This window comes from Streptococcus cuniculi (assembly GCF_004570575.1).
Classification (GTDB): Bacteria; Bacillota; Bacilli; order Lactobacillales; family Streptococcaceae; genus Streptococcus; species Streptococcus cuniculi_A.
The window spans coordinates 1-104,356 of sequence record NZ_SPPD01000008.1; the positions used below are offsets into that span (position 1 = coordinate 1).

Here is a 104,356-nt window from a genome sequence, read left to right on the forward strand (position 1 = left end):
ATGGCAAGGGTATTGTTTTGCATACTCAAAGCGCAGTGAAAGGTATCTACGGACAGCTAGATACTGCTATTAAGGGTGAAGCCGCTAAGGCTCTCAAAAAGGCCGTTGATACAACGCTCCCTAAATATGAGAAGGTATTCTCTTAATAGAAAGGGCTAGTAAAACTTAGATTTACTTCGTTTTCTTTTCTCTCTCATGCTGGGTTTAGAACCTTTAATCGTTCCGTTTTTACAGAAAATAAGGGGGATTTTGAATCCGTGTTTAGAGAAATCACGGACAATGCTAGGGTCATACCTTGAAAAAAAAATTACAATTGGCTATAATGAACTGTAAGGGAAACTAGCAGGTGAGAGTCCTGCCGTGTGCGTGAAGAAAGGAAGCAGAACTTGTTCTGCTGTAAATGAGTAAAGATATGACATCAGTTGTTGTTGTAGGGACCCAGTGGGGAGATGAAGGTAAGGGAAAGATTACAGACTTCTTGTCTGCTAATGCAGAAGTGATTGCGCGTTATCAAGGCGGTGACAATGCAGGTCATACGATTGTGATTGACGGAAAAAAATACAAGCTACACTTGATTCCTTCAGGAATTTTCTTCCCGGAAAAGATCTCTGTTATTGGAAACGGTATGGTGGTCAATCCCAAATCCTTGGTCAAGGAATTGAATTATTTGCATGAAGAAGGTGTCCGGACAGACAATCTTCGGATTTCAGACCGTGCTCATGTGATTTTGCCATACCACATCAAATTAGACCAATTGCAGGAAGAAGCAAAGGGTGATCAAAAAATTGGAACGACCATTAAAGGAATCGGTCCTGCATACATGGACAAGGCTGCTCGTGTGGGAATCCGCATTGCCGACCTGCTAGATCGTGAGATTTTCAAAGAGCGCTTGGAGCGTAATTTGGCAGAAAAAAATCGGTTGTTTGAGAAATTGTACGATAGTACAGCGATTACTGTTGACGAAATCTTTGAAGAATACTATGAATACGGTCAGCAAATCAAGCAATATGTGACAGATACGTCTGTTATTTTGAATGATGCGCTTGACCAAGGAAAACGCGTTCTCTTTGAGGGAGCACAAGGGGTCATGCTGGACATTGACCAAGGAACCTATCCATTTGTAACCTCCTCAAACCCTGTTGCAGGTGGGGTGACGATTGGTTCAGGTGTCGGACCAAGTAAAATTGATAAGGTGGTCGGGGTATGTAAGGCCTACACCAGCCGTGTGGGAGACGGACCATTCCCAACGGAGCTGTTTGATGAAATCGGAGACCGTATCCGTGAGGTTGGTCATGAGTACGGGACCACTACAGGTCGTCCACGACGTGTCGGTTGGTTTGATTCCGTTGTGATGCGCCATAGCCGTCGTGTATCAGGAATTACCAATCTGTCCTTGAACTCTATTGATGTTCTTTCAGGTCTTGAAACGGTGAAAATTTGTGTCGCTTATGAGTTGGACGGAAACCGTATTGACCACTATCCAGCAAGTCTGGAAGAACTCAAGCGCTGCAAACCAATTTACGAAGAATTACCGGGCTGGTCAGAGGACATTACAGGTGTCCGTAGCCTAGAGGAGCTTCCAGACAATGCCAGAAACTATGTCCGCCGCGTCAGCGAACTCGTTGGCGTCCGCATCTCAACCTTCTCAGTCGGTCCAGGTCGCGAACAAACCAATATCTTGGAGAGTGTATGGGGCTAAAACAACCCTTACGGGTTGTTTTAGGTTGGAGATAGAAATTCGCGGAAGCGAATTCTCTTCTTAATGAGGTGCAGTGCACCTTTTTAGGTTGGAGATAAGGATTTGTGGGAACAAATCCTTCGCTTGATGATAAGGTCCAGTGGACTATTTCAATCGGGAAATGAGAACTGACGCTAGGCAGTTTTCATCTTTAGAAGTGTTTACGGGTTGTTTTAGGCTGGAGATGAGAACTACCGCTAGGTAGTTTTCATTTTGAAAAGTCAGGAGGGTTGTTGTAGGCGGGAGATAGGAACTGTCGTCGGGTGACTTTTCTTTTGGAGAATCTTTTGTTATAATAAATTATATTAAAAAAGGAGTGATACTATGGGTCCATTTTTGTTTCCACTATTGATGGTGGCAATGTTAGGGTTTATGATTTTTTCACAGCGCAAGCAACAAAAAAATCGGATGGAGGTCTTGAACCAAATTCAAAAGGGTGATGAGATTATTACCATAGGTGGCTTGTATGGCATTGTTGATGAAATCAACGAACAAAAAGTCGTTTTGGATGTGGATGGAGTCTATTTGACATTTGAGCGTTCGGCTATCCGTGGCCGTGTGAACCAAGCAACAGCTGTTGAAACAGTTGTTGAAGAACCAGTAGTGGAAGACACTGCTGTGACAGAAGAATAATCAGGAAAGGAGCATCTTTTAGGTGCTTTTTTCTGTAGAAAAGAGCTATGTTAAGGGGAGGTTAAAAACAATCCTCCCATGTGACGATGAATGGTTCATTGTTTGGTATCGATGGATTTATAAAAAGGCAAAAATGTTCATAGAACCCTTGCGCTTTCGCATTCTTATTAAAATATGATATAATGAACTGATTATACTGTGAGGATAGAACATGTTCCGCTTTCCGTTTAAGAAAAAAGAAATCATTGAAACAGCTATTCAGGTACCAAAGCACATTGCTATCATCATGGATGGGAATGGTCGTTGGGCTAAAAAACGCCTGCAACCGCGTGTCATGGGGCACAAGGCGGGTATGGATGCTTTGCAAAAAATTACTAAAGCAGCTTCTAATATGGGTGTGAAGGTTTTGACTGTCTATGCTTTTTCGACTGAAAATTGGACTCGTCCAGAAAAAGAAGTGACGTTCATTATGAACTTACCCGTTGAATTTTATGACAAATATGTGCCTGACTTGCATGCCAACAACGTGAAAATTCAGATGATTGGTGAACATTCACGCTTGCCAGAAGCAACGAAAACCGCTATGGCAAATGCCATGCAAAAGACCAAGTACAATACAGGCTTGATTTTAAACTTTGCCTTGAACTATGGGGGGCGTGATGAGATGACCCATGCTGTAAGAGAGATTGCTCAAGCAGTGTTGGATTCTGAGTTCAATCCTGGAGAGATTGATGAGCAGTTGATTGCTGATTATCTTTATACCAATAAATTACCCGCTAGCCTACGCGATCCAGACTTGGTCATTCGGACCAGTGGTGAATTACGGTTGAGCAACTTTTTACCGTGGCAAACAGCCTATAGTGAGCTTTATTTTACCGATATTGCTTGGCCAGATTTTGATGAAAAAGCGCTTCATGAAGCGATAAAAGAATACAATAGACGCCACAGACGTTTCGGTGGTATCTAAGAGGGAGAAATGATGTCAAAGGATTTACAGAAACGAGTGATTTTTGGGGGAGTGGCTCTGGCTATCTTTGTCCCTTTCTTACTAAAAGGCGGCGTGCCTTTTCAACTGTTTATTGGTCTTCTCGCTACGATAGCGACTGCTGAACTCATTAAAATGCACGCTTTATTGCCCAATTCCATCGAGGGCATGTTGGCCATGTTGGGGAGTTTGGTCTTGACCTTGCCCTTGGAGAATTATCTGACCTTCCTGCCGACGGATGGGAATTACATAGCCTATACCATTGTGGTATTTTGTTTGTTGGGGTCAACTGTTTTTAATATGGAGCATTATTCCTACTCTGAAGTTGCCTTTCCCATTGCCTCTAGCTTTTATGTCGGCATTGGTTTTCATCATTTGATTTTGGCGCGAATGGACGGGCTAGATAAGGTTCTCTTTGCGCTGTTTATCGTCTGGGCAACGGATATTGGAGCCTACATGATTGGTAGCCGCATCGGACGGCGAAAGCTCATGCCTAAGGTATCGCCGAATAAGACATTGGAAGGAAGCCTCGGTGGGATTATTTCTGCTCTTGTAGTATCTGCTATCTTTATCTTGGTAGATAAGGGAGTGGCATCGGGGTATTCACTTGTCACCATGTTGCTCTTGGTGGTTCTCTTTTCCATTTTTGCTCAGTTTGGGGATTTGGTGGAAAGTGCTATTAAGCGCCACTTTGGAGTTAAGGATTCAGGAAAAGTGATTCCGGGACACGGTGGTATTTTAGACCGTTTTGATAGTTTGATTTTTGTCTTTCCTATCATGCACTTTTTTGGGTTATTCTAGGGAGGAATGATGAAGGGAATTTTAGCATTTATTTTTATTTTTGGCGTGATTGTTGTGGTCCATGAATTCGGACATTTCTACTTTGCCAAGAAATCAGGAATTCTTGTGCGGGAATTTGCGATTGGGATGGGACCGAAAATCTTTGCTCATATTGGCAAAGATGGCACGGCTTATACGATTCGCATTCTGCCCTTGGGTGGCTATGTGCGCATGGCTGGCTGGGGTGAAGACAAGACAGAGATTAAGACAGGGGCTCCGGTCTCTCTTAGCGTCAATGCAAACGGCGTTGTAACGCGCATCAATCTGTCCAATAAGATTTTGGAAGATACCAGCCTTCCGATGAATGTGACAGCCTATGATTTTGAGGAAAAACTGGAAATCACAGGTTTAGTCTTGGAAGAAAGCAAGACCTTCCCCGTTGACCACAATGCGACCATTGTCGAAGAAGATGGTACGGAGGTTCGCATTGCACCGCTAGATGTCCAGTATCAAAATGCTTCCATCTGGGGGCGACTCATTACGAATTTTGCAGGTCCAATGAATAATTTTATCTTGGGCTTTGTCGCTTTTGTCCTCTTTTTCTTCCTGCAAGGAGGAGTGCCAGATTATGCGTCCAACCATGTAACGGTGATAGATGATGGTGCGGTTCAGCAGGCTGGTGTTGTTACAGGCGATCAGATTCTTGCCATCAATGGTGAAAAGGTCCGTGACTATAATGCGATTGCTCAGGCGATTGAAAAAGCGAGCCAAGATGCCAAAACGGCTCCGACCCTATCTGTTGAAGTCCGTCATGAGGGGCAGAAGAAGATCCTTGATGTGATGACAAAAGAGCAGGATGGTCATTATTACCTAGGCATTTCCCCCATCTTGAAGACTGGCTTTGCGGATAAAGTGGTCGGTGGATTGAAAGAGACCTTATCGACCAGTTTATTGATTGTGAAGGCTCTAAAAAATATCATTGCCCAGTTTGATTTGAATAAATTAGGTGGACCAGTTGCCATTTACCAAATCAGCTCACAGGCAGCCGATAATGGCTGGGGCTCTGTCTTGCGTCTCCTTGCCATGTTGTCTATTAACTTGGGAATTTTTAACCTGATTCCGATTCCAGCCCTTGACGGTGGAAAAATCGTCATCAACATCATCGAAGCGATTCGCAGAAAACCATTGAAACAAGAAACCGAATCCTACATTACCCTAGCAGGTGTCGCTGTCATGGTTATCCTCATGATTGCGGTTACCTGGAACGATATTTTACGTGTCTTTTTTTAAAAGAGTGAACGAAAGGAGAGGAAAATTTTATGAAACAGTCAAAAATGATTATCCCAACCCTACGGGAAATGCCATCTGATGCCCAGGTGATCAGCTATGCCTTGATGGTGCGTGCAGGCTATGTTCGTCAGGTTTCAGCAGGGATTTACAGCTATTTGCCGCTTGCCAATCGTGTGATTGAAAAGGCTAAAACCATCATGCGGCAGGAATTTGACAAGATTGGTGCGGTTGAGTTTCTAGCACCCGCCCTCTTGTCAGCAGATATTTGGCGTGAGTCAGGTCGTTACGACACCTATGGTGACGACCTTTATAAACTAAAAAATCGGGAAGGTTCTGATTTTATCCTAGGTCCCACCCATGAAGAAACGGTGACCTTGTTAGCGAGAGATGCGGTCCAATCGTACAAGCAATTGCCACTCAATATCTACCAAATCCAGCCTAAATACCGCGATGAGAAGCGTCCGCGCAATGGCTTGCTCCGCGGTCGTGAATTTATCATGAAAGATGGCTATAGTTTCCATGCCAATTATGATAGTTTGGATCAGACCTATGATGCTTACAAGTCTGCTTACGAAGCCATTTTTACACGTGCAGGACTTGAATTCAAGGCTATCATTGGTGATGGTGGTGCCATGGGTGGTAAGGATAGCCAAGAATTTATGGCCATCACCCCAGACCGTACCGACCTTGACCGCTGGGTAATCTTGGACAAGTCGGTTGCTTCCCTTGATGAAATCCCAGAAGATGTGTTAGCAGCTATCAAGGAAGAATTAGCAGCGTGGCTGGTATCAGGTGAGGATACAATTGTGTACTCAAATGAATCAAACTACGCAGCCAATCTTGAAATGGCAACGAGTGAGCACAAACCACGCAATGTGGTGGTAACAGAAGAAGCCTTGGCCAAAGTGGCAACCCCAGATAGCAAGAGTATTGATGAAGTGTCAGCTTTCTTGGAGATTCCAGCAGATCAAACCATCAAAACCATGCTCTTTATGGCAGATGGAGAGCCGATTGTAGCCCTTCTTGTTGGAAATGATCAAGTCAATGATGTGAAATTGAAAAATCACTTGGGAGCAGATTTCCTTGATGTGGCAACGCCAGAGCAAGCCCTTGATATCTTTGGAGCAAACTTTGGCTCACTAGGGCCAGTCGGACTACCAGAAAATGTGAAAATCATTGCGGACCGTAAGGTGGAAGGTCTTAAAAATGCCGTGGTTGGTGCCAACGAGGACGGCTTCCACTATAAGGGTGCCAATGCAGGACGTGACTATCAGGTGGCAGAATATGTGGATATTCGCGAGGTCAAAGAGGGTGAACCTTCACCAGATGGAAAAGGAATCTTACAGTTTGCCCGCGGAATTGAAATTGGTCACATCTTCAAGTTGGGTACGCGTTATTCAGACAGCATGAATGCGACGATTTTAGATGAAAATGGTCGCGCAGTCCCAATCATCATGGGGTGCTACGGCATCGGTGTCAGCCGCCTCTTGTCAGCTGTGCTAGAGCAACATGCCCGTCTCTTCGTCAACAAAACACCAAAAGGCGAATATCGCTTTGCTTGGGGTATCAATTTTCCAAAAGAATTGGCGCCATTTGACGTACATTTGATTCCAGTCAATGTCAAAGATGAGGTAGCCATGAGCTTGACCCAATCGATTGAAGATAGTTTGGTGGTAGCTGGCTACGAAGTCTTGACTGATGACCGCAACGAGCGTGTCGGTGTGAAATTCTCAGATAGCGACTTGATTGGCTTACCAATCCGTGTGACCGTTGGAAAAAAAGCAGCGGAAGGCATTGTCGAAGCGAAGATCAAAGGAACAGCTGACACCGTTGAAGTGCATGTGGATCAGTTACTGGAAACCTTAAAAATATTAGCAAACAAATAATAAGAAAAGACCTCAGCCAAACTGGTTGGGGCTTTTTAGTGCAGTATGGCTGATAAGAAAAGTTGTTGTATAGCCTTTTGAATGAACTTTAATACATCGTCACTTTTAACGTGCAAAATTTAGTGGGAGTTCATCAATCCGTATTTCTTCCACGTACAGGTAAAGCTACATCTGTTTGGATGGTGTGCTGGGTCTTGCCTTTGTCGTTCTTGCAGGATTTGTACATCATGTAAAAAAAGAAAAATAAATCGTTAGACCATACCACAGGGACTGGGAGCTAAGTCCTAGCTTGACCAAATTGTCTGCCTAAATGGCGAGGCATGATGGCGAGGCTAGCTGCTGAGCGATTCATAACGGCATACCTAGACCTAGAAAAAAGGAGTAAGGACAACTGCTTTTGCCTCACTCCTTATTTTATTTATGGATTTCTAATTCTGCCAGTTGTGCAAGAATCGCTTCAAGAGGAGCACCTGCTTGGAGCAGGGCCGCTGCGGTGTAGCTGCCTTCAACAATAGGGACGGATTGGATGCGGATGTCCTTATCAGAGAAATCAGCGACCATTTCCATGTTCATCCGGGCGCTGCCGAGGTCGAAAAAGGCGAGAATCATCTCAGCGGGATTGCTGTTTACTGTGGCCTCTACTCGGGAAAATTCCGTCCCGATACTGCCGTCTTCCAGCCCACCACAATAGGTGATGGGAACATCTTTTGCGACTTCAGCGATTAAATCAATGGCTCCTTGCGATAGATGACGAGAGTGGGAGACGATGACGATACCGATTGATTGTGTCATACCAGTCCAGCCTCCACCAATGCTTCAAAGAGAAGACCAGAGGAATAAGACCCTGGGTCAATATGTCCAACAGAACGCTCGCCGACGTAAGAAGCGCGCCCTTTGGTAGCCTGCAACTCCTTGGTATTGTCAACAGCGGTCCGAATTGAGTCAAGGCTGAGTTGCCCTGCTTTGAGGTCTGCAATGACAGGTGTCCAGACATCCACCATGGTCTTTTCACCGACGGCTGCTTTTCCCCGCTTTTGAATCATATCAAGTCCTGCCTGAAGGCTGTCAACCAAGGAAGCGCCAGTCTGGGCACTCTTGGTCAGTCCCATAAAGGCTGAGCCATAGAGCGGACCAGAGGCTCCACCGACCTTGCTAAGTAGCTGCATGGAAACAATCTTGAAGATTTCATCAGGACTTCCAAATTCCTTGCCCTCTAATTGTTCCATCACAGCTGCCATGCCACGAGCCATATTTCCCCCGTGATCGCCATCGCCAATCGGTGTATCTAGTTCGCTTAACAAGTCTTTGTTGTCTTGGATTTTTTGTGCAAATCCTTGTATCCATTTGAATACTGCTTGTGTCTCCATAGAATCCTCCTTACCAAGCTGGTGTTTCGACAGTGGCTTCTAGCCCTTCAAGCCAGCTAGTCTCTTCTAGCTTAATCAAGGTGAGAGAAAGCCCCGCCATATCAATAGAAGTCATGTAGTTGCCAATCTTATGGTAGACCACTTCAATCTCCTTGTCTTTCAAGAGTTGAGCGACATCGTTTGCAAAAACATATTGTTCCATGAGTGGGGTAGCGCCTAAGCCGTTGATGAGAAGACCGTATTTTTCACCCGCTTGGGCATTGAAATCTTGGAGTAATTTGGCAACCAATTCTTCAGCTAATGCTTGAGACGGTTGAAGTTTTTCTTTCTTGTAGCCGGGCTCGCCATGGATTCCTACACCATATTCAAATTCATCTTCTGCAAGGACAAAGCCTGGTTTGCCAACTTCAGGAACAGTAGCGCCAGAAAGAGCGAGGCCAATGGTCTTAATCTGAGGGACGAGTGCGTCCGCTAGTTCTTTGATTTCAGTCAGTGATTTGCCTGTTTCTGCTGCGTGGCCCAAAATCTTGTGAACAAGAATCGTTCCTGCAACGCCCCGCCGTCCTTGGGTATAGAGGCTGTTTTCCACCGCAATGTCGTCATCGACCACCACGCTTGCTACTTCAATGCCTTCCATTTCAGCCATTTCTTGCGCCATTTCAAAGTTCATAATGTCGCCAGAGTAATTTTTAATGACCATAAAGACGCCAGCGCCTTCATCAGCTGCCTTAATGGCTTCTAAGATTTGGTCTGGGGTTGGTGAGGTAAAGACTGCCCCGCAAACAGCTGCAGAGAGCATGCCACGGCCGACAAATCCTGCGTGAGATGGCTCGTGACCAGAACCTCCACCAGAGATGAGGCCGACCTTGCCCCTTTTTGCTGTTTTGCGGACAATCACATCGTAGCCGTCCAAGCGCTCTACCAGACCACCATGCATAAAGACGAGACCTTGGAGCATTTCATCGACAACGTGCTTAGGCTGGTTGATAATTTTTTTCATGTATATCCTCCTATTTACACAAGTTTTAGGGAAGGTTAGTCTCCCAACCTGTGAATGATTCCGTTTTCATTATAATAAAAAACAACAGAAAAAGAAAGCGATAACAGATCGTTGATATGGAAGCGACGTTTGTCCTATCGTCAGGCAAGGCTCGAAAAATAGGGAGAATTGTGGTAAAATAAGAGGAATAGAAAGACAAGGGATATCAGAATGACAGATACGTTTCAATTGCTATTGAATCAAATTGGTCTACCGCTTGAGTTGAAAGAGTCAAGCGCGTTTTCGAGTGCGAAGATTGAGCAGGTTTTGGTACATAAAAAGAGCAAGGTCTGGGACTTCACCTTCCGGTTTGAAGAGCCCCTCCCCTTGCTTCAGTATCAATTGTTTAAGGCAAAATTGCTCAACGAGTTTCAAAAGACGGGCAATCAGGCGCGTTTTCGCTTGGTCACCAATCAAGAGAACCTTAATCCCGTCTTAGTGCAGGACTATTATCAAGAAGCCTTTACTGAGGAATTGTGCCAGAGTGCGGGTTTTCGGTCGGTCTTTCAGCAGCTACCGGTCACCTTTCGCGAGGGTATCTTGTGGATAAAAGGTCCCGCCTCTGTGGATACACCACATTTCCGAAAAAATCATTTGCCTAATCTGGTAGAGCAGTTTGCGCGCTTTGGCTTTGCCAATATAGCGGTGGACATTGAGGTCTGCGAGGAGATGACCAAGGCCCAAGTGGCGGAATTCCAGGCTCACAATGAAGAGCTTCTCCAGAAAGCCAGCCAAGAAACCTTGGAAGCTATGGAGCAATTAACCCAAATGACACCGCCACCAGAAGCTAGCTCACAGGCCTCTTTCCAAGAATTTAAAAAGCAGACTCCGCGTAAGATTAGCCTTGAAAAATCAGAAATTACACCGATGATTGAGATTGAAACGGAAGAAAATCGAATCGTCTTTGAAGGTTTGGTCTTTGATGTGGAGCAACGGACGACACGGACAGGGCGGGTCATCATCAATTTCAAGATGACCGACTATACCTCTTCCTTTTCCATGCAAAGATGGGCAAAAAATGAAGAAGATGCGCAGAAATTTGACATGGTGAAAAAAGGTAATTGGCTCCGTGTTCGAGGCAATATCGAGACCAATAATTTCACGCGCGATTTGACCATGAACGTGCAGGAAATCCAAGAAGTCAAGCGTGATATTCGCAAGGACCTCATGCCTGATGACCAAAAGCGGGTGGAGTTTCACGCCCATACTAACATGTCCACCATGGATGCCCTACCACCCGTCGAGGACTTGATTGCCCGAGCAGCTAAGTGGGGTCACAAGGCGATTGCCATTACCGACCACGGAAATGTCCAATCCTTCCCTCATGGCTATCATGCTGCCCGCAAGGCGGGAATCAAGGCACTCTTTGGAATGGAAGCCAATATCGTCGAAGACAGCGTACCAATCGTCTACAACGAGGCAGACCTTTCCTTATCCGATGCGACGTATGTCGTCTTTGACGTGGAGACCACAGGACTTTCTGCGGTGTACAACAGCCTAATTCAGATCGCGGCCTCTAAGATGCACAAGGGAAATGTCATTGCTGAATTTGATGAATTTATCAATCCAGGCCATCCCTTGAGCCAGTTTACGACAGACTTGACCGGGATTACCGATGAGCATGTCAGAAACAGTAAGCCTCTAGAGCAGGTTCTGCAAGAATTCCAAGCTTTCTGTGAGGGTTCTGTTCTCGTTGCCCACAATGCGACCTTTGACGTTGGCTTTATGGATGTCAACTACGAACGAGCAGGGCTACCTACTATTACCCAGCCTGTCATCGATACCTTGGAATTTGCCCGCAATCTCTATCCAGAATATAAGCGGCATGGTCTGGGGCCCCTGACCAAGCGGTTTGGTGTGGCGCTTGAGCATCACCACATGGCCAATTATGATGCGGAAGCAACAGGACGTCTCCTCTTTATCTTCCTAAAAGATGCCCTTGAAAAGCACAACATCAGTCGTTTAGACCAATTAAATACAGAATTGATTGCGGAAGATTCCTATAAAAAAGCCCGTGTCAAACACGCGACCCTATATGTCACCAATCAAACGGGCTTGAAAAATATCTTCAAGCTGGTTTCTCTATCCAACACCAAGTATTTTGAAGGTGTGCCACGGATTCCACGGACGGTTTTAAATGAACACCGTGAGGGCTTGCTATTAGGAACTGCCTGTCAGGAAGGCGAAGTCTTTGATGAGTTGCTCTCAAAAGGAATGGATGAAGCGGTTAAGGTGGCAAGCTATTATGATTTCATCGAAGTCATGCCGCCGGCCCTGTATGCGCCTATGATTGCTAAGGAGCAGTTCAAGGATATGGCAGAAATCGAAGCTATGATTCAGAACCTGATTGAGGTTGGGCGCAGGGCGCATTTGCCTGTTCTTGCGACAGGAAATGTCCACTATATCGACCCAGAAGAAGAGATTTACCGTGAGATTATCGTGCGTTCTTTGGGACAGGGAGCCATGATTAACCGTACCATCGGCCATGGCGAAAATGCCCAACCAGCACCGCTACCAAAAGCACATTTCCGCACGACCAATGAAATGCTCGATGAATTTGCCTTCTTAGGAGAGGAGCTGGCGCGGGAAATTGTCATCACCAATCCCAACGCGATGCTAGAGCGCTTTGAAGATGTCGAAGTGGTTAAAAAAGACCTCTACACTCCCTATCTGGAAAAGGCCGAGGAGCGAGTGGCAGAAATGACCTATAAAAAGGCCTTTGAAGTCTATGGCAATCCTCTGCCAGACATCATTGACCTGCGGATTGAAAAAGAACTGACCTCGATTTTGGGGAATGGCTTTGCCGTGATCTACCTCGCTTCTCAGATGTTGGTAACGCGGTCTAACGAGCGTGGATACCTAGTCGGTTCACGGGGATCTGTCGGTTCGAGCTTTGTGGCGACCATGATTGGGATTACCGAGGTCAATCCCATGCCGCCTCATTATGTCTGTCCCAACTGCCAGCATAGTGAGTTTATCACAGATGGTTCCTATGGTTCTGGCTTTGATATGCCAGACAAAGCCTGTCCAGAGTGTGGTCACAAGTACGCTAAAGACGGACAGGATATTCCCTTTGAGACCTTCTTGGGGTTTGACGGGGACAAGGTACCCGATATTGATTTGAACTTCTCAGGAGATGACCAGCCCGATGCCCATTTGGACGTTCGGAAAATCTTTGGAGACCAATACGCCTTTCGGGCTGGAACAGTTGGTACCGTCGCTGCAAAAACTGCCTATGGGTTTGTCCGAGGGTATGAACGAGATTATGGGAAATTCTACCGCGATGTAGAGGTAGAACGCTTGGCTGCTGGTGCGGCGGGGGTTAAACGGACAACCGGTCAGCACCCGGGGGGGATCGTTGTTATTCCAAACTATATGGATGTCTATGATTTTACCCCGGTTCAATACCCAGCAGATGACTTGACGGCTAGTTGGCAAACGACCCACTTTAACTTCCATGATATTGATGAAAACGTCTTGAAACTAGATGTACTGGGACACGATGATCCGACCATGATTCGGAAACTCCAAGACTTGTCAGGCATTGATCCTCAGACCATTCCAGCAGATGACAAGGGAGTGATGGCCCTCTTTTCAGGAACGGAAGTGCTGGGCGTGACCCCAGAGCAGATTGGCACACCGACGGGTATGCTCGGGATTCCTGAGTTTGGAACGAACTTTGTTCGTGGAATGGTAGAAGAAACCCATCCGACGACCTTCTCAGAGCTACTCCAATTATCGGGTCTATCGCACGGAACAGACGTGTGGCTGGGCAATGCCCAAGATTTGATTAAGGCTGGCATTGCAGATCTGTCAACCGTTATCGGCTGTCGGGATGACATCATGGTCTACCTCATGCACGCGGGGCTCCCACCGAAAATGGCCTTTAATATCATGGAGCGGGTCCGTAAAGGGGCATGGCTCAAGATTTCCGAAGACGAACGCAGTGGCTATATTCAGGCCATGAAGGACAACAATGTTCCAGACTGGTACATTGAATCCTGTGGAAAAATCAAGTACATGTTCCCTAAAGCCCATGCGGCAGCCTATGTTATGATGGCGCTTCGTGTAGCCTACTTTAAAGTGCATCATCCGATTTATTATTACTGCGCTTATTTCTCCATTCGAGCCAAGGCATTTGATCTGGCGATTATGTCTGGTGGTTTAGACCGCGTAAAGGCGAAAATGGAAGAAATTAGCATCAAAAAGAAAAATAATGAAGCCAGCAATGTAGAGCAGGATCTCTTTACCACACTTGAAATTGTCAATGAAATGCTGGAGCGCGGCTTCAAATTTGGCAAACTGGACTTGTACCGTTCGGATGCGACCGAATTCCAAATTGAGGGGGATACCTTAATTCCGCCATTTGTAGCCATGGATGGTCTCGGTGAGAACGTTGCTTGCCAAGTGGTTCGGGCGCGTGAAGAAGGAGAATTCCTTTCTAAGACTGAACTCAGAAAACGCGGAGGTCTCTCTGCTACGCTTGTGGACAAGCTAGATGAAATGGGTATCCTAGGCAATATGCCAGAAGATAACCAGTTGAGTTTGTTTGATGAATTATTTTAAGGAAGGATTGAAAAACCATTTTGGAAAGATTCCAAAATGGTTTTTTATGATGTTTGAAAGTATGAGACTAGTCTCCAATCAACTTGTGCTCCTTCAGATAGGTTTTTGAGACTTGGCTTGGCGATTTTCCTTCGACATTGACTTGATAGTTCATGGTCTGCATCTCTTTTTCAGTGATTTTCCCAGCAAGCTGGTTGAGGATGTCTTCTAGTTGTGGGTATTTTTTTAGCGTTTCCTCTCGTAGGAGAGGAGCTCCTTGATAAGGTGGGAAGAGCTGTTTGTCATCTTGGAGGGTTTTGAGATGGTACTCTTGCAATTCACTATCGGTTGAGTAGGCATCAATAATGTGGACATTCCCATTGTCAATCGCCTTATAGCGTAGGGCTGGTTCTAGGGTTTTGACATTGAGTTGGAGCTTGTAGCGGTCTTTCAAGCCATTTCCACCGTCTTCGCGGTCATTAAATTCCAAGCTAAATCCAGCAGTCGCAGTTGACTGGACTGTTGCAAGGTCGGAAATGGTGTTTAAGCCATGTTCCTTGGCATAGTCCTCTTTGACGGCAAGAGCATAGGTATTTTGATAGCGCATGGGCTTGAGATAAACCAGTTTGTCTTGGGCAAAAATTCCCTTCCGAGCGGCTTGATAGACTTCTTCTGGGTTGGTGGAGGTGCTCGGTGGCTGCTTCAAGAGGGTTGATGTCACCGTTCCTGTAAATTCAGGGTAAAGGTCGATTTGTCCAGCTTTCAAGGCTTCATAGACAAAGGTGGTCTTGCCAAAGTTGGGTTTTAACTCCACGGCAATATCGGTCTTGTCTTCAATCAATTCCTTATACATGTTGAGCAAGATTTCAGGTTCTGAGCCTAATTTTCCAGCAATGACAATCTTATCCTGCATCATCATGGACATGGGAAACAGCGAAAGTGAACTGATACAAAAGAGGGCTACAAAAGAGACGAACATGATTTTCAGGCTCCGTTTTTCTACCAGGCCGATTAAGAAATGAAAGAGCAGGGCTAGACTGGCAGAGCTGAAGGCGCCAATCAGAATGAGTGAGCTATTGTTGCGGTCAATTCCAAGGAGAATGAAAGATCCCAGACCTCCTGCACCGATAAGGGCTGCAAGGGTTGCAGTTCCGATAATGAGCACCGTTGCGGTGCGAATACCTGAGAGGATGACAGGTGCTGCAAGGGCAATCTCAAATTTCGTTAACTTTTCCCAGCGGTTCATTCCAAAGGCGGTCGCCGCTTCTTGCAGAGACGGGTCGATTTCTTGCAATCCTGTGATCGTATTTTGCAGAATCGGGAAGATAGCATAGACAATCAAGGTGAGAATCGCAGGCACTTTGCCAATACCAAAGATAGGAATGAGCAATCCCAAGATGGCTAAAGATGGAATGGTCTGGAGCATCCCAGTGAATTGGAGCGATAGATTGGCTAAACGCTCCCGTTTTGAGACTAGAATGGCTAAAGGAATGGCGATTAAAATCGCACAGGCCAGGGCTACAAAGGAGATTTGCAAGTGTTCTCCAAGAGCTAAGAGCCAGTCTTGTTTTCGGTCTAAAAAAGTTTGAATCAAGTCGTTCATAGCGACCTCCTATACACGAAAGAAATCAGCGACGAATTGGGTCGCAGGAGCTTCTTGAATCCGCTCAGGGGTGTCGAGTTGCAGGATTTTTCCCTGATCCATAATGGCAATACGGTCACCCAGTTTCATGGCTTCAGCCATATCATGGGTCACAAAAATCATGGTCATCTGAAATTCTTTTTGGATTTCTTTGACCAAGTCCTGCAATTGCTCCCGCGAAATCGGATCTAGGGCGCTAAAAGGTTCATCGAGAAGCAGGACCTTGGGGCGTGTAATAATAGCACGTAAAATCCCAATCCGCTGTTGTTCCCCGCCCGAGAGTTCCCCCGGCATGCGGTGGAGATAGTGGGCAGCTGGAAGTCCGACCAAGGCTAACAGCTCCTTGGTGCGGCTCTCAATTTCCTTTTTGGACCACTTTTTCATCTCGGGAATCAGGGCAATATTTTCTGCCACACTGAGGTTGGGAAACAGAGCAATCTGCTGCAAGACATAGCCAGTTGACAGGCGCAATTCCCGCAGGTCATAGTCTTTGAGGCGCTTGCCGTCTAGAATAATGTCCCCCTCGTCTGGTTCAATCAAGCGATTGAGCATCTTGAGTGTTGTTGTCTTTCCGCTGCCGCTTGCGCCGACCAAGACGAAAAATTCGCCATCGAAAATGGTAAAGGCTTGGTCTTTCAGCACGTATTTTCCATTAAATTGTTTACTGACGTGTTTAAATTCAATCATGGCACACCTGACTTTCTAGCTGTTGTTCTAGGGATTCATTAAAAGAAGCATAGAGTTGGAGGAGTTTATCACGTTCCTCCTCGCTCATCTGCGCTATCGCGCGACCTTCAGCCTCTTCCAGTGGATCTAAAATCGAGGAAGCATATGCTTTGCCTTTATCGGTGAGGTAGATAAATTTTTGGCGTTTGTCGCGCTCATTTGGCACGAATGAGATCAATTTCTCTTCTTCAAATAACTTGATGCTGGTATTTATCAGCTGTTTGCTTGCTCCCAACTTGTGGCTGAGACAGGCTTGGGATAGGGGACTTTGAGCGTAGTAGAGCCAGATAAGGATGAAAAAAGATGTCCGTTGGAGGCCAAATGTTTTAGCATATTGGTCATAGAGGATATCCTGCTCGTATTTCAGGCGTGCCAACTGCTTTGCTTGATGTCTGATGTGAATGCTCATGGAAAACCTACCACCTTTCTATGTCAGTACGATTGATAAATAGTCAAATATATTGACTATTAGCATACCACATCTGACTCAAATAGTCAAAAAAATGGACGAATGAATCAGCAGAGCAGAAAATGTCCTCTCATCAGAAAATATGGTAAAATAAGGAGTAATTCAATAAAAAGGAGCAAACCATGGTATTACCAAATTTCAACGAAAATCTGGCAAAATATGCGAAGTTACTCGTCTCAACAGGAATCAATGTGCAACCAGGACATACGGTTTCGCTGACGATCAGTGTGGATCAAGCAGAACTAGCCCGCTTGATTGTCAAAGAAGCCTATGCAAAAGGGGCTGTAGAAGTGCTGGTCAACTGGCAAGATGATGTAATTTTACGTGAGCGTTACTTGAATGTACCGATTGAGCGCTTGGAAACTGTTTCTGAACAACGGATCGCAGAAATGAACTACATTTTGGACCATAAAGCCAGCCGTTTGGTAGTCTTGTCTGAAGATCCAGGTGCTTTGGACGGGATTGATCCAGAAAAATTATCCCGTGCGACACGCGCAGCAAGCATTGCCTTAAATCCAATGCGTCAAGCGACGCAAGCCAATAAAATTAGCTGGACCTTGGGTGCAGCAGCAGGGCTAGAGTGGGCGAAAAAGGTATTCCGAGATGCAGCGAGCGACGAAGAAGCCGTTGATTTGCTTTGGGATCAAATTTTCAAGACCTGTCGTGTCTATGCGGATGATCCAGTAGCTGCTTGGAAAGAGCATGAAGAGCGGCTTGTAGCCAAAGCGGCTATTTTGAATAAAGAGCAATTTGTCAAACTCCACTATACGGCACCCGGTACAGATTTGACGCTCGGTATGCCGAAACATCACTTGTGGGAAGCAGCAGGCTCAATCAATGCGCAAGGGGAGCACTTTATCGCCAACATGCCAACAGAAGAAGTCTTCACAGCTCCTGACTACCGTGTAGCAGACGGCTATGTGACCTCTACCAAGCCACTCAGCTACAATGGAAATATCATCGAAGGCATCAAAGTCACCTTCAAAGACGGTGAAATCGTAGACATTACCGCTGAAAAAGGCGATGAAGTCATGAAGAAATTGGTCTTTGATAATGCTGGCGCACGCGGTCTTGGTGAGGTTGCCCTCGTACCAGATCAAAGCCCAATCTCTCAATCAGGTGTGACCTTCTTTAATACGCTTTTTGACGAAAATGCCTCAAACCACCTAGCAATCGGTTCAGCCTATGCCTTTAGCATTGAAGGTGGCGTTGACATGACCGACGATGAATTAAAAGCAGCAGGTCTCAATCGTTCAGATGTTCATGTGGACTTCATGATTGGGTCCAACAAGATGAATATTGACGGTATTCGTGCAGACGGAACAGCTGTACCAATCTTCCGCGACGGTGAATGGGCGATTTAATAGCCCTCCAGATAGAAAGTAGGTTGTAGACATGATTGGAAGTTTACTGGTTGGTTTTCTGGTAGCTGTAATCGCTGCTGCCATTACCGACCGTGGTGAAAAAATGGGCTGTATTGGTAAGATTTTGCTGGGGCTTGCAGGCGCCTGGGTCGGTCAATTCCTCTTTGGCAACTGGGGACCCCAGATTGCAGATACCGCTATTGTCCCTTCTGTCCTAGGAGCGATTATCCTCCTCGCTATCTTTTGGAAACGCGGGAGTTAAACAAGATGTGAGAGCGTAAAAAGCACAACGTGAAAATAGGAAATCTGCCGAAGAGTCTGTAGACTCTAGGTAGATTTATCCCCAAAGGGATTCTTAGCTGTAACTCGCTAAAGCTAGAACAGCTACCTATCTTTTTCACACAGTGCTTAGCTCGAACTCAGTTAAATAAGATACAAGCCCGTTAAAAACTCAAAGTAAAAATAGGAGCTTGCTGCCGTGTTCAACGAACACAAGGCAAGCTATCCCTAAAGGGATTCTCAGCTGTAACTAACTAAAGTTAGAACAGCTGCCTATCTTTTTTTACACAGAGTTTAGGGCGAGTTCAGTTAGGTAAGATACGAGGGCGTGAAAAAAGCGACTGTACCACAAGGGTATCCGTATCTGTAAAGCAGACGTAGCCTGCAACAGCTACAGCAAAATTAGGAATCTTGACGACTGAAAAGCTCCAGTGGAGGTTTTCAGCTTAATTCCTAAAGGCATTCGTAGCTGTAACTAGCTAAAGCTAGAACAGCTGCCTATCTATTTTCCGAGCTTTTAGCCCGAGTTTAATTCCACAAGATATGAGTGCGTAAAAAAAGTGACCGAAAAAACAACCACCCCCAGCCTAAGCCTACTAGTCTGGGGGTGGTTGTTTATACTCTTTGAAAATCTCTTCAAACGTCGTCAGCGTCGCCTTGCCGTACTTCAGTACAGCCTTCGGCTAGCTTCCTAGTTTGCTTTTTGATTTTCTTTGAGTATAAGATTTTAGTCTGAGTACAATTCTTGATGAACTCCAGTTCTATCTTCGCTTGCAGGATGGCTAGCTTTGCTAGCCCTATCTCCAACCTTCCACAATTCTCAATTGTGGAAGCTCGTCTATTTTTGATTTTTTGTGAGTATTACTATTGCTTGGTCAAGACGATTGTATCGTTAACATCAACCTCACTGATGTCTTCGATGGTGAGTTGGTTGCCTTCTAGGAAGTAGCGCTCGGTATCGTCGCCGATGACGATTCGTTGATTGGTCGGATCAATCGTTACATTCTTGATTTCCTGTTCTCCGTCTGGTTCCACCTGCGTCCACGTACCAGAAGTACCCGTGATAATAAGGGTTACCTCGTCCTCCTCATCACGTCCTCTGTAGGTTCTGTCCAATTCACCCGCTGTTTGCTCCTCGGTAGCTGGGGTAGTTGTTGAGGAGGGAGCTGTTGTGCTGCTAGGTGTTGTGGTGGAGGAAGTAGCAAGTGTTGCGCTAGATGACTGGGTTGGTCTAGCTTGGTTTTGTGTGCTGCCGCAGGCTGCAAGGAATAGGCTAAGAGCCACCACGGCAGTAAATGATACGTTTTTTGTAAGTTTCATAATTGTTTCCTTTCAAAGAGAGATTGAATCTATTATACTGAAAGGTTGAGCCAGTCGGCAAGATTTTTGCTTGAGAAAAAGGAGTGGGCAGTCGTTCTTTCAAAGAAAGCGATTGCCCTACTCCTTTTCTGCTTAGTAGCTATTCAATCACCAGCATGCCTTCCTTAATGGCAAATGGATGCTCAGGGTTGATACGGTCGTAGAACATGATGCCGTTGATGTGGTCAATCTCATGTTGAACGACGATGGCGTTAAAGCCCTTGAGTTTGATTCGGTGTTTTTCTCCGTTCTTATCGAAATATTCCACTGTTACACGGGCATGACGGACGACATAGCCAGGGACTTCGCGATCAACGGACAGGCAACCTTCTCCACCCTCCATAGCGGCCTCTTGAATGGAATGAGAGACAATTTTAGGATTGTACATAACTTCTTGAAGCGTGTACGCTTCTGTTGGCGGATTGCCTTCTTCGCCTTCGGGATTTGGCACAAGAACCGCAATGATGCGTTTTGATACATCGATTTGTGGTGCTGCAAGACCGACACCACCGCGGAGCTTCATTTTCTCAGCCATAACAGGGTCCTGCGAATGTTTGAGAAATTGGAGCATTTTTTCGCCTAAGATAATCTCCTCATCAGATAGAGGAAGCTCGACTTCCTCAGCAACCTTACGTAAGGTTGGATGCCCTTCACGAATAATATCATCCATATCAATCAAGTGGTTAGCTTTTGTTAGACGTTCAATTACAGACATAGTGTTTCTCCTTCATCGTTTCTAGAGACTAGTATAGCACGAAACGAAAGAGAAGAAAAGGAGGGTGCAAGATGAGGGAGAATTTGCTATACTGGTGATAGGAATGAAAATGCAACAGTCGCAGGGTGAGTGTGGCTTTGGAATTTTCAAACAGATTAAAAGAAAATGAGGAACTATTGTGAGAACCTTTCTCGAAAAATTGAGTGTGCTGGCCTTGTCGTCCATGCTAGTCTCTGCCTTTTCAGTCTCGTCCGCCCTGCCCTTGATGTTGGAGCATTTCCAGAGCTATCCAGTAGAGCGGGTGGAGCTACTGGTTTCGACTCCCTCCTTTTTTGTCCTCCTCGTCTTGTTGCTGAATCGCCCGCTCAACCGCTTTTTCACGGAGCGCCAGATGATTGTCACTGGTCTCTTGCTGATGAGTTCGGGAGGGATTTTACCGATACTAGCGCAGGAATATTGGCTGGTCTTTCTGTCTCGAATGTGCTTTGGCTTCGGGGTCGGCATGATCAATGCCAAGGCGATTTCGATGATTAGCGAGCGCTACGAGGGGACAGAACGGATTCAAATGCTGGGCTATCGAGCCTCATCAGAAGTGGTTGGCTCTGCCTTTTTGACCATGCTAGTTGGACACTTGATTCAGATTCAGTGGAATTATGCTTTTGCCATTTATAGCTTCGGGTTGGTGATTTTACTTCTCTATCTCTTTTTCGTGCCTAAGCGGAGCGAGCAAGTGGTGGAGCAGACCGTTTCTCGTGCTTCCTTATCCCTCCCCTTGCGTCTGCGGGCAATGGAGCTGGCTCTTTTTGCGGGTTGGAATGTCTGTATTAGTTCCTGCATCAGTCTGCGGGTTCCCGTGATTGTGACAGAGGGTGGTCTTGGAACAGCCTCATCTGCTAGTTTGATTCTCAGCCTTTATCAGCTGGTCGGCATTGGTTCAGGTCTTGCTTTTGCCCCTCTTTTGAGAAAATGTGGCTCACATCTGCTCGCTCTGTCCTACCTCGCCCTAGCGCTTTCAACTTTGGGGCTTGCCCTTTCCTCCCAGTTTGTTATTCTCAGCATTGCAGCCTTAGGAGCGGGATTTGTCAATAGTGTGCTGATGACGGCTGTCTTTCATGAATTGGCAGAGGAGATGCCCGCACCTCTGCTAAATAATGCAACAGCTATCGTGCTGGTCGGCTGTAATCTCGGTGGCTTCTCATCTCCGTATGTCCTGAAAGGAATCGGGCTTCTAGGAGAGAGTTATAGCTTTATTTTCAGTCTGTTTGCAGCTAGCTGTGTGGGTTTTGCCTTGCTTGCCTTTTTGACACTCAATCGGAGGACATCAGATGCGCTTGGATAAATTTTTAGTAGCCTGTGGCATTGGCTCGCGGACAGAAGTCAAGAAAATTCTCAAATCAGGGAGGGTAACGGTCAATCAATTGGTGGAAAAATCTGCCAAGGTTCATATTGACGAAATCAAAGACCAGATTGCCTATCAGGGAGAGCCTGTCAGATATGAGAAATTCGTCTACTATCTCTTAAACAAGCCTAAGGGAGTCATTTCAGCGACCGAAGATTCCAAGCACCGAACGGTCTTGGATTTGCTGGACGCTACAGCGCGACAAAAGGAGGTCTTTCCAGTTGGTCGGCTGGATATAGATACGCATGGGTTGTTGCTCTTGACCAATAATGGGGCCTTGGCTCATGAGATGTTGTCACCTAAAAAGCATGTGGAAAAGCTCTATCAGGCTGAGGTTGCAGGGATTATGACGCAAGAAGATAGTAGTCGTTTTGCTCAAGGGATCGAGCTGAAAGACTTTACCTGTCAACCGGCTGATTTGGAGATTGTAGAGGTGGATGACAGTACCCAGATGTCACGCGTGCAAATCCGTATTGCAGAAGGAAAATTCCACCAAGTCAAACGAATGGTCGCAGCCTGTGGTAAAGAGGTGACCGATTTACAACGAGTCCGCATGGGTCCTTTAGTGTTGGACGAAGGGCTTGATGTTGGAGATTACCGCAGACTGAATGCTCGTGAATTGGAGCTGTTAGCCATATTCGGGGTGGAACTCTAACCTCAACCCAATGCGTTCTCCCTCAGGACAAACGCATGAAGAAAATCATTTGTTGAAAAAACAATGAAAATCGCAAATTATTATCCGTGTTACACAGTTCAACTCTTTTTCCTAAGACCAAACTGTAAAAAATCTCTTTTTGATAAAAAGAAACATTCGGAAAGTTACGTTTTCTAGAAAACACAACGAATATTTTCTGTTTTTCAGAACATACTCACTCTTTTCAGAAAAAATAGGGTTACTTTTTTCTTCATGCGTACGTCGTGCTTCTCTCTCAAAACAACTAGCCAAATCAAACATTTTGTGGTAGACTGGTACAAGCATAGGTTTTTAAACTCATCCCGTGAGGTGAGAAAGACAATACGAATTCGATACAAAGGCCTATGACTAATACAATTAGCTGGGCCTTTTGTGTGCCCAAAAGGAGGATGTATGAAAGAATCTGTTCATTTACGGCTCGATGTGGATGAAAACCCATCATTTGGGCAAGGTGTTTTGCTAAGTTTCCAGCACGTTTTTGCCATGTTTGGTGCAACGATTTTGGTACCCTTGATTTTGGGAATGCCCGTATCGGTTGCCCTCTTTGCCTCGGGTGTGGGAACCTTGATTTATCAAGTAGCAACCCAATGCAAGGTGCCGGTTTATCTCGGATCGTCATTTGCCTACATTTCTGCCATGTCGCTTGCGATTAAGGAAATGAATGGCGATGTGTCGGCTGCCCAGACCGGTATCCTGTTTGTCGGTTTGATTTATGTCTTAATTGCAAGTGTGGTCAAGGTGATTGGGACGAAGTGGATTGATACCTTATTGCCACCAATCGTCATCGGTCCAATGATTATCGTCATCGGGCTTGGTTTGGCAAATTCGGCGGTGACCAACGCAGGTTTTGTGGCAGATGGTGACTGGCGCAATGTCGTTGCGGCGATTGCAACCTTCTTGATTGCAGCCTTTGTCAATACCAAGGGCAAAGGCTTCGTGAAGATTGTGCCCTTCCTCATTGCCATCATCGGTGGTTATGTGGTGGGCTTGCTTCTTGGCTTAGTCGATTTTGCACCTGTTATAGATGCTCCTTGGCTTGAATTGCCACGCTTTTACTTGCCATTTAAGACAGGTGTCTTTGAGCAATACAAACTCTACTTTGGACCAGAAATGCTTGCCATTTTACCGATTGCAGTCGTGACCGTAGCAGAGCATATCGGAGACCATACCGTCTTGAGCCAAATCTGTGGTCGCCCATTCTTGAAAGATCCGGGGCTCAATCGAACGTTGATTGGGGACGGGGTAGCGACTGCGGTGTCTGCCTTCCTCGGTGGTCCTGCCAATACGACCTACGGTGAAAATACAGGGGTTATCGGCATGACCCGTATCGCATCGGTGTCTGTGATTCGCAATGCGGCTCTGATCGCCATTGCCTTTAGCTTTCTTGGTAAATTCACAGCCCTCATCTCTACCATTCCAAGCGCGGTATTGGGAGGCATGTCCATCTTGCTTTATGGTGTCATTGCAAGCAATGGCTTGAAAGTCTTGATTGAAAGCCGTGTGGATTTTGGGCAGGTGCGCAACCTCATCATCGCAAGCTCCATGCTGGTCTTAGGACTTGGTGGTGCGGTCTTGGGGATCGGGGCCGTTACGCTTTCAGGAACAGCTCTTAGCGCGATTGTGGGCATTATTCTCAACCTAATCTTGCCGAGAGAATCGCAGAAATAGCCTCATTTTAGTTGACAAAGTCAGCAAAGATTGATAGAATAATGAGGTCCTAGGGACAAGAATTAGCCTTTCTTGGTCACAGGTTGCCAACCTGTTACTCGGATGTGGCTCAAATACAAAGGAGAAATACTCATGGCAATCTCAAAAGAGAAAAAAAATGAAATCATGGCGCAGTATGCTCGTCATGAAGGTGATACTGGTTCAGTTGAAGTACAAGTAGCAGTGCTTACTTGGGAAATCAACCACTTGAACGAGCACATCAAACAGCACAAAAAAGACCACGCAACTTACCGTGGATTAATGAAAAAAATCGGTCGCCGTCGTAACTTGTTGTCTTACTTGCGTAAGACAGACGTTAACCGTTACCGCGAATTGATTCATTCATTAGGACTTCGTCGTTAATTTGGTGAAATCCAACCCCTCCCGATTGGGAGGGATTTTTCTTTTCAAATTTGTTTTTCCTTCTTTTGTTTTTCGGCTAAAATATGATAAAATAAACAAGATACGTGGTTTTGTGCAAAGTTGAGTCTGGGAGTGTCCTAGGTTGAGCTTTGTAGAAAACACGTCATCCTCTTGGAAGTCAAAAGAATCGGGCTGCTAGGTCTACTTTTGATATTCTGGAGAATATTTATCACATTTAGGAGATACAAATGGTCAAGCAAACATTTGAAATGACTTTTGCAGGTCGCCCGCTCGTTGTTGAGGTCGGTCAGGTCGCAAAACAAGCAAACGGTAGCGTTGTTGTCCGCTACGGAGAAAGTACAGTCCTGACAGCGGCTGTCATGTCGAAAAAAATGGCAACAGGGGATTTCTTTCCGCTTCAAGTCAACTACGAAGAAAAGATGTATGCAGCTGGGAAATTCCCGGGTGGTTTTAACAAGCGTGAAGGTCGTCCGTCGACGGATGCAACCTTGACAGCGCGTCTGATTGACCGTCCGATTCGCCCAATGTTTGCCGAAGGCTTCCGCAACGAAGTGCAGGTGATCAACACCGTATTGTCTTATGATGAAAATGCGAGCGCGCCGATGGCAGCTATGTTTGGTAGCTCGCTTGCTCTGTCCATTTCAGATATTCCTTTTAACGGCCCAATTGCTGGTGTCCAAGTCGGTTATGTGGACGGTGACTTTATCATCAATCCAAGTCAAGAACAAGCGGAACATTCCTTGCTTGAATTGACCGTGGCTGGAACTAAAGATGCCATCAATATGGTTGAGTCTGGTGCCAAAGAATTATCAGAAGACATCATGCTTGAAGCCCTCTTGAAAGGGCATGAAGCAGTAAAAGAATTGATTGCCTTTCAAGAAGAAATCGTAGCTCAAGTCGGCAAGGAAAAAGCTGAAGTCGAATTGCTCCATGTGGACGAAGCCTTGCAGGCAGAAATCATTGCAGCCTACAACAGCGATTTGCAAAAAGCGGTTCAGGTAGAAGAAAAATTAGCTCGTGAAGCCGCAACCAATGCAGTTAAAGAACAGGTAACGGCTGTCTACGAAGAAAAGTACGCAGACCATGAAGAGTTTGACCGCATTATGCGCGATGTGGCAGAAATCCTTGAGCAAATGGAGCACGCAGAAGTACGTCGTTTGATTACAGAAGATAAGATCCGTCCTGACGGCCGTCGGGTAGATGAAATCCGTCCGCTCGAAGCAGGTGTGGACTTCTTGCCACGCGTGCATGGGTCAGGTCTCTTTACCCGTGGTCAAACCCAAGCCTTGTCTGTTTTGACCTTGGCACCAATGGGTGAAACACAAATTGTAGACGGTTTGGACCCTGAGTATAAAAAACGCTTCTTGCACCATTACAATTTTCCTCAATATTCAGTTGGGGAAACAGGACGCTACGGTGCTCCAGGTCGTCGTGAAATTGGTCACGGAGCCCTCGGTGAACGTGCTCTTGCCCAAGTCTTGCCAAGTCTGGAAGAGTTTCCGTATGCCATTCGTCTGGTGGCAGAAGTGCTCGAATCCAACGGTTCATCCTCTCAAGCCTCTATCTGTGCGGGGACGCTTGCCTTGATGGCTGGTGGTGTGCCAATTAAAGCGCCGGTAGCAGGGATTGCCATGGGCTTGATTTCAGACGGGACCAACTACACAGTCTTGACGGATATTCAAGGTCTTGAGGACCACTTCGGCGATATGGACTTCAAGGTAGCTGGTACCCGTGATGGCATTACTGCCCTTCAAATGGATATTAAGATTGAGGGAATCACGGCTGAAATTTTGCAAGAAGCCCTTGCCCAAGCTAAGAAAGCTCGCTTTGAAATCTTGGATGTGATCGAAGAAGCCATTCCAGCTGTTCGTCCAGATTTGGCACCGACTGCACCGAAGATTGATACGATCAAGATTGATGTTGATAAGATCAAGATTGTCATCGGTAAGGGTGGCGAGACCATTGATAAGATTATCGCAGAGACAGGTGTGAAGATTGACATTGATGAAGAAGGCAATGTAGCCATCTACTCAAGCGATCGCGATGCCATCAACCGTGCTAAAGAAATCATCGCAGGTTTGGTACGTGAAGCCAAGGTCGATGAAGTCTATCGTGCTAGGGTTGTCCGCATTGAGAAATTCGGTGCCTTTGTCAACCTCTTTGACAAGACCGATGCCCTTGTTCATGTCTCTGAAATGGCATGGACTCGTGTGGACAAGGTCGAAGACTTGGTTCAAATTGGTGATGAAGTGGATGTCAAGGTCATCAAGATTGATGAAAAAGGCCGTGTGGATGCGTCAATGAAAGTGTTGCTTCCTCGTCCTGAAAAAGTAGAGCAAGCTGAACCCAAAGAAAAATCAGCTCGCCCACGTTGTCCAAGAGAAAAGAAAGAAAATAGCAACTTTGGGGAATTTAAGTTCCACAAGGTGGAAAAGTAGAAAGTAGAGTAAGACAAGTTCTTTAGAACTTGTCTTATCCACAATAAAGGAGAAAAAATGGGTTGGTGGAAAGACACCATTGACATTGTAAAAGAAAAAGATCCGGCGGCACGTTCCACGCTGGAGGTAATTTTAACTTATCCAGGGGTCAAGGCCTTGGCTGCGCACCGCTTCTCTCATTTTTTGTGGCGTCATGGCTTTAAATTGCTGGCGCGCATGCACAGCCAATTTTGGCGCTTTTGGACCCAGATTGAGATTCATCCAGGGGCTCAGATTGCAAGTGGGGTCTTTATTGACCACGGAGCAGGCTTGGTCATTGGAGAGACGGCTGAGATTGAGTCAGGCGTCATGCTCTATCATGGGGTCACTCTAGGAGGGACAGGAAAAGATTGTGGCAAACGCCATCCGACTGTTCGCAAAGGAGCCCTCATTTCTGCTCATTCGCAGATTATTGGCCCGATTGAAATTGGAGAAAATGCCAAGGTCGGAGCAGCAGCAGTGGTTCTCTCAGATGTTCCGGCAGATGTGACGGTCGTTGGTATGCCTGCAAAAATTGTCCGCATTCATGGCAAAAAAGACGAACAAGCGATTCGTCCCTTGCAAGAAGCAAGAGAAGCCAGCTATTATTCTGCTAAGTTGTAAGAATGAAGAAAGGGGCAGGAGATGCTTTTAGAAGAATTTGAGCCTGTCAAAGCCGTGATTGAGCCAGGAATGGCAAGGAAAGAAGAAAAAGCTGACATTTGCTCAACCCTTATTTTGACCTTTTCAGGACAAGTGGTGGAGCAGGTTCGGCAGATGGACGGTGTGCATGAGGGCGGTGCTCTCAAGAATCTCAACGGTCGTCATCCTTGGTATATCTATGAAAAGGACGGCTGTAAGGTAGCAGTTGGTCTTGCTCTTGTTGGAGCTCCCATGGCGGTTGGTCAGTTAGAGGAGTATAAAGCTCTTGGTTTTGAAAACTTTATCATTTTTGGAACCTGTGGTGTCTTGGATAAAAACATTGCGGCAGATAAATTGATTTTGCCCAGCGCAGCCCTACGTGATGAGGGGACAAGCTACCACTATGCTCCACCTAGCGATGAAATCAGCTATGAGCCTGCTCTGCTATCTACCATGGAAAAGATTCTAGATAAATACCAGATTCAACATATTAGGACCAAGACGTGGACGACAGATGCTTTTTACCGTGAGACGGCCGCTAAGGTCAAGCGACGGAAGGCAAGTGGTGCTGAGGTTGTCGAGATGGAAGCTGCAAGTATCATGGCTTGGAGTCGTTTTAGAGAAGCGAAGGTCTATCAATTTTTCTATACAGCAGACTATGTGGACCATCATCAAGAAGAGTGGGACCCGCGTAGAGAAGAGCGAAAGCTCAACCCTATGACCTTTTTTGAGATTGCCTTTACGATTGCAAAGGAATTGCAGGTTTCCTAACCTGAATGTTTAGAAAGGAAAAGCGTGGACTAGCCCAACGCTTTAGGATAACGATGATTAAAATTTACGATACCATGACACGAAGTCTCCGTGAGTTTGTGCCTTTGGAGGCAGGCAAGGTCAAGATGTATGTCTGTGGCCCGACAGTTTATAATTATATCCATGTCGGAAATGCCCGATCTGCCGTAGCCTTTGACACCATTCGGCGCTATTTTGAGTACCGTGGGTTTGAGGTGACCTACATTTCCAATTTCACAGATGTGGATGACAAGATTATCAACCGTGCCAAGGAAGAGGGCGTGACACCGCAAGAAATTGCTGAGAAGTACATCACAGCCTTTACGGCTGATGTGGAACAGCTAGGCGTTCAACCTGCTACCCAGCATCCTCGGGTCATGCACTTTATGGCTGAAATTGTCGCCTTTATTGAGGAATTGATTGCTAAAGGATATGCCTACGAGGCAGCAGGGGATGTCTACTTCCGAGTAGAGAAGTCGGAGAACTACGGCGCTTTGGCAAATAAAACCTTGGCAGAATTAGTCTTAGGCGCTAGCGGTCGGACGGATGAAGAAACGAGTCGGAAGGAACATCCTGCTGATTTTGCCCTCTGGAAATCAGCCAAGGCAGGTGAAATTTCGTGGGATAGTCCTTGGGGAGCAGGACGACCGGGCTGGCACATCGAGTGTTCGGTCATGGCGACCGAACTATTAGGCGACACGATTGACATTCATGGGGGTGGTGCGGATTTGGAATTCCCTCACCATACGAATGAAATCGCTCAGTCTGAAGCAAAAACGGGTCAAACCTTTGCCAATTATTGGATGCATAATGGCTTCGTCAATATCGACAATGTCAAGATGTCTAAGTCCTTGGGAAACTTTATCACGGTGCATGATGCCCTTGAAACGGTGGACGGTCAGGTCTTGCGTTTCTTTTTTGCGACCCAGCATTACAGAAAACCGATTAACTTTACGGAGAAAGGGGTGGCAGACGCAGCAGTCAATCTCAAGTATCTGAAAAATACCTACGAGCAGACCTTTACAGAGAATGTAGACTTACATCAGTTAGCCAATTTTGAAAAACTCTTCTGCCAAGCTATGGATGAAGATTTCAACACCGCAAATGGGATTACCGTTGTCTTTGAATTGGCCAAGTGGATTAATTCAGGCAATTACAATCTTGAGATCAAAACGGCACTTGAGAAGATGCTTGCGGTCTTTGGGATTGTCTTTAAAGAAGAGGTGCTAGATAGTGCGATTGAAGCCTTGATTGAACAGCGCCAAGCAGCTCGTTTCGCAAAAGACTTTGCGACTGCTGACCAGATTCGTGACCAGTTAGCGGCACAGGGCATTAAACTCCTTGATACCAAGGACGGAGTGAGGTGGACACGTGATTGATGTGACCCTCATCAACGGCATTGCCCTTGCTTTTGAGGGAGATGCGGTCTATTCCGTGTATATTCGTAGACACTTAATTTTTAAGGGCTTGACCAAGCCCAATCAGTTGCACCGTGAGGCCAATCGCTATGTTTCTGCTAAGGCTCAGGCAGCACTTATCTCCAAGATGTTGGAAGAGGAGTTTCTAAGCGAAAAAGAAGTTGACATCTACAAACGTGGGCGCAATACCAACAGCCACACCAAGGCAAAAAATGCGGATGTTGTGACCTATCGCATGTCTACAGGCTTTGAAGCGGTGCTTGGGTATCTTCACATGACAGAGCAACTCGAACGGCTCGAGGAAGTCATTAACTGGTGTATTGAAAATGGATAGGAGGTCCGTGCAAGTGGAACGATTCCCTTTTGAGAACCAAGAGGTTCAATCGCTAAATGTTCAGCAGGCCTTAATCTTGTTTCCCAATGGAAGGCTAGTGGATACCCCTCTTCACAAGTCTCAGGACCTGCTTTTTCCCTTGACCAATGGGCAATGGTTGCAGGTAGCCAAAAATGAATTAACAGAGCGGGAACGCTATCTGCTCTCTTTTTCGAACGACGATGAAGCAGTCTATGCTCGTCATCCCTGGTACCGCTTTTTGGTCAAAAAAACGGGAGAAATACCTCAAAAAACCAGCACTCTTCAGTGGATTCATGTCCATCATTCCTTGTCGGCTGTCGATGAGAAAGAAGAATTACAGGCTTGGCTGGAGGTTATGCGCTCTTTACTTCCGAACCGTGTGGCTGATTTTCAGGTGACAGCTTATGATACGATTTTTGTCCTAGATCAAAGCACCTTTATTCCAATTCAGGAAGTGCTAGGCGATACCCTATCTGCTATGGAATTTGACTTTGGTTTGAAGCTGACCATGCTGGTCGGTCAGATCTGGTCGCTGGTAGCAGACGAGGCTTGGGCAGGGATTTTCCAAGCGGAGCATCGCCTATTTCTTGCTTGGCAGGAGCGGTTTCAATCCTCCTGCGTGCTTTCCTTTGGTCAGGCCTTTCTTTGGGGACAAAGTCAAGAATTAGCGCTTTATCCCCTACGGCAGCAGCTGGCGCAGATGATTCACCAGCAAGACCAGTTGGCAGAAAGTATTCGTGCCCTGTGGGAGGAGGCAGCAGTAGTGACCAAGGCGGCGCAACGCCTCTACGTGCACCGCAATACCCTCCAATACCGCCTTGAAAAATGGCTCGATGTCAGCGGCTTGCAGCTCCGCAATTTGACAGATTTAGCAGTTTGTTACCAGGCTGTATTGGAGAACGGATGATAGCAACAGAGTTGAAGCTGGGAACCAAAGTCTAAGCTCAAATATAAAAAACGAACAAAACTAGTTTTCTGACATTCAGGATTGTGTCTTGTTCGTTTTTTCATGCCCTCGTATCTTGTGTAACTGAACTCGGGCTAAGCACTGTGTGAAAAAGATAAATTCTCCTAGAAACTAACGTTTCTGCGTCAAATTTCCTATTTTCACTTTGTGCTTTGTACGCCCTCGTATCTTGTGTAACTGAACTCGGGCTAAGCACTGTGTGAAAAAAGATAAATTCTCCTAGAAACTAACGTTTCTGCGTCAAATTTCCTATTTTCACTTTGTGCTTTGTACGCCCTCGTATCTTGTGTAATTGAACACGCCCTAAACTCTGTGAGAAAAAGAGACGCAACTGTTTCAGCTTTAGCTGATTACAGGTGTGGCTGCCTTTAGGTGCAACTACTCCTAGAAGCCTGAGCTTCCTCGTCGTAGTTTCTATTTTGCCGTAGCCGTTGCGAACTGTGTTCGCTTACGGATATGGATACTCTTGAGTGCGCTTTGAGTTTTTAACGGGCTTTGTATCTTTTTAATTGAACTCGGGCTAAGCACTGTGTGAAAAAGATAAATCTTCCTAGAGTTTAGTAACTCTTCGTCAGATTTCCTATTTTCACTTTGTGCTTTTCACGCCCTCGTATCTTGTTGTGCAACTTGTACAAAATGCCTTTTTCTTTTTGTTCACCCTGACAGGGAAAAATAAAACGCTTTCATTTATACTAAAAGAGTAAAAGAAAGCGAGGTTTGAACATGGTTCAATTAAATCTAAAAAATATCTATAAAAAATATCCAAACAGCGAGCATTACTCTGTTGAGGATTTCAACCTAGACATCAAGGACAAGGAATTTATCGTCTTCGTTGGTCCTTCAGGATGTGGTAAATCCACCACGCTTCGTATGATTGCAGGTCTTGAAGATATTACAGAAGGGGAAGCCTACATTGATGATGTCTTGATGAACGATGTGGCACCAAAAGATCGTGATATTGCCATGGTCTTCCAGAACTATGCCCTTTACCCACACATGACCGTATTTGATAATATGGCCTTCGGCTTGAAATTGCGCAAATACAGCAAGGATGAAATCAAAAAACGTGTTGAAGAAGCAGCGGGCATTCTTGGTCTGACAGAGTTTTTGCAACGCAAACCTGCTGACTTGTCAGGTGGACAACGCCAACGTGTTGCCATGGGACGTGCGATTGTCCGTGATGCAAAAGTATTCTTGATGGACGAGCCTTTATCAAACTTGGATGCGAAACTTCGTGTATCCATGCGTACAGAAATTGCGAAAATCCACCGTCGTATCGGGGCAACAACAATCTACGTAACCCACGACCAAACAGAAGCGATGACACTTGCGGACCGTATCGTTATCATGAGTGCTACTAAAAATGAGGCAGGTACAGGTACAATTGGACGGATTGAGCAAATCGGTACACCAGAAGAATTGTACAATGCTCCTGTCAACAAATTTGTCGCAAGCTTTATCGGAAGTCCAGCCATGAACTTCTTTAGTGTAACTCTTAAAGACGGTATTTTGTCTGATGGGGACAACTTCTCTCTTCGCTTGCCAGAAGGTCGTAGAAAACATTTGGAAGAAAAAGGATATGAAGGCAAAACCTTCACTCTCGGTATTCGTCCAGAAGACATCAAAGCGTCTCAATTGGAATTGGAAGCTTATCCTGACAGCATCGTAACATCAGAAGTTGTTGTTTCTGAATTGCTTGGTGCAGAGTCTATGCTGTATAGCCGTGTTGGCTCAACCGAGTTCGTTTCTCGTGTAGATGCGCGCGATTTCCACAAACCAGGTGAAAAAGTGCGTCTAGCCTTCAACTTGAACAAGGCACACTTCTTCGATGATGCGACAAGCAAAGCGATTGTCTAACACGCGTCAAAGTCTAGAAACTTGCTCAAGATGGACGGTTGATAGAGTAAAGATACCCTCTATTCTTTGGAAATGATAACAAAAGAGTCTGAGACAAAATAGTTCTCAGCCACAAAAAAGCTAGGGATTCCCAATGGTGGAACTCTAGCTTTTTAGTTGTGAGCGACTCTCCTGTTGTATTTCAGGAGATTATTAGCCATTTTTCATATTCAGTTTTCATATGCGTACTGCTCATAAAAATCAACCTTTAGCTGGATAAAGGCTTCGATGTCATGGAGGAGTTGAAAGAGGGTTGCCCGTGCTTCAAATTCTTCCCGCGTTTGGGGGAGTGGACGTTCACGGAAGGCCTGGTGAAAGAGTTCAATATCTTCGAGGAGTTCATGACCGGGATTGTGTCTACTCAGCTGGAGAGCTGTTCGGTCAAACAGGTTGGCGAGGATGACTGCTTCCCGACTTTCCAGTGAAAATTTATTGATATTGCGGGCCATAGTACGGAGCATCTTATTTTGCGCCAGTCGCATTTCAAAGTAATGGACTTGATAGTTGGTCTGGTGAAAAACTTGATTGTGGCGATCAAGATAGACAACCTCAAGTGCTTTTTGAAGTGTTTGATCTAGCTGCGTAATCAGCTGGGCTTCATTGCGGCCGTCTCCTGTCAGCAGTAAGTCTTGGAAACGAAGGAGAATAGCTTTTAGCCCTTGCTCTACCTCCTCGTGGTAGGCTTGGATTTGCTTGTCCTGCGAGGGCATGTAGAGGTTGGCAATTAGGGCAATCCCAGCACCAATCAGAAAGAGGGCCAACTCATTTCCTATCAAGGTTAGCGAAGTAGACTGTTCTAAGAATAAATGGGTTACCAGAACCGTACAAGGAGCAATGCCTGCGGTTAGGTTTGCCTTGTAGGCAAGCGGAACATAGAGGCAGAGATAGAGCCCCAAGGTTAGTAAGTGGAATCCAAACAGTGAGAAAGCAAGGCTAGCAATGGCAAGCGCTAAAATCGTTGACCACAGCCTTGCCCATGCCGTTTTGAGTGAAGCACGTCTCGTGTCCAAAAGGCTTAAAATCGCAATAATCCCTGCGGAGGTAGGGGAGGATAAATGGATAAGATTGGCTAAGTTAATCGCAACACAGGTTGCAAGTACCAGCTTAATCGTTCGATGAAGTAAGGGCATGAGGATCTCCTAAGTACAATTTCAATGTCTGCTATTATTGTAGCATACAGATGAGGGAGAGTTGAAGGATTTGCCTGTGCTTTTTCTTGTCTAACCAGAAAGTGCAGTCGGAAGATTCTATTCAAGCTGAGCTGAAAAAGGGGAAGAATTTTAGTTTTTTTATGATATACTAGGAGAAATAGGATAGAGGTGTTGGAAGAGTTATGGCAAGTATTGAAGATGTTGCAAAAAAAGCGAAAGTATCGGTTACAACAGTGTCTCGGATGATGAACAACCATCCCTATGTATCTGAAAAGACCAAAAAACGCATTCGGAAAGCAATGGAGGAACTGAGTTATTTTCCCAACAGCGGTGCTCAACAGTTACGTGGGAAAGGGACAAAGTTGATAGGGGTGATTGTATCTTATATTACAAATCCTTTTTTCTCCTATCTTGTTGCTAGTATCGAGAAAACAGCTACTGAAATGGGCTATCATCTGATTGTCTTACAGACCCTGCAAGATATGAAGCGGGAAGAGTTGTTTATCAACATGCTCAAGAAAAAGCAGCTGGACGGTTTGATTTCAACCTCGTTGGAAACCAATACAGAAGAAGTATTTGAAATGGTTAAAAAGGGGGACATTGTTCTGTGCAATCGGAGCTTGATTCACCAAGGTCTCCCCATTGTGCAGATTGATGAAGCCAAGATTTCAGAAGAAGCAACCCTCCATTTATTTGAACGCGGTTATACCAAGATTGGATTTTGTCTTGGTGGTAGCACGCTTCATCCAACAGACAATCGCTTTAAAGGTTTTATGGCGGCTCATCTCCGTCAAGACCAAGCATTTAATGAGAATTTTTTCTTTAAAAATGTTAAAACAATTCAGCAGGGACGGGAACTTTTTCATACGATTGCTAGTCTGACAGAACGACCAGACGCCCTATTTGCAAATAGTGATGAGGTAGCAGCTGGCTTTATCAATGAAGCAATCTTACATGGCTGGAAGATTCCGCAGGACATGGGGGTTGTGGGCTTTGACGACCAACCGATAGCCAGTTTATTGACCCCTAACTTGACAACGATTCGCCAACCAATTGATGAAATGGGACGTCTTGCGACCCTTGCCCTACTCTCTCATTTAGAAGATAGGGAATTTGAAATGCCTGAACCACTGAGGGCAGAATTGATTATCCGCTCATCGACCTAGTTGTCGGTGGTCGGATTTTTTTAAAAAATTATATGAAAACGATTGACATAATGAAATCGTTATCATATAATGTATTCAAGATAAAACGCTTACAGAGATGCCGTAGAAGATGTGAGAAAATCTTCAACAATGAAAAGGAGTTTAAGATGAATACAAAGAAGAAGTTCTGGCGTGTACTAGCAACCCTTTCTTTGGGAGCTATATTGGGAGCTTGTGGGAATGCAGGTGGCGCAAGCGATAATGATTCTCTTTATATTTTTAATACAAAGAGTGAGATTGGTGAGGATTTGAACAAACTAGCCAAGGACTATGAGGCTGAAACTGGCCAATCCTTAAAAATTTTTTCGCCGGGTTCGGGGTCGGATATTACTGAAACCATGAACACCGAAATGACTTCAAAAAATCCTCCAGCCATTTTTTCAACGAACTCTCTTATTCAATGGGGTCCGAAAGATGGAGATTTTATGTATAACTTAGCAGATTCCTCAAATGAGGAATTAGTGAAGCTGGCGGAGCAGATTCCTGAAAATCAGCGCTTAAAAGTAGAGGATACTGAGAATTTTGGAATCCCTTATACCGTTGAAGGGTATGGCTATGTGATGGACACTCAGTTGCTCAAGGAGCTTTTTGGGCTAGAGGACGCAGCAGAATTAGTGAAAGATTTAAAAGTGGTTGACTATGACGCTTTTCGACAATTTACAGATGTTGTAGATGCCTTCATTCACAATCAGACAGGTCAGACTGTTGAGTTAAATGGTCATCGTTATACTACGGTGACTGAAAAAACGGAGTTAACGAAACAATTAACGGGTGTGTTTGTCGAAGCAGGGGCCGAAAAATGGACTTATTCAGACCACATGATTAATATTCCGATGAATACAGTATATGAAAACTATTCGGATGCTCTTTACTCAGAAGTAGATAAGATGGATACGATTAAATCTGCATTAGTGAAGATGATGGAAGTATTGGAATACAATACAGCACACGCAGCAGGAGAAAATAGCGCTAATACTCGTGGGCCAGAATTTATCAATACTACAACAGGTTCATATGATTACTCGCTTCAATTATTTGCGGATCATAGAGGATTGTTTATCAAACAAGGAAATTGGATCTATCCAAATTTAAAGAAATTAAATGTAGCCATTGTCGCAACGCTTGATATGATTCCTATTAAAATGCCATTTAAAGACAGCGATATTCACTTAAAAAATCGGACAGCAAAAGAGTTTAACACAACCATCCCAACCTTTATTCCAAATTATTGGATTATCAATAAAAATGTCAGTGATAGTCAAAAAGAAGCTGCAGGTAAATTCCTAGTTTGGTTATATACTTCTGAGCGTGGTTTGAAATTCTTGAAAGAAGAGAGTGGTTTTATCATGTATAATGACCCGACTGCTACGGATTCTCCAAATTCTCTAAATAATGCGATTGTTCAATATTTAGAAGGAGACACTCTTTCCAATCCTTTTAATGCCTCCCCAGGTAACTTTTTAGAAGAGGTTGGAAACGAATTAAAAGAGAACTATATGACTCAAAATAAATGGGATGTCAAGACTTATCCTGCTTTTGCCGATAAAGTGATCAAAAGGTGGAAAGAGTTAAAAGACGCCTCTAAATAAAAAATGCTAATCAGAAGGGATAAATGGTACGCAGTAATAGACTGTGTTGCTCTCGTTTCCTATTTTGAGGCTGAGCAGTTTGAATGTCCCAGCCTCTTTTGATTTAGATTCTAGGAGTTGAGTATGAATTCGATTTATAAAAAATGGTTTGTTCCGTTTGTGCTCCCAGCGGTTGTATTATTTGCAATGGTTGTCTTGATTCCTTTTATAGTTGGATTTCTTTATTCATTTTCAGCTTGGAGAGGAGTATATTTTGCTGGTGGTCAGAATGTTTTTGAAGCATGGGTAGGATTTGAAAACTATATCAAATCTTTCCAGAATGAACATTTTCGCAATGCTTTTATATATACCATTCAATTTACTGCTTTAGCAGTTGTGGTTGTGAATTTCATTTCCTTTGCCCAAGCGCTTTTACTGCATGGTTTAGGAAAATGTGTTGGCATATTTAGAGCAACTTTCTTTTTACCAAATTTATTGGGAGGGTTAGCATTAGGCTATATTTGGTTGTTTATCTATGAAAATGTCTTTTCGACAATGCTATTTGGAGAAAAAGGACTACTTCCTTTTGATTTATTGACAAATATGACTCAGAATGCGAATAAAAATTTGCTAGCAATGTTGATGATTGTGACGTGGCAAATGTCGGGCTATATGATGATTATTTATGTGACAGGTCTAGCAACGATTCCAGATGATTTATATGAAGCCGCTGCGATGGACGGTGCTAATTATTGGCAAAAATTACGTCATGTTACCCTTCCAATGTTGATGCCAAGTTTTACCGTTGTCTTTTTTCTGGTATTGTCAGGATGCTTCAAGTTGCTGGACCCAAACGTAGCTCTGACAAATGGAGAATTCAATACGAGAATGCTAGCCTTGCAGATTTTACGAGTACCAAAAGATACCAGTAATAATTATGGTATGGCACAGGCACAAGCCGTTATTTTCTTTATCATCATTGCAGTTGTTTCTTTAACGCAAGTGGTGATGACGAAGAGAAAGGAGATTGAGGCACAATGAAAAAATATGCTAATTCATTTTTGCGTTATCTGATTGTGACGCTCATGGCATTGCTCACCTTATTTCCAATTGTCTTTTTGGTCCTAAATTCTTTTAAATCACAAACAGAGATTGTGAAGCATCCGATGTCTTTGCCAAAGGAGTTTTCACTGGAGTATATTGTTTTAGCAGTGAAAAAGATTCATTTGGGGAGTTCGTTTGTATTAACCCTCTTGATGACGGTATTCTCAGTTGCTTTGATTGTATTGATTTCCTCGTCGGCAGCTTGGATGATGGTGCGTTTCAAATCAAAAATAGCTACGTTTCTATTATTACTATTTACGGCGGCGATGTTGATTCCGTTTCAGGCAATTATGTATCCGTTGATTCATTTTTTTGATAGTATGGGCTTAAAAAATGTACCTGGATTAATCTTGATGTATGGTGGCTTTGGTTTGAGTTTGTCCTTGTTTTTGTATCATGGATTTATTAAAGGAATCCCCATTTCCTTAGAAGAAGCAGCGATTATGGATGGTGCTCATCCCATTCAGGTTTATTTCAGCGTCATTATGCCATTATTAAAACCAACGACAATGACGGTTATTATTTTAAATAGTATGTGGATTTGGAATGACTATTTACTGCCATTTCTTGTGATTGGCAATAGCCGAGTGAAGACGCTGACGTTATCTGTCTATTTTGCAAAACTAGAGTCAGGACAGTACGGTAATTCATGGGATTTGATTTTTCCAGCAGTACTGATTACGATTTTGCCAGTTATTGGCATGTTTTTAGTATTACAAAAGAATATTATAAAAGGAATTGCTGATGGTGCAGTAAAGTAGAGAACACTATACTGCTTTAGTTTATAAATAGTATGTATGAATAAGTAGTTACATATTAAAATAAGACACGAACGAAGCAAGCATTTAAAAGATATTTCCCGATATAGTGGTATCCTAGACAATACTGTTGTTCGTGTCTAGGACGGGATTTTTGAGGCCTTTGGCTCAAAAATGAGGGATGAAACTCCGTAGGAGGTTGAAATAGTTCGGGGAACTATTTCAATCGGGAAATAGCAAAAGATACTAAATGTAAACGAAATGACTATATCGTCTGAGAACTTTCCCACAATGTGAGAATTCTCTTCAGATACTAGGTACAGTGTTTCATTTTTGAGTGATGTGCTGCAATCGCTCCATTTCCTGTTATAATAGGGATAGTATTAAAATAGAGAGAGGATGAATATGGAAAAAGATTGGTGGAAAGGGAAGGTCGCTTATCAGATCTATCCTAAGAGTTTCAATGACAGCAATCATGACGGTATCGGTGATTTAAAGGGGATTACGCAGAAGTTGGACTATCTCAAGGACTTGGGCATTGAGATTTTGTGGCTCTCTCCGGTCTACAAGAGCCCCTTCGTAGATCAGGGGTATGATATTGCGGACTACTATGCGATTGATCCGATTTTTGGAACCATGGAGGATATGGATGAGCTGATTGCTGAGGCCAAGGCACGTGGGATATCTATCATCATGGACTTGGTAGTCAATCACTGCTCAGACCAGCATGAGTGGTTTCAAAAAGCCTTGGCAGATCCCGATGGAGAATACGCTGACTATTTTTACTTTATCGAAAGCGATACGGAGCCGAGCAACTGGCGGAGCTACTTTGGTGGCAGCGTTTGGGAAAAGGTACCCAATTCAACTAAATACTACCTCCATTCCTTCCACAAGGCTCAGCCAGACTTGAATTGGCAAAATCCTCGCCTGCGCCAAGAAATCTACGATATGATCAACTGGTGGTTGGAAAAAGGGATTGCAGGTTTTCGGATTGATGCCATTATCAATATCAAAAAAGACTTGTCCTGGACCTCTCTTCTTGCTGATCAGGAAGATGGTTTGGTGGCGGTTCAGGCAGCCCTTGCTAATGCTCAGCCGATCGAGCCTTTCCTGCGGGAATTAAAAGAGCAGACCTTTGACAAATACAATGCCTTCACAGTTGGGGAAGTATTTGATGAAACAGAGGAGGAGCTGCAGTTCTTCATCGGAGAAAACGGGGTCTTCTCTTCTATCTTTGATTTCAAACAGGCGATTTTAGGGCAAAAAGGCAATGGCTGGCATGATTTTGACGAGCCAACAGCAGAAGAGATAAAAAAGAGCATTTTCCAAGTGCACGAACGAACAGACAAGATTGGTGTGTTATCAACGATTATTGAGAATCACGATGAGGCGCGTGGAGCGTCGCACTTTATTCCTCAAGCTGATGTAGCTACAGCCAGCAAGAAGTGTCTTGCGACCATTTCCCTCTTGCGTAAAGGGATTCCATTCATCTACCAAGGGCAAGAAATTGGCATGGAAAATCAGTATTTTGAGGCGATTGAAGATTATGATGATATTAGTACCATAAACGGTTATCAGGTGGCCTTAAAGGACGGTCTGTCTGAAGAAGAGGCGCTTGCCGTGATTGGAAAATATAGCCGTGACAATGCTAGAACACCGATGCAATGGACCGACGATACCTATCTAGGATTTTCAGATGTCAAGCCTTGGTTGATGAGTAAACAGCCAAAACGCACCATCAATGTTGCAGAGCAGGAAAGGGATTCCCGGTCTGTCTTGCACTACTACCGTGCCCTAACAGGCTTGTATCGCCATGATACCTATGGTAGTAGTCTAAGATGTGGTGCTTTTCATCCGCTATTTGAAGAGGTCGAAAATGTCATTGCCTACGAACGCTGTGGGGAGAGAAGTGTGCAGGTTCTGACCAATTTCCAAGCCAAAGTTCAGAGGCTCCAGCTTTCACAACCAATAGAGGAAGTCCTCTTGAACAATCTAGAAGTGTTGGACTTGGATAAAGATAATTGCCTGACCTTGGCACCCTATCAAGCAGTTGTGATTGCTGTATCATAAGGTTGTAAAAGGCACTCTAGAATATTAAGGTAGAAAAAACGGGCTGTTTCTAGCCCGTTTTATAGTCGTTTTAGTTTACTTTTACTACTCGCTCCAACAGTCTGGGAGACTGTTAGAGGTTGGAAATAAAACGAGTATAACTCGTATCAACAGTAAACGAAACGATTGATAAAGGTCTGAAAGCAACTGATAAAGTTTATTGGCAAATGCCATTGGAACTGTTATAATAAAAGCATGAAACAAGTAGAAGAAAATGATATTGTGTATGGTGTGCATGCGGTGGTGGAGAGTTTGACAGCTAATGTTGGGAACAAGCTCTATCTGCAGGATGATTTGCGCGGAAAAAATGTGGAGAAAATCAAGGCTCTTGCGGCTGAAAAAAAAGTATCGATTTCGTGGACCTCTAAAAAAAGTTTGTCTGAGATGACCTCAGGTGCTGTTCATCAAGGCTTTGTCCTACGAGTATCAGCATTTGCCTATACCGACTTGACGGAGATTTTGGCAAGAGCAGAGCAAGAGGAGAATCCCTTGATTCTGATTTTGGATGGTCTGACGGATCCCCATAATTTTGGTTCGATTTTACGGACAGCCGACGCGACGCAGGTAGCAGGAATCATCATTCCGAAACACCGTGCGGTCGGAGTGACACCTGTTGTCGCAAAGACCTCAACGGGGGCAGTGGCGCATGTTCCCATTGCTCGAGTGACCAATCTCAGCCAGACCTTGGAGACCTTAAAAGCAGCAGGTTTCTGGATTTTTGGAACGGATATGAATGGAACTCCTAGCCATAAATGGAATACGACAGGTAAACTTGCTCTTATCATTGGCAATGAAGGCAAGGGGATTTCTGCTAATATTAAAAAGCAAGTAGATGAGATGATTACGATTCCCATGAAAGGGCACGTACAGAGTTTAAATGCCAGCGTGGCAGCGGCTGTGCTGATGTATGAAGTTTTTCGGAATAAGGTGTGAATGAGCAGTATGGGAGGAGAGATATGACCCAATTTAAAATCGTGACCGATTCCACATCGGATTTGCCAGTTGAATGGTTGGAACGGTATGATGTGACGGTTGTTGGATTGACGGTGGAGCTAGACGGTGTTGTTTTTGAGACAGTTGGTGAGAACCGCTTAACTAGTGATGTCTTGCTTGAAAAAATGCTGGCGGGAGGACAACCGACGACCAGCCAAGTCAATGTCGGACAGTTTGAAGCCTTGTTTAAGGTAGCAGCGGCAATGAATCAAGCCGTCCTGTATCTAGCTTTTTCAGCCGCCTTATCAGGAACCTACCAAAGTGCGGTGATGGCGCGTGACATGGTGCTTGACGACTATCCAGAAGCGGTGATTGAGATTATCAATACCAAGGCAGCCACTCTGGGAGAAGGCTACTTGGTCTTAAAAGCTGCACAGGCGCGGGAGGCGGGCGTGTCATTAGATGAGACAGTGGCGCTCATTGAGGACTTGATTCCCCGTGTGCGGACCTATCTCTTGGTCGATGATTTGCAGCACTTGGTGCGCGGTGGCAGGCTATCTAAGGCAGCCGCCCTTATCGGTGGTCTGGTCAATATCAAACCCTTGATTTCTATCGATCAGGACGGGAAACTCGTCTCTATCGCTAAACTCCGAGGAAAGAAAAAGGGAGTGAAGGAAATGCTATCTTTGACCCTTGAGCAATTGGATGATTCCTGCGTCATGGTTGCCTATACGGGAGATATTGAAGCGGCAGAGCAGTTACGTGCGACCTTGCTAGAAGACCCGCGGGTGGAGCAGGTCATTATGGAGCCTTTAGGGCCCATTATTGCCAGCCATACAGGGACGGGTTCCTTGGCTATTTTATCCATTGGAACAGATAAGCGCTAATCGCCTGGTTTTTCATCAGAAGAAGGAAAATATTTCCTAATAAAAGTAGTGTAGAAATCACGGAGTGAGCTTCGATAGACCGCTGTAGATCTGATTGTTACGGAGTATAAGGAGAAGTCATGGGGTTCTTTGAACGGTTATTTAAAAAAGTTGAGCAAGTCAATACAGGTCAAGCTGCCCCAGAAAGTCTGACTGAGGAGTTGTATATGTTGGAGCTGGAGTAGTGAAAGCGATAGAGGTAAATGAACGAAAAATATACCGTCTGAACGTTCGTTCTATACCGTGTGTAACTCCAGTAAGTGTCTCTATCTTGGATTCCTTTCTAGCTCCTGCTACTAGGTAAAAGCACGCTGAGAATGACCCATGGCAAAACATCATGACAGGAACTCATTTCTAACTCAACCGTCTCAGATTTAATTCCACCATAAAAATTCATTTTAGACTAACTTCCACTTTGGAAAGAGAAGTGGAACTTACTTTGGGAAATTACCAATGGCAAAAAATCAAGAAAAAGAGAGTAGTAAGGCTTGACTTTCTCTCTTTTCTTTTGCTATAATGGTAAACGGTATTGTTTACCCCATTTGAAAGGCCCCGGAACCCTTCAAATAACTTGCGGACTGGAACATCCGCCCTGTAAACAAAAACGATATTCATATAGGAGAAATCATGAACAAAACAACATACATGGCTAAGCCAGGTGAAGTTGAACGCAAATGGTATGTAGTGGACGCTACTGATGTGCCCCTTGGACGCCTTTCAGCAGTTGTAGCAAGCGTTCTTCGTGGAAAAAACAAACCAACATTTACACCACATACTGATACAGGTGACTTTGTGATTGTTATCAACGCTGAGAAAGTAAAATTGACTGGTAAAAAAGCAACCGATAAAGTATACTACACTCACTCAATGTACCCAGGTGGTTTGAAGTCAATCACTGCTGGTGAACTTCGTTCAAAAAATGCAGTTCGCTTGATTGAAAAATCAGTAAAAGGAATGCTTCCACACAACACTCTTGGACGCGCTCAAGGAATGAAGTTGAAAGTATTCGTTGGTTCTGAACACAACCATGCTGCACAACAACCAGAAGTTCTTGATATTTCAGGGCTTATCTAAGGAAAGGAACAGATAAAGTATGTCACAAGCACAATATGCAGGTACTGGACGTCGTAAAAACGCTGTTGCACGCGTTCGCCTTGTTCCAGGAACTGGTAAAATCACTGTTAATAAAAAAGATGTAGAAGAGTACATCCCACACGCTGACCTTCGTTTGGTCATCAACCAACCATTTGCTGTTACCTCAACAGCAGGAAACTATGACGTTTTGGTAAACGTTGTAGGTGGTGGTTATGCAGGTCAAGCAGGAGCTATCCGCCACGGTATCGCTCGTGCCCTTCTTCAAGTAGACCCAGACTTCCGCGACTCTCTAAAACGCGCAGGCCTTCTTACCCGTGACGCTCGTATGGTAGAACGTAAGAAACCAGGTCTTAAGAAAGCTCGTAAAGCTTCACAATTCAGTAAACGTTAATATCTGCTATATATCAACGTTTCAAAGCACTCAAGAGTTTACCTCATGGGTGCTTTTTTGATGATTTTTTGAAAAGTTCACCTTATAGTTTACCTCATTTTCACCTTATTGATTCAGAGATTTTAGTGTAAATTCTCCAACAGTCATAGGAACGACATTAGAAGTATTAACATAAATTTGTGTTGTGGCAGTATCGCTATGAGTTAGAGCCTCTGAAATGGCTTCTAAGCTCATGCCAGCTTGTTTAGCAAGTGTTGCTCCAGTATGGCGTAATTTATGAGGTGTAGCGTGTGCTAGCTCTTTATGACGGTTTCTGACGGTCTTCATTTTATTATTTAAGTAGTCCGAATGTAGACGCGCGTTAACATTACCTTTGGTATCAATATAGGTAAAAACAAACTGTTCAGGATTACTAATAATTCCAAACCTAGCCAGTTCCTGTTTTTGTTGTTCTTTCCATGAGTTGAGAAGTTGAACTAAGTCATTTGAAATTGAAAATATCGTTTTCTTATTTCCTTTGGTTGATTTAACTTCCCCATATCTATCTAGAGCTTGAATCAGTTGGATTTGTGAGGTTGAAAAATCAATGTGTTTCCATTGTAAAGCATAAGTTTCCGATTTCCTATCTCCTAGAAAAAAGGTCAAATAGAAGAGGACATAGTCTTTTAACGAGATTTTATCATCATCCAAATCTTGCTTGAACGCAGTAAACCATGCTTGTAATTGTTCCTGAGTAAGATAGAGGTCTTCATCTTTTCGAGCCTCTGCTAATTGGATTTTCTTTGTTGACTTGATACGGCGTAGCGTTTTTGCGATACGATTAGCTTCAATATATTCAAGTTCTTCTGCCCAGTCGAATATTGAAATAACGTAACTTCTGAGAGTTTTGAAGTTAGCGTATTCATTCGCCTTAGCAGTCATTAAGTTCAGAATAACTTGCTTGTTCTGATTGAGAAATTGAATTGTATAGTTACCTAGCAAAGGTAAAATGTGCTTTTCAAAGCAAGTTTTAGTATTGGCAATAGTTGACCGAGTTGGTGGTTTAGAAGTCGAGGTTGTTTGCCCTGATTTGTAGGGGTTCCACCAAATATTTTCATAGAAATCTTTGAACATTATTTCCCCTTTACCAAGCCCTGTAAACTCGTTATTTTCAATCTGATTTAGTTTGGTTAAAAGTTCTATCTCTGCTTGTCTAGCCTCCTTTCTTGTCTTGAACCGCTTATCAAAGTAGTTGTTATTCACGATGCCGAGTGGCATTCGTGCTTCAATTGGGATATAGACTTTTAGGCGGTAAGTTCCATTTTTTGTCTTAGTGATAGTCATGATATTCTCCTTTATGTCGAACCAGAAAATATCATGACCATTATAAAACAAAAATGTAGATATTTCTAGTTTTGTGAAAGTAGCCAAGTATCTATAGCTTGTTTGTTAAAGCGAATAGACTTACCTATTTTTATGTAAGGAAGTCCTTGCTGAATCCAGCTATCTAATGTGTTATTGGAGATACCGAGATAATTACAAGCTTGTTGTTTGTTTAGATAGGGACTTTCAATACCGTTTCTTGACAACTGCTCTTCAATTTCTCTCTTAATAAGATTTGAAAGTAGAAGTTGAATCTGTTGGATTTGTTCATTTGGTAGGATAACTTGCATATTACTCCTCCTCAGAAATTTGTTTAGAATTATTTAAACGATTAGGGTTGTGCCGTCTAGAGTCAAGGTATTTAGCGAAAAAATAAGTACGTTCAAGTATCAGATTTAATAGCATACTATTTTTGGCTCGTGAGTACCAAACAAGTTCTTCAAATTCGGTAAAATCATTTTCCTCGATAATATCAACAACTTCATTGATGAATTCTGATGAGTTTCTTTCCAATAAGAATTTATCTAAATCAAATCCACAACCAGACTCAATATCGTCAATATTGTAAGGTGATTTTTCTGGATTTTCTGCATGTGTGAAATAGTGATATAGGCCAGTTGGAGACATGACTATTTCTACATGTTCAGGACCGTTTAACTTATTTTTGATAAGTTCTGATACTTGTCTATAACTTTTTAATGAATCAAAGAAGAAAGCTCCGTGTTTGTGAGGTTTCTTGAATTCTCCAGTTTTCCTATCAATATCCTTATCATGCCACGGACTAAGTACGAAAGGGATACAAAGTTCTTCTAATACTTGTTTATAATCTTCTGGAGAGCTTTCCTTATAAATTAGGAAAGTCCAGATTGTTGAGCGCTTTTGTTGTTCTTTTGCCATGCATTATACCTCATTATTTTGATTACTGATTATGGATTGTAATGGGGGTCGTAGTAGCCCCATTACAATCAATTTAATATTTTGCAAAGTCAGGACTTTTAGCTTTCACTTCGTGAGCCAAGTCCTGACTTTGATTTATCGTCTCGCACCTTTGAACCACAGCCTACTTCCCTCACGGATTGAAGAAGAGAAATAATAGTTAGGATTTTGACTGGAGATTTCTTCTTTGATATGTTCTTCCATATCTCGTAACAGTTTTTGGGCTTGCTGGGTCTTTGGATATTTGATAAAGACTGATAAGGAATCTTGTCGAATGTCTACGGTACAACTGGAGATAGCGTAATTGAAGTTTTTTAGAGTCAGATTGAACTTTGTTACAGTTGTCTGATTATCAATAGATGTAATTGATTCTGACATTTCATCTTGTTTTAAAAACTGTCTTAATCGAATTGTTTGGTAGATGGATTTAAAGTAGTTCAAAACAGAATCCTTTGTGATGCGTTGAAATAGTTCTGTGCAAATTGACAGCACCAAAATTGATATTAAAGTTAAGGTTAATGATTGGATAAAATGTGCTACAAAATTTAATTTTTCTTGTACAAAACTTATAGAACTTTTTAGACTTTCTATCTCAATATTTCCAAACTGATTTTCTAGAAATAGAAATGCAAATTTGAGAAGTAGCAAGAGCGAAATTAGGAGGATGAGATTGATATTCAGATTGTAAGTTTTTTGAAAAAAACTCTTTTTCATGTCATAAAATACCTTTCTTGGTGTAGTACGTTGGACACAGTAACGGAAGAACTTGGTAGGGGTGTTCATTGTCAATCACTTGAATCAATCCAGTTCCATGTCCGATTGGAATGACGATACCTTCTGGGTCAAGGTCTGGGAAGAGAAATTGAGTGGTCTTCTTGTTGATGTTGCCTATTTGGATGAGAACGTTTAGTTGTTCACGGACTGAAATCGGAATAGTCGTATGGTCAAAACGCTGGCTGACAAGAAGCAGGTGGATTTTTGTAGCCCGACCAAGAAGGGCGATTTGTGACAAGAGGGAGAAAAAAGATTCTTTAATGGTCTTGTTGACCCCTTCGGATAGGGCTAGTACCTCGTCTATAACAATGGTTAAATGAGTGAACTCATGACGGGGATTGTTGTATAGAATTGCTTGGCGTTGCTGTATTAGATTCAAACACTGACTCAAACACTCATTTACCTCTGATACAAAGTCAGATTTTGAGCGATTTTCCACGGGGTGAATGACTGCAATTTTGTGTTCACGAGCCCAACGACTTGGGCTATCGAATTTGGGGTCTACGATAATCAAATCAGACTGATTTTTGAGGACAGAAAGCAGGTAGGTAAGAGCGTAGCTTTTCCCTGAACCTGAGTTTCCACAGATAGCCATATGGTTGACTTTATCAAGATTGAGCACAAAATTTTTCATAATTGGAATTTGATTTTTTGGAAGGTCTGCTACGTATTTATCGAGATCAGGAATGACTAAGCGTTTTGAGACGCCCGCTTTCCAAGGGAAGAAGAGTCCACGTTCAATATGAATGTCTTCTGTTTTTAGTGGAATAAAGTAGGTGGAATTCTGCTTGAGAAGCGTATAGCGAGGGAATAAAGAGGCGCTTGCAATCAAGAAGATTTTATTGTAAAGTTCATCATCTAGAATATATGCACAAGGAAGCCTAGGAATGAATATGAAGCCGTCATCTTGAATCGTAATGTTGAAGCTATTGGTATAACTTGTTTCACCCTGCATCAAAGTTCCAAGAGCCATGTTTAGGCTCTGGAGCAAGTAGGATTGCAGTACAGTCTCTGCTTTAGTTGCCATTATTTGACCTCCTTCATGCCATCAGCTTTAAAGTACACATTGAATCCGACTTCACAGGCTTGAAGATTTTCAAATTCAATCATCGTCATATAAGCTGGAAGAGTTACATTTGATTCAAATTTGACTTGAAAAGGAGGCAGTCCTTTTTGTGAGAACCAAGCTTTGTGAGCTACGATTTCGTTGGTTGGTTGACCTTCTTCGAATTTTATTTGAGGCTCAAGTTCTGTACTCAAGCAGAAAATAGCCTGTTTTGAGTCAATGTATTCATTTGCAGTATTGCCTGAATAGCCACCTTTGCGATTATTTGTTTTCATAGAATTATACCTACTTTCTAATTTTGTTGTTACTAAGCTCATTTTTAAGTCGTGAGAATGACTGTGTTAGCTAACTACACTTACATTTTAAATTGTTTTATTCAGTTATACTTTCAAGTTTTTTGAAAGTATAAGAGTCAAATTTGTGCTACTAGAGCTACAAATTCAATCATCCATTCTGCTATACTATCAGCAATCTGATAAGAAGTTTCTTCCTCAGGAAAATCAGGGAAGGAATTATATAAAGCAGAAGCCAAGAGTGAAATATGTTGTTGAATGACCTTCTCTCTTGCTTGGATGAGTTCTTTTGTAGAGCTGAAACCATCAGTAAGAAGTAGTTCTGTCAATTGACTAATGAGTAATTCACAGAAATCAATATTAGGAAGGAAGACACTTTTTACATTGGGCAGTCCTAATGTTTCTTGTAGGGCGTCAACAGTGTCTAAGGTGATATTGCGTTTTCCCTGTAAAATTTGGCTAATAGCAGGAGCTGAAATCAGTCGGATGTCATCATCAAAGTAGTAGGCCACTTCATTTTGAGGGATTTCTTGGTTGCTCAATTGTTCCTTGATAGCTTGACCAAGTAACTTACAATAGAGAGTTTTAACTTTAGCTGTTAGCATAAGTTGCCCTTTCCAGTCCTCGGACGGAAAGAAACGTTATGAGCCGTACTGAATACCGATATGTACAAAAAAAGCACATCAAATAAACGGATAAACAGATATATGCAGGACTAGACTGTTATTGTCTGAGTCGTCATATTTGTTTCAATCCGTCCATTTTGATGCGCATCAACTAGGACTATTAATTAGTCAAGATTTCTCTTGCTAATATCATTATAAGTGATTAAAAAAACACCAATTAGGCAAAATTTGACTTGGTGGGATTTTCTGTTTAAAATAGAGTTATGAATAGTGATTTTAATTTATACTTAAAAGTTTTTTTGAGTATCCTAAAAAAGGACTTCAAAATTAACGCAAATCAAATAGCTAAAGAAATTGGTATTTCTAAAAATACGTTAACTAATTGGAAAAATGGCTCTGTACCAGATTTGGAAAAAATAAAAAACTTATTGAAATTTATCAATAAGTTTAACAAAGAGTATGTTATGGATTCAGAGACTAAGTTTGTTATTGTAAAGTTAACTAAAATAATAGAATTCTATATCATTCAGCAAGAGACTAATATTTATCAACGTAAGAATGAAAAAGAACGAAGAAATTTGAAGATAAGAAGGAAGCGGAGATTTACGAAAAATTTTAGTCTTCTCATTGATTTTTTAAATTCCGTAGCTCTTCAAGAAGAGGCAGTTCAGAATGATGGAAACTATATAAATCAGGAAGAGTCAGGAGAAGTATTAGACAATTTATTAAATATAGAATTTATTTCACGTAACGAGAGAAATGGTTCTATTGCGATACAGAAAAATTTAGCCAAAAAGTTACATGTAAGTGAAGCACAAATTTCAAATTGGAAATCAGGAAAGGATTTTCCTAATGAGGATAATCTTTCTAAGCTTCAAAAATTATGCTCTTTTAATGGTAATGGTGCTTTCTTGGATTATGATTTTACAATTCAAATGTTAGAAAATCAGTTTTTAAGAGCTCCGAAATTACATTATAAACTATTGGAATTAGAGAGGAAATATTTCCTTAGGATGAGGAATTTTCTTGAAGAATCACAACTTGAAATTATGTTGTGGGAAAAAATATCCAGAACTCCATCTGAAATTTTAATTGGATATTCAGGAGAAGTTTTAGAAACGATTCAAGAACAATTTTATAGGGATTGTATACTCTTATTGGAAGAGGCATTTCAATTTGTAGATGTTAATTTGACTTTTGAAGAATGGCTTCGTGTGAATATACCTAATCATGGTTTTATTCCAAATTTAGATTCTATTGACGGCTTTAGATTTTATGCAGAAGACATTGACCATGGCTATAGAATTATTAGAGAATTTAAATACTTCAACAAAGATATTGGTATGATAAATAGGTTTATCGTTAGTAATAAAAAACTATTCTATCTGACTAGGCTTCTGATGAATAAATTGGAGGAAACTGGGATAGAGTTTGAAGACTGGCTAGAGGAGCAGTATCAAATTGTAAATGAACCTGGCTATTTTAGAGAACTGAGTATAAATCTTTGTAATTCAATGATTGAGTCTGACTTTAGTGATAATGAAGATTATCTTGATGAATTTTACAGGCAATTTTGGGACTTTGTTATGACTAAGAGTTCGAGAGTAGATATACAAATGCATCCAACAATACAGGTTTATACACAAGATATAAATTCAGAAGAATGGATTTATGACAGAATGGAGAGCAATTATTCATTATTAAAGTCAATTCTAGATATAGAATTGGAGAAAGAGACTCTCTCTGCCGAGGGTAGGTATCTATTAGATGGTCGGGAATCATTTGAGTTGCTTTTTAAGAATCATTCAATGAAAACATTTAGAGAAGCGTCTCAAAATAGAAACTTTGATAATATCAAAGAGCTAGAAAAATTGTATAGAAGAACCGTTAAGTTTCTTAAATAATGTTGCCTGGCTTACTGTCCAAGATTGTAAAGAAAGTATAAGTACCTCTGAAATCAGAGGTACTTATTATTATATTTATTCTCTCTTCAATTTAACGGTTCCGAAGCCACCTCCACTTACAGTTAAAGTATTTCCTGAAAGAGAATATTCAAGTTCTTCTCCTTCTACATTAAATGTTTTGCTTTCTTTGTCCACTGTAAAATCTGTGCTAATATTGTCTACAAATAGTGAGCCTGAGCCATCACCTGCTTCAATACTAAGGGAACCATCTTTGCCATCAATTGTGATTGTCATGCTACTTCCATCTTCTTCGTAAGTATATGTTCCATCTAAACTTTGATTACTAGTGGAACATGCAGTAAGTAACAGTACGGCTGTAAGTGTCAGTAAAAGTGTTTTAATTTTCTTCATCATTTTCTCCTTATCTTATTCTTCATCGTCAGCGCTATCTGAAGTTACTTGAACATTGTTAGGTCTCAAATCGTAGGTGTCATAAATTAGAGTCACATTTTCTCCTTCTCTTTGCTTTGTGACAAACGATGGGAAACCAATATATTTCACATCATCTACTGATTTTGAAGCAAACTGAGAGTAAGCTAGATATGCAGTGAAAGGCTCTTCTTTAATAATATAAGTATAATCAATAACATTATCATAGCTAAGTTTTTTGACAGGAATTGTTAGGGTTTCCTCTAATGTTTCCTCTAAGTCCTCATCAGGTAAAATTTTCAATTGATAATCTGATGCGACCTTTTGGTTATATTGATTTTCAATTTCTATCAATTTGTTTATTTCTGAGGTGGTATCTTTTCCGTCAACCAATTGCCTGAGCGCAAGTGATACTTTTTCAAAAATAACTTGTTTATGGGTGCTAGCCTTTTCAAATGCTTTAGCCTGTTCAATAATTTCATCATCTGATAATGTTGAAATGCTTTGAAGAGTAAGAGTATCTGGAATTGTAACATCAATGATTCCATCTGCATTACCGTCGTCAGTATCATATTTTTTGATAATATCCGTTAGCATTTCTTCAGAAATTTTTTCCGCTGTGTCTGTTCCGTAGAAACTATCAAAGAAGGCTTGGGCATGTTGACCAGTTGAATAAACATTTTTTCCAACATAGTCCGTTTTAAATTGTGAAGAAGAAATTGTTGTTTCGGTGTTTGTCGTGTTTTCGTAAGAAGTATCATAATAAATTACTTGATTATCTTCAAAAATATACACTCCCTTGATAATTTCTTCACCGTCTATTTCATACCAAAGCTGGGGAGATTTTTGGGATTGGTTTATATAGGTTCCGATACTGACTTCTTTTGTTTTTTGAGAAGAAGTTTTCTCTTGAAAGTGAGAAGTAGTTGTGGAAGGTTTGGTGGTATTGGAACAGGCTAAGAGAGTTGTTGTCGAAGCCAAAAGTGCTATACCTATAAATAGATATTTGTTTCGCTTTTTCATTTTGAAAAGTCTCCTTTAGTATTTTAAGTATTGTTATTTCTTAAAACAATACTTAGTTATCTTATATTTTACCACAAAAACAAATCTAGAGTATTGTTTTTTGACAAAAAAATACATCTATAATCTACAAATTATTTCCAATAAGTCATAGTCTTAGTGTATAGAAGCAAAAAAGGAAGTGGTGCTATGTCATTAGGGAAAAGTGTATCTAACAGAATTTATGAATTGAGGATGAAAAAACAACTAACACAAGAGATGTTAGCTGATAAGGCGGGGATGGATGTCAATGCTCTTGGTCGAATTGAAAGAGGACAAAATTCTAATATTAAGTTGGAAACTCTAAATAAGCTAATTGAAGCATTAGAGTTAGACTATCAAACTTTCTTTGCCTTTACTGATAGTGACAATGAGGTGTCTAAACTAATTGCTAAGTTATCATTAGTTGACGATGAAGAAAAGTATCTTGAGATTTTTAATAAGATATTAGATATAGAGTTGAAAATTTAACGGTGCGTTGTTCTGAAAATATTAGAAAGGGGAATTATGGGATATTGTGTTGCGAGAAAGAAACCAAATGATACAGATGTAAAACGTCATTTACGTGAAGTCAATTTTTTATGTCCACTATGCAAAAAAGATTTACAACCAAATGGACAGAAGAAAAGTAATAAACTTTATGAGATTGCTCATATTTATCCGAATAGTCCAACTCCGCAACAGCAAAAGGAGCTTATTAATGTGGAGAAACTTGGAAAAAACTCAGAGTCGTTTGAGAATAAGATAGCTTTGTGTAAAGATTGTCATTCAACCCAAGATTATAATACCACTAAGAAACCTTATCTTCTTTCAAGATTAGAATTTACAGATAATTCAAAGAATGTTATAATAGTCACAAACAAGGGGAGGGAGTAGTAAGATGAGCCAAACGCAGCAACTATCACGAGAGAAGAAAAAGTATTTGCTGGCACGGTTGAAGGAGCAGATACGACCGAAGCTGTATCTGGTCTATCTAGCAGCCTTTTTGTCTTGGATTCCGTTTTTGGTACGGATTCTGAGTTTTTATTGGCTAAGTCGTGCCTTTGCAGCGTATATGACAAAAGAAGCCTTTCATCTCAGTGATTTGGTGTTTCGTTTAGTCATCATCAATCTGGCTGGTTTTGCGGTATCACTGTTTGCTAAACGTCTGCAGGGGATTGGTTCCCAGTTTGCGCGCGATGCACTGAAGAAGTCCTTTTTTGAGGTTTTAATGGCACGTGATGGTCAATTTGAGTCAGCAGCGACAGCGGCAGATGTCTTTACGGTGGCCTCGCAAGGAATCGATAGTTTGGATACCTACTATTCCCATTATCTCAGCATGTCGCTTAGGACCTATTTGAATTGTACGACGGTCTTGCTATTAGTAGCTTGGATATTTCCGATAGGAAGCCTGATTTTTCTTCTGGCACTTCCGTTGATTCCAGTTTCGATTCTCCTCATGCAAAAGCCTTCCCAGCGTATTATGAATCGCTACTGGGCTTCTTATATGGATGTTGGGAATCTTTTTCTGGATGATTTACAGGGGTTAAATACGCTCTATTCTTATCAGGCGGATGCCGTATATGAGAAAATGTTCAATGAGCAAGCAGAAGAGTTTAGAGATGCAACCATGGAACTGCTAGGCTTTCAACTGCAAGCAGTGGGCTATATGGATGCAGTCATGTATCTAGGGATTGGAATATCAGGCTTTGTGGCGATTAGTCAATTGGTCGCGGGACACTTATCCTTGTTTTCGTTTATCTTTTTTATCCTGATTGCGACCGAATTTTTTGCGCCAATCCGAGAGCAGGGCTATGGAATGCACCTCGTCATGATGAATACAAAAATGGCAGACCGTATTTTTCGTTTTTTGGATAGCATAGAGGAGCAAGATGTGGAGATTACGACGACTTTAGGGAGTTTTGATTGGGCTCGCCTAGAAAATATATCCTTTTCTTATGGAGAAAAGGTTGTCTTACAGGAGATTAACTTTGACATGTCAGCCGGTCATCTCTATGGTATCGCAGGAGTATCTGGACAAGGAAAAACGACTGTAGCGCACTTGTTAATGAAACGTCTGATTGCTCAGCAAGGGGAGATTATCTTTGGGGGCACCTCCCTTGAACACTTGTCTCAGGTAGCTCTTAATCGGCAGGTTCTCTATGTATCCAGCCAATCCTATCTTTTAAACCAGTCTATCTATGACAATCTAGCGATGGCTTGCGAATGGACAAAAGAAGACATGTTGGCGTGGATGGATAGACATGGTGTTTTGCAATTCATTCATGATTTGCCAGCCGGTTTAGATACGATTGTAGGAGAAAACGGGCAGCATCTTTCTTCTGGTCAACGCCAACAGCTTATCTGTGCGCGAGCAATTCTAGCCAATCGTTCCTTGTATATCTTTGATGAAATCACTTCTAACGTGGATGCTGATAATGAGACATTCATTTATGACTTGATTCAGCTGGTTGCGGAAACCGCAATCGTTGTCGTCATTACCCATAAGATGAAACAGGTTTATCTAGCAGACAAGGTGCTGTTCTTAGCGGAACATCACAGTTTTGTGGGTTCAGCTGAGGAATTGTATCGGGAGAATCCAGCCTTTCGTCACCTAGTGGATACTCAGGCAGAATTGGAGGGCGCTGTCTATGGATAAAGAACGGTACCCAACACGGATTTTAATTCCGCGTTTATTAAAAACGATGCACCACTTGTTTCCTTTGGTTTCCCTTGCAGTTATCTTTGCGGTCATGGGCTTTATGACGACCCTAGCTATTCCTGTTCTGTTGGTGCAAGTAGCAGGGCAGGCTCTAGCGAGGGGTGAAACACCGTCGTGGCTCGTTCTCCTAGTCTTGATTGTCCTAGCCCTGCTACGTGGTGCGTTCCGATATGGTGAGCATTACTTTGGGCACTACGTGGCCTTTCATAGTCTGGCTACTTTTCGAAAAATGGTGTTTGCTACATTACGGAGGTTGGCACCAGGCAAATTAGACCGTCAGGATAGTGGTGTCCAGCTCAAGATGATTGGCGAGGATATTGAGGCCTTGGAAATCTTTTTTGCCCATACCTTGGCGCCTATTTTAACAGGAATTCTAGTTGCCCTCCTGATGCTAGGCGGTTTTGCAGTATATGGCCTAGAATTGGCTAGTGTAGCACTTGTGACCTATGCCCTGCTTGCTCTTATTTTACCGAATCAATTTGCGAAGCGTCTGACACCGATTTTACGGGAGCAACATCAAGAGCGACAGGTCTATGTCGCTTCCTTCCTCCAGGGATTGAAAGCGGTCAAGGACTTGTTGCAATTCCAGAAAATGGCTACCTACACCCATACTTTGCAGCAACAAAGCCAACGAGTGAATGCCAAAGAAAGACAGGTAGCTCAGACCAACTTTATGCAACAGATTTATAGTTTTGCGGTCATTGGACTCGGTACGACAATCTTTGCTTGGCGAACGCTGGTGTTTACCCAAGCGGAGCAAGTCAGTCCTATTACAGGCTTGTCCTTACTGGTAGCTTTTGTTAGTTCTTTTGCTCCATTTTTGGAGCTCAGTCGTCTGCCATTAGGATTTAAACGGGCGATGAATGCGGGACGCAATCTCTTTGCCCTGCTTGATGAACCTGAGCGAGACAAGGAAGGGGTTCCTTTGCCGGAAAGCATCGATGAGATTGACATCTGTGACCTGCAATTCGCCTATGCAGACGATGACGAAAAGAAGGTATATGACGGGTTGTCTGTTGCTTTTGAAAAAGGAGGAATAATCGGTATTGTTGGCCCGTCAGGTGCGGGGAAATCAACCTTGATGAAACTGGTGATGCGTTGGTATGATTGGCAGGCGGGCCATATTCGCTTGAACAACTGGGATAGTCAGAATTTACATCCTAGCCACCTGCAAGCACGCTTTGCTTATGTTCCCCAGAATCCTCAGATTTTTAAACAGACTATTCGTGAAAATCTAGTCTTAGGTAGAAAGGGGATTTCAGATGAAACCATTCTCTCCTTGGCGGAAAGATGTCAGATGAAGGAGCGTGTGTTAGAGGCAGAGGCAGGTCTTGACACGGTTGTTGATGCTACGAGCTTTTCAGCAGGTGAAGCTCAGCGACTGGAATTGATGCGGGCCTTGTTAAAGCAGGCAGATTGTTATATTTTTGATGAGCCAACCAGTAATCTGGACTCGCTCAATGAAGCCTTGTTTCTTCAACTGGTCAAGCAGGAATGTCACGGTTTCGTTTTTCTATCTCACATCGGATAAGTACTCTTGCCTGTGCGGACGAGGTGTATCGTGTAGACAATGGCCTAGTAACTCCTGTTGAAAGATGACACTGCTGCCTAATCGTGGTATGATAGTATCGTTTAAAACAGGGGCTAGAGCTTCTGTATGGGACTGTTTAGGAAAAGGGGATGTATCCATCCTCGTGGAATAGGGAGAAAATGATGAAAGAATTAAAAGTAAAGGATGTAATGGTGACGGGAGCTTTTGCGGCTCTCTATTTCCTCTGTGTGGGTCTAGGCACCCTCGTGGCTGCCTTATTTGACCGTTCGGGGAATATGATGTATGCTCCAGCCTTTGCGGCTATTTTAGGTGGTCCAGTCTACATGCTCTTGCTTGCGAAAGTCGGAAAATGTGGTGCTATTAGCTTGGTGAGTGCGGTGATGGCCTGTTTCTTTTTTATGTCAGGCTATATGACAGCTGCCTTTTTACCAAGTTTGGTCTTTGGGATTTTTGGGGAGCTGATTGCCAAGCAAGGGCAGTACAAGCAAAAAGGGCTCAATACTGTGAGTTTTGTCGTCTTTTCTTTTGGCAATCTAGGGCCAATCATTCTGATGTGGTTGATGAGAGATGCCTATGAGGCAAGTCTTGTGGCACGCGGAAAATCAGCTGAGTATGTGGCGCGTGTCATGGTGGATTTCATCCCTGCAACTGTGTTGGGTCTGTCTGCGACGATTGTGGTTGGAGCCTTGGTTGGAGCCTTTGTAGGCCAACGAATGCTGGCGAAGTCGTTCAAAAAATCGGGGTTATTAGAATGAGATTGGATGCCAGAAGCAAGATGATATTGGTCATTTTTGCGGCTATCACCTATGGCATGCATGTAACGGCAGGGGAACGTGCCTATTTGCTAATAGGTCTTGCAGTCTGTGCCTGCCTTGTGGGACGCTTTAAAATGGCCCTGGTAACCCTGCTGGGGTATCTTGTAGTGTATCAGATGAGCCGAGTGGAGATGCTTCCCATGTGGCTCTTTCGTTTTACCTTTATGCTTAGCCATATCTGGGTCCCCCTAATGGCTGGGCATTTTCTGCTCCTTACGACTTCAGCCTACGAACTGATTCACGGTCTCAGAAAATGGCATCTGCCAGAGAGTTTTTTGCTGACCTTGGGGGTGATGTTTCGTTTTCTTCCCCTCATCAAAAAAGAGGTCCGGGTGCTTCATGTGTCTTTAAAGACACGGGGGCTGTTTCTGAGGAAACGTGATATTGTGAGGCAGCCTCATCGCTATATGGAGTATATCGTGGTACCTTTGCTGATGTCGCTTTTGCGCTCAGCGCAGGATTTAACCATTGCGACCTTGACCAAGGGGCTTGCGGTGACCAAGCGTCCCAGTGAATTTGTGCAGTCTCGTTGGACATGGCTAGATTGGAGTGTGTGTGTATGGTGTCTCAGTTTTCTTATTCTGAAGTTCCGGTAGAAGCCCATGCTTTACGGCTCAGATATGCTCATGGAGAGAGGCTTGCCTGTCAAGTGGAGGACTTGCGTCTTAAAAAAGGGCAATGTTTGGTCTTGTGTGGTCCTAGTGGGTCTGGGAAATCCTCGCTTTTACACCTCATCAATGGCTTGGTGCCGGGGTATTATCAGGGAGAGATTGAGGGAAGTCTGCGAATTGGGCAGCTCTCCTATCAAGAGGCGAGTGTCGAGTGTTTAGCCAGTCAAGTAGCCTCGGTCTTTCAGAATCCAGCTACTCAATTTTTCCACCAAGAGGTTCTGCAAGAGCTAGTCTTTCCCTGTGAAAACCAAGGGATGACAGCGAGTGACATTGCGGAGCGCTTGGCAGAGGTGACAAAAGCCTTTCAGTTGGAGCCTTTCTTGGAACGCCCTATGGAATCCCTATCAGGTGGGCAAAAGCAGGCTGTAGCTATTGCCAGTGCCACCATGCAGGGAACAGACATCATGGTCTTTGATGAGCCGACGGCTAATTTAGATGCAACAGGTGTAGAGCGAGTGCAGGAAATGCTCCTTGCCTTGAAACAGCAGGGCAAGACCTTGATTATCGCTGAGCATCGCCTCGCCTATCTCAGCGAGATAGCCGATTCCTATGCTTATTTTTATGAGGGGGAGTTAAAAGAGCTGTGGGAAGCGCCTGTCTTTCTAGCCTATTCGGAGAAAAAGCGAGAGGAGTGGGGCTTGCGGACATCTGATGTAGCTTCCTATCAGGCACGTGTCGAGGAACTGGATCGCTCCTTTGTCAATGACCGCTCAGGACTTGAAGTGCAGAATTTTGGTGTCTATCACCAAGGAGGCTACCTCTATCAGCTGGAGCATCTGGTGCTAGCGCCTAGACAGGTGGTTGGGTTGGTCGGTGCCAATGGTTCAGGGAAGACCAGTTTTGCCCGCTCTTTATTGGGCTTAGAGGGGGATAAGACAGGCGTGGTTCGCTGGCAGGGTCAGGTCTTGCAAAAGCGAAAACGTCTGGCTAAAATGGCTTATGTCATGCAAGATGTGCGTCTCCAATTAGTGACAGAGCGGGTTGAGAAAGAGTTGACCTTGGGAAGAGCTTCTACCCAGCTGGATGACGAGGTCTTGAAAGCCTTTCGTCTTTCCCAACTCCTGGGTCGTCACCCCATGAGTCTCTCAATGGGAGAGCAACAGCGCCTCATGATTGCAGCCAGCCTATTAAGTGATAAGGACATCATCATTTTTGATGAACCCTCAAGTGGTCTTGATAGAGGGCAAATGGAGCAACTAGCTACCCAGCTCCAGCTGTTAAAAGCCAAGGGGAAACTGGTGTTGTTGATTTCTCATGACGCGGAATTGCTGGCAAGAGTGTGCGACAAAGTGGTGGATATAGGGAACTTGAAGACATCTTAAATTGACTGTTATAGTCATTTAGTTGCTACAGCTGTAACTCGCTAAAGCGAGAATAGCTGCCTATCCACTAAAGGGATTCTCATCTGTAATCGGCTAAAGCCGAAACAGCTGCCTATCTTTTTCACCCGGTGCTTAGCCTGAGTGTTGACACGAGTTACACTCGTTTTGCTTCCAACTTCCAATAGTCTCTCAGACTATTGGAGAGAGTACTGTAACGTAAACCCAGCGATAACCTACTCTTTGAAATTCCAAAGAGTAGGTTATCATCTTATCCCGATGAACGGAACTTGCCCTAACCCCTGAGGCTAGGGACAAAGGAGCGAGGCGTTAAGAAGTTGGTTAAGATTTCTTTCAGAAAAATTTAAAGATTATTTCAGAAAACAGGGATATACTTTTTCTATGTTGATGGTCTACAGAATGTCTATTCGAGATGTTCGTAGATGATTCATACTCTATAAAAATCAACATCTGACTAGCTCTCACCATTGAGAATTGTGAGAGGCTGGAAATAGAGCTAGCGAGGCTAGCTACTCTGTAACCGCAGATAGAACGTGGAGTTCATCAAGGTGAGGCAACAGCGTCAGAATGTGATGTTTGACGAGTATCAGAATATAGAAATTGAGGAATCTTAACATGAATGTAAAAACAATCTTCGCATCATCCGTCACGCTTTTGAGTATGTCCTTGCTTGCAGCCTGCTCAACGGCTACCGGCCACTCTTCTGCTAGCTCGCAAACAAGTCAGACCCTAACGCCATTAGCCACTCAATCCTCTAGTAGTGTTGATTGGGATAGCTTACCGACCAAGGAAGTAACCTTGGGGAATGAGGGGTTAACCATTACAGAAGCAGGTACCTATGTCTTGACAGGTAGTACCACAGCAGGAGTAAAGGTCAAGACAACTGGAAATGTCCGTCTGGTATTGGCGGGGGTGACCATTTCAAGTTCAGAGACCGCAGCAATCTATGTAGAAGAAGCGGACAATGTCGTGTTGGAATTGGAGGACGGGACGAAGAATACCGTGTCAGATAGCCAGCAACATACAGATAGTAATATCGAGGGGGCTATCCATTCCAAGGCAGATTTAACCATTACCGGTACGGGAAGTTTGACGGTTGAGGGGAGTTTTGAGGACGGGATTGTGTCCTCTGATGACCTCCTGATTGAGGCGGGGAACATTCAGGTCACCGCTGTTGACGACGGTATCCGCGGGAAAGATTCGGTGACGATTACAGGTGGCACTATTGAGGTGAGTGCAGCGGGTGATGGAATTAAGTCTAATAATGATCAGGATACAACCAAGGGAAATGTCCAGATTACAGGTGGGTCCGTCACTGTTCAGGCAGGTGATGATGCGATTAAGGCAGAATCCAGTTTGACCATAGATGACGGTCAAGTGACCGTCACAAAGAGTACCGAGGGGCTGGAAGCTACCAATGTGACCATTAACGGTGGTAGGATTGAGGTGACGTCAACCGATGACGGTATCAATGCCGCAAGTGACGTCATGGGGGCAGACATCTTTATCAAGGTCACAGGCGGTACGACTCGTGTGACGGTGGGGCAGGGTGATACAGATGCCTTTGATTCCAATGGTGATTTGTCTATTTCGGGCGGAACTATCGCTATCACGGCGCCAACCTCAGCCTTTGATTTTGACGGGTCCGTTACCTTTACAGGTGGTGATGTGACGGTTAATGGGCAAAAACAGACTGAAATCGTTGCAACAGGGCCTGGTGGTGGCTTTGGCGGTGACCGCGGAGCGGGCAAGCGTCCGGGTGGTTGGTAATATAGTGAATTGAATAAAGGTTAGGACATCGTTAAGTCGCTTTGATGAACGCCAGTTCTATTTGCAGCTCCTTTCCTTGTCCTATTCCTTTCTCAATCCACTATAGTGATAAGATTGGAAGAAAAAAACGCTGGATTTCAGCGTTTTTTGTTTGGTTTTTCCATATTGGGTAGATTGATGTGGTATTTAATAACGAGTAGGCGGATAAGGAGAAAGAGGAAGAAGAGGCTGATAAAGACAGGGATTCGGGCTAGTTTCCAGTCAAGGACGAGGATGTGGTAGCTCATGCCTGTCAAGAGAGCAAGGACGGCGTAGACATCTTCTTTTAAGACAACAGGTGTTTCATTGACTAGTAAATCACGGACAATACCGCCTCCAACGCCTGTCAGACCTGCCAGAATACCAGTGGTCATAACATTTAGCCCTAGCTCCACGCCAGTACTTGCCCCAATCAAGGCAAAGATGACGAGGCCAATGGCATCAAAGACAAGGTTGATCTTACTTAGAAGTTGATACAGGGTCTTGTCGCGTGGAGATTCATTTTTCTTCATGATGACAAAGAGGTACATGATAATGGATACGAGAATCGAGAGATAGATAGAAGAGGGTTCCACGAGAGCAGCAGGCACTCGGTTCACCATGGTATCGCGAATGACACCCCCGCCAATGGCAGTAATTATCGCAAGCAGGGTGATACCAAAAATATCCAGTTTTTTCTTAAAGCCCTTAATCGTTCCCGAAACGGCAAATGACATGCTGCCGATGTAGTTGCAAATCAATAAAAATAAATCAAAATCCATAGTGCCCTCCACGCTCATCTTATCATAAAAGTCGGGAATATTCAATGGTAGGAAAGTTTGTGAAAAAAGAAACATATCAGCAGAGCATGCGTGCTCTTATTTGTGAAAGAATGCACGAATTCAGGGTTTTTGCAAAATAGAAAACGGTTAAATTATTTGCTATTTGTGAATTTTTTGATTATGATAGAAGGGAAACAGAATAACTTTGGAGGAAATTATGGTATCTATTTCAAAAGAAAAACATTTAGATATGTTTTTAAAAATGCAGCAAATCCGTGATGTGGATATGAAATTGAATAAACTGGTCCGCCGTGGATTTGTACAAGGGATGACCCACTTCTCGGTCGGAGAAGAAGCCGCTTCAGTCGGAGCTATTGCGGACTTGACAGATCAAGATATTATCTTCTCAAATCACCGTGGACATGGGCAGACCATTGCCAAAGGAATTGACATCAATGCCATGATGGCTGAGCTTGCTGGTAAGGCAACTGGCTCCTCAAAAGGGCGTGGTGGTTCCATGCACTTGGCAAATCTTGAAAAAGGAAACTATGGCACTAACGGGATTGTTGGTGGTGGTTATGCTCTTGCAGTTGGTGCGGCACTGAGCCAACAATATCTTGGGACAGATAACATTGTCATTGCTTTTTCAGGAGATTCAGCGACCAATGAGGGGAGTTTCCATGAGTCCATGAACTTGGCTGCTGTTTGGAATTTACCAGTAATCTTCTTCATTATCAACAACCGGTATGGTATTTCAACAGATATTACCTACTCTACTAAAATTCCTCATCTTTACCTACGTGCGGATGCTTATGGTATGCCGGGGCATTACGTGGAAGACGGAAATGATGTGGTAGCTGTTTATGAAAAAATGCACGAAGTGATTGAGTATGTTCGTGCTGGAAATGGTCCTGCCCTTGTGGAGGTTGAATCCTACCGTTGGTTTGGGCATTCAACTGCCGACGCCGGTGTCTACCGTACCAAAGAAGAGGTAGATGCTTGGAAGGCAAAAGATCCTCTGAAGAAATACCGTGCCTACTTGACAGAAAACAAGATCGCAACAGATGAAGAATTAGATGCCATTGCGGCGCAAGTTGCAGAAGAAGTAGAAGCATCTGTGAAGTTTGCCCAAGAAAGCCCAGAACCAGACATTTCGATTGCATACGAAGATGTTTTTGTGGACTAATCCCTCAAACGAGGAAACAGGAGCAAGTGTTCCTCTGTGGAACAAGTAAGATTTGATATTTTCTAGGAGAAAAACATGACTGAAACAAAAGTAATGGCCTTGCGTGAAGCGATTAACTTGGCGCAAAGCGAGGAAATGCGCAAGGATGAACGCGTATTCTTGATGGGAGAGGACGTAGGAATCTACGGTGGAGACTTCGGTACCTCTGTTGGAATGTTGGAAGAATTTGGTGAAAAACGCGTCCGCGATACACCGATTTCAGAAGCAGCGATTGCAGGTTCAGCAGTCGGCGCCGCTCAGACAGGTCTGCGACCAATTGTCGACTTGACTTTCATGGACTTTATCACGATTGCCCTTGATGCGATTGTGAACCAAGCCGCAAAAACCAACTACATGTTTGGTGGTGGCTTGAAAACACCTGTTACCTTCCGTGTGGCGTCAGGTTCAGGGATTGGGTCAGCTGCCCAGCACTCACAATCTCTTGAAGCATGGTTGACCCACATTCCGGGTATCAAGGTGGTTGCGCCAGGTACAGCCAACGATGCAAAAGGCTTGTTGAAATCCTCTATCTTGGATAACAATCCTGTTATCTTCCTAGAGCCAAAGGCGCTCTACGGTAAGAAAGAAGAAGTCAACCTTGATCCAGACTTCTACATTCCACTTGGAAAAGGGGACATCAAGCGCGAGGGTACAGATGTCACGATCGTGTCTTACGGTCGCATGTTGGAGCGCGTCCTTCAAGCAGCGGATGAAGTAGCCGCAGAGGGAATCAGTGTCGAAGTGGTTGACCCACGTACGCTCATCCCTCTGGACAAGGACTTGATTATCAATTCTGTTAAGAAAACTGGAAAGGTGATTCTTGTCAATGATGCGTATAAGACAGGTGGTTTCATCGGTGAGATTGCTTCTATTATCACAGAAAGTGAAGCCTTTGATTACCTCGATGCACCTGTGATTCGTATCGCTTCTGATGATGTTCCAGTTCCTTATGCAAACATTCTTGAAAATGCAGTATTACCAAATGTTGAAAAGATTAAGGCTGCTATTTACAAACAAGTAAATAAAGGGTAAGAGCAAGATAGACGGTTTTGAACTTCAAAGCCGTCGCTCCCTTGTTTTCGTAATTGAAAAAGAATGGAAAGAACAGAAAGGAAGATTACATGGCAATAGAAATTATCATGCCAAAACTCGGTGTGGACATGCAGGAAGGTGAAATCATCGAGTGGAAAAAACAAGAGGGTGATGTTGTCAATGAAGGCGATGTTCTCTTGGAGATGATGTCGGATAAGACCAGCATGGAATTAGAAGCTGAAGATTCAGGTGTCCTTCTTAAAATCGTTCATGGCAATGGTGCAACAGTGCCCGTTACAGAAGTCATTGCCTATCTGGGAGCAGAGGGTGAAAGCGTAGAGGTTGCTGCAAGTTCAGCTCCTGCTCCAGCTACAGAAAGCGCTCCGGCAGAGGCAGCACCAGTGGCTATAGCCGCCGCTCCTGCTCCAGCTACAAAACCCCAAGGTGGTGGCAAGGTTCGTGCGACCCCAGCTGCTCGCAAATTGGCGAGAGACTTGGAGATTGATCTTGGGCTTGTTCCGGGAACAGGGGCAAATGGCCGCGTTCATAAGTCAGATGTGGAAGACTTCAAGGGGGCAGCTCCTAAGGCGACTCCGCTTGCTCGTCGTATCGCAGCTGATAAGGGAATCAATCTTGAGGACGTTCTTGGAACAGGTGTAAATGGGAAGATTCTCAAGGAAGATGTCCTTGCGGTCCTTGCAGCTAGTCAACCAGCAGCAGTTGAACAAGCGCCAGCTAAGGCGGCAGAAAAACCAGCCAAGGAATTGCCAGAGGGCGTTGAAATCATCAAGATGAGCCCAATGCGCAAGGCCATCTCAAAAGGAATGGTCAACTCTTACTTGACTGCGCCGACCTTTACGCTTAACTATGATATTGATATGACCAACCTAATGGCGCTTCGCAAGCAAGTGCTTGAGCCAATCATGAATAAGACGGGCTTGAAAGTAACCTTTACCGACTTGATTGGTCTAGCGGTTACTCGGACCTTGATGAAAGAAGAGCATCGCTACATGAATGCGTCGCTCATCAATGATGCGCAAGAAATTGAGTTGCACAAGTTTGTCAACCTTGGAATTGCTGTTGGTTTGGACGATGGTTTGGTCGTACCGGTTGTTCATGGTGCAGACAAGATGAGCCTATCAGACTTTGTCATAGCCTCAAAAGATGTGATTAAGAAAGCCCAATCAGGGAAGCTGAAAGGGGCAGAGATGTTCGGTTCAACCTTCTCGATTACCAACCTCGGTATGTTTGGAACCAAGACCTTTAATCCGATTATCAACCAACCAAACTCAGCGATTCTTGGAGTTGCCTCAACGGTTCAAACCCCAGTTGTCATTGACGGAGAAATCAAAATCCGCCCTATCATGGCTCTCTGCTTGACCATTGACCACCGCATTATTGACGGTATGAATGGTGCGAAATTCATGGTAGATCTCAAGCACTTGCTGGAAAATCCGTTGGAATTACTGATATAAGGGCGTGAAGAAAGCGAACGAAAAATAGAAGACTGGCGCAGTGTTTGAAGAACACAAGGGGCAGGCTGTCTTTTTTCCGAGCTTTTAGCCCGCATTCAAAGCAACTGATATAAGGGCGTGAAGAAAGCGAACGAAAAATAGAAGACTGACGCAGTGTTTGAAGAACACAAAGGGCAGGCTGTCTTTTTCCGAGCTTTTAGCCCGCATTCAAAGCAACTGATATAAGGGCGTGAAGAAAGCGAATGAAAAATAGAAGACTGACGCAGTGTTTGAAGGACACAAGGGGCAGGCTGTCTTTTTTCCGAGCTTTTAGCCCGCATTCAAAGCAACTTCTTATCTGATAAGAATGTAGATTGTAAACTCAAACTTTTAAAGAAAATAGAGAAAGGAAAAGGGTTCGTACGTGCGTGTAATTGAACCCGAGCTAAATGCTGCGTGAAAAAGATGAATCTTCCTAACTCTAAAGGTATGGTATGCCTTTAGAGATTAGGCTGAAAACCTCCACTGGAGCTTTTCACTCGTCAGATTCCCTATTTTCACTTGGCATTTTAAGCTCTTGGTATCTTAGATATGGCAGTTGAAATTATTATGCCAAAACTTGGCGTTGACATGCAGGAAGGCGAAATCATCGAGTGGAAAAAACAAGAAGGTGATGTGGTCAATGAAGGGGACGTTATCTTAGAGATGATGTCGGATAAGACCAGCATGGAATTGGAAGCAGAAGATTCTGGTATTCTGTTAAAAATCGTCCGTGGAAACGGTGAAACAGTCCCTGTAACCGAAGTTATCGGCTACATCGGTGCAGAAGGGGAAGTGGTGGATGCAGGTGCGGCACCAGCGGCAGCTGTTGCCCAAGCAACTGCTGATTTGAAAGCAGCAGGACTGGAAGTACCGACGGCACCAGCGGCAGCGCCAGCAGCACCAAAAGCCGAACTTGCAGCAGACGAATATGATATGGTTGTTGTCGGTGGAGGACCTGCGGGTTACTATGCAGCTATTCGTGGTGCGCAACTTGGCGGAAAAATTGCGATTGTTGAGAAATCAGAATTTGGTGGAACTTGCTTGAACAAGGGCTGTATCCCAACAAAAACCTATCTCAAAAATGCAGAGATTCTTGACGGCTTGAAGATTGCGGCTGGGCGTGGTATCAACCTTGCTTCCACTAACTACACCATTGATATGGATAAGACAGTAGACTTCAAAAACTCAGTTGTCAAGACCTTGACAGGCGGTGTACAGGGTCTCTTAAAAGCAAATAAGGTAACGATCTTCAATGGTCTTGGTCAAGTAAATCCTGATAAGACGGTTACCATTGGTAGCCAAACCATTAAAGGTCGGAGCATTGTCCTTGCGACAGGTTCAAAAGTATCTCGCATCAACATTCCAGGAATTGATTCTAAACTGGTCTTGACATCAGATGACATCCTTGATCTTCGTGAAATTCCAAAATCTCTCACTGTTATGGGAGGTGGAGTTGTCGGAGTGGAACTAGGGCTTGTCTATGCGTCATACGGTACAGAGGTAACCGTTGTTGAAATGGCAGACCGCATTATTCCGGGTATGGATCGGGAAGTGTCGATCGAACTTCAAAAAGTTCTTTCTAAGAAAGGCATGAAGTTCTTGACTTCGGTTGGTGTCTCTGAAATTATTGAAGCCAACAATCAACTAACCATTAAATTGAACGACGGCTCGGAAATCGTATCTGAAAAGGCCCTCCTTTCTATCGGACGTGTGCCACAATTAGCAGGTCTTGAAAATCTCAATCTTGAAATGGATCGCGGGCGTATCAAGGTCAATGCCTACCAAGAAACCTCCATTCCAGGTATCTATGCACCCGGTGATGTCAACGGTACGAAAATGTTGGCACATGCTGCTTACCGTATGGGGGAAGTGGCAGCCGAAAACGCGATTAAAGGGAACCACCACAAGGCGAAATTGGACTTCACGCCAGCAGCGGTGTACACCCATCCAGAAATTGCCATGGTTGGTCTGACTGAAGATCAAGCACGCGAGCAATATGGTAACGACATCTTGGTTGGTAAATGTAGCTTTACTGGTAATGGTCGTGCCATTGCCTCAAACGAAGCACACGGATTTGTCAAAGTCATTGCGGATAAGAAATACCATGAAATCCTCGGTGTCCACATCATCGGTCCAGTAGCAGCTGAAATGATTAACGAAGCAGCGACTATCATGGAATCCGAATTGACCGTAGATGATGTTGCTGCATCTATCCACGGACACCCAACCTTCTCAGAAGTGATGTATGAAGCCTTCTTGGATGTCTTGGGAGTGGCGATTCACAACCCACCAAAACGCAAATAAGAAATCAGAAAGAGGTCCCATCCTCTCAGATTGAAGAAAATGTCTATCTCGACTCATTTTCTTCAATCTTTTTTCTTTCGCTAAAATAGATAGTGGATTGAGAAAGGAATAGGACAAGGAAAGGAGCCTGGCGTTCATCAAAGCGACTGAACGATGTCCTAACCTTTATACAATTCACTATAAACCTCTTAGAAACACTGCTCTATCATCCTCTTTCGCTTAGAGGATTTGCCTAGGCTCTGAGGGGCTATCCTATTTTTTAGTGGGGAGCCTTCGTATCTATCATGCAGGTACAGTCTACAGAAGTTATGGAAAAATAGGAATGTTGAGAAGAACTACTTAGTTTATAGGAAAGATGAGGAGCAATTACTTGTATTTTGGTAGCGTTTGCCTTATACTAGTTTTGAGATAAAGATGAGGAGTATACGATGCAATACATTGTCAATAATAGTAACGACCCTGCTTACAACATTGCCCTAGAGGCCTATGCTTTCAAGGAATTGACCCAGATTGATGAAATTTTTATCTTGTGGATCAATGAGCCTGCGATTATCATTGGGAAGCATCAAAATGCGATTCAAGAGATCAATAAGGAATATACGGATTCCCATGGAATCCATGTTGTTCGTCGCTTGTCAGGCGGTGGTGCTGTGTACCATGATTTGAACAATTTGAACTATACCATTATCTCCAATAAGGCAGACGAGGGAGCCTTTGATTTTAAGACCTTCTCCAAACCCGTCATTGACACGCTTGCAACCTTGGGGGTTCGGGCTGATTTTACAGGACGCAATGACCTTGAAATTGACGGCAAGAAGATTTGTGGGAATGCCCAAGCCTATGCCAAGGGGCGGATGATGCACCATGGCTGCCTGCTCTTTGATGTCGATATGACGGTTCTAGGAGATGCCTTGAAGGTCAGCAAGGATAAGATTGAATCAAAAGGAGTTAAATCAGTCCGTGCGCGTGTGACCAATATCAACAAGGAATTACCAGAAAAAATGACCGTGTTAGAGTTCAAGGAAGCGATTTTGAACCAAATGAAGCGGGAGTATCCTGATATGGATGAATATGTCCTGTCAGAGGCTGAATTGACCCGAATCCAAGAAATTCGTGATACCCAGTTTGCAACGTGGGATTGGACCTTCGGTCAGACACCAGAGTATACAGTAGAGCGCAGTGTCCGTTATCCTGCTGGGAAAATCACGACCTACGTTAAGGCGGAAAAATCAATCATTGAATCAATAAAGATTTACGGGGATTTCTTTGGAATTGGAGATGTCGCAGATATTGAGGAATTACTCATCGGAACGCGTTATGAATATGCAGATGTGCTGGCAAAACTCCAAACCATCGATACCACTCACTACTTCTCCCGCATGACGACAGAAGAAGTCGCAAAAGCGATTGTTGCCTAATGATACAAAGAGGTTGGAGGACCAACCTCTTTTATTGATTCAATCTAATGGCTCATACTCCATCAAACGTAAGGGGATAGCGTCTTCTTTATACTCAAAGAAAATCAAAAAGCAAACTAGGAAGCAAGCCGAAGGCTGTACTAGCGTACGGCAAGGCGACGCTGACGACGTTTGAATTTGATTTTCAAAGAGTATTAGAAATAAGGAGCAGTGCTACCGCTTCTCGTCTATTGTTGATGTTCGCTAGCTGAGGCTGCCTTCGTTTGAGGTATACAAGTGTCAGAGCATAGAGACGAACTATGACCTATCATAAAGTTTTGGTATTGGTCAAGTTGGTCATTTTTTGGTATGATAGAAGAATCATGTTAGGAATAGGAGAAACTATGTCAAATAACTTACTTGTGTTACAATCGGACTTTGGTTTGGTTGACGGAGCGGTGTCAGCCATGATTGGGGTGGCGCTTCAAGAATCGCGTGATTTGGTGGTTCATCATCTAACCCACGATATTACGCCTTACAATATTTTTGAAGGTTCTTACCGCCTCTTTCAGACTGTAGAGTACTGGCCTGAGGGAACGACCTTTGTATCTGTTGTTGATCCTGGGGTTGGTTCAAAGCGAAAGAGTGTGGTCGCTTTGACAGAGCAGAACCACTATATTGTAACGCCTGATAATGGTACCCTGTCTTTCATCAAGCAACATGTGGGGATTAAGGCGGTGCGTGAGATTTCAGAGGTTGCCAACCGCCGTGCCAATACCGAACATTCCTACACCTTCCATGGTCGGGACGTCTATGCCTATACAGGGGCAAAATTGGCGTCAGGGCATATCGGCTTTGAGGAGGTAGGACCTGAGCTAGAGGTGGCAGATATTGTCGAAATTCCAACCGTTGCAACAGAAGTAGGGGCAGACTTTGTGAAAGGGGCAATCGACATCTTGGATGTCCGCTTTGGTTCGCTGTGGACATCAATTACACGTGAGGAGTTTTATAGTCTTGAGCCAACCTTTGGCGATCGTTTTGAGGTTACCATTTACAACAATGATATGCTGGTCTATCAAAACCAAGTGACCTATGGCAAGTCCTTTGCGGATGTCCGTATCGGTCAGCCTTTGCTGTATATCAATTCCCTCTACCGTGTGGGTCTTGCTATCAACCAAGGTTCCTTTGCCAAGGCCTATAATGTTGGTGTTGGACAAAACTGGCATATTGAAATTAAGAAAATGAGTGTTTAGGAGATAAAAAGGAGAGTATCTATGAAAAATAATTCGATTAAAACAGTTGTAGGAACCGGTATCGGAGCGGCCTTGTTTGTCGTGATTAGCTTGCTGATCAATATCCCAGTGGGGATTCCCAATACCAATGTGCAACTTCAATACGCTGTTCAGTCTTTGTTAGCTGTTCTCTTTGGTCCAATCGTTGGTTTCTTAGTTGGCTTCATCGGTCATGCTCTAAAAGATTCTCTTCAATATGGTCCATGGTGGTCTTGGATTCTTGCTTCAGGAGTCTTTGGCTCGATTGTTGGCATCTTGAAATACCGCTTGCGCATTCACCAAGGTGTGTTTACCGTTCAGGATATGCTCCTGTTCAATGGTGTGCAAATTCTGGCAAATCTCTTGGTATGGGGTGTCCTAGCACCGGTTTTGGACATCTGGGTCTACCATGAGCCTGCCAACAAGGTCTTTACGCAGGGAGTGGTTGCAGGAGGTGTCAATGCGGCTACTGTTGGTGTTGCAGGTACAATCTTGCTAGCAGTATATGCCCAAACCCAGGTGAAAAACAACAGCTTGTCGAAAGATGAGTAAGTCTTATGAAATACAACCTGTTCAGTTCAAGCTGGACGGGTTTTGTTTTGTATTTGCGGGCAAATAAATTGCCTTGAATTGTGTATGCAAAGTATAATGATAATGAATGATAAAATTCAGATAATTTTTAGAAAGAAAAGGGAGAAGAAATCTTATGGCAAAAGATATTCGCGTTTTACTGTATTATAAATACGTTCCGATTGAACATGCGCAAGAATTTGCAGCGGAGCATTTGGCATTTTGTAAATCAATCGGCTTAAAAGGTCGTATCCTTGTGGCAGATGAGGGAATCAACGGGACGGTTTCAGGTGATTATGAAACCACCCAAAAATACATAGACTATGTCCACTCACTTCCGGGTATGGAGGACTTGTGGTTTAAGATTGATGAGGAAGAAGAGCAGGCTTTCAAGAAGATGTTTGTGCGCTACAAGAAAGAGATTGTGCATTTGGGCTTAGAGGATGATGATTTTGATACGGACATCAACCCACTCGAAACGACAGGTGCCTACCTTTCACCACAAGAATTTAAAGAGGCCCTCTTAGATGAAGATACGGTCGTTCTTGACACACGTAATGATTACGAATATGATCTCGGTCACTTCCGCGGTGCCATTCGCCCAGACATTCGCAACTTCCGTGAATTACCACAATGGGTTCGGGATAACAAGGAAAAATTCATGGACAAGCGTGTGGTCGTTTACTGTACAGGTGGTGTCCGCTGTGAGAAATTCTCAGGCTGGATGGTTCGTGAAGGTTACAAGGATGTCGGTCAACTACACGGTGGTATTGCGACCTATGGAAAAGACCCAGAAGTTCGTGGCGAGCTTTGGGACGGGAAAATGTATGTCTTTGATGAGCGAATCGCTGTTGATGTCAACCATGTAGACCCAGTCGTGGTCGGAAAAGATTGGTTTGACGGGACTCCATGTGAACGTTATGTCAACTGTGGCAATCCATTCTGTAACCGTCGGATGTTGACCTCAGAAGCAAATGAGCACAAATACCTCCGTGGTTGCTCACACAAATGCCGTGTCCACCCACGCAATCGCTATGTTGCAGAACACGGCTTGACCCAGAAAGAGGTCGCGGAGCGCTTGGCAGCGATAGGCGAATCCCTCGATGAACTGGTGGCACAATAAAGAGAAAACAGTACCTCAATGCTTAGACCGTTCATCTAGCATTGAGGTGCTTTTTTGAGTATCAAGGAGATAGCATACGAGGGGTTCCCACTGTGTATGTAGGCTAAGGATGAGGCTATAGCGCTTCATATTAAAAAACTATGCGGTTTCAAGGTGATTTTATGATAGAATAGTAGGGTAGGAGTTGTTACATAGTCACTTGAAGGAACCGCTCAAGGGCTAGGAACTATAGAAGAAATGAGATAGGTGCATTGATGAGAAAAGCAATCATTGAGTTTGAAAACTTTAGTTTTAAGTACGATGCTCAACAGGAAGCGACCTTGCAAGAAATTGACTTGACCATTTATCAGGGAGAGAAAGTCTTGATTATAGGACCATCTGGTTCTGGGAAATCAACTCTGGGTCAATGTTTGAATGGAATTATTCCCAATATCTATCAAGGAACAAAGACGGGAAATATACGGATTGATGGGAAAGATGCCTTTGAGTTGTCGATTTATGAAAAATCCCTTTTTGTGAGTACCGTCTTACAGGATACGGATGGGCAATTTATCGGACTCAGTGTAGCAGAGGATTTGGCATTTGCCCTTGAAAATGATGTCACCCCCTTGCATGAGATACGGGAACGGATTGACTTCTGGGCGGAACGTTTGGATTTGCGGGCTTTACTGCACCACAGACCGCAGGATTTATCTGGTGGGCAAAAGCAACGGGTCAGTCTAGCAGGCGTTTTGATTGATGAAAGCCCGATTTTGCTCTTTGATGAGCCGCTTGCTAATCTTGATCCCAAATCGGGTCAAGAGACGATTGAGCTGATTGATCGTCTGCATCAGGAGCAGGGAACGACGACCATTATCATCGAACACCGTTTAGAAGATGTCCTCCACCGTCAGGTGGACCGAATCGTCTTGGTCAATGAGGGACGCATTTTGTACAATGGTGCTCCTGATCCTCTACTTCGTTCGGGCTTGCTAGGGGAAAATGGCATTCGGGAACCCCTTTATCTGACCACTTTGCGCCAGTTGGGCTATGATTTGGAGCAGGAGGCAGCGGTGACGAGTGTGGAGCAGTTGACCTTGGCAGATGTCCAAGTAGAAGCCCTACCTGCGTTTGTTGTGGAAGAAAAGGTCGATTCCCCCTTGGTAGAAGTGAGGAATTTGCGGGTTGCCTATGGCGATAGGGAGGTACTTAAGGATGTTACCCTCTCCATTCGTCGGGGAGAGCGCTTAGCGATTATCGGGAAGAATGGGGCAGGAAAGTCAACCCTTGCCAAGGCCTTGTGCCAGTTTGTCGAGGTATCGGGTGAGATGATGTGGAATGGGCAATCGGTTGCTGCTGATTCTATAAAGGAGCGTGCGGGGCGCATTGGCTATGTCTTACAAAATCCCAACCAGATGATTAGTCAGACCATGATTTTTGACGAGGTAGCTCTGGGGTTGCGCTTGAGACGAGTGGCAGAAGAAGAAGTGACGGAGAAGGTTGAGGCAGTGCTTCGAACCTGTGGTCTATATGCCTTTCGGAAGTGGCCGATTTCGGCACTCTCATTCGGGCAGAAAAAGCGCGTCACGATTGCTTCTATCTTGGTCTTGAATCCAGAGATTATTTTACTAGATGAGCCGACAGCAGGTCAGGACCAGCGAAATTATACAGAAATTATGGATTTCCTTGATGACTTGAACCGCCAAGGGCATACCATTATCATGATTACCCACGATATGCAGTTGATGTTGGACTATTCTGATCGTGCGATTGTCTTAGTGGATGGACAGATCGTAGCGGCCGCTCATCCGGCTCAGATTTTGACCAATCAAGATATTATTGAAGCTGCGAACTTGAAAGAAACCAGTATCTTCCACTTGGCGGAAAAACTAGGTGTCGATGCGCTGGCCTTGACCCAATTTTACATGGAAAGAGAGAGGAAAGAGTAGATGAAAGGTGTGAATATCATTGGCTATCGGGCAGGTCATGGCCTCATTTATGACTTGTCCGCTGTCAGCAAACTTGTCTTTTTCCTTCTCGTCTCGATAGCAGCCATGATTACCTACGACACACGGTTGGTGTTTGCTATCGCGATTTTGTCACTTTGTCTGTTTAAGGCGTCACAGATTCGCATCAAAGATGTATCCTTTGTTCTTATCCTGACAACCATTTTCGCCTTGATGAATGCGGTCATGGTTTACCTGTTTGCTCCAGAATATGGGGTGGACTTGTACGGTGCTAAAACCGTTCTATGGTCGGGAATTGGTACCTATAATATGACCAGTCAAGAGCTATTTTATCTTCTCAATCTGCTGTTAAAGTATTTTTGTACGATTCCCCTTGCGGTTATCTTTTTGATGACCACGCATCCGAGTCAGTTTGCTTCGAGTTTGAATCAGCTGGGCATTTCTTACAAGGTAGCCTATTCCGTCAGCTTGACCATGCGCTATATTCCCGATATTCAGGAAGAATTTTACACCATTCGGATGTCGCAGGAGGCGCGAGGAGTTGAATTATCCAAAAAAGGGAGATTGATAGAGCGTATCAAGGGCAATCTCGCTCTCGTGATTCCGCTGATTTTTAGTTCTCTTTCGCGTATTGATACCATATCAACAGCCATGGAGTTGCGCCGCTTTGGCAGAAATGAAAAACGAACGTGGTATACCTACCAAGCCCTTGGGACAAAGGATTATCTGGTGTTGGTGCTAGCTCTAGCAATCCTGATCCTAACAGGCATCTTATTTGCCGTCAATGGTGGTCGTTTTTACAATCCTTGGAGATAATAAAATAAAAGAAAATGAGATGAGTTGTTCATCTCATTTTCTTTTATAGTGGTCGTTTGTTGGGCATGCCTGCTTTTCGGGGGTATTTATTGGGGGTTTCTTTTTTCTTTTCCACAATGGTTAAGGTTCGAGGGTCTCCATTTGGGAGGAGATAGTCTACCTTTTCGATGACCTTGGCAAAGAGTAGGGTTAGCGCTTGTTTTGCTTGGCTCAGTTCATCTTCGGCATTCGAGGCTTTGAGGGCAATCAGTCTGCCCTTGACCTTGAGAAAGGGAATGGTCAACTCAGCTAGAATCTGCATGCGTGCCACTGCTCGGGCAGTCACAACATCAAATTGCGCTCGGAAGTTCTTGTCTTGGGCAAAATCTTCTGCCCGTCCGTGGTAGAAGTGGACTTGGGTCAGCTGTAATTCTTGAGCCAAATGAGTAAGGAACTGAATGCGTTTGTTGAGGGAATCGATAATCGTAACATCCAGTTCAGGCAAGAGGATTTTCATGGGGAGGCTAGGAAAGCCTGCTCCTGCTCCAATATCAAGAAGGCGAGTTGGCACGGCTGTGAGATGTCCTTGCAGGATAGGGGCAAGCGAATCATAGAAATGCTTGAGGTAGACCCCCTCCTCATCTACAATAGCTGTTAGGTTAATCTTTTCATTCCACTCAGCCAAGCGGGTAAAATAGAGGGCGAATTGCTCTTTTTGTCTATCTGTTAAAGGGAAGCCTTGTGCTTCTAAGGCGGTGTAAAATTCTTCAGGTTTCATAGTTCTATCTTATCATAAATGTGGAAAAAAGAAAAACTCATACTCGCCAGAAATTCTGCAATTTCCTACAGCATTCTTTGTGAAAGGATATCCCAAAATGAACAGGGACAGATGTCGAATCATCGACATCTGTCCCTGTTCATTTTTATTGTGAAGCACTTGGCGTTGGGCTAGAAGAAGGTGGCTGTTCTTGTGTTGTCGTAGCTGAAGTGCTTGTCTGTGGTTGTTCAGTAGTCTGACTAGTTGGTGTCTCTGTGTTGCTCGTGGTTGTAGAGTTTGCATCCGAAGAGCTAGAAGTTGAAGTCGTACTACTTGGAGTTGTGTTAGTGTTTGGAGTATAGGTATATTGAGGAGCACTTCCTTCCAAGTACCAATATCCTCCGTATCGATAGATACCATCTGGAGCTTCCCAATCACTAGCAGTATCAATCGGATTGAGATAGGCCATCATGTTGCGGTAAACATCTGTTGCAATAGGAATACCATTGTCTAAGATTGGCGTTTGTCGATTGGTATACCCTGTCCAAACAGCCATGGCATAACGTGTGGTATAGCCTACAAAATTTTCGTCAGGAACAACGAATGAGCTGTAGTTGGCTGCTTCATTGTTAGCGAGAATCGCCTCCATCTCCGCATCTGTATAATTGGCGGTACCAGTCTTACCTGCTTGAGGAAGGCCTGAGATTGCAGCGTTCAACCCATTTCCGTAAGTCAAGACGCTCTTCATCATATCGGTCATCATATAAGCTGTTTCAGCTGTCATGACCCGGTTGCCTTCGGGAGCAAATTCTTTTGTGCTACCGTCACTAAAGACAATCTTGTTGACGTATTGTGGCTTGTAATAGGTACCACCGTTGGCAAAGGCAGCGTAGGCGGCCGCCATTTTCTCACTACTTGCCCCATACTTAGAGCTGGCATCTGTCGTATTGCTTGAAATGGAGTTTGAATAGAGCAGTTCTGGATAAAAGATACCTAGACTATTTAAAAACTTATGAGCCTTGTCTAAGCCAACGGCTTCTAATGTCTTAACAGCAGGAACATTTCGTGAATATTGAATGGCTGCTTTTAAGGTTAGCGAACCATAGTAGGTCCGATCCCAGTTATAGACAGGTGTGGTAGAAGCGGGGTAATTGTAGGGCGCATCAAGAATGACATCGGCGGTTGATTTATAGATGCCGTATTCAAGAGCAGGCGCATAATCGGTGATAGGTTTCATGGTAGAGCCGAAGTCGCGGTTGGTTTCAACTGCTTGGTTGGTACCAAATGAAACATTGCTAGCTTGGTTTCTGGATCCGAGCTGAGCAACGACGTATCCATTTGAGACATCGACTACGGTAGAGGCGACTTGGAAGTTTTCATCAGGGTAGTTGACATAGTTGCCAGAGTTATAAATATCCCAGAGCTGTCTTTGAGCATCCACATCGACATTCGTATAGACATCCAGTCCTGTAGTGAGTAGATTGTAGCCAGTTTGTGCTTCGACTTCCTCGATGACTTCCTTGAGGTAGTTATCCATGTAAAGTGGGTAAGCGGAAGTATTGGTGAGAGGTTGTAAGCCGTCAGTGATATCTGTTAGGACTGCAGTCTCATACTGTTCTTGGGAAATATATTTTTGCCCGAGCATCTGTTGCAAGACTAGATCCCTACGGTACTTAGCCGCTTCTGGCTGGGTGTAAGGATCATACTGATTGGGTGCTTGAGGCATACCTGCCAAGAGTGCTAACTGTGGAAGAGTGAGCTCTTTTAACTCTTTTCCGTAGTAGGCTTTTGCGGCAGTCTTCATCCCATAGTTGCCATTCGCCATAAAGACCTTATTGATATAGTAGGTCAAAATTTCTTGCTTGGTGTTGCGGCGTTCCAATTGAAGAGCCAACCAGGCTTCTTGGATTTTCCGTTTAATGGTTTGATCCTGAGTTGACGTTGAGAAATAGGTCAGCTTGATGAATTGCTGGTCAAGGGTCGATCCACCTTGGAGTTTCCCTCCCTTTAAGTTGTTGACAAAGGAACCTGCAATCCGAATGACATCGATTCCGCGATGGCTGAAGAAGCGCTGGTCTTCAATAGCCACAATTGCATTGACTAAATCCTTTGGAATTTCAGAAGTTTTGGCATTGGAGCGTTTCTCTGATCCCAAATCGGCAATTAGTTTGTTATCCTTGTCGTAAATTTTACTGGAAACCGTCGCAGTAAGTGCCTCTTCTGTCAATTTTGGAGCCGAGCTCACATAGTAGATGACAATTGCTAGTCCGACTAGAAATACGGTGATAAAGCTAGCCAGGGCAACGTTGGCGAAAATGACCCACATTTTCTTAAGGTTTGTTTTTTTCAAGAGTATCACCACCTAATAAATTTTTTTCAACAACCTCTAAGTAAGGTAAGCTAGGATAACCCCCCATCTCGATTTGAAATCCATGTTTACGAATATAGTCAATAGGCATGGATTTTTTGCCGTTTTCGACCCTGTAAAAATTAATCAGAGCAGAAGCGGGAAGCAGATAGGTTTCTTTCAGTGTTGAAAAGTGAAGGAGTACAAAACAAATTCCTCTTTGTTGTAGGACTTGATCCATATGTTCAATCTGATGCGAGTGAAAATTTTTCATCGGCATGGCTGTTTTCTGTCGTGTTTCCTTGGCCTCAAAGTCGATATAGTGACCTTGGAAGACCCCTGAATAGTCCGTCGTAGATGCTTGGCGGAAATAGGCTTCGACAATCTTAGCCCGACTTCTTTTGGGATAATCGACTTTCACGATTTGAACGGGGGTAGGCTTCTTATGGATAACAGCCTGCCCATGAGCTAGATAGTAGGTGTTACTATCGTTAATAGCGGCTTCAAAGGACATGCCACGGTTGGCAAAGTCCACCTGCTGGCGAGAAAATGTTGAACTGGTTCTACTGATTTTTTTTCTAACCTGATGAGGATAATTGACCATAGAACTCCTTCTTGATAAAATAAAATCATTATATTATACCATAACATAAGAAAAGAGTTCAAGTAATGCACATTGATCGAGTACTGATAGCAGGCTATCGCCACACCGATTTGGGGATTTTTTCAGACAAGGATCCTCGTCTTGCCGTCATCAAAAAAGCCATTCGAATGGATTTGATTCGCTTCTTGGAAGAGGGGGTGGAATGGTTCATCCTGACGGGGAATCTAGGCTTTGAATACTGGTGTTTGGAGGTGTTGCGAGACCTGCGCCAAGAAGACTATGACTTTCAGATAGCAACGCTCTTTTTATTTGAAAATCACGGGGAAAACTGGAACGAGGTCAATCAGATCAAGTTAGCCCATTTTAAGTCGGTTGATTTTGTCAAAATGACTTATCCCCGCTATGAAAATCCGAGTCAATTTCGGATGTATAATCAGTTTTTGCTAGACAATACAGACGGTGCATACCTTTTCTATGATTCTGAAAATGAAACAAACTTGAAATATCTCTATCATCTGATGTTGAAAAAGGAAGAGTATCCTAGAAAAACGCTTACTTTTGAGCGGTTAAATGAGATAGCTGAAAATTTTGAATAAATTGAGTGATATGACTTGATTTTTCCCTATAATTTTTCATATAATAGAGGTAATGACGTTTTAGAAGATAGAGGTGTAGCAATGGCAAGTATTAAATTTACGACTAAGGATATTTTTGAACAAGACTTTAAAATCGGTTTTCGTGGTTATGATCCAGATGAGGTGAACGATTTCCTAGATGAAATCATGAAAGATTACGATGCCTACGATGCAATTATCAAGGAATTGAAAGGTGAGATTGCTCGTTTGAAAGCCCAGTTGGCAAATGTGCCACGTGCAGCTGCAGCGAGTGTAGAAGATTCTGAAACGTTGAGAACAGAACGGGCGTCTTCAGCAAGCAACTTTGATATTTTGCGCCGTTTGAATCGTTTGGAAAAAGAAGTATTCGGTAAGCAAATCGCTCAAGAAGATTAAGAGTAGTAAGATTGTGCAATTTTTGGATAATCGCATGGTAGCTAACTGCCATGAGGAAAGTCCATGCTAGCACCGGCTGTGATGCCGGTAGTGATTGTGCTAGGCGAACCAATAAGCCTAGGGACGTAGCAATGCGTTACGGCGATTGAAACAGCTAAGTCATAAGATAGGCTCGAGTAGGTCTGAAAAGTGCCACAGTGACGGAGTTTTTATGGAAACATAAAAAGTGGAACGCGGTAAACCCCTCAAGCTAGCAACCCAAATTTTGGTCGGGGCATGGGAAAGTCGGAATCAGAACGAACTTTCCTGACTGCGCAAGCAGTAGACAGATGATTATCGAAGGTGGTGGTGCCTAGTACCACTGGAACAAAACATGGCTTATAGAAAATTGCATATAATAGGTAGGCTAGCTGTGCTAGCTTTTATTATCGGAGAATCATGAAAAAAACATTTACATTTATTGCGACAGCAGCTGCTGGATTAGAAGCTGTAGTAGGGCGTGAAGTCCGTGAACTGGGATACGACTGTCAGGTTGAAAATGGTCGCGTGCGGTTTGAAGGTGATGTCACGGCGATGATCAAAACCAATCTCTGGCTCAGATCAGCTGATCGAATCAAGATTGTGGTTGGAAGCTTCAAGGCCAAGACCTTTGAAGAATTGTTTCAGGGCGTTTTTGCCTTGGACTGGGAACATTATTTGCCACTAGGTTGTAAATTCCCCATCTCCAAAGCCAAGTGTGTCAAATCCACCTTGCACAATGAGCCAAGTGTCCAGGCTATTTCCAAAAAAGCGGTTGTTAAGAAATTGCAGAAGCACTTTTCGCGACCAGAAGGGGTGCCCTTACAGGAAGTGGGAGCAGAGTTTAAAATTGAAGTATCGATCTTGAAGGATGTGGCAACGGTCCTCATCGATGCAACAGGCTCTAGTCTCTTTAAACGTGGCTATCGCTCTGAAAAAGGTGGTGCCCCAATTAAGGAAAATATGGCCGCGGCTATCTTGCAGTTGTCAAACTGGTATCCTGACAAGCCCTTGGTCGATCCAACTTGTGGCTCAGGAACCTTTTGTATTGAAGCTGCCATGCTTGCCCGCAATATGGCGCCAGGTCTAGAGCGTTCCTTTGCCTTTGAAGAATGGAACTGGGTAGAAGATGTGCTCGTCGAGCAGGAAAGACAGAATGCTCGTCAGGCGATTCAGAGGGATGTGGTGCTGGATATTTCAGGCTTTGATATTGATACACGCATGATTGAAATTGCAAGGAAAAATGCGATTGCAGCAGGAGTGGACAAAGACATTACCTTTAAGCAAATGCGCTTGCAGGATTTTCGAACGGATAAAATCAACGGTGTTATTATCTCAAATCCGCCTTACGGAGAGCGTTTGCTCGATGACACGGCCATTATGACCCTCTATCGAGAAATGGGGGAAACATTTGCGCCTCTCAAAACCTGGTCCAAATTTATTTTGACCAGCGATGAGCAATTTGAACAACGTTACGGCAGTCAAGCAGATAAAAAACGCAAATTATACAATGGAACATTAAAAGTCGACCTTTATCAATTTTTTGGACAGCGCGTGAAGCGAGTGGTGAAAGAGCAGGAATAGATATGGTAAAGAATACAGAAAAGAACAATGCTCTCCCAAGTGATGGAGAAAAAATCTTAGAGTTTGAAGATGCAAAAAATATGACCGTAGGTCAAGCAGTCAGAAAGCATGAAGAAATCAAGGCAGGTGTGACCGAAGAAGACGGTCTGTTGGATCGCTATATCAAGCAGCACAGAGATGAGATTGAATCTGAAAAGTATGAAACACAGATGAATCTGCCAGTCCTAACAGATGAGGAACTAGAGGAAGTAGCTCCAGTCAATGAAGACAGCGAACCTTCTACTGAGACTGCGATTGAAGAGCAAGTCGAAGCGATGCCGATTCATAAGGTTACCCCAGTAGCTCCCAAGGAAGAAGTATTGCCAGAACCTGAAACGGCAGCATTTAATAATATTGGGGAAGAAGAGAGTTCTTCCCGTAAGACACTGGTGATTTGGACAGCCTTGGCGCTCTTGTTTATCGCAGCTCTGGCTCTAGCCTTTGTTTGGATGAAACAGTCAGAAAAAAACAATGAAACACAAGTTTCGTCCACTTCGACCAGTCAAAGCACTAGTAGTTCAAGTAAGGAAGATGCAGCGGTCACAGCCTTTAATAACCTTTACGCAACTTTCTTTACAGATAAAGAGCAAACCAAACTGAAAAATAGTGAGTTTGGGAAGTTGTCTGAATTAAAGAAGGCCTTGGATAAGATCGATGCGAAGACATCGGCCTATCAAACGGCTAAGAAGAAGTATGAAAGTCTTGAAACAGCTATAAAAGCCGTTCAAGCCTTAAATGCCCAATTTGATAAGCCAATCATTGTGGATGGTGAATTGGATACGACAGCGGCTGTGAAAGATGGCGAAAAACTATCATCCCCTACTGCTACAGGTATGACGGCTGTTGATGCCAAGATTACAGCAGCTATCAATCTTGGGCGTTCCCAACAAACTGCCGCTCAGACAAGCGCTACAGATACGAATGCTCAGGTGGCAGATCCAGCAGCGCCTGTAGAAGCTCCCGCAAGTGCAGATACCACTCCTTCCGTGGTTCAATCAGGTGGCGGTGTAGGGACGGATCTTCTTTACGGTATTGCGATTCCTGCAGGGGTCACTCTTCAGCGGAATCTCAGTCGCGTGCCTTACGATCAAGCCAAGATTGATGACGTCGATAATCCGGCCTGGACCTTTAATCCTGGTGTCTTGGAAACAATTATTGCCGTTTCCCAAGAACGTGGATACGTGTCAGGTTACAATTATATTTTGGAACCTGTGAACATTATCAACGGAAATGGTTATTATAATTTATTCCGTCCAGATGGCACCTACCTTTTTTCGATGAATGCCAAGACAGGTTACTTTGTCGGAAATGGTTCGGGATATGCAGATGATTTGGATTATTAGTTGAAAAAACAGGATGGGGACAACAAGTCTAGCAACTAGGGAGTGAAGAGTCTTTTAGTGCTCGCTCCAATAAGTCTGGGAAGACTGTTGGAGGTTGGAAATAAAACGAGTGTAACTCGTGTCAACGAGATTTTGTATCTTAGTAATTGAAGTCGGACTAAAAGCTCGTAAAAAAGATAGGTAGCTGTTCTAGCTTTAGCTAGTTACAGCTAAGAATCCCCTTGGGGATTAGGCTGAAAACCTCCACAGGAGCTTTTCACTCGTCAGATTTCCTATTTTTCCGTAGCTGTTGCAGGCTATGCCTGCTTTACAGATATGGATACTCTTGAGTGCACTGTGTGCTCTTAACGCTCTCATATCTTATCTTACTAATTGAACACGCCCTAAACTCTGTGCGAAAAAGATAGGTAGCTGTTCTAGCTTTAGCCGATTGCAGCTGTGGCTACCTTTAGGCATAAACGAAATGACGATAAGTCGTTAGACTATGAAAAGAGACTGGAGAATTCCAGCCTCTTTTTAGCTTATTCAACAATGTGGCGTTCAAACGGGTCATCAGAAATCCCTTGTTCTAAAATCAATTTTGCCCATTCTTTGGCAGAAAAGAGGCTATGATCCTTGTAGTTACCACACGATTCAATGGTCGTCCCAGGAACATCTTCCCAAGTAGTAACTTCTGCGATTTCCTCTAAACAAGATTTGATGACTTGGGCGATTTCAGTCGTAGAATGGCTCCCCCACATAATCATGTGGAAACCTGTCCGACAACCAAAGGGAGAGCAGTCAATCAAGCCGTCCATCCGCTTTCTAATTAGGAGCGCCAGCAAGTGCTCAATGGTGTGTAAACCAGCAGTTGGAATGGCATCTTCATTGGGTTGAACGAGCCTTATATCATAGTTGGAAATCATATCGCCTTTCGGGCCTGTTTCTTCTGAAATCATGCGGATATAAGGTGCTTTGACAATGGTGTGGTCTAGCTCAAAACTCTCGACAAGCACTTCTTTGGTCATAAAAAATCCTCCTTTTTGTTAAGATGATTATAACATATTTTTTGACTTTGACATTGTGAAATGGTTTAAAGTATGGTAGAATGAAAGAAGATTTTTGAATCTAAAATAAATAAAAACGAGGTGGAAAAATGATATCAATCTCCATTGGTATTGCTCTTATTTCCGCTCTCATTGGTTTAGTTATTGGTTATCTAGCGATCTCTTTAAAAATGAAAGCTGCAAAAGAAGCTGCAGAACTGACACTTTTAAACGCTGAACAAGAAGCAAGCAATATACGAGGAAAGGCAGAACGCGAAGCCGACCACATCATAGTCGCTGCTGAACGTGACCGTCAGTCCTTGAAAAAAGAATTGCTTCTAGAAGCAAAAGAAGACGCTCGAAAATATCGTGAAGAAATTGCGGAAGAATTTAAGTCAGAGCGACAAGAATTGAAACAAACGGAAGCGCGCCTGACAGAACGTGCAAGTAGCTTGGACCGTAAAGACGATAATTTAACAAATAAAGAAAAAGCTCTGGAGCAAAAGGAACAATCCCTCACAGACAAGTCTAAACACATTGAAGAGCGTGAAGAAGAGGTTGCAAAACTAGAAGAGCAAAAGGCTCTCGAATTGGAACGGGTGGCTTCTCTTACCCAAGAAGAAGCACGTGATTTGATTTTAACAGATACGCGTGATAAGATGACGCATGAAATTGCGACTCATATCAAAGAGGCGGAACGGGAAGTCAAAGAGCGATCGGATAAAATGGCGAAAGATTTGCTAGCCCAAGCTATGCAACGGATTTCGGGTGAATATGTGGCAGAGCAGACGATTACATCGGTTCACCTGCCAGATGACACCATGAAGGGGCGGATTATTGGACGTGAAGGTCGCAATATCCGCACCTTTGAAAGTCTGACAGGAATTGATGTGATTATCGACGACACGCCAGAAGTAGTTGTCTTGTCTGGTTTTGACCCGATCCGTCGGGAAATTGCTCGTATGACAATGGAAGCCTTGTTGCAAGATGGTCGGATTCACCCAGCCCGCATTGAAGAGTTGGTGGAGAAACATCGGGTTGAAATGGATAATCGCATTCGGGAGTATGGTGAGGCAGCGGCCTACGAAATTGGAGCTCCAAACCTTCATCCAGATTTGATTAAGACTATGGGACGCTTGCATTTCCGTACATCGTATGGTCAAAATGTGCTTCGTCATTCGATTGAAGTGGCAAAATTGGCTGGTATACTTGCGGCAGAACTTGGTGAAAATGTCAATATGGCTCGTCGTGCAGGTTTCTTGCATGATATCGGAAAAGCGATTGACCGTGAGGTAGATGGTAGCCACGTTGAGATTGGAACGGAATTAGCTCGTAAATATAAGGAGCATCCAGTAGTGGTCAATGCGATTGCTAGTCACCATGGAGATGTGGAAGCAACCAGCACCATTGCGGTGATTGTTGCAGCAGCAGATGCCTTGAGTGCAGCTCGTCCAGGTTCACGCCGTGAATCCATGGAAGCCTACATAAAACGTCTCCAAGATTTGGAAGAAATTGCCAATAGCTTTAAGGGAATTAAGCAAGCCTATGCTATTCAAGCAGGTCGTGAGGTTCGTATTATCGTACATCCAAATATTGTCAATGATGATAAGATTACGATTTTGGCCCATGATATTCGTGAAAAGATTGAAAACAATCTCGACTATCCAGGCAATATTAAGGTGACGGTTATCCGTGAAACACGGGCGACAGAAGTTGCCAAATAAGCAACAGAAAGATTGGTTCAGACGAGCTAATCTTTTTCTATTCACTAAAAATCTGAAGTAGAGTAGTAATACTATTTGCTGAAAAAGAATGTGATGCTAAACTTGACAGCCGGAGAATGAGTCAAATTGTTTTTCCTTTCTTAGTTCTTCGATTGATTAGGTTAGGTGAGAGCAAATGTTTCGCAATAGTAGAACTCTTAGTGCTAGCGAAGTCGTTGCTAAGAACGGCGTTTTTGAGAGCTTAGGATCAAAAATGAGCTATGAAATTTAGAAGAAGTTTGCTTGCGTCTGCACTACAAGAAACGATCAAAATAGTAAATGTTCATGTATATCAAATAGTACAACTTTTATTTGATAAGATTATGAAAAGCAGTTGAAAAAGGCTTGTTTTTTTGATACACTAAGTAGAAAGATTGTGAAGGAGATATGATGGCAGATCGTGGCTTGTTAATCGTTTTTTCAGGACCTTCTGGAGTAGGCAAAGGAACGGTTAGACGTGAGATTTTTGAAAGTTCGGAAAATCATTTTCAGTATTCTGTGTCGATGACAACGCGTCCTCAGCGCCCGGGTGAGGTGGACGGGGTGGATTACTTCTTTAGAACCCGTGAAGAGTTTGAAGAGCTAATCCGTCAAGGACAGATGCTCGAATACGCAGAATATGTTGGAAATTACTACGGTACGCCATTGACCTATGTCAACGAGACACTTGACAAGGGCATTGATGTTTTTCTTGAGATTGAAGTCCAAGGGGCTTTACAGGTGAAGAAGAAAGTTCCCGATGCGGTCTTTATCTTTTTGACCCCTCCTGATTTGGAAGAATTGCAGGGGCGACTCGTTGGACGAGGTACAGATAGTGCAGAAGTTATTGCCCAGCGGATTGAAAAGGCAAAAGAAGAAATCGCCCTCATGCGGGAATACGATTATGCTATTGTCAATGATGAGGTGCCTTTAGCAGCTGAGCGAGTGAAGCGGGTGATTGAGGCGGAACATTTCCGTGTGGACCGTGTCATTGGGCATTATCAAGACATGCTACAAGAGATAAAAAATTAGAAATTAGGTAAAGAGCTATGATGTTAAAACCGTCTATTGATACACTATTGGACAAGGTGCCTTCAAAATATTCATTGGTCATCTTAGAAGCAAAACGTGCGCATGAATTGGAGGCAGGAGCAAAGGCAACTCAGGAATTTACTTCTGTCAAATCTACTCTGCGTGCTTTGGAAGAAATTGAATCTGGCAATGTGGTGATTCATCCAGATCCAGATGCAAAACGGGAAGCTGTTCGTCGCCGTGCAGAGGAAGAGCGACTTCGTCAAGAAGAGGAAGAACGGAAGATTAAAGCGCAGATTGCCAAAGAAAAAGAAGACGGCGAAAAGATTTAAGAGCAGAGCTCAGTTGGCATTCCAACTGGGTTTATTTTGATGTTGATTGGGTATCAATTAGTGAAGAGAAGAGATAGAAAGGAGCCAGAATGTTTGCAGAGATTATCGTCGATGTCCCCTTGATGCAGACGGACCAAGCCTATACCTATCATATTCCGGAAGAATTTGAAAACATGTTAGAAGCGGGTATGCGGGTCCATGTTCCCTTTGGGAATGGCAATCGGCTCATTCAAGGAATTGTGGTTGGTTTTTCAGAAAAAACGGATACGGATACGAAAGACATTGTGGAGGTACTGGATTTTTCACCGGTTTTAAATGTGGAACAATTATGGCTAGCGGATGAGTTGCGAAAAACGGTCTTTTCCTATAAGATTTCCCTCTTAAAAGCTATGTTGCCTAACTTGCTCAATTCCTCCTATGACAAGGTGCTTTCTCAAGGGGTGGGCTTATCAGCTGCAGATAGCAAAGACATTTTTGGTGGTCAAGAGAGTGTGCATTTCTCGGATTTGGATATTCAGCAGCAGGCCCGAGTCATGCGACTAACTCAGGCTGGTAAAATTACCGTTGACTATCTGGCCAAGGATAAGAAACAGATTAGGACTGAAAAGTGGTATCAGGTAGAGCTTGACCGATTGCAGAATCTTGTGATTAGCAATCGTGCTAAAAAACGGCAGGCCCTAAAAGAAATCTTGTTGCAGCAAGACGGTCCTGCTCCTCTGGCGGACTTGCGCGAGGATTTTTCACTAGAAAACATTCGCTATTTTGAAGAACAGGGGGCTATTAAAATCTGGGAAGAAGAAGTCAGTCGTACGCAGGCTTATTTTGACGGTGTAAAGAAAGTTCAGGCTTTGCAGCTCAATAGTGAGCAGGCAACAGCGGTCCAAGAAATCATCTCAGAAATTGGTCGGGAAAGTAGAAGCTATCTCCTAGAAGGAGTAACTGGGAGCGGAAAGACCGAGGTTTATCTGCAAGTGATTGATTATGTTGTACAGCAGGGAAAAACAGCTATTATGCTAGTCCCTGAAATTTCTTTGACCCCACAGATGACCAATCGCTTTATCGCTCGTTTTGGCCAGAAAGTGGCGATTCTACATTCGGGTTTATCTGACGGCGAAAAGTACGATGAATGGCGCAAGATTGAACGCGGAGAGGCTCAGGTAGTGGTCGGGGCTCGTTCGGCGATTTTTGCTCCCTTGGCCAATATCGGAGCCATTATCATTGATGAGGAGCATGAGGCGACCTATAAGCAGGATTCAAATCCGCGTTACCATGCGCGGGATGTGGCGAAACTACGAGCGGATTATAATCGGGCGGTCCTAGTACTGGGGTCTGCTACTCCGAGTTTGGAAAGTCGGGCGCGAGCGAGCAAGGGGCTTTATGGCTTTTTGACACTGACCCAACGAGCCAATCCTCAAGCGCAGATTCCCTCAGTAGAGGTGGTGGATTTTCGGGATTACATTGGTCAGCAGGAAGCCAGTACGATTACCCCTGTTTTGCTTGCAAAAATCAAGGAAAAGCTAGCTAAAAATGAACAGGTAGTCTTGATGCTCAATCGGCGTGGTTATTCCTCTTTCGTCATGTGTCGGGATTGTGGCGCAGTGGATGAGTGTCCGAATTGTGACATTTCGTTGACTCTCCACATGGATACTAAGACGATGAATTGCCACTATTGTGGTTTTCAAAAGGATATTCCACGCTTTTGTCCGAATTGCCATAGCTCTGCCATTCGTTATTATGGGACGGGGACCCAGAAGGCTTATGATGAGCTAATGGAGCTCTTGCCTGAAGCACGAATCCTCCGAATGGATGTCGATACGACACGGAAAAAAGGAAGTCATGAGAAAATCTTGACGGCCTTTGGTCGCGGGGAAGCAGACATCCTCCTTGGAACGCAGATGATTGCCAAGGGCTTGGATTTCCCAAATGTAACCTTAGTTGGGGTTTTAAATGCGGATACAGCCCTGAATTTACCTGATTTTCGTTCGGCAGAGCGGACCTTCCAGCTCCTCACGCAGGTGGCGGGTCGAGCAGGCCGGGCTCATAAGGCAGGAGAGGTGGTGATTCAGACCTACAATCCGAATCACTATGCCATTTCCTTTGCCAAGGAGCAGGACTATGAAGGGTTTTACCAGTATGAAATGGGCATGCGCAAGGCCTGGGGCTATCCGCCCTACTATTACACAGTTGGCTTGACCTTGTCGCATAAGTCTGAAGAACTGGTCGCTAAAAAAGCCTTTGAGATCGTGAAATTATTACGGGAGCAACTGAGCGTTCAGGTTCAATTGCTGGGTCCAACGCCAAAACCGATTGCGCGGACCCATAATCTATATCATTATCAAATAATTGTCAAATATCGCAAGGAACCGCATTTGGGTCAGGTCCTGAACCGTGTGCTCGACTGGACTCAGGAAAGGGAAAATCAAGATCTACGTGTTGTGATTGACCATGAACCACAAAATATGATGTGAGGGATTAGCTCCCCTCCTTCTTCTTTTTAAAACTTGCTATCCTCTATCAGGGCTGAGAAGGCTTTCAGACATAGAAATAGGTCAGAAAATGGTATAATAGGATAGATAGTACCTTTGGAAAATGAAGCGAAAAGGAGTATGCGGATGACAAAAGTAATTTTTATGGGGACACCTGATTTTTCAGCAACAGTCCTCAAGGGCTTGTTGAGCGACGGCAATTATAACGTTTTAGCAGTCGTTACCCAGCCAGACCGTGCAGTTGGTCGAAAAAAGGAAATCCGAATGACACCAGTCAAAGAAGTAGCGTTGGCGCATGAATTGCCGATTTATCAGCCGGAAAAGCTATCTGGCAGCAGTGAATTAGAAGAGTTGATGACGCTTGGTGCAGACGGAATCGTCACGGCAGCCTTCGGTCAATTTCTACCAACCAAACTATTAAACAGCGTGTCTTTTGCGGTCAATGTCCATGCGTCACTTCTACCGAAATACCGTGGTGGTGCACCGATTCACTACGCTCTCATCAATGGAGATACTGAGGCTGGTGTGACCCTCATGGAAATGGTCAAGGAAATGGATGCGGGCGATATGATTGCAAAAGCTGCGATTGCCATTACTGATGAAGATAACGTCGGCACATTGTTTGAGAAATTAGCAGTCGTAGGGCGCGATTTACTGTTGGAAAATCTCCCTGCTTATATAGCCGGAGACTTGAAGCCAGAAGCACAAGACCCGAGTCAAGTGACCTTCTCCCCCAATATCAGCCCAGAAGAAGAACGTCTCGATTGGGCGAAGACCAATCGTCAGGTCTTTAACCAAATTCGTGGCATGTATCCGTGGCCAGTGGCTCATACTCTTCTAAGCGGTGAGCGATTTAAGATTTATGAAGCGAATATCGCTGAGGGTTCAGGTCAACCGGGAGAAATTATTGCACTTAGCAAGAAAGAATTGCTCATTGCAACAGGTGAGGGAGCTGTTGCTCTAAAAACCGTTCAGCCAGCAGGCAAGCCGAAAATGGGTATTGCAGACTTTTTAAACGGATTTGGTCGTAAGTTAGCAGTAGGGGATCGCTTTGGTGAATAAAAAAGAAACAGCGCGAGGTCTTGCCTTGGCCGTTTTAGGCCAGGTCTTTGATGAGGGAGCTTACGCCAATCTTGCTCTTAATCAGGCTCTGAAAACTTCTACCTTGTCAGAAAAAGACAAGGGGCTTGTGACCGAGTTGGTCTACGGTACAGTCATGCGGAAAATTACGCTTGAGTGGTATCTAGCGCATGTGATTGAAGACAGGGATAAATTAGATTCCTGGGTCTATTATCTGCTCATGGTGAGCCTTTATCAGATTCTGTATTTGGATAAAATTCCCAATCATGCCATTGTCAATGAAGCGGTGGAATTGGCAAAGAAAAGGCGAGGAACAGATAAGTTTGTTAATGCAATTTTAAGAAAACTAGCAGATAATGACCTACCAGCTATTGAAAGTATAAAACGCAAAAATAAACGCTTGTCCATTCAGTATTCCCTTCCAGTATGGTTGGTGAAAAAGTTGATGGACGAATATGGTGAGGAGCGGGCGATCAAGATTTTTGAGAGTTTGCTGCTTCGCAACAAGGTCAGTGTCCGTGTGACCAATCCTCGGGATGTAGAAATCATCAAAGTGGAAACAGGAGCAGAATCTTCTCTCTTGTCAGAGGTCGGTTTGGTCAAGGCGAGTGGTCATTTTGCAGGAACCGAGAGCTTTAAAGAAGGTCGGTTGACCATTCAGGATGAAAGTAGTCAGCTAGTGGCACCGACACTGGCTCTTCAAGGAGATGAAAATGTGCTGGATGCCTGCGCAGCGCCGGGCGGAAAGACAGCTCACATCGCAAGCTATTTGACGACGGGAACTGTCACAGCTCTCGACCTGTACGATCATAAATTAGCCTTGATTGAGGAAAATGCTGCGCGCCTCGATGTGGCAGATAAAGTCATCACCAAAAAGCTAGATGCTAGAGAAGTTTACCAGGAGTTTGGAGCAGATGCCTTTGACAAGATTCTGGTAGACGCCCCTTGTTCGGGAATTGGTCTCTTACGGCGAAAGCCAGATATCAAGTACAATAAGGAAATAGCGGATTTTAAAGCCTTGCAACAAATTCAACTAGAGATATTGAACAATGTTTGTCAAAGTCTGAGAAAAGGTGGTATAATAACCTATAGCACCTGCACCATTGTGGCAGAAGAGAATTATCAAGTGGTTGAGGCTTTCCTAGCCAAACACCCCAACTTTAAACAAGTAAGATTAGAACATAAGAGAAAAGATATTCTGCAAGACGGCTGTATTCTCATCACCCCCGAATTATATGGGAGTGATGGATTCTTTATCAGTCAATTTCAGCGAATATCGTAAGAGGAGGAAATGGACCAGATGGAAATTTCATTATTAACAGACGTAGGTCAGAAACGTACCAATAACCAAGATTATGTCAATCGTTATACAAACCGCGCAGGTATTGATTTGATTGTATTGGCAGACGGTATGGGTGGTCATCGCGCAGGGCATATTGCGAGTGAGATGGCAGCTACAGATTTGGGGATTTCATGGGTAGATACACAAATTCACACCTTGAATGATGTTCGTGAATGGTTCTCTACTGTCCTTGAAGAAGAAAATCAAAAGATTCATGAGTTGGGACAGACAGAAGAATACCGTGGGATGGGGACAACCTTAGAAGCTGTTGTCATCATTGACCACCAAATGATTTATGCGCATATCGGAGACTCGCGAATTGGTCTGGTGCGCGACGGGGAATACAGCCAGTTGACCAATGATCATTCACTGGTAGGCGCCTTGGTGCGTGCAGGACAATTGACAGAGGAAGAAGCGCAGCACCATCCACAGAAAAATTTCATTACCCAGTCTATCGGACAACAAAATCCTGTTGAAGCAGACATTGCTTTAAAAACGTTAGAGCCAGACGATTACATTTTAATCAACAGTGATGGTTTGACGAATATGGTTTCTAACGAAGATATTCGTGATATTATCCTCAGTGAAGTATCCTTAAACAGTAAGGCAGAAAGTCTCATTCGCTTTGCCAATAATGCCGGTGGTACAGATAACATTACTGTAGCCCTCATCCACATGACTGAGGAGGCTAGGCAATGATTCAGATTGGGAAAATCTTTGCTGATCGTTACCGAATTGTCCGTCAAATCGGGCGTGGCGGAATGGCAGATGTCTATCTGGCAAAAGATTTGATTTTGGACGGCGAAGAAGTTGCTGTTAAGGTTCTTCGAACCAACTATCAAACCGATCAGATAGCCGTGCAACGTTTTCAGCGCGAAGCTAGGGCCATGGCGGATTTGGACCATCCGAATATTGTGCGTATTTCAGACATTGGCGAAGAAGACGGACAACAGTATTTGGCGATGGAATATGTCGATGGCCTCGATTTAAAACGCTATATTAAAGAAAATGCCCCTTTGTCCAATGACGAAGCGGTACGGATCATGGGACAAATCCTTTTGGCGATGAGAATGGCCCATACCCGTGGCATCGTACACCGTGATTTGAAGCCGCAGAATGTTTTGCTAACCAAAGAAGGGTCAGCCAAGGTAACGGATTTCGGGATTGCAGTAGCCTTTGCCGAAACCAGCTTAACCCAGACCAACTCGATGTTAGGCTCTGTTCATTATTTATCACCTGAACAGGCGCGTGGATCAAAAGCAACAGTTCAAAGTGACATTTATGCTATGGGGATCATCCTGTTTGAAATGCTGACAGGTCGAATTCCCTATGATGGAGATAGCGCTGTAACGATTGCGCTTCAGCATTTCCAAAAAGCGCTACCTTCTGTACGAGAAGAGAATCCTAGCGTACCCCAGGCACTTGAAAATGTCGTCTTAAAAGCAACAGCTAAAAAGCTCACCGATCGCTATAAGACGGTGGCTGAGATGTATGCGGATATTGCTTCTTCCTTGTCTAATAATCGCCTGAATGAAAAGAAAGTTGTCTTAGAAGACGGAAAAGTAGATTCTAAAACCCTACCAAAGTTATCGACAATTGCGACTGAGCAACAACCGCCTTCTGCTAAATCGCCTAAGCCTAAGAAAGATGCTTCTTCTAGACCTTCAGAACGTCCAATAGCACCGCCTTTAAAGAATAAACGAAAAATGCGGACACGCTATAAAGTATTGTTTGGAGCAATTTTGCTGATTATTGCTGCAGTTGCTGCTCTGCTTTTGAATACCCCTGCTACCATCAAGGTTCCAGATGTTAGTGGACAGACACTAGAAGTCGCACAGGAGATGATTGAAACTGCGGGTTTGAAAGTTGGTAAGGTGACAGAGGAGCCTTCTTCAGAAGTGGAAGAAGGGAAGGTCATCCGAAGCAATCCAGCGGCGGGCACCTCAAAAATGGAAGGTAGTACGGTTGATATCGTCGTAGCAACGACGGATGCGGTGACCGTTCCAGATGTTGTCGGAAAAGATATTGAGGAGGCAAGGACTGAGCTAGAGGCGGTAGGATTTGTTGTAAAAGAAGAGCAGAGCTACAGCGATAGTGTGGAAGCCAAAAAGGTCATCTCGACAGATCCCAAAGCCAATTCTTCAAAAGCAAAAGGCAGTACTATTACAGTAACTGTATCCAAGGGAGTTGAACAACATCAAGTTCCGAATGTCGTTGGGAAAAGTCTCGAGGCAGCTACGCAAGAACTAAAAGCAGCAGGCTTGAAGGTTGGGACAACAACCGAAGAATATGATTCACACCAGAAAGGCATTGTGATTCGCACCGAACCAGGTGTGGGAGAAGCTCTTGCCAAAGATTCAACGGTTAATCTTGTCATCTCAAAAGGTCCAGCACCAGTGATGCCAGACTTTGGTATATTAAAAGTCAGTTATGCAGATGCGCGAAGACAACTTCAGAACTTAGGAGTCAATGTCACTGTTGAAAAGGTTGAAGATGTTAATTATACTGCTTCGGGCGAGTTGGTAGTAGGACAATATCCTTCTGCTGGTACCACTATTGGCGACAGCGTGACGCTTTATGTATCTGTGCCAGCTACTACATCGTCATCGACAAGTAGCCATGCCGATTCAAGTACCTCTGGAAGTAGTTCAACAACTACTAGTAGCCCAAATAATTAGAAATGGAAAAAAATAACTCACTGTGCGTACTCGCTTTCATATTTTCAAGCTCGTGAAAAAACAGCCCACTGGACTGTTTTTTTACTACCCTAGAAGGAGGTAATTCTGAAGAATTTTGGTACAATAGTAAGGAAAGGAATCACGCGATGAGAAAAGTCCAGTTTTTTTTACTAGTAGAAAGTATTATTTTTACCTTAGCTTGCTTTGATGTGTTAGCAAGTGAAGCAGCTCGGACCATTTTACTAGTTGCTCTGCTTTTGCTGGGAATTTGGTATGTGACAGGTAGAAAGAGTACGAGTGTTTTTCTCTCCAGTGCGATTTTTTTAATTTTTCTAGTCTTTGTCTTGAATCCCTACTTTATCATCGGAGTCATCTTCCTCTTAATCTACATGCTCATCAACTTCTTTTCAAGGTATGAAAAGCGAAATCAATACACCCATCTTCATTTAGAAGATACAGCCCTTGAAGCACATAAACAAAAGACCAAATGGTTTGGCAATCAAGACCATTCGCAGGATTCGTATGGCTTTGAAGATGTCAATATCATTCGGCTGTTCGGAAATGACGTTGTGGATCTTGATGAGACCATCTTAGTAGGACGAGACAATATTGTTGTGGTGCGTAAGACTTTTGGTAAGACAAAAATTATCGTGCCAATTGACGTCGAAGTCTCTCTGTCAGCTTCTAGCATTTATGGACGGGTATACTTCCTTGGCTTATCTTACTGGGACTTGCGCAATGAGAGTTTTTCAATTGCGAGCCCCTATTACAAGGATTCCCATAAGCGGGTAAAGGTTGTGGTCAATTGCCTCTTTGGTGATGTGGAGGTGGTTCGCGTATGATTAAGAAAGCCACCATTGTGTTGCTTGCCTGGTATGCAACCTTGATTGTTTTAGTGGTCTTATCAGCCGTCTTTCCCTTACTTCACCAGTCTCTGCTGGATGTGTCCTTGTGGACATCAACAGAACAGTTTCTTTTTACTGTCTTTCTCTTGATTGTCATTCTGACCTTTTTTCTGGTCGTTTTGGTACAATCCATTGCGATTATAGCAACTCAAGGGATGCGACAGAAAATCCGTGCCATTATTCAAAACAAGAATATCCGCAGCTCATCAGAAGACGACCAGCTCTTGCTTCAATTATCTGAAAAGGTACGGGGCTTGACCCGTCGGGTGCAGCTGATTGACAATCATGACCTAGTTAAAAAAGAAGAGATTGTCGAAAGTGAACGCAGGCGAATTGCCCGTGATTTACACGATACGGTCAGTCAGGAATTATTTGCTAGCAGTATGATTTTATCAGGACTATCGAGCAGTTTGGACACGCTTGAGCCAGATAGCTTGCAGCAACAATTGGGCATTGTCAAAAATATGCTTGAAACGGCCCAGCGAGATTTGCGGATTTTGCTCTTACACCTGCGTCCCAGTGAGTTAGATGGCAAGGATTTGGTCGAAGGATTTGAGGTAATTTTGCGAGAGGTCAGCGATAAGAGCAATATTGAAGTGCATTTTCATCATGAGGTGGAGGAATTACCAACCGCGATTGAGGAGCATTTCTTCCGAATTGGCCAAGAAATTATCAGCAATACCCTACGCCACTCAAAAGCGCACCATCTGGATGTCTATCTTGTACAATCAGAATATGAAGTCCAGTTAAAAATGACCGATGATGGAGTCGGTTTTGTCAAAAATGATGAACAAGAAGTCAGCTACGGCTTGCAAAACATTCAGGAACGGGTTGAAGATATGGCAGGAACCGTGAAAATTCGCACCGCACCGGATAAGGGAGTGGCAATCGACATTCGTGTGCCACTATTGAAAGGAAAAGAACATGAGCAAAATTCGAGTCTTATTGGTGGATGATCATGAGATGGTCCGCCTAGGATTAAAAAGTTTTTTAAATTTACAAGCAGATATTGAGGTCATCGCAGAAGCCAGCGAGGGTCAAGAAGGAGTTGAAAAAGCTCTGGAATTACGTCCAGACATTATCGTCATGGATTTGGTAATGCCCCAGTTGTCTGGAGTGGATGCGACCTTAGAAATTCTCAAAGAATGGAAAGAAGCAGCGGTCTTGATTTTGACCTCCTATCTTGACAATGAAAAGATTTATCCTGTCTTAAAAGCAGGTGCCAAAGGCTACATGTTAAAAACATCGAGTGCCGAAGAAATTGTCCGAGCCATTCGCAAGGTCTCTCAAGGAGAGCTTGCCATTGAAACAGAAGTTGAAAAGAAAATGGAACATCAAAAACGCCACCCTGCTTTGCATGAGGATTTGACAGCGCGTGAAAAGGAAATTTTGGCTCTGCTTGCCAAGGGGTACGATAATCAACGGATTGCCGACGAATCCTTTATTTCATTGAAAACGGTGAAAACCCATGTCTCTAACATCTTGTCCAAATTAGCTGTGAGTGATCGGACGCAAGCAGTTGTGTATGCCTTTCAGCATGGACTGGTAGCGCAAGACCCAGAATCATGATATAATAGGAGGCGAAAAAAGGAGATTTATGGACGTAAAATTAAAATATAAAGCTAAGAAAATAAAAATTATCTTTTTTGATATTGATGATACCTTGCGTGTTAAGGATACGGGCTATGTCCCAGCATCCCTGGCGCATGTCTTTAAATCCTTGAAAGAAAAAGGGATTTTAACTGGGATTGCTTCTGGGCGTGCTATTTACGGTGTAGTACCAGAATTGCAGGTCTTGAAGCCGGACTATTTTGCCATGATTAACGGCAGTTTTGTTGAGGATGCAAAAGGAAATATTATCCGTCAAAAAGCGATTCCGACAGAACTGGTAGAACGGTGTATCGAGTGGACCAAGGTAGAAGGAATTGATTATGGCTTAATGGGAGGCCATAAGGCGACCCTGTCTCATCGCGATGAGCGCATCAGCAAGACTATTGATATTATTTATGAAAATTTGGCAACAGATCCCGATTTTTATAAAGAAAATTCCATTTATCAGATTTGGACTTTTGAGCAAGAAGGTAGAGAGGTCGAACTTCCAGCAGACTTGCAAGAAGAGTTGCGTAGCGTCCGTTGGGAAGCAATTTCATCGGATATTATCCTACAAGACGCATCGAAGGCAGCAGGGATTGCCGCAGTTGTTGAGCATCTTGGTTTAAAACCAGAAAATGTTATGGTCTTTGGCGATGGATTAAATGACTTAGAAGCCTTCGATTATGCAGGAATCAGTGTTGCCATGGGCGTGTCTCATCCTGATTTAGCCGCAAAAGCAGATTATATCACAAAAACAGTAGAAGAAGATGGCATTTTACATGCCTTGGAGGAGTTTGGTTTGGTAGAAAAAGAAAAATATTTCCCACAGTTAGATTTAGAAAATGTCAAGGGACCGCGTGCGACGATTAAGACCAATCATGGTGACCTGCGCTTGCAATTATTCCCTGATATTGCACCCAAAACAGTCGCAAACTTTGTGGCGCTTGCTAAAGATGACTACTATGATGGTGTGATTTTTCACCGTATCATCAAGGATTTCATGATTCAAGGTGGTGATCCGACCGGAACAGGTATGGGTGGTGAGTCCATTTATGGAGCGGCGTTTGAAGACGAATTCTCAATGGAAGTCTTTAATATCCGCGGAGCACTTTCAATGGCTAATGCAGGACCAAATACCAACGGTAGTCAATTTTTCATCGTTCAAAATACGAACCTACCGTATGCTAAAAAGGAATTAGAACGAGGTGGTTGGCCAGCCCCCATTGCAGAAATCTATGCAGAACAAGGTGGAACACCGCATTTAGACCAACGCCATACCGTATTTGGTCAATTGCGAGATGAAGCATCCTACGCTATTTTAGATGCTATTGCTGCAGTTGAAACAGGGGCGATGGATAAGCCAGTCGAAGATGTCATCATTGAAACAATCGAAATTGAGGATTAAGATGAAAATTGGAGAGAAACTACGCGGGACAGTGACCGGCATTCAGCCTTACGGAGCCTTCATAGAACTAGATAATGGAACAACTGGATTGATTCATATTTCAGAAATCAAAACAGGTTATGTTGATAATATCCGAGACCAACTAAAGATTGGACAGGAACTTCTCGTTCAAGTGGTGGATTTCGATGAATACACTCAGAAAGCTAGCCTATCTCTACGAACACTAGAAGAAGAAAAGCAGAAGGTCCCGCGTCCTCACCGCTTTACAAGTGACCGCTACAAAATCGGTTTTGAACCTCTAGCTAATCATCTACCGTATTGGATCAAAGAAGCCAAAACATTCTTAGAAAAGCAAGAAAAGTAAAAGGAATTGGAGTATGTTCCAATTCCTTTTATATAGTTACTTATCCCTCATAAAGGGCAGTCGATAGGTAACGCTCACCGTTGTCAGCAAGGATTGCTAATACTTTTTTACCAGCTCCTAGTTCCTTTGCGACTTCAATCGCAGCGTAAATCGCAGCTCCCGAAGAAATTCCAACAAGGAACCCTTCTTGTCCACCGACCGCACGACCAGTCGCAAGTGCATCATCTGATTTGACGCGGATAATGTGGTCGTAAGCCTTGGTATCCAAGGTATCAGGAATGAATCCTGCTGAAATTCCTTGGATTTTGTGAGGTCCAGGTGTCTCACCTGACAAGATCGCCGATTCATCCGCTTCAACAGCGTAAATACTGATAGCGGGATTTGCTTGTTTGAGAGTATGAGAGACACCTGTAATCGTTCCACCAGTCCCAATTCCAGAGACAAAGGCATCGAGTCCTGTTGCACCAAAGGCTTCTAGAATTTCTTGACCAGTCGTGTCCTCGTGGATTTTTGGATTAGCAGGGTTGGAAAATTGTAGCGGTACCCAACCGTTTTGCTCCTCTGCAATTTCATTGGCTTTAGCGATTGCTCCCTTCATTCCCTCGCTACCAGGAGTGAGAACCAGCTCTGCTCCGTAGGCTTGAATGATTTTACGGCGCTCAATACTCATGGTTTCAGGCATAACAATGATGACCTTGTAGCCTTTTGCAGCTCCGACCCAAGCGAGTCCAATTCCAGTATTTCCGCTGGTCGGCTCGACAATGGTATCTCCAGGTTTGATAATATTATCTTTTTCAGCCTGTTCAATCATGGCCAAAGCAATCCGGTCTTTGACAGATGAGCCAGGATTGAAGGCTTCCAACTTCACATACACATCTGCAGCCCCTTTTGGTACGAGATGGTTTAATTTCACGATGGGAGTATGTCCAACTAATTCAGTAATATTTTGATAAATTGCCATACGGCACCTCCATTTCTTACTGCTATCAGTATACTCCTGTCCCCATCGTTTGTAAAATATAAAAAACCTATCGTAGTGATAGGTGTTATCAATGTACAGGAATTTCAACGATACGGCAATCAGCCTTTTCTACTTGGATTTTTCCATGGTAAAATTCTATCAGACTATTGATGATGTCCTGCGTCTCTTGCTTATCGGTAAAAATCATGGTCCGAATATCCGCTAAAAATTCAGTGTCGTATTCTTCTAAAGCATGTGTCGTCCGCCAATTAGCAAATTCCTGATATTGGGAATAATTCATCGTAATCCCAATACCTCGCTGTTCCTTGACCTCAACAATCCCAAGCTCAGACACGGCATGGGCGACTGCTCCAGCATAAGCCCGGATCAACCCTCCAGCTCCTAGTTTAACCCCACCAAAATAGCGGGTGACAACGGCCACCACATTGGTCAGTTGATTGTTTTCCAAAACGGTCAGCATGGGTACACCAGCAGTTCCAGAGGGCTCGCCGTCGTCTGATGACCGCTTGATTTCCATGTTTTCCCCAAGGATAAAAGCAGAGCAGTTATGGGTGGCGCGGTAATGTTCTTTTTTTACCGCATTGATAAAGTCACGGGCTTCTTCTTCTGAAGTCACCCGTTTTAAATGGCAGATAAAACGCGATTTTTTAATTTCTTCTCCTACTATTCCGTCAGCAGTAATGGTTCGATATTCTTTCATACCATGATTGTACTAAGTTTTTGCACAGATGACAAGTTTTCGGATAAAAATTGCGAATAAATAAGCATGATAGATTTGACAGATTACTACGGACGATTATATACGCATCATCAATTAACAGAAGAAGAACGCCTGCAGGCTGAGGCGCTACCGAGTTATACGGCAGATAAGGCCTGCTTTCGGTGCTCCACCGTATTTGAAGACAGGCACCAATTACCAAATGGCGCTCAGTATTGCAGGGAGTGCATAGTGTTAGGACGTGTCAGGACGGATGAGGAGCTGTACTATTTTCCTCAACAGCCCTTTCCACCACAAAACTCTTTAAAATGGCAAGGACAGTTGACCGCTTGGCAACAAGGGATTTCAGATGCGCTTCGGCAGCAATTTCAAGCTAGAAAAGATACCTTGGTTCATGCCGTGACAGGGGCTGGAAAGACCGAAATGATTTATCAGGTCGTGGCAGATGCGATTAATGTAGGTGGGGCGGTCTGTTTAGCCAGTCCACGGATTGATGTTTGTATCGAGTTGTACGAGCGCCTACAGCATGATTTTACCTGTCCAATTAGTCTGTTACACGGTGCGGCAGATTCCTATTTTCGCACACCTCTTGTGATTGCAACTACACATCAACTGCTGAAATTTTATCAGGCGTTTGACTTAGTCTTGATTGATGAGGTAGATGCCTTTCCCTATGTAGATAATCCCATGCTCTATCGTGCTGTAGACAATGCCGTCAAAGACGATGGTGTCACCATGTTTTTGACAGCTACTTCAACAGACGAATTGGAACGAAAGGTTCGCACAGGAGAACTGCACCGCCTGCGATTGCCACGGCGTTTTCATGGTAATCCACTAGTTGTCCCGCAAAAGGTCTGGCTGGATCACTTTGATAAACATCTCAAGAAGAACAAAATGGTCCCCAAATTAGGCCAAAAAATCGCTGAGCAACGGCAATCAGGCTTCCCGCTTCTTATTTTTCTACCCGAAATTTGTATGGGGCAAGCTTTTGCCCAGTTGCTAGCAGACTATTTTCCAGACCAAGGCATTGGATTCGTGTCCAGCCAGACTGAAAATCGTCTGGAAATCGTTGAACAATTTCGCAAGCAGGAAATTCAGATTTTGGTGACAACAACGATTTTAGAACGCGGTGTTACTTTTCCCTGTGTTGATGTTTTTGTGGTGCAGGCCAATCATTACCTCTATACATCGTCGTCTTTGATTCAGATTGCTGGACGAGTTGGCAGGAGCATGGAGAGACCGACAGGGGAATTGCTTTTCTTTCATAACGGGAGGAACCATGCGATTGAAAAGGCCATCCAGGAAATTCGATTGATGAATCAGGAGGCAGGATATGGCACTGTGTCTACTATGTCAGCAAACTCTTAAAAAGCGGGTCTTGTTTTCAGATATTCTTCTATTAAAGAAAGAGCGGGAAGGGATATGTCTGGATTGCCGGCAGGGGTTCTCACCTATATCAGATATTCATTGTCCGACTTGCTTTAAAGAAGGAGAAAAAAACGTCTGTTCCGACTGTCTCTATTGGGAGAAACAAGGGGCAGCTGTCTCCCATGAAAGCCTTTATCGCTACAATGAGCACATGGCAGACTATTTCAGTCGCTACAAATTTGTAGGTGATTATCTGTTGCGGACGGTATTTGCAACTGAATTACAGACCTATTTCAAAGATAAAAGAGGCTATGCATTTGTACCTATTCCTATTAGCGACAAGAGAATGGCAGAGCGTGGTTTTAACCAAGTCACAGGCTTGCTCAGTAGCGCAGGACTTTCCTTTCAGGAAATTCTTCAAAAAGAAGATACTAAAAAGCAATCAGATAAGACCCGTCAAGAACGGCTAGAACTAAAACAACCCTTTTCTATTGTAGAAAATACAGCTGTTCCCGAAAACATTATCCTAATAGATGATATCTACACAACAGGTTCGACCGTCCAGTTAGCCAAGCAAGTGCTGATGAAAAATGGTGCGAAAATAGTTGCAAGTTTTTCACTTGCTCGTTAGTAAACGTTTGCAAAAAAATCCTAATATGGTATAATGGTAGTGAACAAAAGCGAAAGCTTAGAAAGAGGTATTTACTATGATTAAATTTAGCATTCGTGGAGAGAACATCGAAGTAACAGACGCTCTTCGTAGTTACGTCGAAGAAAAAGTAGCTAAGATTGAAAAATACTTCCATGCAGATCAAGAGTTAAATGCGAAAGTAAATCTAAAAGTATACCGCGATAAACGCTCCAAAGTAGAAGTGACGATCCCATTAGGATCAATTACACTTCGTGCAGAAGACATTTCTCAAGATATGTATGGATCAATCGACTTAGTAGTGGACAAGATTGAACGCCAAATCCGTCGAAATAAAACAAAGATTGAAAAGAAAAATCGTCAAAAAGTATCAACTAGCCAATTGTTTACAGAAGAATTAGTTGAGCAAGCTGAAGAAGAAGTAAAAGTTGTTCGTACCAAACAAGTTGATTTGAAACCAATGGATTTAGAAGAAGCCATTTTACAGCTTGAATTGCTAGGACACGATTTCTTCATCTATACAGATGCGAAAGACTCTACAACAAATGTCATTTACAAACGTGAAGACGGTGGCCTTGGTTTACTAGAAGTCAAAGCTTAAAAAAATATCTGCAGATATCTGCAGATATTTTTTATTCCCCCATGACACACCTAAGTGATTTGTATTAGCTTAAATTAGCAGTAAGATTCCCTCGGTCTTTTCCTTATTGTTAGAGATGTGGAATCGACACACGGAAAAAAACACGAAAAAAAGACACGAAAAAATTAAAAAAAGTAGAAAAAAGATATTGACAAAGGATTGAGAAGGTGATATACTAATATAGTTATCGCTTGAGAGATCGGCATTACAAGACCTTTGAAAATTAAAGAAGACGAACCAAACGTGCAGGGTGGTTTATGGCAACATAAACCGTCAATGAACAAAAAAAGAT

General features: G+C 43.6%; 92 protein-coding genes, 1 other RNA gene and 1 pseudogene. 69 read left to right on the forward strand and 25 right to left on the reverse strand.

Going from position 1 to position 104,356, the window contains the following annotated elements; all coding sequences use genetic code 11:
- Positions 1-412 precede the first annotated feature (412 nt).
- The 6 genes from E4T82_RS06465 (at position 413) to E4T82_RS06490 (ending at position 7,312) form a co-directional block, all read left to right on the forward strand.
- A complete protein-coding gene (locus E4T82_RS06465; RefSeq protein WP_135182041.1) occupies positions 413-1,699 on the forward strand; it encodes an adenylosuccinate synthase in 1,287 nt (428 codons plus the stop codon).
- Positions 1,700-2,062: 363 nt separating this feature from the next.
- Positions 2,063-2,371 carry a preprotein translocase subunit YajC gene (gene yajC, locus E4T82_RS06470; RefSeq protein WP_135182042.1) on the forward strand — a complete coding sequence of 103 codons (309 nt, stop codon included), beginning with the start codon at positions 2,063-2,065 and terminating at the stop codon, positions 2,369-2,371.
- Between the two features lie 211 nt (positions 2,372-2,582).
- A complete protein-coding gene (locus E4T82_RS06475) occupies positions 2,583-3,338 on the forward strand; it encodes an isoprenyl transferase (protein ID WP_135182043.1) in 756 nt (251 codons plus the stop codon).
- Positions 3,339-3,350: 12 nt separating this feature from the next.
- A complete protein-coding gene (locus E4T82_RS06480; RefSeq protein WP_135182044.1) occupies positions 3,351-4,157 on the forward strand; it encodes a phosphatidate cytidylyltransferase in 807 nt (268 codons plus the stop codon).
- 9 nt (positions 4,158-4,166) lie between these two features.
- Complete coding sequence (locus tag E4T82_RS06485) at positions 4,167-5,426, forward strand: M50 family metallopeptidase (protein ID WP_135182127.1); 1,260 nt, start codon at positions 4,167-4,169, stop codon at positions 5,424-5,426.
- A 29-nt stretch (positions 5,427-5,455) separates the two neighbouring features.
- Positions 5,456-7,312: a proline--tRNA ligase gene (locus E4T82_RS06490; RefSeq protein WP_135182045.1), complete on the forward strand. Its 1,857-nt coding sequence runs from the start codon at positions 5,456-5,458 to the stop codon at positions 7,310-7,312.
- Positions 7,313-7,726: 414 nt separating this feature from the next.
- Here the strand turns inward: E4T82_RS06490 and dhaM are convergent, their stop codons facing one another.
- The 3 genes from dhaM to dhaK are packed head-to-tail and all read right to left on the reverse strand — an operon-like array spanning position 7,727 to position 9,679.
- The gene (dhaM, locus tag E4T82_RS06495; protein ID WP_135182046.1) at positions 7,727-8,104 is read right to left on the reverse strand and encodes a dihydroxyacetone kinase phosphoryl donor subunit DhaM; all 378 of its coding nucleotides are present in this window, start codon (positions 8,102-8,104) and stop codon (positions 7,727-7,729) included.
- On the reverse strand, positions 8,101-8,679 hold the full coding sequence (gene dhaL / locus E4T82_RS06500) for a dihydroxyacetone kinase subunit DhaL (protein ID WP_135182047.1): 579 nt from the start codon (positions 8,677-8,679) through the stop codon (positions 8,101-8,103). Before dhaL ends, dhaM begins: the two co-directional genes overlap by 4 nt.
- Before the next feature lie 10 nt (positions 8,680-8,689).
- The gene (gene dhaK / locus E4T82_RS06505; RefSeq protein ID WP_135182048.1) at positions 8,690-9,679 is read right to left on the reverse strand and encodes a dihydroxyacetone kinase subunit DhaK; all 990 of its coding nucleotides are present in this window, start codon (positions 9,677-9,679) and stop codon (positions 8,690-8,692) included.
- 210 nt (positions 9,680-9,889) lie between these two features.
- Between dhaK and E4T82_RS06510 the strand changes: the two genes are divergently transcribed.
- Positions 9,890-14,284 (forward strand): PolC-type DNA polymerase III, encoded by a 4,395-nt coding sequence (locus tag E4T82_RS06510; protein WP_135182049.1) that lies wholly within the window; start codon positions 9,890-9,892, stop codon positions 14,282-14,284.
- Positions 14,285-14,351: 67 nt separating this feature from the next.
- Here E4T82_RS06510 and E4T82_RS06515 read toward each other — a convergent pair whose 3' ends face one another.
- Genes E4T82_RS06515 through E4T82_RS06525 form a run of 3 tightly spaced genes read right to left on the reverse strand, consistent with a single transcriptional unit; the run spans position 14,352 to position 17,040 of the window.
- Positions 14,352-15,866 carry an ABC transporter permease/substrate-binding protein gene (locus E4T82_RS06515; RefSeq protein WP_135182050.1) on the reverse strand — a complete coding sequence of 505 codons (1,515 nt, stop codon included), beginning with the start codon at positions 15,864-15,866 and terminating at the stop codon, positions 14,352-14,354.
- Positions 15,867-15,875: 9 nt separating this feature from the next.
- On the reverse strand, positions 15,876-16,592 hold the full coding sequence (locus E4T82_RS06520; protein ID WP_135182051.1) for an ABC transporter ATP-binding protein: 717 nt from the start codon (positions 16,590-16,592) through the stop codon (positions 15,876-15,878).
- Complete coding sequence (locus E4T82_RS06525; protein ID WP_135182052.1) at positions 16,585-17,040, reverse strand: MarR family winged helix-turn-helix transcriptional regulator; 456 nt, start codon at positions 17,038-17,040, stop codon at positions 16,585-16,587. The genes E4T82_RS06520 and E4T82_RS06525 overlap by 8 nt, the downstream gene beginning before the upstream one ends.
- A gap of 182 nt (positions 17,041-17,222) precedes the next feature.
- Between E4T82_RS06525 and E4T82_RS06530 the strand changes: the two genes are divergently transcribed.
- Positions 17,223-18,464 (forward strand): aminopeptidase, encoded by a 1,242-nt coding sequence (locus E4T82_RS06530; protein ID WP_135182053.1) that lies wholly within the window; start codon positions 17,223-17,225, stop codon positions 18,462-18,464.
- A gap of 31 nt (positions 18,465-18,495) precedes the next feature.
- Entirely contained in the window at positions 18,496-18,726 is a 231-nt protein-coding gene (locus E4T82_RS06535) for a GlsB/YeaQ/YmgE family stress response membrane protein (protein ID WP_135182054.1), read from the forward strand.
- An 881-nt stretch (positions 18,727-19,607) separates the two neighbouring features.
- Here E4T82_RS06535 and E4T82_RS06545 read toward each other — a convergent pair.
- Positions 19,608-20,063, reverse strand: coding sequence for an SP_0198 family lipoprotein (locus tag E4T82_RS06545; RefSeq protein WP_135182055.1), 456 nt, complete (start codon positions 20,061-20,063; stop codon positions 19,608-19,610).
- A 139-nt stretch (positions 20,064-20,202) separates the two neighbouring features.
- Positions 20,203-20,817, reverse strand: a complete 615-nt coding sequence (gene def / locus E4T82_RS06550) for a peptide deformylase (protein ID WP_135182056.1) — start codon at positions 20,815-20,817, stop codon at positions 20,203-20,205.
- Between the two features lie 178 nt (positions 20,818-20,995).
- On the opposite strand from def, the gene E4T82_RS06555 reads away from it, so the two are divergent.
- From E4T82_RS06555 to E4T82_RS06605, 11 genes are all read left to right on the forward strand, one after another.
- A complete protein-coding gene (locus tag E4T82_RS06555) occupies positions 20,996-22,156 on the forward strand; it encodes an MFS transporter (protein ID WP_135182057.1) in 1,161 nt (386 codons plus the stop codon).
- Positions 22,143-22,871, forward strand: coding sequence for a pseudouridine synthase (locus tag E4T82_RS06560; RefSeq protein ID WP_135182058.1), 729 nt, complete (start codon positions 22,143-22,145; stop codon positions 22,869-22,871). Before E4T82_RS06555 ends, E4T82_RS06560 begins: the two co-directional genes overlap by 14 nt.
- A 432-nt stretch (positions 22,872-23,303) precedes the next feature.
- Positions 23,304-24,578, forward strand: coding sequence for a uracil-xanthine permease family protein (locus E4T82_RS06565; protein ID WP_135182059.1), 1,275 nt, complete (start codon positions 23,304-23,306; stop codon positions 24,576-24,578).
- Between the two features lie 132 nt (positions 24,579-24,710).
- Positions 24,711-24,980, forward strand: coding sequence for a 30S ribosomal protein S15 (gene rpsO, locus E4T82_RS06570; RefSeq protein WP_135182060.1), 270 nt, complete (start codon positions 24,711-24,713; stop codon positions 24,978-24,980).
- A 248-nt stretch (positions 24,981-25,228) separates the two neighbouring features.
- Positions 25,229-27,439, forward strand: a complete 2,211-nt coding sequence (gene pnp, locus E4T82_RS06575) for a polyribonucleotide nucleotidyltransferase (protein WP_135182061.1) — start codon at positions 25,229-25,231, stop codon at positions 27,437-27,439.
- Between the two features lie 57 nt (positions 27,440-27,496).
- A complete protein-coding gene (cysE, locus tag E4T82_RS06580; protein WP_135182062.1) occupies positions 27,497-28,081 on the forward strand; it encodes a serine O-acetyltransferase in 585 nt (194 codons plus the stop codon).
- A 21-nt stretch (positions 28,082-28,102) separates the two neighbouring features.
- Positions 28,103-28,870 (forward strand): nucleoside phosphorylase, encoded by a 768-nt coding sequence (locus tag E4T82_RS06585; RefSeq protein ID WP_135182063.1) that lies wholly within the window; start codon positions 28,103-28,105, stop codon positions 28,868-28,870.
- 53 nt (positions 28,871-28,923) lie between these two features.
- Positions 28,924-30,267 carry a cysteine--tRNA ligase gene (gene cysS, locus E4T82_RS06590; RefSeq protein WP_135182064.1) on the forward strand — a complete coding sequence of 448 codons (1,344 nt, stop codon included), beginning with the start codon at positions 28,924-28,926 and terminating at the stop codon, positions 30,265-30,267.
- Positions 30,260-30,640, forward strand: a complete 381-nt coding sequence (locus tag E4T82_RS06595) for a Mini-ribonuclease 3 (RefSeq protein WP_135182065.1) — start codon at positions 30,260-30,262, stop codon at positions 30,638-30,640. Before cysS ends, E4T82_RS06595 begins: the two co-directional genes overlap by 8 nt.
- 7 nt (positions 30,641-30,647) lie before the next feature.
- Positions 30,648-31,568 (forward strand): helix-turn-helix domain-containing protein, encoded by a 921-nt coding sequence (locus E4T82_RS06600; protein WP_167753586.1) that lies wholly within the window; start codon positions 30,648-30,650, stop codon positions 31,566-31,568.
- A 783-nt stretch (positions 31,569-32,351) separates the two neighbouring features.
- Positions 32,352-33,485, forward strand: coding sequence for an ABC transporter ATP-binding protein (locus E4T82_RS06605; protein ID WP_135182067.1), 1,134 nt, complete (start codon positions 32,352-32,354; stop codon positions 33,483-33,485).
- Positions 33,486-33,694: 209 nt separating this feature from the next.
- On the opposite strand, the gene E4T82_RS06610 is transcribed toward E4T82_RS06605, so the two are convergent.
- Complete coding sequence (locus E4T82_RS06610) at positions 33,695-34,654, reverse strand: aromatic acid exporter family protein (protein WP_135182068.1); 960 nt, start codon at positions 34,652-34,654, stop codon at positions 33,695-33,697.
- Between the two features lie 203 nt (positions 34,655-34,857).
- On the opposite strand from E4T82_RS06610, the gene E4T82_RS06615 reads away from it, so the two are divergent.
- The 9 genes from E4T82_RS06615 (at position 34,858) to rpsI (ending at position 44,764) form a co-directional block, all read left to right on the forward strand.
- Positions 34,858-35,841 (forward strand): LacI family DNA-binding transcriptional regulator, encoded by a 984-nt coding sequence (locus E4T82_RS06615; protein ID WP_135182069.1) that lies wholly within the window; start codon positions 34,858-34,860, stop codon positions 35,839-35,841.
- Positions 35,842-35,987: 146 nt separating this feature from the next.
- Entirely contained in the window at positions 35,988-37,469 is a 1,482-nt protein-coding gene (locus E4T82_RS06620; protein WP_135182070.1) for a carbohydrate ABC transporter substrate-binding protein, read from the forward strand.
- Positions 37,470-37,592: 123 nt separating this feature from the next.
- Positions 37,593-38,489 (forward strand): carbohydrate ABC transporter permease, encoded by an 897-nt coding sequence (locus E4T82_RS06625; RefSeq protein ID WP_135182071.1) that lies wholly within the window; start codon positions 37,593-37,595, stop codon positions 38,487-38,489.
- Positions 38,486-39,313, forward strand: a complete 828-nt coding sequence (locus E4T82_RS06630; protein WP_135182072.1) for a carbohydrate ABC transporter permease — start codon at positions 38,486-38,488, stop codon at positions 39,311-39,313. The genes E4T82_RS06625 and E4T82_RS06630 overlap by 4 nt, the downstream gene beginning before the upstream one ends.
- 402 nt (positions 39,314-39,715) lie before the next feature.
- Positions 39,716-41,380 (forward strand): alpha-glucosidase, encoded by a 1,665-nt coding sequence (locus tag E4T82_RS06635; RefSeq protein WP_135182128.1) that lies wholly within the window; start codon positions 39,716-39,718, stop codon positions 41,378-41,380.
- A gap of 234 nt (positions 41,381-41,614) precedes the next feature.
- Positions 41,615-42,352, forward strand: a complete 738-nt coding sequence (gene rlmB / locus E4T82_RS06640; protein ID WP_135182073.1) for a 23S rRNA (guanosine(2251)-2'-O)-methyltransferase RlmB — start codon at positions 41,615-41,617, stop codon at positions 42,350-42,352.
- Between the two features lie 23 nt (positions 42,353-42,375).
- A complete protein-coding gene (locus tag E4T82_RS06645; protein WP_135182074.1) occupies positions 42,376-43,239 on the forward strand; it encodes a DegV family protein in 864 nt (287 codons plus the stop codon).
- 666 nt (positions 43,240-43,905) lie between these two features.
- A complete protein-coding gene (gene rplM / locus E4T82_RS06650; RefSeq protein ID WP_067086679.1) occupies positions 43,906-44,352 on the forward strand; it encodes a 50S ribosomal protein L13 in 447 nt (148 codons plus the stop codon).
- 19 nt (positions 44,353-44,371) lie between these two features.
- Positions 44,372-44,764 carry a 30S ribosomal protein S9 gene (gene rpsI, locus E4T82_RS06655; RefSeq protein ID WP_135182075.1) on the forward strand — a complete coding sequence of 131 codons (393 nt, stop codon included), beginning with the start codon at positions 44,372-44,374 and terminating at the stop codon, positions 44,762-44,764.
- Between the two features lie 105 nt (positions 44,765-44,869).
- Here the strand turns inward: rpsI and E4T82_RS06660 are convergent, their stop codons facing one another.
- The 7 genes from E4T82_RS06660 to E4T82_RS06690 all read right to left on the reverse strand — a co-directional run bounded on the left by E4T82_RS06660 (position 44,870) and on the right by E4T82_RS06690 (position 49,800).
- Positions 44,870-46,087, reverse strand: a complete 1,218-nt coding sequence (locus E4T82_RS06660) for a site-specific integrase (protein ID WP_135182076.1) — start codon at positions 46,085-46,087, stop codon at positions 44,870-44,872.
- 65 nt (positions 46,088-46,152) lie between these two features.
- Entirely contained in the window at positions 46,153-46,416 is a 264-nt protein-coding gene (locus E4T82_RS06665; protein WP_135182077.1) for a helix-turn-helix domain-containing protein, read from the reverse strand.
- Between the two features lies 1 nt (position 46,417).
- Complete coding sequence (locus E4T82_RS06670; protein WP_135182078.1) at positions 46,418-47,023, reverse strand: replication protein; 606 nt, start codon at positions 47,021-47,023, stop codon at positions 46,418-46,420.
- Between the two features lie 135 nt (positions 47,024-47,158).
- Positions 47,159-47,503: a hypothetical protein gene (locus E4T82_RS13095; RefSeq protein ID WP_348628420.1), complete on the reverse strand. Its 345-nt coding sequence runs from the start codon at positions 47,501-47,503 to the stop codon at positions 47,159-47,161.
- Positions 47,504-47,777: 274 nt separating this feature from the next.
- Entirely contained in the window at positions 47,778-48,863 is a 1,086-nt protein-coding gene (locus E4T82_RS06680; protein ID WP_135182080.1) for an AAA family ATPase, read from the reverse strand.
- Positions 48,863-49,177, reverse strand: coding sequence for a hypothetical protein (locus E4T82_RS06685; protein WP_135182081.1), 315 nt, complete (start codon positions 49,175-49,177; stop codon positions 48,863-48,865). The genes E4T82_RS06680 and E4T82_RS06685 overlap by 1 nt, the downstream gene beginning before the upstream one ends.
- A gap of 137 nt (positions 49,178-49,314) precedes the next feature.
- Positions 49,315-49,800, reverse strand: a complete 486-nt coding sequence (locus tag E4T82_RS06690) for a helix-turn-helix domain-containing protein (RefSeq protein WP_135182082.1) — start codon at positions 49,798-49,800, stop codon at positions 49,315-49,317.
- A gap of 284 nt (positions 49,801-50,084) precedes the next feature.
- Here E4T82_RS06690 and E4T82_RS06695 point away from each other — a divergent pair, with 284 nt between their 5' ends.
- Entirely contained in the window at positions 50,085-51,725 is a 1,641-nt protein-coding gene (locus tag E4T82_RS06695; RefSeq protein ID WP_135182083.1) for a helix-turn-helix domain-containing protein, read from the forward strand.
- Positions 51,726-51,800: 75 nt separating this feature from the next.
- Here the strand turns inward: E4T82_RS06695 and E4T82_RS06700 are convergent, their stop codons facing one another.
- Both E4T82_RS06700 and E4T82_RS06705 read right to left on the reverse strand, forming a co-directional pair.
- Complete coding sequence (locus E4T82_RS06700) at positions 51,801-52,136, reverse strand: lipoprotein (RefSeq protein WP_135182084.1); 336 nt, start codon at positions 52,134-52,136, stop codon at positions 51,801-51,803.
- 15 nt (positions 52,137-52,151) lie between these two features.
- On the reverse strand, positions 52,152-53,177 hold the full coding sequence (locus tag E4T82_RS06705; RefSeq protein ID WP_194185876.1) for a hypothetical protein: 1,026 nt from the start codon (positions 53,175-53,177) through the stop codon (positions 52,152-52,154).
- 186 nt (positions 53,178-53,363) lie between these two features.
- On the opposite strand from E4T82_RS06705, the gene E4T82_RS06715 reads away from it, so the two are divergent.
- From E4T82_RS06715 to E4T82_RS06750, 8 genes and pseudogenes are all read left to right on the forward strand, one after another.
- Positions 53,364-53,684 carry a helix-turn-helix domain-containing protein gene (locus E4T82_RS06715; protein ID WP_135182086.1) on the forward strand — a complete coding sequence of 107 codons (321 nt, stop codon included), beginning with the start codon at positions 53,364-53,366 and terminating at the stop codon, positions 53,682-53,684.
- A 36-nt stretch (positions 53,685-53,720) separates the two neighbouring features.
- Complete coding sequence (locus E4T82_RS06720; protein WP_135182087.1) at positions 53,721-54,089, forward strand: HNH endonuclease; 369 nt, start codon at positions 53,721-53,723, stop codon at positions 54,087-54,089.
- 4 nt (positions 54,090-54,093) lie between these two features.
- Complete coding sequence (locus E4T82_RS06725; protein WP_135182088.1) at positions 54,094-55,851, forward strand: ABC transporter ATP-binding protein/permease; 1,758 nt, start codon at positions 54,094-54,096, stop codon at positions 55,849-55,851.
- A pseudogene (locus E4T82_RS06730) lies at positions 55,844-57,513 on the forward strand (amino acid ABC transporter ATP-binding/permease protein). The gene E4T82_RS06725 and the pseudogene E4T82_RS06730 overlap by 8 nt, the downstream one beginning before the upstream one ends.
- Before the next feature lie 114 nt (positions 57,514-57,627).
- The gene (locus E4T82_RS06735; protein ID WP_135182089.1) at positions 57,628-58,221 is read left to right on the forward strand and encodes an MptD family putative ECF transporter S component; all 594 of its coding nucleotides are present in this window, start codon (positions 57,628-57,630) and stop codon (positions 58,219-58,221) included.
- A gap of 20 nt (positions 58,222-58,241) precedes the next feature.
- The gene (locus tag E4T82_RS06740; RefSeq protein WP_228065081.1) at positions 58,242-58,877 is read left to right on the forward strand and encodes an energy-coupling factor transporter transmembrane component T; all 636 of its coding nucleotides are present in this window, start codon (positions 58,242-58,244) and stop codon (positions 58,875-58,877) included.
- A complete protein-coding gene (locus tag E4T82_RS06745) occupies positions 58,841-60,274 on the forward strand; it encodes an ABC transporter ATP-binding protein (RefSeq protein WP_135182091.1) in 1,434 nt (477 codons plus the stop codon). The genes E4T82_RS06740 and E4T82_RS06745 overlap by 37 nt, the downstream gene beginning before the upstream one ends.
- Before the next feature lie 633 nt (positions 60,275-60,907).
- Entirely contained in the window at positions 60,908-62,062 is a 1,155-nt protein-coding gene (locus tag E4T82_RS06750) for a carbohydrate-binding domain-containing protein (protein ID WP_135182092.1), read from the forward strand.
- 137 nt (positions 62,063-62,199) lie between these two features.
- Here E4T82_RS06750 and E4T82_RS06755 read toward each other — a convergent pair whose 3' ends face one another.
- Entirely contained in the window at positions 62,200-62,862 is a 663-nt protein-coding gene (locus E4T82_RS06755) for a trimeric intracellular cation channel family protein (RefSeq protein ID WP_135182093.1), read from the reverse strand.
- Positions 62,863-63,079: 217 nt separating this feature from the next.
- Here E4T82_RS06755 and E4T82_RS06760 point away from each other — a divergent pair, with 217 nt between their 5' ends.
- From E4T82_RS06760 to E4T82_RS06805, 10 genes are all read left to right on the forward strand, one after another.
- Positions 63,080-64,048 carry a thiamine pyrophosphate-dependent dehydrogenase E1 component subunit alpha gene (locus E4T82_RS06760; protein WP_135182094.1) on the forward strand — a complete coding sequence of 323 codons (969 nt, stop codon included), beginning with the start codon at positions 63,080-63,082 and terminating at the stop codon, positions 64,046-64,048.
- A 75-nt stretch (positions 64,049-64,123) separates the two neighbouring features.
- Positions 64,124-65,119, forward strand: a complete 996-nt coding sequence (locus E4T82_RS06765) for an alpha-ketoacid dehydrogenase subunit beta (RefSeq protein ID WP_135182095.1) — start codon at positions 64,124-64,126, stop codon at positions 65,117-65,119.
- An 89-nt stretch (positions 65,120-65,208) separates the two neighbouring features.
- Positions 65,209-66,594 (forward strand): dihydrolipoamide acetyltransferase, encoded by a 1,386-nt coding sequence (locus E4T82_RS06770; RefSeq protein ID WP_135182096.1) that lies wholly within the window; start codon positions 65,209-65,211, stop codon positions 66,592-66,594.
- A gap of 570 nt (positions 66,595-67,164) precedes the next feature.
- Positions 67,165-68,919, forward strand: coding sequence for a dihydrolipoyl dehydrogenase (gene lpdA, locus E4T82_RS06775; RefSeq protein ID WP_135182097.1), 1,755 nt, complete (start codon positions 67,165-67,167; stop codon positions 68,917-68,919).
- 428 nt (positions 68,920-69,347) lie between these two features.
- Entirely contained in the window at positions 69,348-70,337 is a 990-nt protein-coding gene (locus tag E4T82_RS06780; protein WP_135182098.1) for a lipoate--protein ligase, read from the forward strand.
- Positions 70,338-70,720: 383 nt separating this feature from the next.
- Positions 70,721-71,569, forward strand: coding sequence for an SAM hydrolase/SAM-dependent halogenase family protein (locus E4T82_RS06785; protein ID WP_135182099.1), 849 nt, complete (start codon positions 70,721-70,723; stop codon positions 71,567-71,569).
- Between the two features lie 21 nt (positions 71,570-71,590).
- Positions 71,591-72,139 carry an ECF-type riboflavin transporter substrate-binding protein gene (locus tag E4T82_RS06790; protein WP_135182100.1) on the forward strand — a complete coding sequence of 183 codons (549 nt, stop codon included), beginning with the start codon at positions 71,591-71,593 and terminating at the stop codon, positions 72,137-72,139.
- A gap of 154 nt (positions 72,140-72,293) precedes the next feature.
- A complete protein-coding gene (locus tag E4T82_RS06795; RefSeq protein WP_135182101.1) occupies positions 72,294-73,280 on the forward strand; it encodes a rhodanese-related sulfurtransferase in 987 nt (328 codons plus the stop codon).
- Between the two features lie 254 nt (positions 73,281-73,534).
- Positions 73,535-75,208 (forward strand): ABC transporter ATP-binding protein, encoded by a 1,674-nt coding sequence (locus E4T82_RS06800; protein ID WP_135182102.1) that lies wholly within the window; start codon positions 73,535-73,537, stop codon positions 75,206-75,208.
- Positions 75,209-76,042, forward strand: coding sequence for an energy-coupling factor transporter transmembrane component T family protein (locus E4T82_RS06805; RefSeq protein ID WP_135182103.1), 834 nt, complete (start codon positions 75,209-75,211; stop codon positions 76,040-76,042).
- Between the two features lie 43 nt (positions 76,043-76,085).
- On the opposite strand, the gene rsmG is transcribed toward E4T82_RS06805, so the two are convergent.
- The 3 genes from rsmG to recU form a co-directional block, all read right to left on the reverse strand.
- Positions 76,086-76,799 carry a 16S rRNA (guanine(527)-N(7))-methyltransferase RsmG gene (gene rsmG, locus E4T82_RS06810; protein ID WP_135182104.1) on the reverse strand — a complete coding sequence of 238 codons (714 nt, stop codon included), beginning with the start codon at positions 76,797-76,799 and terminating at the stop codon, positions 76,086-76,088.
- Between the two features lie 145 nt (positions 76,800-76,944).
- The gene (pbp1a, locus tag E4T82_RS06815; protein ID WP_135182129.1) at positions 76,945-79,104 is read right to left on the reverse strand and encodes a penicillin-binding protein PBP1A; all 2,160 of its coding nucleotides are present in this window, start codon (positions 79,102-79,104) and stop codon (positions 76,945-76,947) included.
- A gap of 4 nt (positions 79,105-79,108) precedes the next feature.
- Positions 79,109-79,729 (reverse strand): Holliday junction resolvase RecU, encoded by a 621-nt coding sequence (gene recU, locus E4T82_RS06820; protein ID WP_135182105.1) that lies wholly within the window; start codon positions 79,727-79,729, stop codon positions 79,109-79,111.
- Positions 79,730-79,794: 65 nt separating this feature from the next.
- Here recU and E4T82_RS06825 point away from each other — a divergent pair, with 65 nt between their 5' ends.
- The 5 genes from E4T82_RS06825 (at position 79,795) to E4T82_RS06845 (ending at position 83,723) form a co-directional block, all read left to right on the forward strand.
- Entirely contained in the window at positions 79,795-80,325 is a 531-nt protein-coding gene (locus E4T82_RS06825; RefSeq protein ID WP_135182106.1) for a DUF1273 domain-containing protein, read from the forward strand.
- A gap of 81 nt (positions 80,326-80,406) precedes the next feature.
- Positions 80,407-80,739, forward strand: a complete 333-nt coding sequence (gpsB, locus tag E4T82_RS06830) for a cell division regulator GpsB (RefSeq protein ID WP_135182107.1) — start codon at positions 80,407-80,409, stop codon at positions 80,737-80,739.
- An 18-nt stretch (positions 80,740-80,757) separates the two neighbouring features.
- Positions 80,758-81,125, forward strand: an RNA gene (gene rnpB, locus E4T82_RS06835) — RNase P RNA component class B.
- Positions 81,126-81,177: 52 nt separating this feature from the next.
- Positions 81,178-82,341 carry a THUMP domain-containing class I SAM-dependent RNA methyltransferase gene (locus tag E4T82_RS06840; RefSeq protein ID WP_135182108.1) on the forward strand — a complete coding sequence of 388 codons (1,164 nt, stop codon included), beginning with the start codon at positions 81,178-81,180 and terminating at the stop codon, positions 82,339-82,341.
- Positions 82,342-82,343: 2 nt separating this feature from the next.
- Complete coding sequence (locus tag E4T82_RS06845) at positions 82,344-83,723, forward strand: cell division site-positioning protein MapZ family protein (protein ID WP_135182109.1); 1,380 nt, start codon at positions 82,344-82,346, stop codon at positions 83,721-83,723.
- A gap of 521 nt (positions 83,724-84,244) precedes the next feature.
- Here E4T82_RS06845 and E4T82_RS06850 read toward each other — a convergent pair.
- On the reverse strand, positions 84,245-84,730 hold the full coding sequence (locus tag E4T82_RS06850) for an S-ribosylhomocysteine lyase (RefSeq protein WP_135182110.1): 486 nt from the start codon (positions 84,728-84,730) through the stop codon (positions 84,245-84,247).
- 128 nt (positions 84,731-84,858) lie between these two features.
- Here E4T82_RS06850 and E4T82_RS06855 point away from each other — a divergent pair, with 128 nt between their 5' ends.
- The 13 genes from E4T82_RS06855 to E4T82_RS06915 all read left to right on the forward strand — a co-directional run bounded on the left by E4T82_RS06855 (position 84,859) and on the right by E4T82_RS06915 (position 99,707).
- Positions 84,859-86,472, forward strand: coding sequence for a ribonuclease Y (locus tag E4T82_RS06855; protein WP_135182111.1), 1,614 nt, complete (start codon positions 84,859-84,861; stop codon positions 86,470-86,472).
- 426 nt (positions 86,473-86,898) lie between these two features.
- Complete coding sequence (gmk, locus tag E4T82_RS06860) at positions 86,899-87,522, forward strand: guanylate kinase (protein WP_135182112.1); 624 nt, start codon at positions 86,899-86,901, stop codon at positions 87,520-87,522.
- A gap of 17 nt (positions 87,523-87,539) precedes the next feature.
- On the forward strand, positions 87,540-87,854 hold the full coding sequence (gene rpoZ / locus E4T82_RS06865) for a DNA-directed RNA polymerase subunit omega (protein ID WP_135182113.1): 315 nt from the start codon (positions 87,540-87,542) through the stop codon (positions 87,852-87,854).
- 89 nt (positions 87,855-87,943) lie between these two features.
- Positions 87,944-90,322: a primosomal protein N' gene (locus E4T82_RS06870; RefSeq protein ID WP_135182114.1), complete on the forward strand. Its 2,379-nt coding sequence runs from the start codon at positions 87,944-87,946 to the stop codon at positions 90,320-90,322.
- A 144-nt stretch (positions 90,323-90,466) separates the two neighbouring features.
- Positions 90,467-91,402, forward strand: a complete 936-nt coding sequence (fmt, locus tag E4T82_RS06875; RefSeq protein ID WP_135182115.1) for a methionyl-tRNA formyltransferase — start codon at positions 90,467-90,469, stop codon at positions 91,400-91,402.
- Entirely contained in the window at positions 91,392-92,702 is a 1,311-nt protein-coding gene (gene rsmB, locus E4T82_RS06880) for a 16S rRNA (cytosine(967)-C(5))-methyltransferase RsmB (RefSeq protein ID WP_135182116.1), read from the forward strand. The genes fmt and rsmB overlap by 11 nt, the downstream gene beginning before the upstream one ends.
- 18 nt (positions 92,703-92,720) lie before the next feature.
- On the forward strand, positions 92,721-93,461 hold the full coding sequence (locus E4T82_RS06885; protein ID WP_135182117.1) for a Stp1/IreP family PP2C-type Ser/Thr phosphatase: 741 nt from the start codon (positions 92,721-92,723) through the stop codon (positions 93,459-93,461).
- A complete protein-coding gene (gene pknB, locus E4T82_RS06890; protein WP_135182118.1) occupies positions 93,458-95,440 on the forward strand; it encodes a Stk1 family PASTA domain-containing Ser/Thr kinase in 1,983 nt (660 codons plus the stop codon). Before E4T82_RS06885 ends, pknB begins: the two co-directional genes overlap by 4 nt.
- Positions 95,441-95,586: 146 nt before the next feature.
- The gene (liaF, locus tag E4T82_RS06895; RefSeq protein WP_135182119.1) at positions 95,587-96,282 is read left to right on the forward strand and encodes a cell wall-active antibiotics response protein LiaF; all 696 of its coding nucleotides are present in this window, start codon (positions 95,587-95,589) and stop codon (positions 96,280-96,282) included.
- On the forward strand, positions 96,282-97,301 hold the full coding sequence (locus E4T82_RS06900) for a sensor histidine kinase (RefSeq protein WP_135182130.1): 1,020 nt from the start codon (positions 96,282-96,284) through the stop codon (positions 97,299-97,301). The genes liaF and E4T82_RS06900 overlap by 1 nt, the downstream gene beginning before the upstream one ends.
- The gene (locus E4T82_RS06905; protein WP_135182120.1) at positions 97,270-97,914 is read left to right on the forward strand and encodes a response regulator transcription factor; all 645 of its coding nucleotides are present in this window, start codon (positions 97,270-97,272) and stop codon (positions 97,912-97,914) included. Before E4T82_RS06900 ends, E4T82_RS06905 begins: the two co-directional genes overlap by 32 nt.
- Before the next feature lie 28 nt (positions 97,915-97,942).
- A complete protein-coding gene (locus E4T82_RS12970) occupies positions 97,943-99,343 on the forward strand; it encodes a bifunctional Cof-type HAD-IIB family hydrolase/peptidylprolyl isomerase (RefSeq protein ID WP_135182121.1) in 1,401 nt (466 codons plus the stop codon).
- A gap of 1 nt (position 99,344) precedes the next feature.
- Complete coding sequence (locus E4T82_RS06915; protein ID WP_135182122.1) at positions 99,345-99,707, forward strand: S1 RNA-binding domain-containing protein; 363 nt, start codon at positions 99,345-99,347, stop codon at positions 99,705-99,707.
- 40 nt (positions 99,708-99,747) lie between these two features.
- On the opposite strand, the gene cysK is transcribed toward E4T82_RS06915, so the two are convergent.
- Both cysK and E4T82_RS06925 read right to left on the reverse strand, forming a co-directional pair.
- Positions 99,748-100,668, reverse strand: a complete 921-nt coding sequence (cysK, locus tag E4T82_RS06920) for a cysteine synthase A (RefSeq protein WP_135182123.1) — start codon at positions 100,666-100,668, stop codon at positions 99,748-99,750.
- Positions 100,669-100,756: 88 nt separating this feature from the next.
- Positions 100,757-101,389 (reverse strand): YigZ family protein, encoded by a 633-nt coding sequence (locus tag E4T82_RS06925; protein WP_135182124.1) that lies wholly within the window; start codon positions 101,387-101,389, stop codon positions 100,757-100,759.
- 66 nt (positions 101,390-101,455) lie between these two features.
- On the opposite strand from E4T82_RS06925, the gene E4T82_RS06930 reads away from it, so the two are divergent.
- The 3 genes from E4T82_RS06930 (at position 101,456) to hpf (ending at position 104,025) form a co-directional block, all read left to right on the forward strand.
- Positions 101,456-102,775 (forward strand): DEAD/DEAH box helicase, encoded by a 1,320-nt coding sequence (locus E4T82_RS06930; protein ID WP_135182125.1) that lies wholly within the window; start codon positions 101,456-101,458, stop codon positions 102,773-102,775.
- Positions 102,741-103,406: a ComF family protein gene (locus tag E4T82_RS06935; protein ID WP_135182126.1), complete on the forward strand. Its 666-nt coding sequence runs from the start codon at positions 102,741-102,743 to the stop codon at positions 103,404-103,406. Before E4T82_RS06930 ends, E4T82_RS06935 begins: the two co-directional genes overlap by 35 nt.
- 76 nt (positions 103,407-103,482) lie before the next feature.
- Positions 103,483-104,025, forward strand: coding sequence for a ribosome hibernation-promoting factor, HPF/YfiA family (gene hpf, locus E4T82_RS06940; RefSeq protein WP_075105565.1), 543 nt, complete (start codon positions 103,483-103,485; stop codon positions 104,023-104,025).
- The last annotated feature ends 331 nt before the right edge of the window (positions 104,026-104,356 follow it).

Coding starts and splice junctions, on each gene's coding strand:
- E4T82_RS06490 (WP_135182045.1), top strand. CDS start 5,456: ATGAAACAGTCAAAAATGATTATCCCAACCCTACGGGAAATGCCATCT.
- E4T82_RS06800 (WP_135182102.1), top strand. CDS start 73,535: ATGAGAAAAGCAATCATTGAGTTTGAAAACTTTAGTTTTAAGTACGAT.
- E4T82_RS06850 (WP_135182110.1), bottom strand. CDS start 84,730: ATGACCAAAGAAGTGCTTGTCGAGAGTTTTGAGCTAGACCACACCATT.
- E4T82_RS06680 (WP_135182080.1), bottom strand. CDS start 48,863: ATGGCAACTAAAGCAGAGACTGTACTGCAATCCTACTTGCTCCAGAGC.
- E4T82_RS06475 (WP_135182043.1), top strand. CDS start 2,583: ATGTTCCGCTTTCCGTTTAAGAAAAAAGAAATCATTGAAACAGCTATT.
- recU (WP_135182105.1), bottom strand. CDS start 79,729: ATGGTCAATTATCCTCATCAGGTTAGAAAAAAAATCAGTAGAACCAGT.
- E4T82_RS06790 (WP_135182100.1), top strand. CDS start 71,591: ATGAAAAATAATTCGATTAAAACAGTTGTAGGAACCGGTATCGGAGCG.
- E4T82_RS06785 (WP_135182099.1), top strand. CDS start 70,721: ATGTCAAATAACTTACTTGTGTTACAATCGGACTTTGGTTTGGTTGAC.
- E4T82_RS06660 (WP_135182076.1), bottom strand. CDS start 46,087: ATGACTATCACTAAGACAAAAAATGGAACTTACCGCCTAAAAGTCTAT.
- E4T82_RS06705 (WP_194185876.1), bottom strand. CDS start 53,177: ATGAAAAAGCGAAACAAATATCTATTTATAGGTATAGCACTTTTGGCT.
- E4T82_RS06645 (WP_135182074.1), top strand. CDS start 42,376: ATGACCCAATTTAAAATCGTGACCGATTCCACATCGGATTTGCCAGTT.
- E4T82_RS06605 (WP_135182067.1), top strand. CDS start 32,352: ATGGTTCAATTAAATCTAAAAAATATCTATAAAAAATATCCAAACAGC.
- E4T82_RS06665 (WP_135182077.1), bottom strand. CDS start 46,416: ATGCAAGTTATCCTACCAAATGAACAAATCCAACAGATTCAACTTCTA.
- def (WP_135182056.1), bottom strand. CDS start 20,817: ATGTCTGTAATTGAACGTCTAACAAAAGCTAACCACTTGATTGATATG.
- rlmB (WP_135182073.1), top strand. CDS start 41,615: ATGAAACAAGTAGAAGAAAATGATATTGTGTATGGTGTGCATGCGGTG.
- E4T82_RS06825 (WP_135182106.1), top strand. CDS start 79,795: ATGCACATTGATCGAGTACTGATAGCAGGCTATCGCCACACCGATTTG.
- E4T82_RS06530 (WP_135182053.1), top strand. CDS start 17,223: ATGGTATTACCAAATTTCAACGAAAATCTGGCAAAATATGCGAAGTTA.
- cysS (WP_135182064.1), top strand. CDS start 28,924: ATGATTAAAATTTACGATACCATGACACGAAGTCTCCGTGAGTTTGTG.
- gmk (WP_135182112.1), top strand. CDS start 86,899: ATGATGGCAGATCGTGGCTTGTTAATCGTTTTTTCAGGACCTTCTGGA.
- E4T82_RS06755 (WP_135182093.1), bottom strand. CDS start 62,862: ATGGATTTTGATTTATTTTTATTGATTTGCAACTACATCGGCAGCATG.
- E4T82_RS06760 (WP_135182094.1), top strand. CDS start 63,080: ATGGTATCTATTTCAAAAGAAAAACATTTAGATATGTTTTTAAAAATG.
- rpoZ (WP_135182113.1), top strand. CDS start 87,540: ATGATGTTAAAACCGTCTATTGATACACTATTGGACAAGGTGCCTTCA.
- E4T82_RS06620 (WP_135182070.1), top strand. CDS start 35,988: ATGAATACAAAGAAGAAGTTCTGGCGTGTACTAGCAACCCTTTCTTTG.
- E4T82_RS06685 (WP_135182081.1), bottom strand. CDS start 49,177: ATGAAAACAAATAATCGCAAAGGTGGCTATTCAGGCAATACTGCAAAT.
- dhaM (WP_135182046.1), bottom strand. CDS start 8,104: ATGACACAATCAATCGGTATCGTCATCGTCTCCCACTCTCGTCATCTA.
- E4T82_RS06905 (WP_135182120.1), top strand. CDS start 97,270: ATGAGCAAAATTCGAGTCTTATTGGTGGATGATCATGAGATGGTCCGC.
- E4T82_RS06770 (WP_135182096.1), top strand. CDS start 65,209: ATGGCAATAGAAATTATCATGCCAAAACTCGGTGTGGACATGCAGGAA.
- pbp1a (WP_135182129.1), bottom strand. CDS start 79,104: ATGTGGGTCATTTTCGCCAACGTTGCCCTGGCTAGCTTTATCACCGTA.
- E4T82_RS06670 (WP_135182078.1), bottom strand. CDS start 47,023: ATGGCAAAAGAACAACAAAAGCGCTCAACAATCTGGACTTTCCTAATT.
- E4T82_RS06535 (WP_135182054.1), top strand. CDS start 18,496: ATGATTGGAAGTTTACTGGTTGGTTTTCTGGTAGCTGTAATCGCTGCT.
- E4T82_RS06915 (WP_135182122.1), top strand. CDS start 99,345: ATGAAAATTGGAGAGAAACTACGCGGGACAGTGACCGGCATTCAGCCT.
- E4T82_RS06610 (WP_135182068.1), bottom strand. CDS start 34,654: ATGCCCTTACTTCATCGAACGATTAAGCTGGTACTTGCAACCTGTGTT.
- rpsO (WP_135182060.1), top strand. CDS start 24,711: ATGGCAATCTCAAAAGAGAAAAAAAATGAAATCATGGCGCAGTATGCT.
- gpsB (WP_135182107.1), top strand. CDS start 80,407: ATGGCAAGTATTAAATTTACGACTAAGGATATTTTTGAACAAGACTTT.
- E4T82_RS06585 (WP_135182063.1), top strand. CDS start 28,103: ATGCTTTTAGAAGAATTTGAGCCTGTCAAAGCCGTGATTGAGCCAGGA.
- E4T82_RS12970 (WP_135182121.1), top strand. CDS start 97,943: ATGGACGTAAAATTAAAATATAAAGCTAAGAAAATAAAAATTATCTTT.
- pknB (WP_135182118.1), top strand. CDS start 93,458: ATGATTCAGATTGGGAAAATCTTTGCTGATCGTTACCGAATTGTCCGT.
- cysK (WP_135182123.1), bottom strand. CDS start 100,668: ATGGCAATTTATCAAAATATTACTGAATTAGTTGGACATACTCCCATC.
- E4T82_RS06735 (WP_135182089.1), top strand. CDS start 57,628: ATGAAAGAATTAAAAGTAAAGGATGTAATGGTGACGGGAGCTTTTGCG.
- hpf (WP_075105565.1), top strand. CDS start 103,483: ATGATTAAATTTAGCATTCGTGGAGAGAACATCGAAGTAACAGACGCT.
- dhaL (WP_135182047.1), bottom strand. CDS start 8,679: ATGGAGACACAAGCAGTATTCAAATGGATACAAGGATTTGCACAAAAA.
- E4T82_RS06795 (WP_135182101.1), top strand. CDS start 72,294: ATGGCAAAAGATATTCGCGTTTTACTGTATTATAAATACGTTCCGATT.
- E4T82_RS06485 (WP_135182127.1), top strand. CDS start 4,167: ATGAAGGGAATTTTAGCATTTATTTTTATTTTTGGCGTGATTGTTGTG.
- E4T82_RS06855 (WP_135182111.1), top strand. CDS start 84,859: ATGATATCAATCTCCATTGGTATTGCTCTTATTTCCGCTCTCATTGGT.
- E4T82_RS06840 (WP_135182108.1), top strand. CDS start 81,178: ATGAAAAAAACATTTACATTTATTGCGACAGCAGCTGCTGGATTAGAA.
- E4T82_RS06510 (WP_135182049.1), top strand. CDS start 9,890: ATGACAGATACGTTTCAATTGCTATTGAATCAAATTGGTCTACCGCTT.
- E4T82_RS06720 (WP_135182087.1), top strand. CDS start 53,721: ATGGGATATTGTGTTGCGAGAAAGAAACCAAATGATACAGATGTAAAA.
- E4T82_RS06615 (WP_135182069.1), top strand. CDS start 34,858: ATGGCAAGTATTGAAGATGTTGCAAAAAAAGCGAAAGTATCGGTTACA.
- E4T82_RS06725 (WP_135182088.1), top strand. CDS start 54,094: ATGAGCCAAACGCAGCAACTATCACGAGAGAAGAAAAAGTATTTGCTG.
- E4T82_RS06765 (WP_135182095.1), top strand. CDS start 64,124: ATGACTGAAACAAAAGTAATGGCCTTGCGTGAAGCGATTAACTTGGCG.
- yajC (WP_135182042.1), top strand. CDS start 2,063: ATGGGTCCATTTTTGTTTCCACTATTGATGGTGGCAATGTTAGGGTTT.
- E4T82_RS06465 (WP_135182041.1), top strand. CDS start 413: ATGACATCAGTTGTTGTTGTAGGGACCCAGTGGGGAGATGAAGGTAAG.
- E4T82_RS06750 (WP_135182092.1), top strand. CDS start 60,908: ATGAATGTAAAAACAATCTTCGCATCATCCGTCACGCTTTTGAGTATG.
- E4T82_RS06695 (WP_135182083.1), top strand. CDS start 50,085: ATGAATAGTGATTTTAATTTATACTTAAAAGTTTTTTTGAGTATCCTA.
- E4T82_RS06525 (WP_135182052.1), bottom strand. CDS start 17,040: ATGAGCATTCACATCAGACATCAAGCAAAGCAGTTGGCACGCCTGAAA.
- E4T82_RS06560 (WP_135182058.1), top strand. CDS start 22,143: ATGCGCTTGGATAAATTTTTAGTAGCCTGTGGCATTGGCTCGCGGACA.
- E4T82_RS06515 (WP_135182050.1), bottom strand. CDS start 15,866: ATGAACGACTTGATTCAAACTTTTTTAGACCGAAAACAAGACTGGCTC.
- E4T82_RS06780 (WP_135182098.1), top strand. CDS start 69,348: ATGCAATACATTGTCAATAATAGTAACGACCCTGCTTACAACATTGCC.
- rplM (WP_067086679.1), top strand. CDS start 43,906: ATGAACAAAACAACATACATGGCTAAGCCAGGTGAAGTTGAACGCAAA.
- E4T82_RS06690 (WP_135182082.1), bottom strand. CDS start 49,800: ATGCTAACAGCTAAAGTTAAAACTCTCTATTGTAAGTTACTTGGTCAA.
- E4T82_RS06480 (WP_135182044.1), top strand. CDS start 3,351: ATGTCAAAGGATTTACAGAAACGAGTGATTTTTGGGGGAGTGGCTCTG.
- E4T82_RS06630 (WP_135182072.1), top strand. CDS start 38,486: ATGAAAAAATATGCTAATTCATTTTTGCGTTATCTGATTGTGACGCTC.
- E4T82_RS06930 (WP_135182125.1), top strand. CDS start 101,456: ATGATAGATTTGACAGATTACTACGGACGATTATATACGCATCATCAA.
- dhaK (WP_135182048.1), bottom strand. CDS start 9,679: ATGAAAAAAATTATCAACCAGCCTAAGCACGTTGTCGATGAAATGCTC.
- lpdA (WP_135182097.1), top strand. CDS start 67,165: ATGGCAGTTGAAATTATTATGCCAAAACTTGGCGTTGACATGCAGGAA.
- E4T82_RS06885 (WP_135182117.1), top strand. CDS start 92,721: ATGGAAATTTCATTATTAACAGACGTAGGTCAGAAACGTACCAATAAC.
- liaF (WP_135182119.1), top strand. CDS start 95,587: ATGAGAAAAGTCCAGTTTTTTTTACTAGTAGAAAGTATTATTTTTACC.
- E4T82_RS06635 (WP_135182128.1), top strand. CDS start 39,716: ATGGAAAAAGATTGGTGGAAAGGGAAGGTCGCTTATCAGATCTATCCT.
- E4T82_RS06935 (WP_135182126.1), top strand. CDS start 102,741: ATGGCACTGTGTCTACTATGTCAGCAAACTCTTAAAAAGCGGGTCTTG.
- E4T82_RS06740 (WP_228065081.1), top strand. CDS start 58,242: ATGATATTGGTCATTTTTGCGGCTATCACCTATGGCATGCATGTAACG.
- E4T82_RS06700 (WP_135182084.1), bottom strand. CDS start 52,136: ATGAAGAAAATTAAAACACTTTTACTGACACTTACAGCCGTACTGTTA.
- E4T82_RS06625 (WP_135182071.1), top strand. CDS start 37,593: ATGAATTCGATTTATAAAAAATGGTTTGTTCCGTTTGTGCTCCCAGCG.
- E4T82_RS06745 (WP_135182091.1), top strand. CDS start 58,841: ATGGTGTCTCAGTTTTCTTATTCTGAAGTTCCGGTAGAAGCCCATGCT.
- fmt (WP_135182115.1), top strand. CDS start 90,467: ATGACAAAAGTAATTTTTATGGGGACACCTGATTTTTCAGCAACAGTC.
- E4T82_RS06925 (WP_135182124.1), bottom strand. CDS start 101,389: ATGAAAGAATATCGAACCATTACTGCTGACGGAATAGTAGGAGAAGAA.
- pnp (WP_135182061.1), top strand. CDS start 25,229: ATGGTCAAGCAAACATTTGAAATGACTTTTGCAGGTCGCCCGCTCGTT.
- rpsI (WP_135182075.1), top strand. CDS start 44,372: ATGTCACAAGCACAATATGCAGGTACTGGACGTCGTAAAAACGCTGTT.
- E4T82_RS06870 (WP_135182114.1), top strand. CDS start 87,944: ATGTTTGCAGAGATTATCGTCGATGTCCCCTTGATGCAGACGGACCAA.
- E4T82_RS06565 (WP_135182059.1), top strand. CDS start 23,304: ATGAAAGAATCTGTTCATTTACGGCTCGATGTGGATGAAAACCCATCA.
- E4T82_RS06715 (WP_135182086.1), top strand. CDS start 53,364: ATGTCATTAGGGAAAAGTGTATCTAACAGAATTTATGAATTGAGGATG.
- cysE (WP_135182062.1), top strand. CDS start 27,497: ATGGGTTGGTGGAAAGACACCATTGACATTGTAAAAGAAAAAGATCCG.
- E4T82_RS06545 (WP_135182055.1), bottom strand. CDS start 20,063: ATGAAACTTACAAAAAACGTATCATTTACTGCCGTGGTGGCTCTTAGC.
- E4T82_RS06520 (WP_135182051.1), bottom strand. CDS start 16,592: ATGATTGAATTTAAACACGTCAGTAAACAATTTAATGGAAAATACGTG.
- E4T82_RS06805 (WP_135182103.1), top strand. CDS start 75,209: ATGAAAGGTGTGAATATCATTGGCTATCGGGCAGGTCATGGCCTCATT.
- E4T82_RS06845 (WP_135182109.1), top strand. CDS start 82,344: ATGGTAAAGAATACAGAAAAGAACAATGCTCTCCCAAGTGATGGAGAA.
- rsmG (WP_135182104.1), bottom strand. CDS start 76,799: ATGAAACCTGAAGAATTTTACACCGCCTTAGAAGCACAAGGCTTCCCT.